The organism is Actinomyces ruminis, assembly GCF_002154335.2.
GTDB classification, from domain to species: Bacteria; Actinomycetota; Actinomycetes; order Actinomycetales; family Actinomycetaceae; genus Actinomyces; species Actinomyces ruminis.
Genome location: NZ_MTPX02000051.1, coordinates 1 through 115,343, shown reverse-complemented (window position 1 = coordinate 115,343; position 115,343 = coordinate 1). Strand labels below are relative to the sequence as shown.

Genomic DNA, 115,343 nt, shown 5'->3' with positions numbered 1-115,343 from the left:
ACGAACTCGTTGGAGTGGCCGTTGTCGTCCAGAGCGGGCCGAGCGTCGATGGAGGCCTGGAACGTGCCGTCCTGCTTCCAGTAGGCCAGGACGTCCTCCTCGATTGCCGGGAAGGAGGGGGACGGCTCGACCTTCTGGCCGGGACGGTGCAGGGGGTAGAAGGCGGCGCCCGCATGCTGGGCGGCGGTGGGCTCTTCGGCCATGTGGTCTTGCCTCGCGTCTCACTCGTAGTCGTTGGACTCGACGCCGGGTCGGGTCCGGGATCCACGAGGACGACGCCGTCCCGCTCGCCGTTTGCGCCGGCTCACGGGGACCGCACCGCGGTACCACCTCGCTTGTCCGCTCCGGCGGGGCCGGGGCGGGCCGCTTGATTCGCAGCTGTGACGGGCTGTCCCGTCCGGTTCTACTGGGGGCCGCGCACACAATGTGAACCGCGGTCCGGTTCTTCCGGAGGCTCGCCGGTGATGGCCGGGTCGGCGCCTGTGGCGGTGAGTGTAGCCGTGGACCGCGCGGCGGGCCATTCTCCATCGGCTCCCGGCGGCGTCATTCTCGCCACATCATTAGGCCGCCGGCCCGTGCGGGAGACCGGGCAGGTGGTAGCGCGCGGCAGCTCGGGACGCGGGTGCGTTTCCGCCGTCGGGTCTCGCCGACGCCGCAGACGCATAGGCTTACGCCACTTAAGTACCCCAGGCCGTCCAGACCACAACCGAGGAGAGCACACCGTGACCGTCTCTCAGCCCCCGTTCCGGCGCGAGCCCACGAGTGTGCCCAAGTATCAGGAGATCTACGAGTTCCTGCGTGGCCGAATAGAGGACGGCGCCTTCCCCTTCCGCTCCTTCCTGCCCAGTGAGAATCGGCTCAGCGCCGACTTCGCCACCACCCGCCCCACGGTGCGCAAGGCGGTGCAGTACCTGGGCTCGCAGGGGTACGTCCAGCCCATTCACGGCAAAGGTGTCCAGGTCATCTACCGGCCGCGTTCAACCTCGCTGTTCTTCCTGTCCGGCATCGAGTCTCTGGCCGAGGCCGGTCGTCGCATCGGCACCACGGTGCGCACCGTGTTGCTGGCCGCAACGGTCGAAACCGTAACCGATACAGTGGCGTGGGCCTCCGGCCTGGAGGCGGGCGCACAGGTGCTGTACCTGCGTCGGCTGCGTCTGCTGAACGACCGGCCCGCCATCATCGACCACAACCGCTTCCTGCGCTCGGTGGTCCCCGACATTCCCCGCGAGGCCGCGGAGACCTCCATCTACGCCTACCTGGAGAATGAGCTGGGGGTACATATCGCCACCGCCTCACGCATGGTCACCATTGAGGCCGCGGACGAGCTCGATCGCCGTCATCTGGATCTGGGCGGTCTGGACTGCGTGGGGGTAATGGAGTCGCTCGGCTTCGACGCCTCCGGGGTGCCGTTCGAGTACACCCGCTCCCACCACGTGCCGGAGACCTTCGGCTTCGTCTCGGCGGCCCAGCGTCTGCCCGCCCACCGGTGATGGCGCAAGCCGGCGGCCCGGCCGGCGCGTACGCCGACCGGGCCGTCAAAACGCCGTGTTGGTCAGTTGGTCAGCGAGCCACCGGCTCGCGGTTGCCCAGCCGCACCTTCTCCACCGTGCGCTCGGTCTCGAAGTCGGACTCCTTGAAGCCGAAGAAGTAGGTGGCCAGGAAGGACACGGCCAGGGTCACGAATGAGGCGATCCAGAACCCGGTGAAGGACCCGTCGATGCCCTCGGGGTTGACGAAGGAGGGGAAGCCGACGAACGCGCCGGTGAATCCCCACATGTTGACGTCGAACAGGCCGGTGAGCAGGCCGCCCACGGCGCCACCGATGGAGGCGGTGATGAACACGCGCCCGTACTTGAGGTTCAGGCCGTACATGGCGGGCTCGGTCACCCCGCACAGGGCGGAGATGGTGGCCGGGCCGGCCAGTTGCTTGATGCGCGGACTCTTGGCCTTTACCCACAGCGCGAGTGCACCGCCGCCCTGGGCAATCATCGATACGGACACAATGGCGTTGAGCGGCGAGTACCCGGGGTCGGCGATCTGCTGGGAGATGATCGGGATTACCGCCCAGTGCAGTCCGAAGATGACCAGGCACTGGTAGAACCCGCCGATGAGGAAACCGGCCACCGGATACGAAAGGCTCAGCACCCAAGTGACGGCCTGGGCGATGGCGCCGGAGATCGTCATGACGATGGGGCCGAACACCACCAGCACCAGGGTGGAGACGATGAAGATCTCCAGCAGCGGGGCGAAGATGGAGCGCACCACCGCCGGGATCCACCGCTTGAGCCAGGGCTCGATCTTGGAAGCTAGCCAGGCGGCCACGATGATCGGGAAGATCGAGTAGGCGTAGGCGTTGCCCTCGGGCAGGGAGACCGGGATGCCGAAGAAGTCGGAATTGAACACCGTCCGCCCGATCCGGGCGATCACGTGGTAGTCCTCGGCGGAGGAGTCGGCCATGGCGACCACGGACGGGAAGGTGAGCACCCCGCCGATGATGGCGACGATGATCGGGTCCGCGCCGAGCCTGCGGGCCGAGGTGAAGCCGATGATGATGGGCAGGAAGTAGAACATCGACGAGGCCATGGCGTCGATGAAGGTGTAGGTCGAGGTGCCGGTGTCCACGACGTCGAACTGGGTCAGCAGCGCCAGGATCCCCTTGAGGATGCCGGAGGCCGCCAGCACGCCGATCACGGGGATCATGGAGCCGGTGATCACACCGATCAGCGAGGAGAATCCATACTTGACCCAGCCGATGGGCGTGGTGGGCCGCGGCGCCGCCGGCGCGGCCTCCGCCTCGTCGGCCCCCTCGGCCAGGCGCGGCACCTGCTTGACGATGGCGTCGTACACGTCACCGACGGTGGCACCGATGACCACCTGATACTGGCCACCCGCGCGGCGACGTCGATCACGCCCTCCGCGCCGGTCACGGCGGCGTCGTCGGCGCGGGACTCGTCCTTCAGGTAGAAGCGCACCCGGGTGATGCAGTGGATGACGGAGCGGATATTGTCGGCCCCGCCCACCCCGGCGATGATGTCGCGGGCGGTGGCGTCAAAGCCGGTCAGGCCGTCGTCCGGTGCGGGAGCGGAGGCGTCGGCGACCGCGGAGTCGCCGGAGGCCGTCTTGAGCACGGCTCCGGCCACGCTCGCGCCGGCCTGCGTCTCCCCCTCGGTGACGCGCAGTTCGGCCAGGGTCTTGGCGGAGTTGGTCACGGCCACGATGGTGGTGGTGTCCTTGCCGGCGGCGGTAATGGCGGCCAGGTCCATGGCGCCCAGGGACTGGCCGGCCTGCACCTCCTGGCCGACGCCGACGGTGAGGCGGAACGGGCGCCCCTCCAGCTCGACGGTATCCACCCCCAGGTGCAGGAGCACTTCCAGCCCCTCGGCGGTGGCGATGCCGACGGCGTGACCGGTCTCGGCCACCATGGTGACGGTACCCGCCGCTGGGGCGACGACATCACCTGCGGAGGGAACCACGCCGAAGCCCTCTCCCAGGGCACCGGAGGAGAAGACCGGATCGGGGACGTCGGCTAGGGCGATGACCTTGCCGGATACGGGTGCTGCCAGCGCCCGCTCCGGCGCGGATGATGAGGACATGTGCGATGCTCCTCTCAGAGCGACTTCGGGTTGCGGATGATGATGGCCAGGGCCTCATAGGGGGACAGAGTCATGACGGGGCCGAGTGGCCGGGCGGGGTAGTTCCCGATCAGCACCTCGCCGACGAGGAACTCACTGGGAACCGCGACCGTGGTCGGATGACCACGGAAGCTGGTCAGGACGAGCAGGCGAGCAGGGCCGGCGTCGTCGCTGGTGGCGGCCGCGGCGTCCGGAGACGCGGGCAGGCTGCGGATATAGGCGAATACGTCGGGACTGTCGAGCTCCCAGGGGGCGTAGTCGCCCTCGGCGATCACCGGCTCCGTCTTGCGCAACTCCACCAGGCGGCGGTAGTAGGGCAGGATGCGCCCACCCGCCTCCTCGGCGGCAACGTTGATCGTCTCGGCGTTGGTGGGGCGCAGCCAAGGGGTGCCGGTGGTGAAGCCGGCGCCGGCGGTGGCGTCCCACTGCATGGGGGTGCGGGCGTTGTCACGCGCCTTGGCGTGAACGACGGCGAAGGCGTCCGCCTCGCTGTGTCCGGCGGCCACCAGCTCGGCGTAGGCATTGCGGGCCTCGACGTCCACATAGTCCTCGATGCGGGTGTAGTCCGGATCGGTCATGCCGATCTCCTCCCCCATATAGATGTAGGGGGTGCCGCGCAGCAGGTGGATGGCGGTGGCGAGCATGGTGGCGGACTCGTAGTGGTAGCGGTCCGGGTCACCGAAGCGATTGATGGCCCGGGGCTGATCGTGGTTGTTCCAGAACAGGGCGTTCCAGCCGCCGCCGGCCTGGAGTCCCAGCGCCCAGTCGTTGAGGATGCGCTTGAGGGCGGGGATATCCGGCTCGGTCAGGTCCATTTCCGGCCGTCGGCGTAGTCGACCTTGAGGTGGTGGAAGTTGAACACCATGGACAGCTCCCCCCGCCCGGGGCTGGTGTAGTCAACGCAGGCGGCGATGGAGGTGGAGGACATCTCCCCCACGGTCACGGCGTCCGGGTCCTGGCCAAAGCTGGCCCGGCACAGTTCTTGCAGGTAGTCGTGCACGAGCGGCCCGTCGGTGTAGACCAGGCGGTCGTCGGTGCCCGCGGAGGCGTCCGCCAGGGGCTCGGTCTTGCCGATCAGGTTGATAACGTCGAAGCGGAAGGCCCGCACGCCGTGGGAGCGCCAGAAGTTGATGACCTGCGCCGCCCGTGCCCGTACCTCGGGGTTGTGCCAGTCCAGGTCGGCCTGGCCGGGGTCGAACAGGTGCAGGTAGTACTCCCCGCCCAGCGGGCGGCCGGACTCGTCAACGGGCCCGAACGGCGCCCAGGCGGGACCGCCGAACTTGGACACCCAGTTGGTGGGCAGAATCGGCTCCCCCGTCGGTTCGTCGCCGCGGGCGGGCCGGAGGTAGAAGTAATCTCGGTAGCGCTGCTCACCGGCCAGCGCCCGCTGGAACCACTCGTGCTCGGTGGACACGTGGTTGAGCACCATGTCCAGCATGGGGCTGATGCCGTGCTCGGCCAGGGCGGCGACGAGCTCGTCGAAATCCTCCATCGTGCCCATCGCGGGGTCGACCGCGCAGTAGTCGGACACGTCGTAGCCGTTGTCCTTGCCCGGCGAGGGATAAAAGGGGTTGAGCCAGACGTAGTCCACGCCCAGCGAGGCGATATAGGGGACCTTTTCAAGGATGCCGCGCAGGTCACCGACGCCGTCGCCGGTGGTGTCGCGGAAGGACTTCGGATAGACCTGGTAGACGACGGCGTCGTGAAAGCTCATGGGGTGCTCCGGGGTCAGTCGCGCTGCCGCAACCACGCGGCAACTTGTATACACAAGTACACACCACCGGTGAGCTCCTGACAACCCCGCCGCGGTTGGGCGTGGCACACATACACGCGTTCGCCTCGCACACACGTGTTTTGGAGGTTTGCGGGCGCTCAACCCGTGCAAACCTCCAAAACACGTGGCCTTGGCGGGAAGGCGTGTGCGAGGCGGCCACTCAGGCCGAGGTGTCCTCGTTCTGTAGCACGCCGGCGCTGTCGCCGCCCTCGGAGGTGCCGCCATCGCCGGATCCGCCGGTGGCGTCGTCGTTGGGCGTGGTGCGCCCGGCGCCGCCCTGACCCGTCTCACCATCGGGCATCTGGCCGCCCGGCATCTGGCCGCCCGGCATCTGGCCGCCGCCCGGCCCGTCCTGGCGCGGGTCGAAGTCGCCGCGCTCAATACCCGCCGGAGTCTGCTCGGGCGAGAGCAGCTCGTTAGCACCCCAGCCGGCGCCGAACGCTGCCGCTATGACAGCGACGCCGGCGACGACGGCGACCCACGTGCGCCGGTACCCGGGACGCTGCCGCTTGGTCCGGGCGGGAGCGACGGCGTCGGACAAGCCCGCATCGGCTCCGGTGCCCGACGTCGGGTGCTGCGTGGAGGCGTCGGGGGCGGGGATGCGGGCGGTGCCGTCGAAGTCGTCGGACCTGGGCTCGGTCATCTGAGTCCTTTCGGTGCGTAGGAGACCTCGCAATGTCGAGGCGCAGCCGAAGTTAGGCACCGCGGCTGGATCACCCACGTACCGGCGCTGTGGCGCAGCTGTGTATTGGCCGCTGCCTCAGCTGCGGGCCACCACCGTGTTGGAGGCCTGCGCCCGGGGACGCACGATGAGCGAGTCGATGTTGACATGCGCGGGCCGCTCCAGCGTCCACACGATGCACTCGGCTATGTCCTCGGCCACCAGCGGTTCGGCAACGCCGCATAGACGGCGGCCGCCCGATCCTTGTCGCCGTGGTAGCGGTTCAGGGAGAACTCGGCAGTCGCCACCATTCCCGGGGCGATCTCGATGACGCGCACGGGCTCCCCCACCAGTTCCAGACGCAGGGTGTTGGCGATGATCCGTTCGGCGTGCTTGGCGGCCACATAACCCCCGCCCCCGGGGTAGGTGTCGTGCGCGGCGGTGGAGGTCAGGAATACCAGGTCGCCGCCCCGCTCGCGCATTTGCGGCAGGAACGCCTGAGTGATGCGCAACGCCGCCAGGACGTTGCGCTCGTACATGGTGGCCCATTCCTCGACGCTGCCCTCGGCCACCGGGTCCGCGCCCAGTGCGCCGCCGGCGTTGTTGACGATGGCGTCGACCGGGCCGTCGGCCTGCACCTGCTCGACCAGACGGGCGACGTCGGCGGGCTGCTGCAGGTCGGCGGCGCCCCAGGCGCAGCCGGTCTCCTCGCTCAGCGCGGCCAGGCGTTGACTGCGACGGGCGGTGGCGAACACCTCCCATCCGTGGGCGCGCAGCAGACGGACGGTGGCCGCGCCGATGCCGGTGGAGGCACCGGTGACCAGGGCACGACGCGGAGCAGGGGACGAAACCGGGGTGGCAGTTGCTTGGCTCATGCGCTCATTGTCCCCTTAAACAGGACGCAGGCGGTGCCGGACCGGCAACCGCGACCGTCTACTAGTCTGGAGCCATGACGGTCTACGGCTTCATCGGGGCGGGCAACATGGCGGGCGCGATCGTGCGCGGCACCATCGCGGCGGGCACGCCCGCCACCGACGTGTTACTGACCAGCGCCCATGACTCGGCCGCCCGCCTGGCACAGGCCACCGGGGCGCGGCACGTCCCCGTGGCCGCGGATCTGGTCGCGGCCAGCGACGTGGTGGTGCTCGCGGTCAAGCCGCACGTGGTGCCGGGAGTGCTGGCCCCGCTCGCCGACGTCCTGGCCGCCCGCCGCCCACTGGTGCTCTCCATCGCGGCCGGGCTGAGTACCGAGCGCCTGGCCGAGATGCTGCCTCCCGGCGCCCGGGTGGTGCGGGCCATGCCGAACATGGCCGCCACCGTGGGCCAGTCCATGACCGCCCTGGCGGCGGGTCCCGCGGCCACGGACACCGATCTGGAGACCGCCGACGCCTCATGAGCACCGTGGGCCGCACCCTGGTACTGGCCGAGCGGGACTTCTCCGCATTCACCGCCCTGGCGGGCTCCTCCCCCGCCTTCGTGTTTCAGTTCATCGAGGCCCTGGCCCGCGGCGGCGTGGCGGCCGGCATCCCCAAGGCGCAGGCGGTGCAGATCGTCACCCAGGCGCTGCTCGGCTCCGCTCTGACCGTGCAGGCGGAGGCCGCGAAGACCGCCCCCGCCGACGGCGAGCGCGGCCGCACTCCCGCCGACCTGATCGACGCCGTCTCCTCCCCGGGCGGCACCACGGTGGCGGGGCTGGTGGCGCTGGAGCGCGCTGGTTTCTCCGCCGCCGTTGTCGACGGCGTACAGGCCACTATCGCCCGAGACCGGGAGCTGGGCGCTTAATCTCTCACGCGGGCGCCGTGCGCGCATCGCCACAAAGCCGCTAAGCTGGGCGCACTTGCCCTGACCGTTATCTTATCCGTACCTGTTCCTGACCACCTTGTTCCCGACCGTTTGTCTCCTGACACCTGACCATTCCTGACCTCTGCCCCGGTGAAGCCACTGAAAGGGGAACTCCTATGGCAAACCAGGCGACCCTGAGCACCTGGAAGCAACCACGCACCTTCTACGCCCGCTACGGCAAGCGCGCCCTGGACGTGGGCGTCGCCCTCGCCGTCATGCCGGTGCTGGGCGTACTGACTGTCGGTGTGGGCGCCGCCATCAAGCTCGACGACGGCGGCCCTGTCTTCTACCGGCAGGAGCGCTGGGGGCGCCACGGCCACCCCTTCAGGATCTTCAAGTTCCGTTCCATGTCCGTGGGCGCCCCCGATATCCGCAACGCGGACTCCTCCTCCGTCGCCTCCCGCACCGATACCCGCGTGACCCGGGTGGGCCGTTTCCTGCGCACCACCTCCGTCGACGAGGTGCCCCAGTTCCTCAACGTTCTGAACGGCACCATGAGTCTGATCGGGCCACGCCCCAACCTGGCGACCAAGCCGCTGGACCGCATGGGCGCGGACGAGCGGCGGCGACTCACGGTCAGGCCCGGCATTACCGGCTACAACCAGGCCTTCTACCGCAACTCCACCACCCTGCCCGAACGCTACGCCGCCGACTGCTACTACGTCGATCACCTGTCCTTCGGCTTGGACGTGCGCATCGTGCTCAAAACCATCCAGACCGTGCTCACCGGCAAGTCCGTCTACTCCGACGCCAAGGAAGCCCAGAGAACCGCCTAGACCGGCGTCAAGGAAACCAAGGAGCCACCTCATGACCGTCCCTGAAACCCCTGCCCTCCAGCCCCACGCCGACGCGGAACCGCCGCAGCGCCCCGCTGCCGCACGCCCACCGGTGCTGATCCTGGGCGGTTCCCCGCTCCAGGTGCCGATGATCCGTAAGGCCCGCGAGCTGGGCATGCGCACGCTCGTGGTGGACGCCAACCCGGATGTGCCCGGGGCCGCCCTGGCGGACGAGTTCGCCGCCGTGTCCACCACCGACGTGGAGGGGCTGCTGGCCGTGACTCGCAGCCGCGAGCTGGCCGGGGTCACCTCGGTGGGCACGGACCGGCCGGTGCGCGCCATGGCCGCCGTCGCCCAGGCGCACGGCCTGCCCGCCGTCTCCCCCGCCACGGCCGCGGCCTGCACCGACAAGGCCCTGATGCTGCAGGCCGTCGCCCGCGCAGGCGTGCCCCACCCGCGTTTCGCCCTGGCCACCAACCTGGACGAGCTGCACGCCGCCGTTGCGCGGGTGGGCCTGCCCTGCATCGTCAAGCCCCTGGACTCCTCCGGCTCACGCGGGGTCGTACAGGTAGACAGTGAGGCGGACCTGGCGCGAGCACTGGACTACGCCCTGGCTCCCTCCCACGAGCCGACCGTGATCGTGGAGGAGCTGCTGGTGGGCCGGGAGATCAGCTGCGAAGTGCTGTGTGTGGACGGCACCTACCACGTGGTCGCCACCACGGACAAGGACACCACCGGCAGCCCCCACTTCATTGAGACCGGCCACACCCAGCCCGCCGATCTGGACGCCGATACCCTGGCCGCCGCCCATGCCCTGGTGGCGCAGTGCCTGGCCGCCGTGGACATGCACTTCGGCCCCGCCCACGTGGAGATGATGCTGACGGACCACGGTCCGGTGCTCATCGAGTTCGGCTGTCGCATGGCCGGTGACTTCGTTTCCTCCCATGTGGTGCCCGGCTCCACCGGCACCGATTTCATCGGCCTGGTGCTGCGGCAGGCCTGCGGGGAGCAGATCGAGGTGCCGCCTTCCTCCGGGCGGGCCGCCGCCATTCGCTTCCTGACCGCCCCCGAGGGCGTGCTGCGCGCCTTCCACGGGGTGGAGCAGGCGCAGGCCGTACCCGGCGTCGACGCCGTCATCACCCTGGCGCAGCCGGGCGAGGCCATCACCCCGCTGCATTCCAGCACGGACCGCCTGGGGGTGGTGGTTGCCTCCGCCCCCGACCGCGCCACCGCCGTCGCCGCCTGCGAGCGGGCCCGCGACCTGATCCGCATTGAGGTGGGGCCGGCGGTCGGCTCCTCCGGTCCCATGGCCTCAACGCCGGGCGCCCTGCCCGCGCGGGGCCGCCGCGTGCTGATCATCGGGGCCGGCCGCGGCCAGCTCGGGCTGATCCGCGCCGTCAAGCGCCTGGGCGCCACCGCGGTGGTCGCCAGCCTGACCGCCGGATCGCCGCCGGGGCTGAAGGAGGCCGATGAGGCCATCGACGTGGACCTGCTCGACCCCGACGCGGTGGCCCGGGAGGCCCGCCTGGCCGGCATCGACGCCGTCGCCACCAGCTGCCTGGACACGGGCCTGGAGGCGCTGGGCACGGTGGTCGATGAGTTGGGGCTGCGCGGAATCGGCCGCGCCGCCGCCCGGCTGTGCATGGACAAGCTGGCCATGAAGCGCCGCCTGGTCGAGCGGGGTGTGCCCACCGCCCCGTTCCGGGAGGTCACCAGCCCCGAGGAACTGGACGCCGCACTGGAAACCGTCGGGCTGCCGGCCATGGTCAAGGCCGCAGACCTGCAGGGCTCTTCCGGCGTGTTCAAGGTGGCCTCACCCGCCCAGGCCCGCACCGCCTTCGATCGCGCCCGCGTCCTCAGCCGCCACGGCGCGGTGATCGTCGAGCGCTTCCTGGACGGCCGCGAGTTCGGCGCGCAGGCGCTGGTGCACAATGGCGAACTGATACACGTGACCGTCCACGGCGACGACCTGGCCGCGGGGATGCCGATTCCCCTAGGCCACCACGTCCCCCTAGACGACGACGCCCTGGCGACCCGGGCCCGCGCGGTCACGGCCGCGGCGGTGGCGGCTCTGGGGCTGGACGACTGCGCGATCAACATCGACCTGATGGGCTGCGACTCCCAGGTGTACGTGATTGAGCTGACCGGCCGGGCCGGAGCCAACGGCCTGCCCGAGTTGATGGGCGCGGTGCACGGACTGGATTACTACGAACTGGTGGCCCGGGAGGCGCTGGACCTGGACGTGCCCGGCACCTGGGCGCGGCGCGCACCCTGGCCCGGCGCGGCTCTGGCCATGATGCTCACGGACCCCGACGCCCACGGAACCATCGCGGACGTGACCGTGCCCGCCGACCTGCCCGAGTGGGCCGTGGACCTGACCGTGTTCCGCGGCCCGGGCGACCCGGTCGATGGTTTCACCTCCTCCAACGATTGCCTGGGACAGGTGGTGGTGCGCGGGCAGGACCTGGCGCAGTGTCGGCAACGGGCCGCCGCCCTGGCCGCCCAGGTGACCTTCCAACTGCGGGAGGCGGCATGAAGCGGCTTGTCATCCTGGCCAATGCCTTCCCCTGGGGCAACTGGGAGCCGTTCCTGGCCACCGAGCTGGAGTACCTCACGGGATTCGACCGGGTGGACATCATGTCGCTGTCGGTGCGCGCGGACCAGCGGGACAAGGTGCGCCCCCTGCCTGCGGGCATGCACGCCCATGCGATTCCGTTCCGCTCTCGCCTGTTCTACCTGCTGGGGTCCTTCCGGGTGCTGGGGGATGCCAACCTGTACCGGGAACTGGCCGACCTGGCCCGCCGCCACCGGCTGAGCCCGGCCCGGGTGGTAACCCTATTCGTGTTCCTCAGCCGCGCCCGCCACGAGTCCGCACAAGTCGCCCGCCTCCTGCGGCAGGCCGGGGCGAACCCGGACGATGAGGTGGTCTTCTACTCCTACCGCTTCGCCTACCAGCCCTATATGGCCGCCCGGCTGCGCCGTCGCTTCCGGCGTTCTGCATCGGTGGCCCGCGCCCACCGGGCCGACCTGTACGAGGAGCACTCCCCCCGCGGCTATCTGCCGCTGCGCGCGCAGACGGTGGCCGACCTGGACCGCATCTACCTGGTGGCCGACCACGGGCTGCGCTACCTGCTGGACCGGCAGCCGGAGGCGGCGGGCAAGGCCGTCGTCGCCCGCCTGGGCACCACCGACCACGGCATCCCGGCCGTGGTGCCGCCGCGCCGGGAGGGGCTGCGGATCGTGTCCTGCTCGACGATCGTTCCCGTCAAGCGCCTGGACCTGCTGGTCGAGGCGCTCGCCGGAACCGATCTGCCGGTCCGCTGGGACCACTTCGGTGAAGGAGAACTGCGCGAGCGGCTCCAGACGCTGGCCGACGCCGAGCTGCCCGACAACGTGAAACTCACCTGGCGGGGCTTCGTACGCAACGCGACCTGGTAGAGGAGTACGTGCACTCCCCCCGCCACCTGCTGGTCAACGTCTCCGCCTCCGAGGGCGTGCCCGTGTCGATCATGGAGGCGTTGTCGGCGGGTATCCCGGTGGTGGCCACGGACGTGGGCGGCACCGGCGAACTAGTGCGCACCGGCAGCAACGGGATCCTGCTGCCCGCCGATCCGACCCCGCAGCAGGTGCGCGACGCCATCGAACAGATTGCGGGCCTGGATGAGGACACCTACGCCGAGCTGCGTGCCGGCGCCCGCCGCACCTGGGAGGAGCACTGTGACGCACGTGCCCTGTACACCCGTTTCGCCGCGGCATTGGCGGGCCCGCTGGAGGAGACGGATTCTCGCGCCGACCTGCCGGAGGCGCAGGCATGAGCGGGCAGGATCGGGGACAGGTCCCACCGCCCGGTGACGCGGTGAGGGGCACGGACGATCGACGTCGCCGCCGGGCCGAGCGCTTTGCCCGCCGCCGCCCCGGACGGGCAGTGGTGGCCGCCCTGTGCAATCTGGCCGTGCTCGCCCTCGCCCTGGGCAGCCAGGCGTCGCTTCCCTGGGCCCTCATCCTGCTGCTATGGCTGAACGCGCTGCTGTTCGCCACCGCCCGCATGGCCGAGCGCACCATCCTGGCGGCCTTCCTGGTGTCCTTCTTCCTGCTGCTGCTGGGGCGCGAGATCACGGTGGACTTCTTCCACTACGAGACCAGCCAGGCGCCGGCGGGGCAGACCGCGCACCTGCAGTGGTGTCTGACACTGAGCCTGATCGGCATTCTGGTCGGGGCACTGGCCGTGAGCGCCTGGCGCGCCGGGAAGCTGCGCCTGCACGCGGCAGACCGCACCGAGGCTACCGAGTTCAGCCGCCGCCGAGGTCTCGGCCCCGCTCCCGACGGCGGCACCGTGCTGGCGGACCCGTCGATCGTGCGCTTTCTGTTCTGGGTCACGCTCGCCCTGTCCCTGATCTCGGTGGCGCTGCGGGCCCGTTATGTGCTGGCCAACGGCTACCTGTCCTATTACACGGACTTCTCCGACCTGGAGGACGCCTCCGGTTCCATGTACGGGTTGCGCCGTATCGAGATCATGCTGCCGCTGGTGCTGACGATCTACCTGGGTCTGTTCCCGCCCCGCCGTCAGGTCACGGCCGCCAGCGTCGGCTGGGCCGTCTACCTGGCGCTGAGCCTGCTGACCGGGCAGCGCGGCACCTTCGTGGGCGGCATGGTCATCATCCTCGCTACTGGATCGTGCGTGCCCACCAGGACCCGCCGGGCACCTGGCGCATCGGAGGGTGGGCCGGCTCATCGGCGTCGTCTCGGTGCCACTGGTCGCCATCGCATTGACCGCGGTGGAGTCGGCGCGGGGCGTCGGCGCGGTCGCCTCGGACACCGCCGGACGCAACCCGATCCTGCAGCTGCTGTACGGCCAGGGCGTGAGCTCGACGGTGGTGCGCAACGCCTACACCTATGCCGACTTCATCCCCAAGGACTGGTACACCGGCGAGTTCCTGCACTCCGGGCTGCCCGCCCGCCTGCTGGGCTCCCAGGTCTACCACGGCAACACCGTGGAGCACGCCCTGCACGGGGGCTCGTTCACCCACGCCTTCGCCTACACGCTGCTGGGGCCGCAGTACCTCAGCGGTCGCGGCACGGGTTCCTCCTTTATCGCCGAGCTGTTCTACGACTACGGCTACGTGGGCGTGCTGGTGGGCGGGGCCGTTTACGGCGCCGTGTGCGTGTGGGCCTGCACCCTGGTCAAGGGACAGCCACTGCGCAACGGCCTGCGCCTGGTGATCGTACCGACGCTGTTGTGGGCGCCGCGCGGTAGCGCCACCGGTTTTCTGAGCACCTGGCTGACTCCCAGCGTGCTGGTGGCACTGCTCGGCGTGACGGTGCTGTCCCTGGCCGCCGCCCTCCTTCGCGAGACCGGCACTGGTAACGTACCCAAACCTGCACTAGTAACGCACCGAGGTCGGTAGATATGGCGGCGGCCGAGTCGCGGTCGGGCAGGATGCCGGCGCTTGTCGTCGGTTTTGGCAGTCTGCGCCGTCGTGCCCGGCCCGGCCTTGTCTCTTGGTGTGCTTTGACGGCTTGTGGGCTTCGGTAACGGTTCGTCACTTCCCTCGACGCTTCGGCGGTTGGCATCGGGGCTTCGGCACTTCCACCGACGGTTCGGCACCCGGCGGCACGAACCGTCGGGTCAAGGCAAGAAGTGTCCACCGGAAGGTACGAAGCGTCATCGTAAGTAACGAATCGTCAGCCCCTGTCAGGCCCGGTCTCCGCCTGGCCAACAGGGGCCGGGAACCACATCAACCGGTTTCGGCACGTGACTTCCACCGGTCTCGGCGCAGAGGAGGCCGTCCGCAAGGACGCCGACCCGATCGCTCATCCCTGTCTCATGGGCCACGCCCCGCCTGTTGGGCCGCACCACCAGAATCGATGACCGTTTACTCGGCGAGGTGCCGCCTCCGACGACGGCGCGGCGCCAACCCCGGCAGGGCATCGCGGTGGACATAGCCATACAGGGCCAGGGTGGCGTACACGGCGAGCAGCCCCAGCGGCGGCGCGCCCGCGGCTACCGCTCCCAGGAACACGGCACACACCAGCAGCTCGGTGAGGGTGTCGGCCAGAATCGGCACGCCAATGAGGCGGTTGATCAACACCTCCGAAGCTATCGAGCGGACCGCCGAGACCATCGCGATCAGGAATACGGCCGCAGTCACCGACCCCCACAGGTAGACGGTCCACCACGTGCCCACCACGGCCAGTCCCAAGCAGGCCACGTTGATCACGGCCATCAACCGCTCCCGCCGCATGACCTTCAGGAACACCACCGACAGCCCCCGACTCTTGGTCTCATACACGCTCAGGGGGAACAACAGCGCCAGGAAGAAGATCGCCTGCCCGTAGTTGGGCAGCCACAAGCCCAGCACCCAGGCCAGCGGGAAGTACAGGCCGAGCATGAGCACCAGCGGCGTGACGAACCGCGAGCGCAGGGCCGCATAAGCGTCGGCGTACTGGGCGCGGTCCAGGTTGCTCAACTGCGGATACACCGAGATCGACACGGAGTTGACCAGCACCATGAACATGGTGGTGAACTGGAACGCCAGGGACACCTGGGCGAACATCTCAATACCCCAGCGGTCCTCCACCGCCCAGCGCACCACGAAGGTGATCAGGCAGCAGCCAGGTTGGACACCAACACAAACATGCCCGCCCCGCAGTCGACGAGGAACTCCCGGGCGCCTGCCAGCTCAGGTCGGGGCGGGCCAGGAACACGCCACGGGCGATGAGCACCGCGATGATCAGGCCCAGGGCCTTGCCCAGCACGTCGAAAACGATGAACACGATCACCGCCCGCACCCCGAACAGCAGCGCCCCGCCGACGCCGACGAAGGTCACCAGCCGCTCCACCACCGTGCCCAGGGCGAAGGCTCGTGCCCGACCGGCGATCTGCAGCACCACGGTGACCAGAGTGCGCGGCACGTAGAACACGGCGCCCAGCCCGGCCAGCACCAGGATCAGACCCCGCTGCTGAGGCGGAGCGGCCGCCCACACCCACACCACCAGGCCGATACAGGCCGCCAGGTCCAGGGCGAACAGCCGGATCAGGCCGGCGGACAGACGCGGGCCGGGCATGTCCGCCCAGCGCCGACCGCCCAGGCTCAGGTAGACGCCGTCGGTGTAACCGAAGGTCACGTAGCCGAAGTACATGACATACAACTGGTACAGCTGCCACAGCCCGTAATCGGCCACGGAGATGATGCGCGGCAGCACCAGCGTGAGCAGGGCCGCCGAGGCCATGTACAAGACGTTGCCGACCAGGACCCAGGGCAGGCCTCGGGTCAGGCTGCGGCTGGTCGGGGAAGCGGTGGACACAGGGATTCTCCTCACCTGTCATCGCTGCCGGGCGCAGACGGGTTCAGGGCACCGACCGGCGATGACGTGCCAATGCTGTCCTGCGCGTACCACGTCCGTCAAACGGTTGATATTTGACCTGAATCGCATATGCGTCTTAAATGTGATTGTCCCTCGTTCCGCTTCCCTGACGTTGCGCCTGCGCCGGATCCTCCTTTCTATGCGCGTTCGACGTTGCCGTGGTCACGAGGGTGCCGCCCTGATCCCTGGGTCGGTCTCCACCGAGAGGTACGTGACCATTCATGCGACCGAGTACTTCCGTCCCTGAACCACGAACGCTGCTCCTGCCACTACTCGACACCCTGTTCTGGCTGCTCGCCGCGTTCGCGGCCTGCCGCCTGCACGGCGATGCCTTCGCCTCCCCCGCCGCGCTGACTGTGCTGGCCTGCGCCGGCGTCGCCGCGGTCGTCAGTCTGTGCCTGGGCTACTTGTGGCTGCTGACTTACCGCCGTCGTTACCCGGCCGGTTCCTTCGATGAGGCCACCGCCGTCGCCACCCAGTTCGGAGTGTCCGCCCTGGTCATGTTGGCCGTGGCGGCGATTTGGGGGGCCGTCAGCTCCACGCCGCTGCGTACGCTCACTCTTGCCGCCGTCTTCGCGCTGGCACTGCTGGCCGCGCTTACAGCCCGTTTCGCGGCCCGGCTGGTAACCACCTACCAGGCCTCCCAGTACTACCAGCGCATCGCCCGAGGCCAGGACCGTATCGTCGTGGTCGGTGCCGGCCGGGTGGGTCAGCAGATCATTCACCTGACCAAGTTCGACGCCGCCTCCCCCTTCATCCCGGTCGGTCTGGTCGACGACGACCCCGCCAAACGCAATCTGCGGATCCTGGGCGTGCCCGTGCGCGGCACCGTGGACGCTCTGATCGACGTGTGCGCGGAGGTTTCCGCCGCCACGGTGGTGATCGCCGTCGCCGACTTCCCCGCCGACCGGCTCAAGCTGGTCACCACCAGCTGCGCCGAGCACGGCATCCGGGTGCTGACGATCGTGCCGGTACGCCAACTGGCCCACCGCGCCCTACAGATCTCCGACATCCGGGAGATCGACCTGGCCGAGGTGCTCGGACGCCGCGAGATTCACACCGACGTCTCCCAAATCGCCGGCTACCTGTCCGGCCGCACCGTGCTGGTCACCGGCGCCGGCGGCTCGATCGGCTCGGAGTTGGCCAGGCAGATCCACCGTTTCGGTCCCAAGGAACTGGTGCTACTGGACCGGGATGAGTCGGCCCTGCACTCCGTGCAGCTGGACATCTACGGCAAGGGCCTGCTGGACACCCGCGACATGGTGCTGTGCGACATCCGCGACCGAGCTGCACTGGAAGCGGTCTTCGCCGAGCACCGCCCACAGGTGGTCTTCCACGCGGCGGCGCTCAAGCACCTGCCGATGCTGGAGATGTACCCGGAAGAGGGCTGGAAGACCAATGCGCTGGGATCACGCAATGTGATTGAGCTGGCCCGGCGCTACGACGTGCAGACGCTGGTCAACATCTCCACCGACAAGGCGGCCGACCCCACCTCGGTGCTGGGGCGTACCAAGTTGGCCGCCGAGCGCATGACGACGGCCACCGCCCTGTCCTGCGACCGCCGCTACGTCTCGGTGCGCTTCGGCAACGTGCTGGGCTCGCGCGGCTCCATGCTGTGGACCTTCAAACGGCAGATCGAGGCCGGCGGACCGGTCACGGTCACCCACCCGGACGTGGAGCGCTTCTTCATGACCATCCCCGAGGCCTGCCAGCTGGTGCTGCAGGCCGGGTCCTTCGGCCGTCCCGGCGACACCATGGTGCTGGACATGGGCGAGCCGGTGAAGATCGTGGACGTCGCCCGCCGGTTGATCGCCCAGTCCGGCAAGGACGTTCCGATCGAATACACCGGGTTGCGGCCCGGCGAGAAGCTCTCGGAGGATCTGGTAGCGCACTCCGAGCACGGTGAGCGCCCCTTCCACCCGCTGGTCAGCCACGTACGCGTGCAGCCGCAGCCGACGCCGCGGGTGGAGGAGCTGCACGCCTGGGCGGTAGGCGAAGACCCCCGGACGGAAGCCGCACCGGCCCGGCCCGACGGTGCCCGCACGCCGGCCGATGCCACCGCGGCGCCCGCCGGCACGACTCCCGGGATCGCCGTCGACCCCACCGCCACTGCCCTGCCGATTCCCGACTCCGCGGAGGCCCTGCGATGATCCCCTTCTCCCCGCCTACCTTGACCGAGGACGACATCGACGCGGTGGTGGAGGTGCTGCGCTCGGGCTGGATCACCTCCGGTCCCGTCGGCCGGCGCTTCGAGGAACAGCTGGCCCAGTGGGCCGGCACCTCCGGCGCGGTCGCACTCAGCTCCGCCACCGCCGCCCTGGAATTGGCGCTGCGCGCCGCGGGCGCCGGCCCGGGCGACGAGGTGGTGGTACCCGCCTACACCTACACGGCGTCGGCTCCGTGATCGACCACGTCGGCGCCCGGATCGTCATGGTCGACTCCGAACCCGGCTCCCCCTTCCCCAGCGTGGAGCGCATCGCCGCCGCGGTCACCGACCGCACGCGCGCGGTAATCACCGTCGACCTGGCCGGTATTCCCTTCGACTCGCGCCCGTTGACCGGGCTCCTGGCCGGACGGGGCCGGATCGACACCGGGCTGGGCGCCGCCCTGGAGCGACCGGTCATCATCTCCGACTCGGCGCACTCGCTGGGCGCGTCGCTGCAGGGCAGGCCCGCCGGCTCGCTGGCGGATCTGACCGCTTTCTCCTTCCACGCCGTCAAGAACCTCACGACGGCGGAGGGCGGGGCCCTGACGTGGCGCGCCGACCTGCCGACCGACCGCGAGGAACTGGCCCGCTGGGTGCGCACCTACTCGCTGCACGGGCAGACCAAGGACGCCCTGGCCAAGTCCCGCGGCGCCTCCTGGGAGTACGACGTGATCGCCCCCGCCTACAAGTGCAACCTGCCGGACACGCTAGCCGCCCTGGGGCTGTCCCAGCTGAATCGCTATGAGCAGAACCTGGACCGACGCCGCGAACTGCTGGCCCACTATGCGCAGGGTCTGGCCGACACCGGCGTGAAGCTGCTCGAGCACGACGCCGACGGCGTGGCCTCCTCCGGTCACCTGGCGATCGCCACGCTGCCGGTGCCCGGGGTCGCCGAGCGCAACCGAGTCATTCAGGAGCTGTATGCGGCGGGGGTGTCGGCGAACGTGCACTACAAGCCGCTGCCCTTGCTGACCGCCTACCGCGACCTCGGCTTCGACATTGCCGACTTCCCGAATGCCTACGCGTTCTACGCCCGGGAGCTGACCCTGCCGCTGCACCTGGCGCTCAGTGACGCAGATGTGGGCCGGGTGTGCACGGCATTGGCCGCCTCGCTACAGCGCTCCCCCCGCGACGCTGCGCGCAGCACCGCCTCCGCCGCCTGACAGCCGCCCGGCCCAAAACCGAAGGATGTGAACACTATGCAGGAACTGATGACGCTCGTGCGCCGCGGCCTGGTCTGGATCATCGCCCTGGGCGTTGTCGGCGGCGCCGCCGGGGCCGTGCTCGCCGCGAACACCGACCCCACCTACACCGCCAGCTCAATGGCTTACGTGCAGGTGAAAGTCGACCCGGAGGAGGGGATGACCGGCTACTCCTACGCCTCCACCGTCGCCAACTCCGCCACCGACGGCTTCCTGCCGGTGCTCGCCTCCCCCGCGGTCGCGCAGGACGTAATCGACGAGCTGGGCCTGAGCCAGTCCCCGACCGAGGTGGCCTCCTGGGTGTCTGCGACCCGGGTGACCGACTCCCCCGCGATTGAGATCCAGGTGTCGGCACCCTCACGCGAGGACGCCATCGCGGTGGCCGACGCCGTCGTCACCCATGCCTCCGACGACCTGGGGGCGCTGGCCGGGGATGACTACCCGGTCAGCCTCACCCTGCTCAGCTCGGCGCAGGTCGGCGCGGTCACGCAGACACCTTCACTGCTGCGTTACGCGGCCGTCGGCGTGGTCGTCGGCGTCATCGCCGGGTTGATCGTGGCCTTCGTTCTCGCCACCCGGCCCGCCCCCCGCCGGGGCCGGTCGGAATAGCCGCCGCGATCGGTCGTAGTCATCGGCGGTCGATGCGGCGTCGGCCATGGCGTCCCGCTCGGTCAGCGGCAGCCATGCGGCGGCCAGCGCCGCCGCATCGGGGCGGTTCAGCACTACAACCTGCGCCGCCGACGCGACAACGACTCCCTCGCGAGGCCCGAACCACGCCCCGTGACGTACACGACGACGTGCGGGGCCACAGCGGCCACGGCGTGAACCTGTGCCCACAGGGCCGCCGGATCGTGCGCGTCGTCGACCAGCAGCACCGTATCGGCCCACCGGTGGCTCGCCTCCGCTTGCGGCATGCCCGGCGCCGGCATGCGCAGACGCACGTCGATGCCCAGGCGGCGCAGCAGCCCCGCCGTCTCCAGCACGGTTGCGCGCACGCCGGCGGCTGTGGCCGCGCCGCCCGGCCACAGCACGTTGAAGGTGGCGCTCGCCCCGCTTCGGGAACCGCCCGCCTGCTCTGTATTCATCGGTTCTTGCTGCCCATCCACTTGGTTCAGGCCTCTCAGACTGGGGCCGGCATGAGCCTGGTTAGATCCGGAAGCACATCCTGCCATTGCGCAGTCCCATGCCCGCATCCGTCGCCCAGCCGAGCCGTGGTTGCATCCGGCTCGCAATGCAACGCGGAACCGGTTGCTCACCTCACATGGGCTCCCCGGGCGCTGGCGCAGGCGGGCCCGCCCGGCCGTGACAGAATCGGCTCCATGTCTGAGTCAGCCGCCGAATCCGCAGCGCCCACACCCGCCGCCCCGCCCCAGGGCCGCTTCCTGCCTTCCGAGCTCCACTCCCCCCAGGTGCCCGACAAGGTCAGCACCGACGGCCTGGAGGAGACCTGGAAGGAACGCTGGGAACGCGAGGATATCTACGCCTTCGATCGCAGCGCGCAGCGCCACGAGGTCTTCTCCATCGACACCCCGCCGCCGACCGTCTCCGGCTCCCTGCACGTGGGCCACGTGTTCTCCTACACGCACACCGACACGCTGGCGCGCTTCCACCGCATGCGCGGCAAGGCCGTCTTCTACCCCATGGGCTGGGACGACAACGGCCTGCCCACCGAGCGGCGCGTGCAGAACTACTTTGGGGTGCGCTGCGACCCCTCTCTGCCCTATGACCCCGACTTCACGCCCCCGCACACCGGTGGCGAGGGCAAGTCCATCAAGGCCCGCGACCAGGTGCCGATCTCGCGCCGCAACTTCGTGGAGCTGTGCGAGCGCCTGACCGCCCTGGACGAGGCCCAGTTCGAGGCCCTATGGCGCCACCTGGGGCTGAGCGTGGACTGGAAGCAGAACTACCAGACCATCGGCACGCGTGCCCGTAAGGTCGCCCAGACGGCGTTCCTGCGCAACCTGGCCCGCGGCGAGGCCTACCAGGCGCAGGCCCCGGGGCTGTGGGACGTCACCTTCGGTACCGCCGTCGCCCAGGCGGAGATCGAGTCGCGCGAGTACCCGGGCTTCTACCACCGCCTGGCCTTCCACGTCGTCGACCCCCAGGCCGCCGCCACCGCCGCCGCGGCCGGCGCCCCCATCGAGACCGGCCCGGGCGGCACCGCCGACGTGTGTATCGAGACCACCCGGCCGGAGCTGCTGGCCGCCTGCGTGGCCCTGGTCGCCCACCCCGACGACGCGCGCTACCAGCCCCTGTTCGGCACCACCGTCGCCTCCCCGGTATTCGGGGTCGAGGTCCCCGTGCTGCCGCACCCGGCGGCGGAGATGGACAAGGGTGCCGGCATCGCCATGTGCTGCACCTTCGGCGACACCACCGACATCGACTGGTGGCGGGACCTGAACCTGCCGCTGCGGGCCATCCTGCGCAAGGACGGGCGCATCGAGACCGAGACCCCGGGCTGGATCACCACCGAGGCCGGCCGCCGGGCCTACGCCGACATGGCCGGCAAGACCACCTACTCCGCCCGCCAGGTGATGGTGGAGGCCCTGACCGCCTCTGGCGAGATGCGTGGCGAGCCCACCAAGACCGTGCGCCAAACGAACTTCTTCGAGAAGGGTGACAAGCCGCTGGAGATCGTCACCTCCCGCCAGTGGTACATCCGCAACGGGGGCAAGGCCTGGACCAACCCGGCCTCGGGGAAGGACCTGGCGGCCGAGCTGCTGCAGCGCGGTCGGGAGCTGAACATCTACCCCGACTTCATGCGGGTGCGCTACGAGAACTGGGTGGGGGGCCTCAACAACGACTGGCTGATCTCCCGTCAGCGCTTCTTCGGCGTGCCCTTCCCGCTGTGGTACCGCGTGGGCGCGGACGGCGAGGTGGACTACGACGCCGTCATCACCCCCGATGAGTCCGCCCTGCCGGTGGACCCCTCCACCGACGTGCCCGCCGGTTACACCGAGGACCAGCGCGGCAAGCCCGGCGGGTTCGTGGGCGAGCTGGACATCATGGACACCTGGGCCACCTCCTCCCTGTCCCCGCAGCTGGCGTCCGGCTGGCTGACCGATGACGACCTGTTCTCCCGCGTCTACCCCATGGACCTGCGTCCGCAGGGGCAGGACATCATCCGCACCTGGCTGTTCACCTCGGTGGTGCGCGCGAACCTGGAGTTCGGCGCCCTGCCGTGGGCCAACGCGGGGCTGTCGGGCTGGATCCTGGACTCCGACCACAAGAAGATGTCCAAGTCCAAGGGCAATGTGGTCACCCCCATGGGGCTGCTGGAGCAGTACGGCTCCGACGCCGTGCGCTACTGGGCGGCCTCGGCCCGCCTGGGTCTGGACGCCGCCTTCGAGGAGACGCAGATCAAGATCGGCCGCCGCCTGGCCATCAAGCTGCTCAACGCCTCCAAGTTCGCCCTGTCCATGGGCATCCCCTGGGACGCCGACGCGGCCACCAAGGCGGCCGCCCCCGCCCCGAGCCTGGACGCGGCCGAGGTCACCGAGCCCATCGACCGGGCCCTCCTGGCGGCCCTGGCGGATGTGGTCGATCAGGCCACCACCGCCTTCGAGAGCTTCGAGCACTCCCGCGCGCTAGAGGCGACCGAGTCGCTGTTCTGGACCTTCTGCGACGACTACATCGAGCTGGTCAAGGACCGCGCCAACGACGCAGGCGCCTCCCACGACCCGGCCGCGGTGCGCAGCGCCCGAACCACCCTGGCCATCGCCGTAGACACCTTCGTGCGCCTGTTCGCGCCCTTCCTGCCCTTCGCCACCGAGGAGGTGTGGAGCTGGTACCGCACCGGCTCCGTGCACCGGGCCAGCTGGCCCGCCGCCGCGCCTCTGCGTGAGGCGGCCGGAGACGCGGACGCCGAGCTGGTCATCCACGCCGGTGCCGCCCTGGCGGCCCTGCGCAAGGTGAAGTCGGAGGCCAAGACCAGCCAGAAGACGCCGATCCTGGCGGTGACCCTGGCCGTGTCCGAGCAGGCCGGCCCCGCCGTCGAGACGGTGCGCGCCGACCTGGTCGAAGCCGCCAAGGTCACCGGTGAGCTCACGCTGACTCCGGCCGCCGAGGCCGCCGTGCCGGTGCAGGTGGTCGCGGTCGAGCTCGGGGAGCCCCCGGCCAAGCCCGCCAAGCGCCGCTGATCCGAACGCCGTCGGGCCCGGAGCCAACCGGGCGCGGCGGCGCTCTGGTACCGGGGCGGGGCGGCTTGAATGCGCGCAGTCAGCACCCGCTGGCGGTATGGTGAGGAGTCCATAACCGGAGCCGGGGCGCACCTGCCCCATCCCGTATCGTGGTGCGGAACCGGCCCGAGGAAGAAGAAGCCATGACCTCCACGCCCGTGGAACCCGCTCCCGAATCAGCGGGGGCGAACTCCGCCGATCCCGCCCTGCCCGGCGGCCGGCCGGGGCACGCCCTCGAATGGCAGGCACCCACGCTGATCCGCATTGACGAGCACACCACCATCCCCTCCATGCTTGAAGGCCGTGTGCGCCGCTCCGCCGGCCGCCCGCTGATCGCCCGCAAGCAGGAGATCGGCGAGGCCTGGCACTACCTCACCGCCCAGCAGTTCTACGACGACGTCGCCTCGGTGGCCGCCGGCCTGATCGGTATGGGACTCGAGCCCGGCGACCGGGTCGCCATCATGTCCCGCACCCGGTACGAGTGGACGCTGCTGGACTTCGCCTGCTGGACAGCGGCGCTCGTCCCCGTCCCCATCTACGAGACCAGTTCCGCCGAGCAGATCGCCTACGTGTTGTCCGACGCCAAGGCTCGCCTGGTGATCGCCGAGACCATCACCACCGCGGAACTGGTGCGTGCGGCCGCGGTCTCCCTGGACCAGGCCGGCCTGGAGGTCCTGTCGCTGGACACCGGCGCCCTGCACACCATCACCGAGGCCGGCCGGGACGTGTCCCGCGAACAGGTGCGCACGCGCACCGACTCCCTGACGACCGCCTCAATCGCCACCATCGTGTACACCTCCGGGACCACCGGCGCCCCCAAGGGGACGGTCCTGTCGCACGGGAACTTCACCGACCTGTGCTCCAATGCGCACCTGTGGATGCCGGAGATCGGCATGGGGCGGGACTCGCGGCTGCTGCTGTTCCTGCCGCTGGCGCACGTGTTCGCCCGTTTCCTGGAGGTCTTCCAGATCTCCGGTGAGGGGGTTATGGGGCACGTGCCCGACACCAAGAACCTGCTGTCGGATCTGGCCTCCTTCCGCCCCTCCTACCTGCTGGTGGTCCCCCGGGTGCTGGAGAAGATCTACAACTCCGCCGACGCCCAGGCGGGCAACGGCGGCGCCCGGCGGATTTTCCGCTGGGCCGCGAAGGTCGCCGTCGAATACTCCCAGGCGCAGGACACGCCGGCCGGTCCGTCACGCGCCCTGCGCGCTCAGCGCGCCGCGGCCGACCGGCTGGTCTACCAGCGCATCCGCACCCTGGTGGGTGGCAACGCCGACTGGATCATCTCCGGCGGCGCCCCGCTATCCCCACGCCTGGCCCACTTCTACCGGGGTCTGGGCATCCCCGTACTGGAGGGGTACGGGCTGACCGAGACGGTGGGGCCGATCGCGGTAAACACGCCGCGGCTGTCCAAGATCGGCACCGTCGGCCCGCCGCTGCCGCCGATGGCGGTGCGCATCTCCGCCGACGGCGAGATCCTGCTCAAGGGCCCGTCCGTGTTCCAGGGCTACCACCACGCCCCGGAGGCGACCGCCGCCGCATTCACCGACGACGGCTGGTTCCGCACCGGCGACCTGGGCTCGCTGGACCGGGACGGCTACGTGACCATCACCGGGCGCGCCAAGGACGTCATCGTCACCGCCGGCGGCAAGAACGTCTCGCCGGCGGCGCTGGAGGATTCCCTGCGCGGCCATCCTCTGATCAGCCAGGTGGTGGTGGTCGGCGAGCAGCGGCCGTTCGTGGCCGCCCTGATCACGCTGGATGCGGAAATGCTGCCGACCTGGCTGCGCACGCACGATCTGGAGCCGATGCCCGTGGCCGAGGCGGCCGTGCATCCGGAGGTGCTGGCGGCGCTGAACCGGGCCGTGGACCGCGCCAACAAGCACGTCTCCCGGGCCGAGTCGATCCGCAAGATCCGGGTGCTCACCAACGACTTCACCGAGGCCAACGGGTTGCTCACCCCGTCGCTGAAGGTACGCCGCAGCGCGGCCCTGAAGCGTTTCGCCGCCGACATCGACGCCATCTACGGCGGGCCGGCGGGCGTGCGGTCCTGACCCCGCACGCCCGGTGTCGGCGTGGCCCCGCCGCCCGTTGCCACGCCGTCGCCGACTGAGCTCGCCGCCTTCCACCCACGATTTGGAGATTGTCTCCAATACCGCCAGCCAGTTTCGTCGCTCCAATCCGCGCATGACCGGCGCTCCACCTGAAAGAATGTTGCAGTGGCTCCACAATCCTCCGCCCCCATGTCCACCGGCGTCCCCTCCGAGGCGGGCAGCCCGGCCGTCGTCGACGGCGTCGCCGTCAGTCCCCTGATCCAGGAGCCGGAATCGGATTGGACCGTCCCGTGGCTGCTGGCGGACCGCATTGCCCGTAAGCCCGACGCCACCCTGATCGAGCGCAAGACACAGCTGGGCAACGCGTGGGTCAAGGTGACCGCCCGTGCCTTCGGTGAGGATGTAGCCCGGGTCGCCTCCGGGCTGATCGGCCTGGGACTAGAGCCCGGCGCCGCGGTGGGTATCATGGCCCACACCTCATACGAGTGGACGCTGCTGGACATGGCGATCGCCCGCGCCGGATTGGTGTCGGTGCCGATCTATGAGACGGACTCCGCCGAGCAGGTGGAGTGGATTCTGGCCGACGCCGACGTCCGGCTGGTGGTAACCGAAAGCGCCGTCCTGGCGGAGCTTGTGCGGGGGGCCGCCGCCGCCTACACGGCCGCCCACCCCGGGGCGGCGGTGCAGGTGCTGTCCCTGGACCACGACGCGATCGCCACGATCGTCGAGGCCGGTCGGGAGGTGCCTCGGGAGGAGCTGGCTTCCCGCTCGGCCGCACTGACCTGCGACGACGTCTACTCGATCATCTACACCTCCGGCACCACCGGCCGCCCCAAGGGCGTGGAGATCACCCACCGACAGGCCGCCGGCCTGGGCTGGAACGGGGTGCGCTGGATCCCGGAGCTGCTCAACTCCCCCGACACGCGTCTGCTGCTGTTCCTGCCCCTGGCGCACGCCTACGCGCGCTTCCTACAGTTGCTGGCCATCGCCGGCAACGGCGTACTCGGCCACACCCCCGACGTCAAGACCCTGCTGCCCGACCTGCAGGCTTCGCCCCCTCCTACGTGCTGGCGGTGCCACGGGTAATGGAGAAGATCTACAACGCCGCCGACGCCAAGGCCGGCTCCGGCGTCAAGCTGCGGACCTTCCGCTGGGCGGCGAAGGTGGCGATCGCCTATTCCCGGGCCCTGGACACCCCCGCGGGCCCCTCCCGGCAGTTGCGGGCCGCACATGCCTGGCAGACCAGCTGGTCTACCGCACCATCCGCTCTCTCCTGGGCCCCAACGCCCACTACGCCATCTCCGGCGGCGGGCCGCTGGGCGAGCGGCTGGGGCACTTCTACCGGGGTATCGGCCTGGTCATCCTGGAGGGCTACGGCCTGACCGAGACGATTGGCCCGTCCTCCGTGAACCTGGACATCCGTAACAAGATCGGCACCGTCGGGCCGCCCGTGTGCGGCAACCGGGTGCGCGTCGGCGAAGACGGCGAGCTCGAGGTCACCGGCCTGGGCGTGTTCTCCCGCTACCACAACAACCCGGAGGCGACCGCTGAGGCCTTCACCGCCGACGGCTGGTTCCGCACCGGCGACATCGGTTCCATCGACGCCGATGGCTGGGTGCGCATCACCGGCCGCAAGAAGGAGTTGATCGTCACCGCGGGCGGCAAGAACGTCTCCCCCAACATCCTGGAGGACCGGCTGCGCGGGCACCCGCTGGTCAGCCAGGTGCTGGTGATCGGCGACGGCGAGCCCTTCATCTCCGCCCTGGTCACCCTGGACAAGGAGATGCTGCCGCAGTGGCTGGCCAACCACAACCTGCCGGAGATGGACGTGACCACCGCCGCCGCTCACCCGCAGGTGCTGGCCGCCCTGGACCGGGCAGTGGCACGCACCAACCGGGCGGTCTCCCGAGCCGAGTCGATCCGCACCTACCGGGTGCTCACCTCCGACTTCACCGAGGCCAACGGGCTGCTGACCCCCTCCCTGAAGGTCAAGCGCAGTCTGGTGATGGAGACCTACGCGGACGCCATCGCCGAGATCTACTCCACCACTAAGAAGGGGCCGCAGGAGTGACTCAGGAAACCGCCGACACCGAAGTCGGCACAGAAGCCGATACACAAGCCAGCACGGTCGGCTCCGCCGTGCCCCCGCACGAGCGGTCGACGCCGCTGCTGGTGCCGCTGCACGCCGCCATGACGGCGCCGTGGGCGCTGGCCGAGCGGGTGCGTACCAACCCCACCGGGGCGCTGATCGCCCGTAAGTCCTCTGTGGGCGGGCGCTGGCGCGATATGTCCGCGCAGGCCTTCCGCGACCAGGTGCGGGAGGTGGCCTCCGGGCTCGTGGCCCTAGGCCTTGAGCCGGGCGACGCGCTCGGCATCATGGCGCATACCTGCTACGAGTGGACGCTGCTGGACTTCGCCGCCTGGGAGGCCGGGCTCGTCGTCGTACCCATCTACGAGACCTCCTCCGCGGAGCAGGCCCGCTGGATCCTCACCGACGCCTCCGTGCGGCTGGTGGTCGTCGAGGACCAGCCCATGGAGACCATGCTGACGGCGCTCGCCGCGCAGGACCCGGCACTGGCGGAGCTGAAGGTGCTGAGCCTGGCGCGTGAGGCCATTACCGAGCTCATCGCCGCCGGCAAGAATGTGCGCGCGGCCGAGCTGGACACCCGCGCCGCCCACCTGACCAGCACCGACCTGGCCACCATCGTCTACACCTCGGGTACCACCGGCCGCCCCAAGGGGGCTGAGCTCACCCACGGCAACCTGGTTCACCTGTGCGTCAACGCCTGCGCCCACGTGCCGGAGGTGCTGGAGGCGCCCGGGACCCGCACGCTGCTGTTCCTCCCGCTGGCGCATGTGCTGGGCCGGTTCGTTGAGATGGCGGTCGTGTGCTCCTCGGCCGGGGTGCTGGGGCATGCCCCCAACGTGAAGAACCTGGTCACCGACCTGGCCTCCTTCCGCCCCACCTTCGTGCCCGCGGTGCCGCGCGTGTTCGAGAAGATCTACAACGCCGCCGACGCCCGGGCCACCGGCGCCAAGCAGAAGGTGTTCCGCCTGGCCGCCAAGACGGCGATCGCCTATTCGCGTGCCCTGGACACCCCCGCGGGGCCGAGCCGCGGCCTGCGCGCCCAGCGGGCCGCCTTCGACCGGCTGGTGTTCTCCACCCTGCGCAGCCTGCTGGGCGGTAACGTCACCCACGTCATCTCCGGCGGCGGCCCCCTGGGTGAACGGCTGGGCCACTTCTACCGCGGCGCCGGCGTGACGGTGCTGGAGGCTACGGGCTCACGGAGACCTCCGCCCCCTGCACCGTCAACCTGCCCGGCGCCGTCCGCATCGGCTCGGTGGGCCTGCCCCTGCCGGGCACCGCCGTCCGCCTGGATGACGACGGCGAGGTGCTGATTAGCGGCATCGGCGTGTTCCGCGGCTACCACAACAACCCCGAGGCCACGGCCGAGCCTTCGTGACGCTGCCCGACGCCGCCGCGGGCCCGGGCGCAGAGGTCGCGGGTGCCCCGGGCGCGGACGGCACCCGGTGGCTGCGCAGCGGGGACATCGGCAGCCTGGACGCCGACGGCTTCCTGCACATCACCGGCCGCAAGAAGGAGTTGATCGTCACCGCGGGCGGCAAGAACGTTGCGCCCGCGGTGCTTGAGGATCGGCTGCGCGGGCACCCGCTGGTCAGCCAGGTGCTGGTGGTCGGGGAGAACCGGCCCTGCATCGGCGCCCTGGTCACGCTGGATGCCGAGATGCTGCCGCTGTGGCTGTCCAGCCACGGCCTGCCGGACATGGACCCGATCGACGCCGCGCGTGACCCGCGCGTGCGCGCCGCGCTGGAGCGGGCCGTGGCCCGCGCCAACGAGGCGGTCTCCCGGGCCGAGTCCATCCGCACCTTCACGGTGCTGCCGGGCGACTTCACCGAGCCAACGGGCTGCTGACCCCTTCGCTCAAGGTGCGCCGCGCCGAGGCCACCAAGCGCTTCGCCAAGGAGATCGACGAGCTGTACACGCGAGTGTGACCATCACAGGACTGCTGTGACGCAATCGCGCCATTCACACCAATCAGTTAGCTCTCACATTTTGTACAGCATTGCTAGCCTGACGTCATGACAGCACCTCCCCCGCTGCCTCCGCCTCCCCCGCCGCCTGCCGACCAGGACCGCGTTGCTGCGGAATGTCCCAACACCCCACTGGCCGAACTCGCCCGCATCGCCGCCAACCGGCCAGACCTCCACCCACTACTAGCAGTCAACCCCTCAACCTACCCAGAGCTACTCACCTGGCTAAGCCATTCAACCGACCCTGCCGTACAGCAAGCCCTACAACAACGAAGCGCCCAAACCAACCCCAACACCACGCGACTCGTACCAGGACAGCGCCCTCCCTCCGCGCCTGCGCTACCTAATTTCGTCGGCAACCGAACCCGGTACGAGTCATCACCAGCAAGCGACGCTCAGGAATCGGCCTCCTTCGCGTCAGATCGTGGGACCATTGCCGCGGCAACGCCGAACGCCGTTCCGCCCCGCCGCAACCGAAAGCCCCGCATCATTGCTGCGGCCATAGCCGTCATCGCCCTCACAGCCGCGGCCATCGGCATCCACACCACCATCTGTTCTGACGGCGACGACACGCCGTCGGTCTCTCGAACAAACGCAAACACTCAAAGCACCTTGTTGTCACCCGCATGGGCGAGCGGTGCGCATGAGGAATGGATGATTGACATCGACCCATATGACAATTTTTGGGTAAGTGCAGATGGTAGTCAGCTGATAATTGCACATGCCACGGTTCCCGACGATCCATACTCATATCCATCGAGCGATAGTATCTCTCAGGTAACCGCATACGACATTTCTACCGGCGCACCAGTGGAACAGTGGCACACCGACCTTGATCAGCCTCCGCATGCACTGTTACTTTCGTTTTTTGCGATACCTAAGGATACTGGGGAGGTTATGTCGTCGTAGGCGACGTTTTGCTGGATGCTAATGACGGAACACCAACGTACGCACCCTGGAAAGAGTTAGGTAGTTCGATCAGAATAGTTGAAGACATCGCTCTCACATGCACTGATGAGGGGCATTGTATTGGTTGGACCTCATCCGACATCACCTCCCAACTATGGTCATCCTCGTCGTCATATCCTGGAGATAATGCCACGATAATGGCGAGCAGCAGCGTTGCCGAATGGGGAAACAGAACAATCGTGAAAACAAACAGTCGAGAGGCCGTCTATGCTGATACCGGAGAAATCATAGACCTTGGCGGCAGCAATTCAGGCCTGCTAGCAGATGGCTGGTTCTATTACGAAGACGGAATCTACACGATCATGTCCACTGACAGAGAAGTAGTCGCGACGTTTGACGGCGACCTCCCGTCGAATCAGGCCGTTCGACCACTCAGCCCTGTATCGCAGTGGAGCGGGGACCAACTGCGCTCAGTAATAGTTGATCACAACGCGTCTTGGGCGGACACTTGGATTGAGACAATCGACGGTGAGACCCACCGGGAGGCAGGCTCATTCACTCTACACAACGGCACCACCGCCTGGACGGGAGCCGAAGGCAGCCGATATATTGGCGCTCTCGGAATAGAAGGGGAATCGGGCGCCCTGTCTACGAACGAAGAGCTTTTCATCTATTACTCTGCAGGAAGCAATAATAAGGCTCCCGACATTTACGATATCTTTCCGATCGACGGCTCAGAAGTTCTCATAAACCAAGCAGTATTACCGGACGCCCGCGGTTATCTGGCGTCACCCGATCTGCTTGTTACATGGTCTGACAATGGCCAATGGGAGCTTGTGGCATATACCCCTCTGAGCAACTGAAAGCTGTCCACGATGCATAATCGTTCGCTCCTCATGTCCAAGCGTGTACATCATTAAGCCTTTCTCATCCGAGGAGGCCGTTGTTCAGGTTGGATGATCAGGGCGATGGCGGCGATGCTGGTAATTGTGGCTCAGGGGCTCGGCAGCGCGTGGCCGACAAGACCAGCGAGATACCGGCCCTGAAACAGCTGCTGGCACCATATGACCTCACCGGCGCCGTAATCACCGCCGACGCGTTGCACACCCAGACCGGCACAGCCGAATGGATGCGTGACCGGGGCGCCCACTATGTGCTGACGGTCAAGAACAGCCAACCAGTCCCAGAGTGAAGTTGAAGGCCCTGCCCTGGGCCAACGACCCCGCCGTCACCGGTGTGGACACCTCCCATGGGCGGCGGGTGCGCCGCACCATTAAAGCCGTCCAGGCTCCGGCGTGGGTCGAGTTTTCTGGCGCCGCCCAGGTCCTCCAAGCACGCCGCACCCGCACACCCACACCGGTCAGAAGAGGAAGTCCAAGCGCACCACCGAGGTGGTCTACCCGGTCTGTTCCATACCGCCCGAGCAGGACCCGCCTGAGACCGTTGCCGCCTGGACCCGCGGGCACTGGGCGATCGAGAATCGTGTTTACCGGGTACGCGACGTCACCTATGACGAGGACCGCCACCAGCTGCGCACCGGCTCCGGCCCGCAGGTGATGGCACCCTGCGTAACCTGGCCATAAGCCTTATCCGCACCATCTACAGCGAGCCCACCACCACCGGCATCGCCTCAGCCAACTGTGCCATGACGCGAAGACCCGCCAAAGCCATCAAACCCGGGACGATTCGGACCCGGAACTGGCTCATGACGGGTGTGTTCCGTCGTCTGCTTCAGGCCGGGTTGCAGGACCTGGTGGATGCCGAGGCGTCTGCGGTGATCGGCGCCGATAGGTATGAGCGCACCCAGGAGCGGCGTACACGCCGTAACGGCACGAGGGCTAAGAAGCTGGCGACCACCGCCGGGGAGGCTGGGCCTGGCGATCCCCAAACTGCGGCAGGGCTCGTTCTTTCCCTCCCTGCTGTCCCCGCGCAAACGGGTGGGGCAAGGCCCAGGTGCGCAGTGATCTGCCAGGCCTGGACCCGTGGGGGTGTCCACCCGGAAGGTCGACGATCTGGTCAAGGCGCTGGGTAATGAGTCGGGGATCTGACAGGGCGACCGTCTCCCGGGTGTGCAAGGACATCGACGAGGGCGTGCACGAGTTCCTGTCCCGACCGTTGGATCACAGCTGGTTCCCCCACTGCCTGTTCGTGGACGCCACCTACGTGGATGTGAGGCTGGGCCACCGGGTCGTCTCCCAAGCCCTAGTAGTAGCCACCGGCGTGTCGGCCCAGGGTAGGAGACAGATCCTGGGCACGGGGCGTGGGCGACGGGCGAGACCACGGACTTTCGGGGTCACCGTTCCTGCGGTCCTTGCGCGAGCGCGGCCTGAAAGCCCCTACCGACCAGGAACCACAGGGGGTGGTGCTGGCAACCAGCGACGCCCACTCGGGAATCAAGAACGCTGTAAAAGCCATCCTGCCGGGCGCCTCGTGGCAGCGGTGCCGGGAGCCTGTTCGCCCGCAACATCGGTCTCCAAGCTCGGCCCGGCCCGCTCTAAGCCCGCGGGCGCCCTGAGCTCCACCGGTCTTCGCCCAGACCACCCGTGAGGCTGTGGTCGCCACCTATAAGCAGGTCGCAGCCTCCCTGCGCTCCTCGTTCCCTGAGATAGCCCAGATGCTGGCCGAGGCCGAGCCGGACCTGACCGCGTTCGCCGCCTTCCCCCGCGGGCACTGGCAGAAGATCTGGACGGGCAACCCCATCGAGCGGCTCAACCGTGAGACCGGGCGCCGCACGGATGTGGTCCAGGACTCTTGCCCGACCGCGACAGCGTGACCCGCCTGGTCGGTGCGGTCTTGCAGGAGCAGCACGAGCAATGGCAGTACGGCCAGCGCCGCTACCTATCCGAAACCTCACTGCGCCACCTCACCCGGATCCTCCACGAACAAGCCGAAACCACCCACCCCATCATCGCCATCACCACCCAGAACATTTACACCACACCAAGAGACTTGACCCGACCTTGGTGACATTCCACGACCTTGGTGTACGTTGCACGACCACCCCGGGGTCGTGCAGTACGCACCAAGGTCGTGGAACGCGGCACCGGGTCGTGCAACACACACATAGGGGCAAGGTGAGCGTCACCACCACCCCGCACGTAACGGGTAATCGGCGCGAACGTGGTGCTTCAGACCGGCGCGTCCCGGTGTTCCAACTGGTTCGTCCGCCCCCAACCCCTGTAGGCCCCGGGCCTGCTTCTGAGGTGAGACAGCGATTCCCGCGGGTCCACGCTCATGGCGGCCTACACGTCGACGACTCGTTAAGCACAACAACAGGTTCGTCAGGTAGCAGCAACGATTCGCTAGGAACAGCGACGATTCGCGCGTCTACCCCACGAACCGTCGCAACAAGTGGCGAAGAACACACGAACCGTCAGACGAACGCACGAAAGTCGCGTCTGATCCACCCACCGTGCAGGCCCGGATCCGCATCATGTGTAACCCGATGACCACCACCTACAGCCCACAACACCCTCAAGCATGAAGAACTCCGGATGCCGCCGTCAGCCTATCGGTTCTGCACCCCACGAAAGGCGCATGGGAGCCGCAAAGGCTCTCACTCACCCGCTTCCTTACCGTCCCGGATGGCCTCGTGGTGCCGGATCACCTCGGCCACGATGAAGGCGAAGAACTTCTCGGCGAACACCGGGTCCAGGCCCGCCTCCTCCGCCAGCGCCCGCAAGCGAGCGATCTGCTGCTCCTCGCGGGCCGGGTCCGAGGGCGGCAGGTGTAGGTCCGCCTTGAGGCGGCCCACCTGCCGGGTGCAGCGGAAGCGCTCGGCCAGCAGGTGGATGAGGGCGGCGTCGAGGTTGTCGATGGTGGCGCGGTAGGCGGCCAACTGCGGCGGCACCGCGGCGGGGGCACCCGCCGACGACTCCGGCTCGGTCTTCGTCCCGGCGAGGCCCGTGAGGTCCGCCCCCGCGGCCGACAGTCGACTGCTCATGCGGTACGGGTCCTGCCCTTGGAGGTGGCCGAGAGGGTGCCACTGCCGCGCTCGTAGCGGGGGCTGCCGGTACCGCGCACGGCGTCGGCGTCGACGACGACGCGCCCGACCTCCGGCATGGAGGGCACCTCGAACATGGCCTGCCCGAGCACTTCCTCCACGATGCTGGTCAACCCGCGGGCGCCGGTCTTGCGCTCCAGCGCGAGGGAGGCGATGGCGCGGATGGCCTCATCGGTCAGCTCCAGTTCCACACCGTCGAGGCTGAACAGGTACTTGTACTGGGTCAGCAGGGCGTTCTTCGGTTCGGTCAGCACCCGCACCAACTCCTCCACGCCCAGGTCGTGCACGGTGGCGATCACCGGCAGCCGGCCGATGAACTCGGGGATGAGCCCGAACTTGTGCAGGTCCTCCGGGCGCACCGGAGTGGCGAACACGTCCTCGCCCTGGTCCTTGGCGAGGGTGGCGCCGAAGCCCACGTTCTGCGCGCCGGCCTCGCGGCGGCGGCGCTGGCGGACGATCTCCTCGATGCCGGAGAAGGCGCCGGCGGCGATGAACAGGATGTTCGTGGTGTCGATCTCCAGGAATTCCTGGTGGGGGTGCTTGCGGCCGCCCCCCGGCGGCACGGAGGCGGTGGTGCCCTCGATGATCTTCAGCAGGGCCTGCTGCACGCCCTCCCCGGAGACGTCGCGGGTGATCGACGGGTTATCGGCCTTACGGCCGATCTTGTCGATCTCGTCGATGTAGATGATCCCCTTCTCGGCGCGCTTGACGTCGCCGTCGGCAGCTGGATGAGTTTGAGGAGGATGTTCTCCACGTCCTCCCCCACGTAGCCGGCCTCCGTCAGGGCGGTGGCGTCGACGATGGCGAAGGGCACGTCCAGCAGCCGGGCCAGGGTGCGGGCCAGGTGCGTCTTGCCGGTACCGGTGGGGCCCAGCAGCAGGATGTTGGACTTGCCCAACTCCAGCCCGTCCCCCTCGGCGACGGCGCGCTCACGCATCTGCACGCGCTTATAGTGGTTGTACACGGCCACGCTCATAGCGCGCTTGGCGTCCTCCTGGCCGATGACGTACTGGTTGAGGAAGTCGAAGATCTCCTGCGGTTTGGGCAGTTCGAGCGGGACACCGGAGCCGGAGGCGCCCAGTTCCTCATCAATGATCTCGTTGCACAGCTCGATACACTCATCGCAGATGTAGACGCCGGGTCCCGCGATGAGCTTCTTGACCTGCTTCTGACTCTTGCCGCAGAAGGAGCACTTGAGAAGGTCGACGCTCTCAGCGCTGCGTGCCACCTGGATTCCCTCCCGTTTTCGGGTGCGCCCGCCAGCTGCGGACACCGTCCCAGCCTACGGGCAGCAGGCCGCAACGGCTACAGTCAAATGACCGGTGTGTTGACACCAAATCCCTGGGCGAAGACATACCGGCACCCATTCGCCTTCGGGGCGGGCGCTGGTCGCGGCGCCTGTGGTTGGGGCCTCCACGCGCTCAAGCAAAGGTGATCCGCCCGATCAGCTCCACCGGACCGGTCAGCACCAGGGGGGTGGTGTCCGTGAGTGGGGCGGCGCCCACGTGCACGCCCACCTGGCCATCGGGCAGGGTCAGCAGGTAGTCCGCAGGGGCACCGTCCCCGGTCCACTCGTGCAGGGCAACCGCAGCCGCACCGCAGCCTCGGCGCTGGCGCGGGTCTCTCCTACGCCCGGTACCAGCACGCGCACGCGGGCCCGACCGATGGTGGCACCGGTCTGCGGGTCGGTGTGCTCTCCCAGGGGCACCACCAGTTCCAGGGTCGGGGGCGTCTGCGGTGCGGGTGTGTAGGCGATCGTCTCACTCGCCGCGGGGTCGTCAAGCTCGGCGGCGTCCAGTTCCGCCTCCTGCCCGACGGCGACGACGGCGTGCCGCCCGGACAGCTCCAGGCTGAGGGCGGCCCACTCCCCGGCCAGTCCGGGGATGCGCACCGCGGTGTCCCAGCCTCATCTGCCGGGTCCGCGGCCGGCTCGTTCACAGCGGCCAGGCGGGCGGGCCCTGCGTCGACCGCCCACAGCTCGTCCAGACGGGTGACGGTGCGGGCGCCGCCGCGAGTGCCGATAGTGACCGAATCGCCGTCGGCCAGCGGCATCAGCCCCTCAGCGTCCAGGACGGCGGATAACAGGCGGCAGGCGTCGCCATAGGCGGCCGCCGTGCCCGCGGCCGGAGTGCCGTCCGCCAGGTAGTAGTCCAAGAACCATTCGGCCTCGGGCACGGCGGTGCGGAAGGACTCGGTGCCGGGCAGGGCGGCGGTGTGCACCACCCGCACCAGGCCGGCGGCTCCCAGGCCCGTGTGCCGGTCGCAGACTGCGGCGACGTCGGCGGCGGTGAAAGCGGCCTCCCGCTCGGGGTCGACCAACAGCAGCAGGTCGGAGCCGGCGGCGTGGCCCTTGATGAGAGTGCGGCCGACCAGGCCGGGGGCAATGGTCATGGGGTCACCCTATTGCCTAACCCGCTCTGTCACCGCTCGGCCCCGCCGGGGCGATCGGCCGCTTGCACGAGTCGGACGGCCTCGGCGACGACCCGCTCGCGCTCGCCGGACGCCCAGGTGTCCTCGGCGGCAACGACGTCGAGCCAGTGCACCCGCGGGTCTCGGCGGAACCACTTCAGCTGCCGGGAGGCGAGTTTGCGGGTGGCGACGGCGGTGGCGGCAACCGCCTCCGGCGGTGACATGCGGCCTTCGAGCACGGCGATGGCCTGGGCATAGCCAATGGCGCGTGGCGCGGTCGGGCCCTCCCGCAGGCCGGCCTCAAGCAGGCCGGCGGTCTCCTCCAGCAAGCCGGAGGCGAACATGGCCTCGGCGCGCATATCGATGCGTCGGTTCAGCACGGCGCGGTCCCATCGCACGGCCAGGTGCACGGTGGGGACGAGGTCGGCGTAGCGGGGCAGCGAGGCGGAGAACGGCCGGCCGGTGAGTTGCACCACCTCCAGGGCGCGCACAATACGCCGCGTGTTGGCCGGCTCGATGCGTGCGGCGGCGTCGGGATCCACCCGTTGCAGCTCCTGCCACATAGCGGCGGTCCCGTCCGCGCGGGCGCGGGCCTCCAGCGCGGCACGCAGCTCGGGATCGGTGCCGGGGAAGTCCAGGCGTCGGTGACGGCGCGCACATACAGACCGGATCCGCCCACGATGACGGCCCGATTGCCGCGCTCGGCAATGCCCTGCAGGTCGGTGCGGGCGTGCGTCTGATAGGCGGCGACGTTGGCCTCCTGGCGCACGTCCAGCACATCGAGCTGGTGGTGGGGGTAGCCGCGGCGTTCGGCGAGGGAGAGCTTGGCGGTGCCGACATCCATGCCCCGGTAGAGCTGGAAGGCGTCGGCGTTGACCATCTCGGCCGCCCCTCCCAGGGCATCGGCCAGGTCCAGGGCGAGCTCGGATTTGCCGCTGGCGGTGGGGCCGACCACCGCCACCTGCACGGGTGGGGTCTGGGCGTTCACAGTTCGGGCAGCAGGGGTTGGACCCGGCTGAGAGCTGGGTGCAGGCGGATAGGGCGGTGTCCAGGTGCAGGCGCAACTGCGCGTCGGTGACGCCCGGCTCCATCCCCACCAGGTAGGTGGCGCGCACGAGCGGACCGGCGGGGGTGTCCACCAGGGCGACCGTCGGGAAGTACTTGTCGCGGTTCCAGTCGTTGACAGAGGCCGCCAGCTCGTCGCGCTCGCTCTCGGAGGCTGGCTTCTCCCAGTCCCCGGACACCAGCAGCCAGTCGTCGTGTCCCTCGGGTATCTCAATGACGAAGGGGAAGCTGTCCCAGGTGCCCAGCAGGCACACGTGGTCGTCCTCGCGATGGCGGCGCACCCCGTAGCCCATGGGCCCGGTGAGCATGGCTCGATGCGATCCAGCGTCAGCGGGGTGGGCAACTCGCCGTTGTGGTGTCCGAGCGAGGCGGTGCGGGGGGCTTGAGCCGAGCCGGGCGGTGACTCGGAGTGGGCACCGGTATGCTCGGGGTAGTCGATGTCGAAGTCGGACAGGTCCACCGTCCCGGGGTGACTCAGCCGACGGCCGCCCCCACGGTGGGCTGGCCGCACGTCGGTCGGGTTGTCCCGCTCGTGGGGGACGCGTTGGTCCCAAGACTTGCCGAACAGGCGCGCGATAAAGCCGGTCCAATGCCGGCCCGGTCGGCGGCTCATGGCTCCAGCCTTCCGCGGATGGGATCGGGGAAGACATCCTCCGCCTCCCGCATGAGGGCAACGATGAGCCGACAGCCGGTGAAGATGAAGTCCTCCAGCTGCGCGTCCGTCATGCCGGCGGCCAGCGGGTAGGTGACCTCCCCGTGCAGCCGCACCACGCCGCCGTCGGCGATGGTCAGGTAGCCTTGGGGCCAATACGGGTGGCGTTCCAGTCCTCCACCAGGCGCCGCAGTTCGGCCAGGTGCTCGGTGTCGGCGATGCGGTGCCACACGCCGCGCAGCTGCAGGGCACGGTCGCCCTGGAAGATGGCGTGAACGGTGACGTAGCGCCAGGGGATGCCGACGTCGCCCTCATCATCGAGGAAGAAGCGCAGACCCAGGCGGCGCACGCAGTCCATGACCCGGTCGACGTCCACCGGAGCCGGAGCGGCGGGGGCGTCGGCAGCGCTGGCTGGTTCGAACTGCGGCATACCACCAGCGTAACGGGCGACCTGGATGTTTCCCATGTGGCTTCGCGGACGGCTGCGCGGTGCCGACGTATGGCTTTCCGTCACACGTACACGTGTTGGAGGTTTGCGGGTGCCGAGCGCGGGGAAACCGGCTCCTCGCGTTTTCGGGTGTGGTGGGCTGACGAGTGGCGCGCCCATGGTGAAGGCCGCCCGATGACGGCCGGTCGGCGGGCGCGGTGCGCGCGAGTTATCGGCGTGAGCGGGTTGCTTTAGGTCGGGGTTTTGGTTGGTGTGGTGTGGGAGGGGCGGGGTGATTATGGTCTGGCGGGATAATCCGGGTCGGTGCTTGACTCTCGCGGATAGATGTGCGGGCCGTAAGAACACGTTCCCTGTGGGCGGGGCTCCGCTCGATCTGCCAGACCCCGATGAAAGGGGGAAGCCCGGCCACACCACCACTACACGCCCAGCGGCGGATACACACCACCTGACCTGACGAACATCGGCTCGCCGAACCTCGGCCGCCGCGTGGTCTGATGCCGGGCCGCCTGCTCCTGCCTCCCCTCCCGGCCAGACCTGTATCCAGGCCTGCTTCGACTGCGCATCGACGCCGCACCGTCCCGAGTTTGGACCCCTTACGTCGGTTTGGACCGCCCACGTCGGTTTGGACCCCTTACGTCGGTTTGGACCGCCCACGCGGCACACAACGACGGTCCAAACAGGGGACAGCGGTCCAAATAGACTTACGCGGTCCAAACAGGGGCAAGCGGTCCAAACCGGGGAGGCCGGCAGCAGGCATCCCCACGACACGCCGTTCTAAAGCACCACGCTCGCACCGACAACCCGCGCGCGGCATCGTCCTCATCGACCCGAGAACGTCCCCACCGGTCCGACGTCGTCCTCATTGGCCCGACGTCGTCCTGTGTTCGGCGAGAACGCCCTGTTTCGCCCCAAACCCTCGCGAATGTGGAGGGTTTGGGGATGATGAGGACGATCTCGGTAAGCCGGCGCCTGCCGAATACGACCCTATGAACCCGAATACGACCTCCCACACCCGAACACGACCACCACATCACAGCACCGGCCCAGAACCGACACACCCACGCGCACACGAAGAGCCGGGAAACCTCTAAAACGCGTACGTCAGCGACGAATGCGTACCTGAGAGACCAGCGCGTGCCGGCGGCTGGCAAGCTGAGCCCCTGCTTCTCCCACCGCCCTCCTAGTTAGTTGGCGGCGTCAGCGGCCTGCGCGGCGATCGCGTCGACGGCGTCGTTAAACGCCGTGGAGGTCTTGGATGCCCCGGCCAGGGCGGTAACGTGCGCGTCCTCGATGCTGCGGCCGACGACGGCGCCCGCGATCTCCTCCACAAAGCCGGAGATGTAGTCCTTGGAGGTGCCGGTCAGCGCATGGCCGGTGACGGACACGTCGGTGATGTAGCCGCCCTCCAGGGCGAGGGTGACGTCGATGGAGTCCTCCTCCACCACGCCGTCCACGACCCCGTAGGACTCGCTGACGGTGTACTCCCCATCGGCATAGGGGCCGCCGGTCGGGGTGGCGGAGGCGGTGGGAGTGTCATCGGAGCCGACGGTGGCGAGCGCCGTCGGGTTCTGGGTCTGGGCGCGGCCGGCGTACTCGTCCTGCGCGGGGGTCACCTCCCCTCCGCCGCAGCCGGCCAGGCCGGCGGTCGCCAGGACGGCGCCGACGGCGGCCAGGGCACGTCGGGCGGCGTAAGCGGCAGGGGGCGTCGCGGCCGGGATATGCGAACGCCGCCTCATGCCTGTGCCTCCTCACCGCCGGGTGCGAACGCATCGCCTGCCGGGGCGGCCGGCTCGTCCTGTCCGAAGTCGAGCATGTCCTTTTCTCGGCGTCCGGCGCCCGCGGCGTTGAGCTTCTCCCCCACCAGCCGCCCGTGGTTGAGCAGGATCTGGCGTTGCGCACAGGAGGCCACGTGGGCGTCGTGGGTTACCACGATCAGGGTCGTGCCGGCTGCGTGCAGGCGGGCGAAGATGTCCAGGACCAGCTGTTCGTTCGCCTCATCGAGGTTGCCGGTGGGCTCGTCGGCGAGCACGAGCTCGGGGTGGTTGATCAGCGCGCGGGCGATGCACACGCGCTGCTGCTCGCCGCCGGACAGCTGCGAGGGCAGGTGGTGGGCGCGCTCGGCCAGACCCACGTTCTCCAGGGCCGCCAGCGCCTCCTTCTGGTCGGTCATGGAGTGGTAGTACTGGGCGACCATCACGTTCTCGATGGCGGTCAGGTGTGGGATGAGGTGGAACTGCTGGAAGACCAGGCCGATGACGTGCTTGCGGATGTCGGTCAGCTGGGAGGCGTTCATCCGCCCGAGTTCGCGCCCGTCCAGGAGCACGGAGCCGCGGGTGGGGGTGTCCATGCAGCCGATGATGTTCATCAGGGTGGTCTTGCCGGAGCCGGAGGAGCCGACGACGGACAGCCACTGCCCGCGCGGCACCTGAAGGCTGAGGTCGTCGACGGCGTGCAGGTCGCCGTAGATCTTGGACACGTGCCGCAGTTCGAGCAGCAAGTCGGCGGCCCCCGCGTCCGGCTGTGGGTCCTGCGAACCGGTTTCCGTCTCGGCGAGCATGTCGGTCATGTCATTCCTCTCTGAGGACGAGCGCGGGGTCGATGCGCGAGGCGCGGCGCACCGGTGAGTAGGAGGCGACGACGGCGACCAGCGTCGTCAGTGCGACGGAGGCGGCCGCCAGCCACCAGTTGAATCCGATGGGGCGGTCGAATACGCCCAAGCCGACGGCGACGGCCAGCCCGTAGCCGATGGCGGTGCCGACCAGCCCGCCAATCAGCCCCAGTAGGGCCGCCTCGGCGAAGAACTCGGTGGCGATGGAGCGCCCGGAGGCGCCCAGGGCCTTGCGCAGGCCGATTTCGTTGCGGCGTTCGGCGACGACGACGGTCATGGTGGTGGACACCCCCACGAGGGTCAGCCCCAGCACCACGACGGCCACCACCCAGAACAGGGTGTTGAGCATGGTGATGATGCGGGTATCGCCGCTGGAGATCTTAGAGACGGGCTGGGCGGCTAGGCGCCCGGCGGCGTCGGAGTCGGCCACGGCGGCGGCCACCTCGTCCACGCCGACGGCGGAGGTGTCGATCGAGAACTCCACCACGTCGTAGCCGGCGTCGGCGGTGGCGGTCAGGGACTCCAGGGCGGCGGTGGGGACGTAGACGATGTCGTCCTCCTCCCCGCCGGTGTCGACGATGCCGGACACCCGCCACTGGGCCTGTCCCGCGGCGGTCTCGTCGGATTTGGCCGGGTCACCGGTGGCTGCCGCGGTCGCAGTGTCCGGTTCGTCCCCGACCAAGGCGAGGTTGTCACTGGACAGGTATTCGGCGTTGACGGTGGAGCCAGGCTGAGCCCGGCGTTCTCGGCCACGTTGAGCCCGACCAGCACCTGGCCCGTGTCGGGCCAGTCGCCGTCGATCTCCCAGTGTCCGTTGAGGGCGCGCACCGCGTCGACGTCGATGCCGGCAAGCAGGTAGGGGGAACGTTGATGCGAATGGTTTCGTAGCGGTAGGCGGCGGTGGCCAACTGCTCGGCGCTGGTGCCGGTGGCCGCGGCGACGGCGGTATCCACGAGTGCCAGGTCGGTGTCGCTGATGCGCGCCGTCTGCGTCCCGCTGGCATCCGCCGTGGCGGCCACCGCATCGGTGTCTACGGGCACCACGATGAGGTTGGCGCCGAACTGGCGCATCTCGCGCTCATCTGCGCGGGCACGGCCAGGCAGATGGCGGCCAGGCAGAACAAGGTCGCAGCGCCCACTACGGAGGATCCGATCGCGGCCAGCGCACGGGAGCGGCGTCGCAGCATGGCGCCGATGAGCATAGTGACGAACATGCGCCGGTTGGTCATGGGCCGGCCGACGCCGGAGCGAGTAGGCATGTTCCTCCTCACCGCTTGTGCAGGGCGGTCGCGGGCTGGATCCGAAGAATGGTGCGCAGCGAGGAGGCGGTGGCGACCAGTAGCACCAGTGCCACCAGTACCACCACCAGCACGTACACCATGGGCCGCATGGTGATGGTCGAGCCGAAGACCACCTGACCGATCAGCTGGGCGATGCCGGAGCCGGCCAGCGCCCCCACCGCCGTGCCGACCACGCCAATGACGGCGGTCTCGGCCAAGATCAGCCGGTTGATGGAGGCGGAGGAGGCACCCACCGCCTTGAGCAGGGCGAACTCGGCGGTGCGCTCCACCAGGGAGGCGCTGGTCAGGGAGGCGACGGCCAGCACCGCAGCAACCAGGCTGAGGACGGTCATCAGGATCATCAGCGCCTGGGTCTTCTCCAGCACCTTGCCCTCGACGGCGGCCACCTGGCGCACCTGCTTGGCGACCGCGCCGGGCATGACCTCCTCGATCTGGTAGGTGATGGAGGACGCGTAGGCGGTGCAGTACCAGGTCTCCCACTCGGCGGCGGACAGGACGTTGGGGTTGCGGGCCGCCTTGCGCGACAAGTCGTTTTCCGGAGTGGTCAGGGCCTTGACCTCGACCTTGTCGACCTGGCCGACGTGTCCGGTGAGCTCCTGGACCACCGCCAGCGGGGCGTACAGGGATTCGTCGTCGTCATCGCCGGAGGTGTACACCCCGGTGATGGTCAGGACCCGCTCGCCGGTCGTGCCGGACAGGGTGAGCGTGTCGCCCACGCCCACGCCGAGGCGCCGGGCGAGGCTGGAGCCGACGACGGCCTCCTCGGCGTCGTCGGCGGGCCAGGCGCCCTCCAGGGTCCACCAGGAGCGCAGGGTGGTGACCCCGGCGGTGGTGGTCTGGCCTGTGGACAGGTTCAGCTCCTTGTCGAACCAGGTGCCGGTAACGGCCAGGTCCATGGCCCGGCCGGAGGCGGAGGCCACGTCGACGCGACCGGTGAGCTCGGCGGCGAAGTCGACGATGTTGTAGGCCCAGAAAATCGTCTTGATGCCCGGTACCTCGGCCTCGTCGATGAAGGCGGTGGCCTCAGTGGTCTCCTCGGTCTCGTAAAGGCTGGAGACGACCGCGTCGGCCTTGGGCTGGACCACGATGTTGGAGCCGTAGGCGGTCAGCTCGGCGTTCAGCTTGTCACCGACGTCGAGCACGACGCCGAGCATGGCCACGGAGATGGAGGCGCACAGTGCCACGGTCAGGCCGATCAGGGAACGGCGCCACAGTTGGCGGGTGAAGGAGCGGTGCAGCAGGCGGGCGAAGAACACGTCAGGCGAACACCTCCGCGCTGTCCTCCAGGGCGCTTAGGGGCACGCTGACGGCGCCGTCGGCCACCGCGAATTCAATGGGGATGGGGTTGCAGCCGCCCTTGAAGCCGATGGTGGCCGGGTTGATGGCCACGTCGCAGCGCTTGCAGATGATCTTGCCGTCGCTCTCGTAATAGCCGGCCGGTCCGCAGGATTCGCAGGCGTCCAGCCCCACCCCGTAGGCACCGCCGTTCTTCAGGATCATGATGAAGCGCACCTCGGTGCCGTCGGTGGTCTCGTAGGCGAAGCGGTGCAGGTGGCCGTCGGCCAGGAGGGCTGCGGACACGACGGCGGCGTCATGGGAGCGCTCGTAGGGCTCGGGTTCGGACAGGGTGGGTACCTCGTTGACCTTGGCGACGGCGATGGTCCGGGTGACCACCAGCGCGGCGAAGCCGAGCCCCGAGGCCAGCACCCAGCGGCGCGAACGGCGCCGCTCGGCGCGCAGGGCACGGGTGCGTGCCGGGTTGGCCTGCACCGGGGTACGGCCGACCGCGCGGACCAGCGCGAAGCCCATGGGCACCAGCCAGACGGCGGCGGCCGTCAGCAGAATGATCCCATTCGCGTTGTTGGTGGCCCAGGTCATGACCCGAAAGGCGGACCCGCTCAGGCGGATCCGGTGGGCGGACTGCAGCACCCGCGCCAGCTCCACCAGGTGCATCGCCCCGAACACGACCGCGAATGCCAGCAGGGTCACGCGGGTGGGGCGCACCGGGGCCCGGCGGGCCGTGCGGTAGTAGACGAAGGCGAGCAGGGCCACGGCCCCCCAACCGCCGAAAAAGCCGAGCACGCGCAGCAGCATTTCGGAGGACAGCACCTCCTCCCCCGGCTCAATGAAGGCGGTCAGCCCCAGCACCACGTTGGGGACGGCGCGGAAGAACGCCAGGGCTATCGCCAGGCAGGCGGTCACTTGGGCGACCGCGCCCAACCGCCCATCCGCACGCCAGGTGGGGCGGCGCACCAGCAGGGCAAGTACCACGATCAGGGCCGCATCGACCGCCACGCAGGCGATGAGGGTCGGGATGTTGACGATGGTGCGCCGGTCGATCACGGAGGTGGCCCGCAGGACGGCGAAGACGAGGGCACCGGCGGTACCGGTCAGGGCGGAGGCGAGGCGCCAGCGGCTGGCGCGCGGCCACCCCTCCACAGATGCGGGTGTCAGCACTACCGCCAGGGCGGCGTACAGCAGGAAGGGCAGGGTGGCTCCTCCAACAACGGAAACAAAGCGCTCCAACACTCCGCAGATGCTCCTCTCGATACCGGTTGGCTGTGTCTATTCGCCCGCGCCTGCGGGCCGCGCGACGGCGGCGCCGTCACCGCTGGCTCACCACTCCATGGGGGTGTAGTCCCAGTCCCAGGTGAGCTCGATGGGCTCGGTCCAGAAGCGGCCCTTGACGCCGGTGTCGGGGTCGGTGTGCAGCACCCAGCCGTTTTCCTCCGGGCTGTGGATGGTGATGGTGACGGTGTACTGGCCGGCGTCCGGCAAGGCGATGTTGCCGCCGTAGTGGGGGCCGTCGGAGGCGTTCATCTGCATGAAGGTGCCCTCCACGGCCTCGCCGGAGCCGTCGGCGGGGGCGATGGAGTAGTCCACGGTCAGGCCAGGCACGAAGTCGCCGGCACCGTAGCCCAGGGTGTTGTCTCCCAGGGCGCTGATGTCGGCCTCCAGGTGCAGGTCCGCCTGCGAGGCAGGCAGTCCGGCGGCGCCGGCGGGTTCCATATCCACCGGCTGAAAGTAGACCAGGTTGACGTTGATCTGCCCCTCGGCCTCCTGGTCCTTCTGGGACTCGTTGACGTCGAATTCCTCGAACCCGGCCTCGTTTCCGGCGTCCGAGGCCGCTTCGGTGGCTGTGTCTGTGGAGGTGTCGGCGGCATCGTTGGAGGAGGAGCAGGCGGCCAGGCCGAGGGTCCCGGCCAGGACGAGTGCACCCGTGGCACTAACGAGCTTGAGGGATCGCATGGGGTTGTCTTCCTTTGCGGTTGGTGGGTTTCTTATTCGGTTGCCCCGGACTTCGCGGCCGCGGCGTCGGTGTCCGTCTGCGCGGCCCGGGCGGCGTCGACCCGGCGGTGGCGCAGCACGGACACGGCGGATAGGACGACGACGAGCGCGGCCATGAAGGCCTGGAACAGGAGGGTCTCCCGGTAGGGGTACAGGCCCAGGTAGTCGTACGTGGGCCACCCCTCGACGTAGGTCGCCGGGATGATGTCGCCCTCGATGAGGGCGTGGGCGCCGCCGCCGGCGAAGATCACGACGAGGACGGCCATGAGGAAACTCGTAATGGCGAAGAAGGGCCGCAGCGGAATCCTCACACTGGTGAAGCGGATGAGTAGGAAGATGAGTACGAGTACCACCGCCCCGGCGGCGAAGCCCTGCCAGATGCTGGCCGAGCCGGAGGGATCCATGGTGAACAGCGCCTCATAGAACATGACGGTTTCGGCGCCCTCGCGGAAGACCGCCAGGAATGACAGGGAGGCCAGCGCCCAGAAGCCGCCGTCGGAGATGGAGGCCTCGGTCTTGTCCTTGATGTAGCGGTTCCAGGAGGCCACCGAGGACTTCGACAGCATCCAGTTGCTGGTGAACAGCAGCATGACCATAGCGATCAGCGCCACCGCGCCCTCGAGGATCTCCTGGTGGGCGGAGGCGGAGTCGTACAGCCAGGCGAACAGCAATGCCACCACGCCGGAGCCGGCCAGTCCCAGGGCGAGGCCCGCATAGATGTACTTCACGCGGTCCCGCATCCCGGCCTTGAGCAGGTAGGCGATGACGGCGGCAACCACCAGGATCGCCTCCAGGCCCTCGCGCAACAGGATCAGGAAGGCCTGTCCGAAGGAGCCCGTGAGGAAGGCCTTTAAGGGGCTGATGTTCTCGGCGGCCCCGCCGTCGAGCGTGGCGGCGTCCTCGGTCAGGTAGGTCTTGAGGGTCTCGGCGTCGGCGGTGATGTCCGCGATGTCGTCACCGCCCACCATGGCCTTGCGCACGACCTTGAACTGGTTCTCCACCTCGGAGACGCGGTCGCCGGAGATGGCGGACATGACGGTCTTCTCAAAGCCGAGCTTCTCGTAGTAGCCGTAGTACGCGCTGTTGACGTCGGCGGCGCCGCCCTCCCGGTCGCCGGCGGCGGCCTTGTCCACGCCGGAGTCGATCAGCGCGTTCATCTCGGCGGCGACCTCGGACCAGGTGCGCTCACCACGGCCCTCGTTGATCCGGGTCTTGTTGGCCTGGAGTTCGGCCCGCTGGGTGGCGATGGTGGCGCCTGGTCGGCGGCATAGGTGCGGGGGTCGGCCAGACTGTCCAACTCATCAAGTTGGGCCGCAGTATCAGCCAGGGAGTCGGACAGCTCCGTGACGCCGGCGCTGATAGTTTCCGCGTTGCCGGCGGCGTAGGCGGCCTGGCGCAGGTCGGTGAAGGCCTGCCGCTGCTCGGAGGCGGTTTCCGCACCGAGGTTGTCGGTGGTGACGACTTGCAGATTGGAGGCGACGTAGCCGGAGTTATAGGCGCGCTGGAAGGCGGCAGCGGCCCCGGCGGTGTCGCCAGAGCCGTAAGACTCGGCGGCGGCGTCTAGCTCGGTGGTGATGGCCTCGACGACGGCGCCCCAGGAGTCGTAGTCCGTATCGGACTCGGCCGCGCGCGCCGTCGACCACAGCCCGGAAACCAACCCGGTCAGCAGCAGCAGTACCGCGCCCAGTACGACGGCGCCCCGGGCGGATGGGGGCGCAAGGCGGTCCTGGAGCGGAGCGTGGGCCATGGGGCGGCTTCCTTCATATGCCGAGTAAGGTAGCCAGGCCTTCCATAGTGTAGGTGAGCCTGACCTGCATAGGAAAGAGTAGGCTTACGTAATTAGATCCGTCAAAGCCGGCGGCAGTCCTGATTCATCGACCGCATCGATCCCGGGAGGGTGATGAGAGCTTCGCAGGCCCCGGGCGGGCTCAGGCACGCCTGGCAGTTAGAGGCCACCGGCTGCCCGTGGGCGGTCCACACCCGCTCCCCCGTGCCCAGCGCGCTGCGCCGGCAGCTCCTGGCGCGCATCGACGCCTTCGAGGACACCTGGTCCCGCTTCCGCCCCGAGTCGCTGGTGCGACGGGCCGCCGCAGGGCGGCTCGCGCGGGAGCCCGACGGCACAATCGCGCTCCCACTGCCGCCCGGCTCGGCAACGCTGTTGGACTTGTACGACCGTCTGCATGCCGCCACGGACGGGCGCATAGACCCGCTGGCCGGTGCGGATCTGGTGGCGCTCGGCTACGACGCCGCCTACAGCTTCGTGGTGCGCGACGGCGCCGCCCAGCGCCTGGGCGCGGTGCATGGGCGCCCCACCTGGGCTGCCTGCGCCCGTCACGACGACGACCAGCTGGTGCTGCGCGAGCCGGCACTGGTCGACGTCGGCGCCGCCGGCAAGGGGTTCCTCGCCGACCTGCTAGCCGCCTGGCTGCGCGAAGCCGAGTACGAGGAGTACCTGATCGACGCCGCCGGCGACCTGCTAGTGCGCTGCGATCAGCCGGTGCGCATCGGCCTGGAGCGGCCCGGGGGCCGCGGCGGTGACGGCGCGGTGGTCGGCATCGTCGAGCTGGCCGCGGGGGCGGTGTGCGCCTCGGGCGTCTCCCACCGCGCCTGGGGACCGGGCCTGCACCACATTCTTGATGCACACACGGGTCTGCCCGTGGCGGGGGCGAACGCCGTCGTCGCGGCTTGGGCGGTTGCCGACACCTGCGCCCAAGCCGACGGGCTGGCCACGGCGCTGTTCGTGGCCGACCCCGCGTCTCTGGCCGCAGCTCGCTTCGCCTACGACTTCGCCCTGCTGCGCGCCGACGGCTCCGCGGCCGTCTCCCGCACCTGGCGCGACCTGCCCGCCGAGCTCTTCACCGCCCCTCGCCGAGATCGGTAGACGTTACGCGCTGCAAGTCAGGAGCCGACGCGAATGGTCGGCATGCCGATGGCCACCGGTGCCGCATCCGGCTCGGGCGCAGCATGCGCCTCGCGGCGGCGGCGCTCCCAGGCGTCCCCGGCACGAGTGCGCCGCACCGCGAACAGGGCGGGGCCGTCGTCCAGCCACATGCGGTCCCCGACGCTTAGCCCCGCACTATCCACGCGCGCCCCGCCGGCCCCGGCGCCGCAGCGGGCGGAGTCGGCGATCAGGTTGTGGGGGGCGCCGTGCGTGACGCGGACGGTGAGCATGTCCCCGGGCCGCGGCGCACCACCGGCGTAGTCGTCTGCCGCCAGACCGGTCGGCAGAGCGGCGTGCACCAGCCGGTTGTCGGCGGCGCGCCCGGAGATGCGCGCCGTGGCCTGGTCGCGCCGCCCCTCCCCCTCGGCCACAAGGATCTCGACGACGCGTCCTTCCTGACCTTCGTTCTCCTCCTGGGTGATGCGCCGCACGAGCTCATCCAGGCGGGCGTAGCGCTCCTTGACCACTTCGGTGGGCACCTGGTCGGGCATGCCCGCGGCCGGGGTGCCTGGGCGCGGGGAGAACTCGAAGGTGAAGGCGGAGGCGAAGCGGGCCTGCTCCACGACGTCGAGGGTGGCCTGGAAGTCCGCCTCGGTCTCCCCGGGGAAGCCGACGATCAGGTCGGTGGTGATGGCCGCGTCGGGTATCCGCTCGCGCACGCGCTCCAGGATGTCGAGGAACCGCTTGGTGCGGTAGGAGCGGCGCATGGCCCGCAGGATCCGGTCCGAGCCGGACTGCAGCGGCATGTGCAGGCTGGGCATGACGGCCGGGGTTTCGGCCATGGCGTCGATGACGTCGTCGGTGAAGGCCGCCGGGTGCGGGCTGGTGAAGCGTACCCGCTCGATGCCCTCCACATTCCCGGCCGCGCGCAGCAGGCCGGCGAAGGCGCCGCGCTCGCCGAAGCCGACGCCGTAGGAGTTGACGTTCTGTCCCAGCAGGGTGACCTCGATGGCCCCCTGGGCGGCCACGGCCTGGATCTCGGCCAGGATGTCCCCGGGGCGCCGGTCGCGCTGCTTGCCGCGCAGGGAGGGCACGATGCAGAAGGTGCAGGTGTTGTTACAGCCCACCGCGATGGACACCCAGGCGGCGTAGGGGGATTCGCGCCGGGTGGGCAGGGTGGAGGGGAAGACCTTCAGGGACTCCTCGATCTCGACGGCGGCCTCGCGGTTGTGACGGGCGCGCTCCAGGAGGGCGGGCAGCACGTCGATGTTGTGGGTGCCGAAGACGACGTCGACCCACGGGGCCCGCTCCACGATCCCCTCCCCCATCTGCTGGGCCAGGCAGCCGGCCACGGCGATCTGCATGCCGGGGCGCTCCCGCTTGACGGCGGCGAGCTGGCCGAGGTTGCCGAACAGGCGGGTGGCGGCGTTCTCCCGCACGGAGCAGGTGTTGATGATCACCACGTCGGCGCCACCGTCGCCGGCGGCGGTGGCGCGCGCGGCCGCCTCGGGCACATCTTCGGCGCGGCGGTATCCGGCTTGTTCCAACAGGCCGGCCATGTGCTCGGAGTCGTGGACGTTCATCTGGCAGCCGAGCGTGCGCACGTGGTAGGTGCGCAGGGTGGTGCCGTCGGCGTGGGCGGCGGCTACGGGAGCATCAAGCATGGTCATCGAGCGCAGTCTAGGAGCCGCCGCGCCGCCGACAGAACCCGGTCGGCCAGAGTCTCACACCGCGCCTCGGCCGTGAGATTTGTAACACCAGCGCCCAGCGTCTGTTACAGGCCCGAAACACGGCCGGACCATTCCCGACACGGTCACGGTATGTCATGAGGCCATGAGTACCACTCCGTCGCCCGCGCCCGACCGCTCTGCAGACGCCGCCAGCCCCGCCGACGCGCTCATCATGGATGCCGCGCGGAGGGCCGACGGCAGCGACGACGTGCTCGTGGAACTGGTCGGCGTCAACAAGCACTTCGGCGACCTGCACGTGCTCAAGGACATCAACCTGGCCGTCAAGCGGCAGGAGGTCGTGGTGGTGCTCGGCCCCTCCGGCTCGGGCAAGTCGACCCTGTGCCGCACCATCAACCGGCTGGAGTCGATCGACACCGGCACGATTCGCATCGACGGGCAAGAGCTGCCGCAGGAGGGCAAGGAGCTCGCCCGGCTGCGCGCCGAGGTGGGCATGGTCTTCCAGTCCTTCAACCTGTTCGCCAACAAGACGATCCTGGACAACATCACGCTCGGCCCGATCAAGGTGCGCGGCGTATCCAAGCAGGACGCCGAGGCGGAGGCGCACCGGCTGCTCCAGCGCGTGGGCGTGGACTCCCAGGCCGCCAAGTTCCCGGCCCAGCTATCGGGCGGGCAACAGCAGCGCGTCGCCATTGCCCGCGCCCTGGCGATGCGGCCCAAGGTGATGCTCTTCGACGAGCCCACCTCCGCCCTGGACCCGGAGATGGTCAAGGAGGTGCTCGACGTCATGGCGGAGCTGGCCGCGGAGGGCATGACCATGATCATCGTCACCCACGAAATGGGCTTCGCCCGCCAGGCCGCCGACCGAGTGGTCTTCATGGCCGACGGCGCCATCGTCGAAGAGGCCACGCCGGACGAGTTTTTCACCAGCCCGCGCACGGACCGCGCCCAGGACTTCCTGTCCAAACTGATCACACACTGACGTCGAATGCCCGCTTCAACCACTTGCACCACCCACCGCTAGGAGGTCGGCATGCTCTACCGCAATCACCTACGCCGCCGCCTGCGCGGCGTGCCTGCCCACCCCCGGCTGGCGCGCCGCGCCCGGGCCCTGCTCGCCGTCCTCCTGGGTCTGGCCCTGAGCACCGCGGGCCTGGCCGCCTGCTCCGGCGGGGGTTCCGGCGCCTCCGGGCACACCATCCGCATCGGCATCAAGTTCGATCAGCCCGGCATGGGGCTGAAGGACGGCTCGCGCTACACCGGCTTCGACGTCGACATGGGGCGCGCCATCGCGGCCAAACTGGGCTACCAGGAGGACGAGATCGTGTGGGTGGAGGCCGTTTCCGCTCAGCGGGAGACCATGCTGCAAAACGGGCAGGTGGACATGGTCATCGGCACCTACTCGATCACCGACGCGCGCCGGGAGAAGATCACCTTCGCCGGCCCCTACTTCATCGCCGGTCAGGACCTGCTGGTGCGCACCGACTCGGACATCTCCGGCCCCGACGACATGGACGGCCACATCCTGTGCTCGGTGGAGGCTCCACCTCCGCCCAGACGATCCGCGACGACTACTCCGCGGGCACCCTGCAGCTGTTCCCCGTACGCTCCTACTCCCAGTGCGTGGAGTTTTTGGCCGCCGGCACCGTCGACGCCGTGACCACCGACAACATCATCCTGGCCGGCTTCGCCGCCCAAGACAATTACGCGGGCAAGGTACAGGTGGTCGGCAATGCCTTCTCCGAGGAGCACTACGGCGTCGGGCTGCCCCAGGGGGACTCCGACCGCTGCCTGGCCGTGAACCGGGCCATCACCGAGATCATCGACGAGGGCACCTGGAGCCGGCTGCTGCAGGACAACGTGGGCACCGCCTTCGACCCCGACGCCGCCCTCAACCCGCCGACGGTCGACGACTCGCTGTGTCAGTAGGCGACCCGGAATCGGAAGGAAGGAAAGGAAGAGCCATTGGGTGAACTTCTGTCCCAGTACGACGTCCTCGGCGCGTTCCTCGTCAATATCGAACTGACCATCTTCTCGGCGATCGGCGCCGCCCTGCTCGGCACCATCCTGATGATCATGCGCGTGTGCCCCATGGGTTCGCTGCGCGGATTCGCGGCGGCCTTCACCAACATCGTCATGAACATCCCGCTGACGCTGATCATCCTGGCCTGCTCGCTCGGGGTGTACGGCCAGCTGGGCATCGTCGTCTCGGGCCGCTGGGGCGACCAATGGTTGGCGCGCAACTCCTTCTGGCTGACGGTTATCGGCCTGAGCGTGTACACCGCTACCTTCGTGTGCGAGGCGCTGCGCTCGGGCCTGAACACCGTCCCGCCCGGGCAGGCCGAGGCCGCCCGCGCGATCGGGCTGGGCTTCGGGCAGACCATGGGCGCGATCGTCCTGCCCCAGACCCTGCGCGGGGCGGTGGCGCCGCTGGGCAACACCCTGATCGCCCTGGCGAAGAACACCACGGTCGCCTCGGCCGCCGGCGTCTCCCAGGCCGCCTCGGTCATGTCCGACATGTTCGAGTTCTCCCCGCAGCATCTGCTGGCGATCTTCGCCGTCTTCGCGATCGGCTGGACCATCATCGTCCTCCCGATCGGGCTGCTCACAACCTCTCTGTCCCGGAAACTGGCGGTGGCACGATGAATGACCAGTCCCTCCTGTTCGACCTGCCCGGCCCCCGGGCGCGGCGCCGCGAGCGCATCGGCAACGTCATCGGCGTCGTCGTCCTGGTGGCTCTGGGCGTGTGGGTGATCGCCGCCCTGGCCGCCAAGGACCAGTTCACGGCCGCCCGCTGGGCACCCTTCCTGACCGCCTCCGCCTGGACCGACTACCTGCTGCCCGGATTGTGGGCGACGCTGCGCGCCGCCGCCGTCGCGCTGGTGGCCGCCTTCATCTTCGGTGTGGTCTTCGGGCTGGGGCGGCTGGCCGACGCCCGCCCGGTGCGCTGGATCAGCACGCTGGTGGTGGAGTTCTTCCGGGCGGTGCCGGTGCTGGTGCTGATGCTGTTCTTCTACTTCATGTTCTCCCAGCTCTCCTTCGTGCCGTCCACCTCGGCCGCGTTCTGGGGCGTGGTGACGGCGCTGACCCTGTACAACGGCTCGGTCGTCGCCGAACTGGTCCGCTCCGGCATCCACTCCCTGCCCTCCGGCCAACGCGAGGCGGCCCTGGCGATCGGGCTGACCCCGTCCCGCTCACGCCGACTCATCGAACTGCCGCAGGCACTGTTGGCGATGATGCCGGCCATGATCAGTCAGCTGATCGTGGCCCTGAAGGACACGGCGCTGGGGTACATCATCACCTACTCCGAGCTGTTGGCCGCGGGCAGCCTGTTGGGCAGCGCCAAGGCGAACCTGATCCCGTCGCTGATCGTGACGGCCATCATCTTCGTGGCGCTCAACTTCGGCATGTCCTGGGCGGCGCAGCGCCTGGCGGACCGGCTCTCCCGCCGCACCAGCGAGCAGATGAGCACGGTCACCGGCATTGCCACCGCGGCGGATGTGGCCGATCTCCCCGCCCCGGCGTAGGCCCCGGCGGAATGTCCGAATTCGGCACGAACCGTGTGGGCCGCGTCAGCAGCTGCGAACAAAACGTTGAAATCATGCGGCTGCCGTATCGGCTCACGTGGGCATCGGCGGTGTTTCTGCCGGATTTGGACATTCCTGACCGCGGACTCAAACGGATTGTCGGGCTGAGCCAGATCCGTTAGCGCGCTGCTGGGCCAGCCGGGCGTCGTGCTCCGCGGCGGCCGCGAAGGCGGCGCCGGGCGCGGCCACCGAGCCGAAGCTGGCCAGGTCGCGAAGAAAGACGGCGGCGGCCAGCCAGTCCATCATGATGCGCACCTTCCGGTTCAGGGTGGGCATGGCGTACACGTGGTAGCCGCGGTGCGCGGTCCAGGCCGGCAGACCGCGCAGGTTGTGCCCCAGGATGTGCGCCACCCCCTTGCCGATGCCCAGGGAGGCGACGGTCCCGAGGTTCTCGTGTCGGTAGCTGGTCAGCTCCACCGGCGCGTCGGGACCGGCCGCGAGGGTGGCGGCCAGGTTGTCGGCCAGCACCTTCGCCTGGCGGACGGCGTGCTGAGCGGTGGGGGCGCAGGTGGCGGTCGGGTCCTGGCTGGTCAGGTCTGGCACCGCCGCGCAGTCCCCGGCGGCCCAGGCACCGTCCACGACGGCTCCGTCACGGGCCACCTGCAGGGTGGGCAGGGCGGTGACGCGCCCGCGGCCCTCGATGGGCAGGTCGGAGTCGGCCAGCACCGGGGCGGCCTTGACGCCGGCGGTCCACACGATGGTGTCGGCGTCGAACTCGGTGCCGTCGGACAGGACCACGTGCCCGTCCACGCAGGAGGTCAAGAAGGTGGACAGGCGCACGTCGATGTCGCGCTCGCGCAACTGCTGCAGGCCGTAGCCGGACAGCTCCTCGGTCAGCTCCGGCAGGATGCGGCGGGTGCCCTCAACCAGGACGAAGTGCACGTCGCTCTGCTCGACGCTGGGAATCTTGGCGACGGCGGCCCGGGCCATGTCCTCCAGCTCGGCGATCGCCTCCACGCCGGCGAAGCCGCCGCCCACGAATACGAAGGTCAGTAGCCGCCGACGGCGGTCATGGTCCCAGGTGGAGGCAGCCTCCTCGATGTTGGACAGCACGCGGTTGCGCAGGGCCAGGGCCTCCTCCACCTGCTTGAAGCCGAGTGCCTGCTCGGCCAAGCCGGGAATCGGCAGGGTGCGGGCCTCGGCGCCCAGGGCCAGCACCAGGTGGTCGTAGGTGAGCTGGTAGGGCTCGGGGACACGCGCGTGGATTCGGGGGTCGGGGGCGTGATGGTGATGGTGCGGTGGGCGTGGTCGATGCCGGTGACCGCACCGGTCAGGATGGTGATGCCGTCCAGCCCCCGCCGGTGGGAGGCGACGACGTGCCGCGGCTGGATGGAGCCGGCCGCGACCTCCGGCAGGAAGGGCTGGTAGGTCATGTACGGGCGCGGGTCGATGACCGCGATCTCGACCTCGTTGGTGTTCAGCCGCCGGCGCAGTGCCCGCGCAGCGGTGAAGCCGACATAACCGCCGCCGGCGATGACGACGCGCGGCGGCCGACGACGCCCCTGATCGACGGCGACGGCAGGGACGTGTCGGCGCTGCGGAGTGATGGCCAGGGCGGCCGCGGTGATTGCCGCGGTGAGGCCGGCGGCGCCGAGGGTGATGGCAACGGTACGTCTCATACCGCAAATGTAAGGGTTGCCTCACTTAATTGAAAAACCGCATGTCCACTTGCGGGCCCCAACGTCGAGGCGCTGGGGCTGGCGGTGACTGCCCTCAGCGTCAAGGCCTACTCCTCGGCCAGCGCCTGCTCGACGGCGCGCGCGGCCACGCCGGCGGAGTAGCCCTTGCGCCCCAACGCGGCCAGGGCGCGACGTCGACGCACGGCAGGCTCGAGCCCACGGCTGACGGCCAGTCGTTTGCGCGCCAACACCAGGGCGGCGCAGGCCTCGTCCTCGCCATCGATCTGCTCCAGGGCGGCGCGAATGTGCGCCTCCCCCACCCCCTTGCGACGCAGCTCGTCCGCAATGGCGCGCCGGGCCGCTCCCTTCTCCGCGAAGCGGGTGCGCGCCAGGCGGGCGGCATAGGCGGCGTCGTCGATCACGCCGACCGCCTCCAGCGGTCCAGCACCTCCTGGGCGACGGCGGGGTCGACCTCCTTGCGCTCCAGCAGCCGGGCGAGGGCGGCGCGCGGGGCGGCGGAGCGGTCGAGGCGGCGCAGGACGATGTCCCTGGCCGCCTCGACCTGCTCGGTGTGAGCGTCCGGGGTGAGCCAGGGCATCAGAAACCGCCGGCGTCCTCACCGAACATGGGGTCGGCCTCTTCGGCCGCGGCCGCCTTCGACTTGCGGGCGCCGGACTTCGCAGCGGTGCCCTTCGCGGTGGTCTTCGCCCCGGCCGGAGCGGTTGCGGCGGCCTTCTCCGCGGCCTCCTGCGCGGCGGCCTCGCGGGCCTGCCGGCCGGGCTCCCCGATGCCGAGAGTGGCCAGGATCTTGTGCTCGATCTCATCGGCCAACTCGGGATTGTCCTTCAGGAAGGAGCGGGCGTTCTCCTTGCCCTGGCCCAGCTGGTCGGTGCCGTAGGTGAACCAGGCGCCGGACTTGCGCACGATGCCGTTCTCCACGCCCAGGTCGATAATGCCTCCCTCGCGGGAGATGCCCTGGCCGTAGAGGATGTCGAACTCGGCCTGCTTGAAGGGCGGGGCCATCTTGTTCTTGACGATCTTGGCACGGGTGCGGTTGCCAACCGGCTGGTCGCCGTCCTTGAGGGTCTGGATGCGGCGCACGTCGATGCGCACGGAGGCGTAGAACTTCAGGGCCTTACCGCCGGTGGTGGTCTCGGGGTTGCCGAAGAAGACGCCGATCTTCTCGCGCAGCTGGTTGATGAAGATGGCGGTGGTGCCGGTGGAGGACAGAGCTCCGGTGATCTTGCGCAGCGCCTGGCTCATCAGCCGCGCCTGCAGGCCGACGTGGGAGTCGCCCATCTCCCCCTCAATCTCGGCCTTGGGCACGAGCGCGGCGACGGAGTCGATGACGATGATGTCCAGCCCGCCGGAGCGGATCAGCATGTCCGCGATCTCCAGGGCCTGTTCGCCGGTATCGGGCTGGGAGACCAGCAGGTTGTCGGTGTCCACGCCCAGCGCCTTGGCGTACACCGGGTCCAGGGCGTGTTCGGCATCGATGAAGGCGGCGTTGCCGCCGGCCTTCTGGGCGCTGGCGACGGCATGCAGCGCCACCGTGGTCTTACCGGAGGATTCGGGACCGTAGATCTCCACGATGCGGCCGCGGGGCAGGCCGCCAATGCCCAGGCGACGTCGAGCGCGACGGAGCCGGTGGGGATCACGGAGACGGGCGGGCGGACGTCGTCGCCGAGCCGCATGACCGAGCCCTTGCCGAAGGACTTGTCGATCTGGGCCAGGGCGGTGGCCAGCGCCTTGGAGCGGTCCTGTGTCTGAGTTGCGGTGGGCATTGCTATTCCTCTGTTCTGGTGCGGCTCGCCGCCGCGGCGGATACGGCTGGTCCTGGTTGCGGGTGCCCCTCGCCGGGGCTCGCGAACGACGTTATGCCGGACCACCGACATGTATCAGCGCCCCTCCGCGACCGCTGTGGCCGCGGGGTGCGCGAACGTCGCCTGTGGACCACAGTAGGCGAACAGTTGTTCGAATGCGAGTGGCACTCACCGCGTGTCGTGGCGGCGCTGACGCGCATCGTCGCGGAATACCCAGCGGTCCGCTTCGCTGCGGTCGGTGTCGTCGCACAGGGCGTGCCAGACATCACGCGGCGGCACACCCGCGTCGAGCGCCTGCACGCTGGTGCGGCCAATGTCGGAGAGCACCAGGTCCTGCGCCAGCGAGCGCCCGTAGGCGGAGCCGAACACGGTGTCGACGGCGCGCCAGAACTCTGAGTGTTTCATGCGGCTCCTTGAAGCGGTTGAGGCGGCCTGACGCCGCCGGGATGGCCGTGGGTCGGCAGCAAGGTGCGCCGGCGGGCGCAGGCGGCTTGGGCAGTATGGCGCACGGCCGTGCGCCGGACGCAATCGTGCCCGGGAGCGGTCGCAGCAGCGACCCACAACCGGGCACGATGTGAAGACGTGGGCGTCCGCCGCCGGGGCGGGTTCAGCGCAGCGTCAGACCCTGCTGGCGGACCAGCTCGTCGGGGACGGTGTCGGGCACGGCCACGCCCTCGGCGACGGCAATGCGGTCGGAGACCTCACGCAGCACCGCGGAGAGAGGGGCGTCGAGGGCCTGGCAGATCGAGGCCAGCAGTTCGGAGGAGGCTTCCTTCTGACCGCGTTCGACCTCGGAGAGATAGCCGAGTGAGACGCGGGCCTGGCTGGAGACCTCGCGCAGGGTGCGGCCCTGGTGCTGGCGCACCGAGCGCAGTACCTCGCCGATCTCGCGGCGCAGAAGGATGTTCTCGTGCTTGTTCGTCGCGTTTTCCGCAACGGTGCCGTGCCCCGCCGCGGAGGCTTGCCGCATCGGTGCGCGGCCCGCCGGGCGCGCGGGACGGGTGGTGCGGGGGTGAGTCACGTTGTTCATCGTGTGGCACAACCATTCGTGTGGCAGTTTCATTCCCGCCTCCGGTGGGTACTCCCCCGGCGGCGTTGAGATGATCCTTCCGGAGAAGTCTGGAAGAAGCCTGGGGACCGCATTGGTGTCACCCAAGTTGTCCGGCCACCGGGTTGCTCAATCTACCCGACGGCGTCCCCGCCGGGCTGCGGAGCGGTCTCGAGCAGCGCGCCGGCCAGGGCCAGCACCGCGGTGGTGGCGCCGTCGCGCACCGCCTCCCGGCCGCCGGACAGGTGCAGTTCGCGCGTGAGCGTCCCCCAGGGCGAGGCGACGGCCACATGCACGGTGCCGGCCGGGTGGCCGTCGGCCGCACCCGGCCCGGCCACCCCGGTGGTGGCCAGGCCCAGGTCGGTGCCCATGAGCCGGGCAACGCCCGTGGCCATCTGCTTGGCCACCTCGCCGTCGACCGGCCCGGTTGCGGCCAGGCGCGCGGCATCCACGCCCAAGACCTGCTCCTTGATGCGGGTGGCGTAGGCGACGACGGCACCGACGACAACGGCGGACGCCCCGGGCACGCTCACCAGCGTGGAGGCGACCTCGCCGCCGGTCAGCGACTCGGCGACCGCCAGCGTCAGCCCCCGCTCCTCCGCCTTGGCCAGCAGGAAGCGCGCCGCCTCCACCAGAGTGCCGTGGCCGCCGTCGGGAGCGGGCATACCGGACGGGTTCTGCTCCGCGGGAGTGGCGCTCATACGGTCTCCTCCCCACGGGCGATGCGGCGGGCCTGAAGCACGTAGTCCACGCCGGTGACCACGGTGACCACCAGGGCGGCACCGATGGCGGCGTAGGCAATGGCCGTCAACACCTCGGCGAACAGCTCCGGCAGGAACATCGTCCAGGGCACGAGCAGACCGATGATGCCGATCATCTGCAGCGTGGTTTTGAGCTTGCCGCCGCGCGAGGCGGCCATGACGGCGCGGCGCAGCATCACGAAACGCATGACGGTGATGCCCAGCTCGCGCACGACGATGACGATCGTCACCCACCACCACAGGCGTCCAGCCACGGACAGCAGAATGAAGGCCGACAGAGTCAACGCCTTATCGGCGATGGGGTCGGCGATCTTCCCGAAGCTGGTGATCAGTCCCCGGGAACGGGCCAGCTGACCGTCCAGCTTGTCCGTTATCGCCGCCACGACGAACACGATGGTGGCCGCCAGCCGCATGCCGTGGCCGGGCTGGAGCATGAGCCAAATGAAGACGGGTACCAGGATCAGCCGCAGCACCGTCAACACGTTGGCGATGTTCAGCAGTGGGGGTGCGCTCGCGCCCCGGGTGGCGCCCGGCTCGGTGGCTGTGGTGTTCATCGCTCCCAGCCTAGATGATCACACCCGCGCACTTCACCAGGAGGCACCGCGGCCGGTCAGGCTCCAGGCGTCCTCGGAGTCCTCCTCCGCCGCCAGGTCGTCCCAGGACTCCGACTCGCTCAGGCCCCGGTCGGCCTCCAGGGGGTCGGAGCCGTAGCGGTCGGTGGGCAGCGTCGTCGTCGCGGCGTCGGCGTTGCCGTCGGCGCCCGGAACAGCCGCATCCTCATCCGGCTCGCTGCCGGGAGCGGCCCCCTCGCCCTTGATCCAGGCGAGCGTCTCCTCCAACTGCTCGGGCTGGACCAGCACCTCGCGGGCCTTGGAGCCCTCGGAGGGGCCCACAACCTCGCGGGTCTCCAGCAGGTCCATGAGTCGGCCGCCTTGGCGAAGCCGACCCGCAGCTTGCGCTGCAGCATGGAGGTGGAGCCGAACTGGCTGGTGATGATCAGCTCTGCGGCCTGCAGCAGCAGGTCCATGTCGTCGCCGATCTCCTCGTCGATCTGCTTCTTGACCTCCGGGACGATCACGTCCTCGCGGTAGTCGGGCTGCAGCTGTCCCTTGACGTGGTCGACCACCGCGCGGATCTCCGACTCGGTGACCCAGGATCCCTGCACGCGTACCGGGGTGGAGGCGCCCGGACCGAGGTAGAGGGCGTCACCCTGGCCGGTAAGGGTCTCGGCGCCGTTCTGGTCCAGGATGACGCGCGAGTCCAGCTGGGAGGCGGTGGCAAAGGCCAGGCGGGAGGGCACGTTGGACTTGATCAGTCCGGTGACCACCTGGGCCACCGGCCGCTGCGTGGCCAGCACCAGGTGGATGCCGGCGGCGCGGGCCAGCTGGGTGATGCGCTGGATGGAGGCCTCGACGTCCTTGGGGGCGGTCATCATCAGGTCCGCCAACTCGTCGACCACCACCAGCAGGTAGGGGTAGGGGGCGATCACCCGCTGGGAGCCGGGCAGGGGCTGAACCTCGCCGGCGCGTACCGCCTTGTTGAAGTCGTCGATGTGTTTGAAGCCGAAGGAGGCCAGGTCGTCGTAGCGGGCGTCCATCTCTCGCACCACCCACTCCAGGGCCTCGGCCGCCTTCTTCGGGGAGGTAATGATGGGGGTGATCAGGTGCGGGATGCCCTCGTAGATGGTCAGCTCCACGCGCTTGGGGTCCACCAGCACCATGCGGACCTCCTCGGGCGTGGCCCGCATCATGATGGAGGTGATCATGGAGTTGACAAAGGAGGACTTACCGGATCCGGTCTGGCCGGCCACCAGCAGGTGCGGGGTCTTGGCCAGGTTGGTGACCACGTAGTCGCCCTCGACGTCCTTGCCCAGGCCCACCACCAGCGGGTGGGTCTGCTTCTTGGCGGCCTGGGAGCGCAGCACGTCGCCGAGCTTGACCATCTCCCGGTCGGAGTTGGGGATCTCCACACCGATCGCGCTCTTGCCCGGGATCGGGGTGAGCAGGCGGATCTCGTCCGAGCCGACCGCGTAGGCGATGTTCTTGGCCTGGCTGGTTACCCGGGAGACGTTCACGCCGCGGCCCAGGTGGACCTCGTAGCGGGTGACCTGGGGGCCGCGCGTGTAACCAGTCACGGTGGCGTCCACACCGAACTCGGTGAACACGTCCTGCAGCTTGTTGACGATGGCGTCGTTGGCCTCGGTGCGGGTGGCGTGGCCACGGCCGGGCTCGAGCAGGGACTCGTCGGGCAGACGGTAGGTGGAGCCGTCAGGCAGCTGCATCTGCCCCAGGGCGATGGCGTCGGCGAAGTCCTGCTCGGCGACGGCTGGGGTCTCCTGGGTGACGGCGTCGGGCTCGCTCCGGGGCGTCGGGGCGGCATCCGCCTTGGAGCCGGCGGGCTTGCCGGACTTGCGGCTGCTCTTAACCGCTTTGGTGCGGCGCGCAGGGGCGGCGGGGACGTCGTCGTCCAGGGGCACGTCGACCGGGGGGTCGGGCAGCACGCTGGTGGCGGAGTCGTCGCCGGCCAACGTCGGCGCGGCGGCGGGCGACTCGGCGGGGCCGCTGGTGCGCTTGCGCCGCCCGTTGCCGCGCGGCCGTTTGTCGGTCTCGATGGCGCTGCGGAAGGCCTCGTCGCCGTCGTATGCGTCCAAGCGGGTGGTGGGGGCGTCCTCATCCCCACCGGCGACGGCCTGACGTACCCGCCCCAGGGTGCGGGTGGCCAGGTTGGGGGCGAACGCGCCGGCGTCGTCGCGGCCGCGGCGCTCGGCCAGGCGCTCACGAATCTCGGCGACCGTCTTGCCGGAGATGACCAGAGCGGAGAAGACGATCAACAGGATGAATAGGATCACGGCGCCGACCGCGCTGAATAGGGTGGCCAGCGGGTAGCCAACCACCCAGCCGAGCAGTCCGCCGGCCGCCTCCAGGGGGGCGATTCCATGGTCCAGTGCGGGGTTGCCGGAACTCACGTGGATGATGCCGGCCACGCCGGTAAGCACACCCAAGCAGCCGACCGCCACGCGCACCGGGGTGCCAGCGAAGCTGCGGGCGCGCAGCATGGCCACGCCCAGCGCCGCGAGCAGCACGGGCACAGCGATTCCGAGTACCCCCAGCGGCCCGGCGGCGAGGTGGTGCAGCACGCCGCCGGCGGCGCCGGAGATGCCGAACCACTCGCGCAGTCCAATCACGACGGCGAGCGCGAGCACGACGAACGCCCAGCCGGTGCTGCGGTAGCGTCCGCCCGCGGACTGAGTGGGGGGCGGCGAAGTCTTGGTGCGAGAATTGGCATGGTGCCTTCAACGCTACCCGTGCGCTCGGCCGGCGGCGGGCCTGCCACGCCGGGCTAGGCCCGCAGGAACGCGTCTATCTCGTCTCGCCGAGGGGCACGGGCCGGCCCAATCCGGCTGACGGCCTCCGCGGCGGCGGCGTTGGCCCGGCGGGCGGCGGCGACGACGTCGAGCCCGTCCATGAGGCCGACCACCAGCACGCCCGTGTGGGTGTCGCCGGCGCCAGTGGTGTCCACCACGTCCCGGGCGAAGCCGGGCACCTCGATCCGGTCCCCACCCACCGGCCACATGACGCAGCCGTGCACGCCGGTGCGGCGCACCAGCAGGCCGTCGGGGCAGGCGCGGCGCAGTGCCTCGGGGCTGCCCAGGCGGGCGGTCAGCTGGGTGATTTCGAAGTGGTTGCCGGTCAGCAGGGTGGTGCGGCGCAGGATGGGCAGCAGCACGTGGTCGGGGATCTCCGGCTGCACGGGGCCGAGATCGACAACCAGACCGACGCCTTCGGGCAGGCGCAGCAGCCAGGAGGTGAGCACGTCCCGACTGGAGCGGTGCACCAGGTCGTAGCCGGTGGCGTAAACCCAGTCGCCCTCCCGCAGCTCGATGCGTTGCAGGTCCTCCAGCTGGGGTTCGGCCTCCACGCCCTCGGTGGTGATGAAGGTGCGCCTCCCGCTGGGCTCGATCAGGGTGGTACAGGTGCCGATGTCGCCCACCAGCTCGTCCACGAGCAGCTCCACGCCGTCGTGCATCATGGTCTCGCGCACCTGGGCGGAGTTGGGGCCGGTGCCCAGGGTGGCGGCCAGGGCGGCGGGCAGCCCCTGGCGGGCAACGGCCGAGACAACCGTGTAGCCGCCGCCGACCGTGGGCCCGGACGAGGTGGCGGTGACGGCGCCGCCCGGTGCGGGGACGCGCTCGACGTGCAGGGGCAGGTCGATCAACACGGAGCCGGTGGAGATGAAGCAGGCGGGGCGGCGCATGGCCCGTTGGCCGTCGTCCTGGTTGATCAGGGTGCTGCGGAGCGCGCTCATGCTTCGATGACCACCGGGACGATCATGGGCCGACGCCGCAGCCGACGGCCGATCCATCGGCCCAGGGTGCGGCGCATGGCCTGTTGGAGGGAGTGGGCGTCGGCGTTGCCCTTGTCCAGGGCCTCGGCGAGCGCGTTGGTGACGTCGGGCAGGACCTCATCGAAAACGGAGTCGTCCTCGGCCACGCCCCGAGCCTGAATGTCCGGGCCGGCCAGGATGGTGCCGGTGGAGGTCTCGACGACGGCGTACACGGACACGAAGCCCTCCTCGGCGAGGATGCGCCGGTCCTTGAGCTCGGTCTCGTCAATCTCGCCGACCGAGGAGCCGTCCACATACACGTAGCCGCAGGGCACGGAGCCGGCGATGCGGGCCTTGCCGTCGGCCAGGTCGACCACCACCCCGTCCTCACACAGCATCACCCGCTTGGGATCGACGCCGGTCTTGACCGCCAGGGCCCCGTTGGCCACCAGGTGGCGAATCTCACCGTGGATCGGCATGACGTTGCGGGGGCCGACGATGTTGTACACGTGCAGCAATTCCTCGGAGGAGGCGTGACCGGACACGTGCACCTTGGCGTTGCCCTGGTGGACCACGCGGGCCCCCAGGCGCATGAGCTGGTTGATGACTCGGTAGACGGAGTTCTCGTTGCCGGGGATCAGCGAGGACGCGAAGATCACCGTGTCGCCAGGCTCCACGGTGACGGAGCGGTGCTCGCCGTGGACCATGCGGGACAGAGCCGCCATGGGCTCGCCCTGCGAGCCGGTGACCATCAGGACGCGTTCCTCGGGCGGCAGGGAGCCGAGGTCGCGGGCGTTGACCAGCACCCCCTCGGGCACCTTCAGATAGCCGCGCTCGGCGGCGATGCCCATGTTGCGCACCATGGAGCGGCCGATCAGGGCGACCCGGCGGCCGTGCAGGGCGGCGGCGTCGAGCACCTGCTGGACGCGATGCACATGGCTGGCGAAGGAGGCCACAATGATCTGCTGCTCGGACTCGGCGAAGACACCGTCCAGGACCGGGCCGATCTGGTTCTCATGCCCGATCATCCCGGGAACCTCGGCGTTGGTGGAGTCCACACAGAACAGGTCCACGCCCTCGTCGCCGAAGCGGGCGAAGGAGCGCAGGTCGGTGATGCGCCCATCGATGGTAGGGAGTCGACCTTGAAGTCTCCGGTGATCAGTACCGAGCCGGCGTCGGTACGGATCATGGCGGCCATGGCGTCCGGAATGGAGTGGTTAACGGCCACGAACTCCAGGTCGAAGGGGCCGTAGGATACCTCCTCGTGTTCGGAGACCACTCGCAGCACCGGATGGAGGTGGTGCTCAGCGAGCTTGGCCGCCACGAAGGCGAGGGTGAGGTCGGAACCGATCAGGGGAATGTCCTCGCGCAGGCGCAGCAGGTAGGGCACGCCGCCGATGTGGTCCTCATGCCCGTGGGTGAGCACCATGGCAACCACGTCGTCGAGGCGGTCCTCGATGTAGGTGAAGTCGGGCAGGATCAGGTCAACGCCGGGCTGGTCCTCCTCGGGGAACAGCACGCCGCAGTCGACGATGAGCAGCTTGCCATCGACCTCAAAGACGGTCATGTTGCGCCCGACCTCGCCGAGGCCGCCCAGGGGGGTGATGCGCATCGCTCCGTCCTGGAGCGGGCCGGGGGCACTGAGCTTGGGGAAGTTGGTCACGGCGGCAGTGTAGATGAGTATGTCCAAGGGGCGGGCGCCTGCGTAAGCGCCGCGGGGATGAGCGGAACCTCGCAGGAGCGGTGGCGGTACCGCCCCAACGGTCGCTGCCCCGGAAGCGTCGGTTGTACTCTCAACCCCATGACTAACCCCGCGGCCCCGCGGCTCTCCGGCCCCCTGGACCTCGGCGACTACGCAGGTCACGACCTCCAGGAGGAGATCTCGTCCACGGCGGATCGCGACGATGCCTCCGAGAACTCAACGCGCCGTACTGCCCTGAGGGCGGCAGGCGTGCTCGCGGCGGGGACGATCGGCGCCGTCGCGGGGGCCGGGGCCACGCACTGGTACGACGGGCGCCGCTCCCCCACCTTCCGGGTGGCCCCGCTCCCGGTGGAGCCGACGGGGCCGAGGATGGTGTCCACGATCTTCCGCACGGCGCCGAGCACGGGAGCCGTGGCCCTCACCTTCGACGACGGCCCGGATCCCCGCTGGACCCCGGTGGTGCTCGACATGCTCTCCCGGTTGGGTGCGAAGGCGACCTTCTTCGTGCTCGGCGAGGCCGCCAGCGCCCATCCCGACCTCATCGCGCGTGAGGTTGCCGAGGGACACGAGGTGGCGATTCACAACTGGGTCCACACGGATGTCTACGGCGCCTCGTCGGAGGAGCTCGACCGGGATCTCGACCGGACGATCGACGCGATCGTCTCTGCGGGCGCACCCGAACCGGCCCTCTGGCGCCCGCCGTACGGGCGCGTGGACGCGGTCGCACTGGCCGCCGCGGCGGACAGGGGCCTGAGCCTGGTGCTCTGGAGCCTGCACACCCCGGGGGTCGCCGCCGCCAGAGAGACGGGCGACAGCGCACAGGACGGCGCGATCATCCTGTGCCACGACGGCAGGAGCCAGCCGTCCGCCGGGCTCATGGACGAGGTGGCCCGTTCGGTGGAACGTATTCAGTCGCGAGGGCTGCGCGTGGTCAGCGCCGGCGAACTGATCGCGGCTCAACAATGACGAAGGCCAACTCACCTGAGGTGAGCTGGCCTTGCAAGCGCGCCGCTTGAGTGGTACCCCGTACCGGATTTGAACCGGTGCTGCCGCCGTGAGAGGGCGGTGTCCTGGGCCGCTAGACGAACGGGGCCTGCCGACTGGCTCCTTGAGGAACCGTGGCTCGTACCCCGTACCGGATTTGAACCGGTGCTGCCGCCGTGAGAGGGCGGTGTCCTGGGCCGCTAGACGAACGGGGCTCGAATATGGACTTGTTCGAGGCGCCGAGGCCGTACTCCGCCCACCAATGACGATGGACCGGTTTGCGGCTATCAGCACTCGGCTGGGGTACCAGGACTCGAACCTAGAATGGATGAACCAGAATCACCTGTGTTGCCAATTACACCATACCCCAAGAGATTGGTGCACCCGCGCGGCTAACGCCCGGGCAGCGATCGGTAATTTACACGGCCTCCCCGCCAACGCCAAGTCAGATCGCCGTGAGTGCAGCCACACCCAGCGCACATGCATGCCCCGATCCCGACCTGTTCACCGGCGCCGCGGGCAGCCACAGCCAGCACATACACGAGTTTGGCTCAGGAGCACGAGTTTTAGAGGTTTGCAGGCGCTGTGCACGTGGAAACCTCTAAAACTCGTGTCACTGCCGAGAACTCGTGTATGTCGGCCGTAGGACGGAGCATCGGTCGGCCGCCGCCCTCTTCACCGGGGTCCACAGGTGCGGTTCGTGCACCCCCAATCCACAGGACTCAACGTGCCCGATGGCGCTGAATGAGGCCGAAGCACAGGATCGCCCCATGGATGCCTATCCGACCCCGCCGTCGCTTCCGCCGGTCATCCTGTCGGCGGTAAGCAACCTGCCACATCTGTCACACCGCCCCGAACTCGTCCGCCCCATGCGTGGCGTGTACTACCACCCCTCAGAAGCCGCTGAAGTGTGGCGGCAAAAGCGCGAGGTCAGCCTGGTGCGTTGTCGAGGCGCATGGGAGACGCGGCGATCCGCCACTGCTCTGACCCATGAGTCCGCCGCACTGTTGCACGGTCTATGGGTTCGCGATGCCGAACCAGATGTTTGGACCGCCGTTCCCAAACGCCCGTCGGCGCCCACCATTGTCCTGCCTGCGGTTGAGTTCCGCCGCGGAAGAACTCCTCGTCTAGCGACGGAGAGCACGGGCGGGCGAGCGGTGTGCCTGCACAAACGACGACTATCGATCCCGAACGAGCAACTGGTGATGATCCAGGGCATCGTGGTGACCGACCTCATGCGCACCGCGGTCGACTGTGCCTTCGATCTGCCGGCCTGCCAGTCCATCACCATCGTCGACTCGGCCATGCGCGCTCTGGTCCGTCCGGATCGTCGTGACTTCACTGGATCGCAGCAGCGCTGGCAGGAGGTTCGCGTCAGGTTTCTGCAGGCGGTGGAGGAACAGGCCGGGCGGAAGGGCGCCGTCCGCGCGCGGGCGGTGGCCCGGATCGCCAGTCCCTTCTCGGAGTCCCCAGGTGAAAGCGTGGTGCGCTGGCAGGTCGAGGCCCTCGGGCTGCCCTCCGCGGTGCTACAGCAGCGGGTCGACATTCCCAGCCAGGGTCGCCACTTCTTCCTCGACCTGGCCTGGCCCGCACTGCGAATCGCCGCGGAGTACGACGGCCGCGACAAGTACGCGGTTACAGGCACGACCTGGGATGAGAAGGTTCGGCAGGATCTCATCCAGGAGTCATCCGGTTGGACCTTCAAGCGCTTCACCGCCGAGCATCTGCGTGACGCGGCCCGGCTCTGTCAGGACGTCCTAAGTATGTTCCCGCCCGCCATCACCGCCAATGCCCGACGGCGCCGGGGACTGTGGGATTGAGCAACCTACAAGTACACGCGTTCACGTCGTGTACACGAGTTTTGGAGGTTTGCGTGTGCGCAGCGGCCGCATACCTCCAAAACTCGTGTCAATGCCGAGAACTCGTGTAAGTGTCGGCTCCGCCCCGTCTCAGCCCAGGCGGGCGCGCAGCGCGCGCAGACGCGCCAGGAGGAGTCGGCCCCCAGAATCTCCATGGACTCAAACAGCGGCGGGGAGACCTGCCGGCCGGTGACGGCCACGCGCAGCGGCCCGAAGGCCAGACGCGGCTTGATCCCCATGCCGTCGACAATCGCCGCGCGCAGTGTCTCCTCCAGCACCTGAGTACACCACGGACCGGGCAGCGCCTCGAGCGCGGCAATAGCCGTGTCCAGCACCTGCGGGGCGGAATCCTTCAGGCGCGACACGGCCCGCTCCTCGAGCTCCAGATCGGCATCGTCAACCAGTAGGAAGCCGAGCATGTCGCGGGACTCTCGCAGCAGCTGGATGCGGGTCTGGATCAGCGGGGCCGCGGCAGTGAGGATCTCCTGCTCGCGCTGCGTCAACTCGGCGAAGGCGGTGGCGCTCACCAAGGGCCGGGCCGTCCAGTCCGGGTCGGCAGGGTCGGGGTACACGTCCGCCAGGTAGGGCACCAGCCGGTCGCGGAAGTCGTCGATCTCCAGCCGGCGCAGATGCTCGGCGTTGATGGCCTCGCACTTCTTGGGGTCGAAACGGGCCGGGTTGGGATTGACGTCGCGGATGTCAAAAGCGGCCACCAACTGGTCGGGGGTGAACACGTCCTCGTCCTTGGACAGGGACCAACCCAGCAGAGCCAAGTAGTTCAGCAGTCCCTCCGGCGCCATGCCCCGGAAGCGGTGGATGAGCAGATTCGACTCGGGGTCACGCTTGGACAGCTTCTTGTTCCCCTCCCCATCACGTAGGGCAGGTGGGCGAACTCGGGCACCCGCTGCGCGCGCCCGATCGCCATCAGGCGCGGTACAGGACCACCTGCCGGGGCGTGGAGGACAGCAGGTCCTCCCCGCGCAGTACGTGGGTGATGCCCATGGCGGCGTCATCGACGGGGTTGACAAGCGTGTAGAGCGGGTCACCGCCGGCGCGCACCACCACGTAGTCGGGCACGGAGCCGGCCTTGAAGGTGACCGGGCCGCGCACCAGGTCGTTGAAGCTGATGTCCTCGTCCGGCATGCGCATGCGCAGCACCGGCTGGCGGCCCTCGGCGCGGAAGGCGGCCTTCTGCTCCTCGGTCAGGTCGCGGTCGTAGCCGTCGTAGCCGAGCTTGGGATCCTCACCCTTGGCACGATGGCGCGCCTCAATCTCGGTGGGGGTGGAGTAGGACTCGTACAGGTAGCCGGCCTGGAGCAGCTCGTCGGCGACCTGCCGGTACAGCTCGGTGCGCTGGGACTGACGGTAGGGGGCGTGGGGGCCGCCCTTGGCCACACCCTCGTCCCAGTCCAGGCCGAGCCAGCGCAGCGAGTCGAGGATCGCCTCGAAGGACTCCTCGGAGTCGCGGGCGGCGTCGGTGTCCTCGATGCGCAGCACGAAGGTGCCGCCGGTGTGCCGCGCATACGCCCAGTTGAACAGGCAGGTGCGCACCATGCTACGTGCGGCGTACCCGTGGGCGAGGGGCAGAAACGGACGCGGATCGGCGAGGATCCGGGGGCGGGCGGGGTGAAGGCGGAAGCCTTGGCAGTGTCGTCACTCATGATGGGCCAACCCTAGCCGCCTCCGCGTCCGGCTCCCGCACGCGCCCGCCGACGCACCGCGGCGGGCAGCCTCAATAGACTGCCCGCATGAGTGCCACCAGCCCTGCTCCCGCCGCCGTCACATCCGCTTTCAGTGCTGACGCCGCCACGGCCGCTTTCGACGCCCTGACCTGTGAGGTGATGCGGCAACGCGGCTCACTGAAGTGGACCCTGTACCCCGGAGACGTGATCGGCGCCTGGGTGGCGGAGATGGACCTGGGCACGGCGCCTTCGGTTACCGCCATCCTCCAGCGCGCGGTGACGGACGCTCCTACGGTTATCTGCCCCCGCAGGTCGCCAAATCCGTATGCGAGCAGACCGCCCGCTTCCAGGGGGAGGCCTTCGGCTGGCGGGTAGAGGCCAGGGACGTGAGCCTGCTGCCGGACGTGCTGTCCGCCCTGGGCGCGGTGATCGCCCACCACACCCGCCCGGGCAGTGCCGTGATCGTGCCGACCCCGGCCTACATGCCGTTCCTTTCCTACCCCGGCCTGTACGGGCGCGCATGCGTGCAGGTGCCGGCCCTGCACGCCGCGGCCGCCGACGTCGCTGCGGGCGCCACCTGGACGCTGGACCTGGATCGCATTGAGGCGGCGATGGCCGCCGGCGCCGGCCTATTGGTGCTGTGCAACCCCTGGAACCCGGTGGGCCGGGTGCTTTCACCCGCGGAACTGGACGCGGTCGCCGAGCTGTCCGCCCGCTACCGGGTGCCGGTATTCGCCGATGAGATCCACAGCTCGCTGATCCTGGACCCGCAGGCCGTGCACACTCCCTACGCCTCACGCCTGGGCGCCGACCCCGACCTGACCTTCACCGCCACCGCCGCCTCCAAGGGCTGGAACACACCCGGCCTCAAGTGCGCGCAGTTGATCGCCTCCGCCGGAGCGCGACGGGCCTGGGATGACCACCCCTTGTCCAAGCACCTGGCCAATGAGGCGTCGCTGCTCGGCGCCCAGGCAACCGTGGCCGCGCTGCGCGACGGGCGGGAGTGGAACGCCTGCGTGCGCGCGTACATTCGTGAGAACGGGCGGCTGGTGGCCGAGGCGCTCTCCGGGGTCGACGGCGTCGAGCTCACGGTCCCGTCCGGCACCTACCTGGCCTGGCTGGACTGCTCCGCCCTGCCCCTGCCCGACGGCGTCACCCCGGCGGACTACTTCCGCCGCGAGCCCGGAGTGGCCATGAACGACGGGGCCGCCTTCGGCGCCGGCTACGAGGCTTCTGCCGGCTCAACCTGGCCACCGGGCGCGGAATCATGCAGCAGGCGGCCCAGCGTCTGGTCGACGCCGTCGTGCGCCTGCGCCTCTGAGCCGGGCCCGCCGCCTCGGGGGGCGTCGGGCCGGTCGGATCCCATCAAGGCCGGCCCGACGGCGCCGCAGCCGAACACCCGCGGGGAGCTGACCGCGATCAGGCGGTTTGAGCGGGAGGGGTTGCTGCAGCCGAGCCGCGTGGGCTCAGCGGCGCACCACCGGGTTGCCGAAGGAGCCAATGCCCTCCACTTCCACCTCGACCCGCTGTCCGGCGCGGATCTCACCGACGCCCGCCGGCGTGCCCGTGAGCACGACGTCGCCGGGCAGCAACGTGAAGATGCGCGAGACGTAGGCGATCAGCTCGGGAACCGAGTGGATCATGTCGGCGGTCCGGCCCTCCTGCACGACCTGCCCGTCCACGCGGGCGCGCACCACGGCGTCGGCGGGGTCGAAGGCGGGCCGCTCCCCCGCGGGCTCCGGAATCTCGATCCAGGGCCCCAGCGGGCAGGAGGTGTCAAAGGCCTTGGCGCGCGTCCAGGTGCTGTCTTGGCGCTGGCAGTCGCGGGCGGAGACGTCGTTGGCGACCGTGTAGCCGAGGATCGCGGAGGCGGCCTCGCGCGGCGAGATGTCCTTGACGACCGTTTTGACGACCGCGGCGAGCTCGGCCTCATAGTGGACCTCGCTCGACCATTCGGGCAGCACGATGGGCATGTCCGGACCGATGACGGCCGTGTTGGGCTTGAGGAAGATGATGGGCTCGGTCGGAGCCTCCCCGCCCATTTCGGCGGCGTGGGCCGCATAGTTCTTGCCGACGCCCACCACCTTGGAGCGCGGGATTACCGGGGAGACCAGGCGCGCCTCGTTCAGGGGCACCACCTCGCCGGTCGCCTCGGGCACGGTGTACAGCGGGTCGCCCTTGAGGACGAGTAGGCGGCCAGCGGACTCGCCGGAGGGGGCGGCCTCATCGGTGGGCAGGCCGTCAACAATGCCGTAACGGAGTTCGTCTCCCGTGGAAAAGCGTGCGATCTTCATGGCACGACCCTAGATGATTGCCGCCGCGCGGGTGGACGCCTGCCGCGGCGTCGCGCGGGCCGGCCGGCTTATTCGGCGGAGACTTCAACCGCGTCCAGATCCCGCTGGACCGCGGACTCCTCGGTCCAGATGTCGCCCGGCAGCTGCCCGGGCAGGAAGGGGTTGTCGGTGGCCACGAAGTAGATCTTGTCCCGCAGCCCGGCCTGCAGCTCCGCCTGCTGCTGCTCCCAGTCGCGCAGCGCCCCGAAGGCCCACTTGCCCAGGCTGAGGACCGCAATGATGTTGATGATCGCCATCAGTCCCATGACGACGTCGGACAGGTTCCACACGAAGGTCAGCGAGGCGACCGCGCCCAGCGCAGCGGCGACCACAATCATGGCGCGCACCCCGTAGTGGCGCCGGCCCATGCCACGCAGGAAGTCCATGTTGACCTCCGCGTAGGCGTAGTTGCCCAGCAGCGAGGAGTAGGCGAAGACGAACACCACCACGGCCATGAGGTACTGGGCCCAGGGGCCGAGCACATTGCTGACGGAGTTGACGGTCAGCGTGCCGGCGCGTCAACGTCGGCGGTGGCCGGGTCGTAGACGCCCGACAGCAGGATGATCAGCGCGGTGGCGGTGCAAACCACGATGGTGTCCACGAACACGCCCATGGACTGGATGAAGCCCTGCTGCACCGGGTGGTGCACCGTGGCGGTGGCGGCCGCGTTCGGCACGGAGCCCTCGCCGGCCTCGTTGGAGAACAGGCCGCGCTTAATGCCGTTCAGGGCCGCCGCCATGAAGCCGCCGCTGAGCCCCCAGAATGCCTGGTTCGCCCCGAAGGCGCCCTCGAACACGGACAGCAGGCGCCCGGAATGGCGCCGGCGTTCAGCACCAGGATCACTATGGCGATGATCACGTAGATCAGGGCCATGAGCGGGGCCAGCCACTCGGTGATGGCGGCAACCCGCTTGATGCCCTTGAAGACTACTGGCGTCGTGATCAGCACCAGCACGATGGCCGTGACCCAGGGCTCGATGTCGAAAGTGCCCTTGAGCACGTTGGAGATCGCGTTGGCCTGGGTGGCCTCGTAGGCGAAGCCGAACACGAAGGTGATCACCACGGCGAAGATGCTCGCCCAGGTCTTGGAGCCCAGGCCCTTGTGGATGTAGTAGGCGGGGCCGCCGCGGAAGGTGCCGTCGGGGTGAGCGACCTTGAACAGCTGGGCGAGGGTAGACTCCACGAATCCGGTAGCCATGCCCACCAGGGCCACCAACCACATCCAGAACACGGCGCCCGGCCCGCCCATGGTGATGGCGATGGCCACGCCGACGATGTTGCCGGTGCCCACGCGGGAGGCCAGCCCCACGGTGAAGGCCTGGAAGGAGGACATGCCCTCACCGACGGCGCCCCGGGAGGAGGTGATGGTCCGCAGCATCTGCCCGAACAGTCGCAGCTGCAGCGCGCGCGTGCGCCAGGTGAAGTACAGGCCGGCGGCGATCAGCAGCCAGGCCAGCAAATCGCCGTAGAGATGATCGGAGATGTTCTCCAGTACCTTGGCGGGGCCGTCGAAGAAGCCGGCGGTCGGCAGAACGGTGGGATTCATGGGTCTCCGGACGTAGTCGGGATGCGCCGGCGGGAGGGCGCGGGGGCTGGTCGCGTGGACCGCCCCTTGACGGTTTGAGCCGTCCCAGAACCGCAGGCGCCAAAGCCTGCGGATGAGGCGGAACTGCCCTCACTGTATTTAGTTCACGGCGTCATCCGCCCGTAATGTTGGCGATCTCACGGCGTCGTCGTCCCATACGTCACCGGGCAGCGGCCCGGGCAGGTAGGGGTTGTCGAGGGCGACGAAGCGGATCTCCCCGGCGGCCTGGGCCCCGGCGGCGACCCGGGCGCGCTGGTCCTCCCAGTCCCGCAGCACGCCGACCGCCCAGGGGGTCAGCGCCACCAGGGCAAGCAGGTTCAGAACGGCGCCGATGCCCAGCAGCACATCCGCCAGCGTCCACACGGTGGTCAGGGCGGCCCCGCCGCCGATGAAGGCGCAGGCGACGGCGGCCACGCGCAGCGCCGTCGTCACCCAGGGCGTGCGGGTCAGATAATCAAGGCACACCTCCGCGTAGGAGAAGGCACCCAGGATGGTGGAGTAGGCGAGCACGAACACCAGCAGCGTCATCGGCCAGCTGGTCCAATCCCCCAGTGTGGCCCCGATCGCGGTCTGGGTCAGGGTGCCGGAGACGTCCGAGTCGCCGGCGCCGGTGACGCCGGGGGTGTATACGGCGCCGTCGGAACGGCCCGCGATCAGGATGGCCAGGGCGGTGGCGGTGCACACGAACAGGGTGTCCACCAGCACGCCGAAGACCTGCACGAAGCCCTGCTGAGCCGGGTGGGCGACCGTCGCCGAGCCGGCGGCGCAGGCGGCCCCGCCCAGGCCCGCCTCGTTGGAGAACAGGCCGCGGCGCACGCCGTTGAGCAGTGCCGCGGTGATGCCGCCGGCGGTGCCGGCCAGGCCGGCGCGCAGGTTGAAGGCGGCGGCGAAGATGTCGCCTATCGCCTCGGCGGCCTGCAGCGGGTGGGTGATGATGATGACCAGCACCAGCAGCAGGTACAGGGTCGCCATGATCGGGGCCAGCCACTCGGTCACCCGTACCACCGAGCGCAGCCCGCCCAGCAGCACGGGGGCGACCAGCACGGTGACGATGGCCGCGCCCCACCAGGGGTTGAGGCCGGTGGAGGCGCCCAGCGCCGCGGTCATGGCGTTGGCCTGCACCATGGGCATGGCCAGGCCGTTGGCCACCATGAAGACGACGGCGAACACGCCGCCGAGCACCGGCAGGCGCATGCCGCGGGCCATGTAGTAGGCGGGGCCGCCCCGGTAGGTGCCGTCGCCGCGGCGCACCTTGAACAGCTGCCCCAGGGAGGCCTCCACGAAGGCGGTGGCGGTGCCGAGCAGGGCCACCACCCACATCCAGAACACGGCCCCGGGACCGCCGAGGACCAGGGCGAGTGCGACGCCGACGATGTTGCCGGTGCCCACGCGGCAGGCGAGCCCCACGGCGAAGGCCTGGAAGGAGGAGATGCCGCCGCGAGCGCCGGACCGGGAGCCGGCCACCGAGCGCATCATGGAGCCGAGGTGCCGCAGTTGCAGGCCGCGGGTGCAGATGGTGAACCAGGCGCCCGCCCCCAGCAGCAGCCAGATCAGGATGGTGCCGAACAGCAGGTTGGAGGCACCGGTGAGTAGTTCGTTCAGGGCGTCCATGGTTCAGTTCCCCATCAGTCGGGCATCGTCGACGGCGTCGAGCCGGCCGTCGGCGGTGGCGGCGGGCTCCTCCCACACGCCGGGCAGGGTGTCCCCCGGCATCAGCGGGTTGCCATGACCGACGAACACGGGGATGGCGCCGACGGCGCGCTGGGCCTCGTAGTCGCGCAGGGCACCGCGCACCCACGGGAACAGGCGCACGATCACCACCAGGTTGATCACGCCCAGCAGGCCCAGGGCGATGTCGGTCAGGGCCCACACGATCGGCAGGGTCAGGACGGTGCCGGCAAAGGCGGCGGCGGTGAGCAGAATGCCGAAGGCCTGCTCGGCGCGCCGCTCGCCGCCAGGTAGTTGACGTTGACCTGGGAGTAGGAGTAGCAGCCGAGCACGGTGGAGAAGACCAGCACGAAGATCAGCACCACGATCGGCCAGGTGGTCCACTGCCCCAGGTGCTCGGCGACGGCCTGCTGGGTGAGGACGGCGCCGACGAGTCCCTCGTTGCCGGGCTGGTAGGTGTCGGTGGCCAGCAGGATCAGCAGGCCGGTGGCGGTGCACACCAGGCCGGTGTCCACGAACACGCCGAAGGACTGGATCAGGCCCTGGCGGACGGGGTGGCTGGTGGTGGCGGTGCCGGCGGCGTTGGGGACGGTACCCAGGCCGGCCTCATTGGAGAACAGGCCGCGGCGCACGCCGTTGAGGACGGCCGCGAGCATGCCGCCGGCGGTTCCGAACAGGGCCTGGTCCCGGCCGAAGGCGCCGCGGAAGATCTCACCGAAGACGGTGGGAATCTCACCGAGGTTCATCAGGATCACCACGATGGTGACCAGCACGTAGGCCAGGGCCATCAGGGGCGCGACGACCTCGGTTACCCGGGCCACGGACTTCAGCCCGCCGAGCACCACCGGCCCGGTCAGCAGCACCAGGGCCACGCCGACCATCCAGGGCTCAACCGTGGGCACGGTGGCGTAGACGACGCCGGCCAGGGAGTTGGTCTGCACCATCACCACCGTGACGCCGACGCTGACGATGCACATGGCGGCGAAGATGGCGCCCCAGGTCTTGGAGCCGAGCCCGTTCTTGATGTAGTAGCGGCCGCCGCGGAAGGTGAAGTCGCGGCCGCGCTCCTTGAAGATCTGGGCGAGGGTTGACTCGGTGAAGCTGGTGGCCATGCCGATCAGGGCCACCACCCACATCCAGAACAGGGCGCCGGGGCCACCGGCGACGACGGCGAGCGCCACCCCGGCGATGTTGCCGATCCCAACGCGGGCGGCCAGGCCGACGGCGAAAGCCTGGAAGGAGGAGATGCCGCCCTGGGCGCCGGACCGGGAGGAGGCCACGGCCCGCAGCATGGAGCCGAAATGGCGCAGTTGCACGGCGCGGGTGCGGATGGTGACGTAGATGCCGACGGCAATCAGCAGGGCGGCCAGGAAGTAGGTGTAGAAGATGTCGTCGACCTGGTTGAGGGTGTTCTCCAGGTTCGCGAGGCTCATGGCGGGTTGAGGCATCGGGGCTCCTTGCGGGTGGGGCTCTAGGGGCGGTGGCTGGGTGGCGGTAGGCGGTCAGTTCCAGACGTCGCCGGGCACGTCGGCGGGCAGGTGGGGGTTGTCGTGTCCAACGAAGACGAGCTCTTCGACCCCGGCGCGGCGCTGGGCCTCCCAGTCGCGCAGGGCGCCCACCCCCCACTTGGACAGCAGGATCAGGGCGACGAGGTTGGTCACGGTCATCACGGCCATGGCGATGTCGACGGCGTTCCAGACGACGTCGAGCGACAGCACGGCGCCGGCGGTGGCGGAGACGACGGAGACCACGCGCACCGTCCAGGTGGCCCATGCCTTGCCGCCGGTCAGGAAGGACATGTTGGTGTCGGAGTAGACGTAGGCGGCGATGATCGAGGAGTAGGCGAGCACGAAGATGAGCACGGCGATGGGCAGGATGGTCCAGCCGCCGAGCTCGTGGGAGACGGCCATGATGGTCAGGGTGGAGGGGTTGGCGCCGTCGGCCCCCCACACCTCGGGGCCGGCGATGAGGATGACGAAGGCGGTGGCGGTGCATACCACGATCGTGTCGATGAACACGCCCAGGGACTGGATCAGGCCCTGCTGCACCGGGTGGGCGACGGTGGCGGTGGCGGCCGCGTTGGGGGCGGTGCCCTGGCCGGCCTCGTTGGAGAACAGCCCGCGCTTGGTGCCGTTGACCACGGCCGCGAGGATGCCGCCGCCCAGGCCGCCCACCAGGGGCTGGGGGGCGAAGGCGGAGGAGATGATCAGCCCGAGCACCTCCACGAACCGGCCTAGGTGCATCAGGCAGATGATGAACACCATGATGATGTAGATGCCGGCCATGATCGGGGCCATCCACTCGGTCACGCGGGCGACGGTCCGGATGCCGCCGAAGATCACCATGGCGGTGAACACGAACACGAGCGCGGCGATGACCAACTGGGCGGCCGAGAACCCCCCGAAGCCCTCGATGGCGGAGCCGTCGTCGCCGATGGCGCCCAGGAGGGTGCCGGCCACGGCGTTGGACTGCACCGAGGTGATGATGAAGCCGCAGGTGACCAGGGTGATGACCGCGTAGACGCCGGCCAGCACCGGGCTGCCCACGCCGGCGCGCATGTAGTAGGCGGGGCCCCGCGGAAGGAGCCGTCGGCGGCGCGGACCTTGAAGAGCTGGGCGAGGGTGGCCTCGAAGAAGGCGGTGGCCATGCCCACCAGGGCCACCACCCACATCCAGAACACGGCGCCCGGCCCGCCCATGAGCAGGGCGGCGGCCACCCCGAAGACGTTGCCGACGCCCACACGGGCCGCCAGGGAGATGGCGAAGGCCTGGAAGGAGGAGATGCCGCCGCGAGCGCCGGCGCGGGAGGAGGCCACGGCACGGAACATGTCGGGCAGGTGGCGCACCTGGACGCCGCGGGTGCGGATGGTCAGGAACAGGCCGGTGCCGACCAGCACCCACATGGTGATGTGGGCGGTGATCCAGTCGGCGATCGAAAGCAGGTTGGCGGCGAGAGCTTCCATGAACGAGCGGGCCTTCCACGTGGGGAGACGGGAACGCGCGGCATCATCGCACAAACCCCGCCGCGACCCGACATCCGTCCGCATATTCATACGCCGTCGGCATTGCCAGGGTGGTCGAGCCGTCGACTTGGGACTCAGGGCTGCGACTGTGCGAGCGGCGGCGCCACCGCCTCCCGGACGACTCCGTAGTCGATCATGAGCTGCACCGGACGATCATCGCGGTCGAACCCCCAGTAGACGGCGTAGGTGCCGTCCCCCCATCCGGAGCTCGTCATGACCCCGATGGGCCCGGCGCCATAGTCGAACATCGTCATATCCTCCCAACGGCGCTCCGGGAACGGATTCCAGGCATTCCACCACTGCCGCCGCGTCAGACGTATGTATGCGGCGGCGTCGACGATCGCGGCGGTGCCCGAGTCCACGCCCACAGCGGTCCCGCACCCTGGGAGGAGCGCGGCCGCACGCCAGTGCACGGCCTCGGCGTCGGCGAGCAGCACCCGGACGGCGCCGACTCGCTCGTAGGAGCCGGTGTCGGTCTCAATCGTCGCCAGCAGCGCCTGGGCGGTGGCATCCCCCGGCGGCACGCGCAACGCACACGCGTACATCATGTTCGCGCCCGAGCCGGCGTCGCCCACCGCGAACACGCCCGCGTGTGGAAAGCCCCCGATGGTCTGCACCCTGACCGCCAGTACCTGTGCCCGGCGCTGGGCCTCGGCGATCGCTGCTGCCACAGGGGGCCTTCGATTTCATCCACCTGTTCCGCCAGCTCGAACGTGTCCACGGGCACGCGGGACCAGCCGTCGTGGAACAGTGCGCCGGGGTTGGGGCCGTCCGCGTCCGGGCTGAGACTAATGTCCTCATAGGGTGCCGTCCCGTCCGGCGCGTGCAGCCAGCTGTCGCGAAGCTCCTGCGGCACCAGGGGCTGGCCGGGATCCTCGTGGTACTCGTCGATCCTGTCTATCAGCCAGTCCCGCGAGTCGTTGCGCAGGACGACTTCAACAATGGGCCAGCCCCGGCCGCCGGTGCGCGCCACCCGCACCCGGGCCCAGTTCCCGTACTCCTCGGCCCGCTCCACCTTGCAGGTCTGTGGACTGTAGTCGCTTTCCGAGGAGAAACCGCGCACGCGCTTAACCCAGGACCGCTCGGTCCGGTGGGCCGCTTCGACGGCGTGCAAAGCCTGGCTCCAGGCGTCAAAGGGATCGGGTTCAGAGCGCTTCTCGCCGCCTTCCCTGCTCCGCTTGCGGGCTCCCCCGGGACCGGCGGAGTGCCGGCCGGCGGTCGTCTCCTCGTCATCCGGCGGATAGAACAGCGGCTTCACCCGCGCGTGGGCGGCGGCATAGTCCGCCAGAAATGCTTCTACTCGGCTGCGGGGGTCCATATCCGGTCCAATCGTGTGGGTGATGGTGTCCTGCAAGCCTGCCACATCCGTATCCGTCAGCCGGGAGACCGTCAAGGAGCGTCAACCGGGGCGGCCGTCCCGGAACCGGCGGGGCACCGTGAGACGATGGCCGCATGCCAGCCACCTCCGCGCCCGCGCTCAACGTCATGCTCGACGCCCTCATCCCCGCCGACGACCCGGAGCGCGTCCCGGAGCCGGAGGAGGTCTACCTGGCCTTCGCCGAGTGGGCCGAGTCCACCGGGCGGCCGCTGTATCCGCATCAGGACGAGGCCCTGAGCCAGATCCTGTCCGGTCGGCACGTCATCGCTGCCACTCCCACCGGCTCGGGCAAGTCGATGATCGCCCTGGCCGCGCACACCGCCTCCCTGGCGCGTGGCGGCCGCTCCTACTACACGGCCCCGCTAAAGGCGCTGGTCAGTGAGAAGTTCTTCGAGCTGGTGGGCCTGTTCGGGGCGGACAACGTCGGCATGGTCACCGGCGATACCTCAATCAATGCGGCCGCCCCCATCATCTGCTGCACCGCGGAGATCCTGGCCAACCAGTCCCTGCGCGAGGGCGAGGCGCTGGACGTGGACACGGTGGTGATGGACGAGTTCCATTATTACGCCGACCCGCAGCGCGGCTGGGCCTGGCAGGTGCCGCTGCTGGAGCTGCCGCAGGCGCAAATGGTGCTGATGTCGGCCACGCTCGGGGACGTGTCCTTCTTCGTACGGGACCTGCGCGAGCGCACGGGCCGGGAGGTCGCCGTCGTCGACGACGCCGTGCGGCCGGTGCCCTTGGAGTGGGAGTATGCGATTGAGCCGATCGGCGACCTGCTGCAGCGGCTGGTGGGGCAGGACAAGGCGCCCGTGTACTTGGTGCACTTCTCGCAGAAGGAGGCGGTGGAGCGGGCCTCCGCGCTGCTGAGTGTGGACCTGGGGGTGAAGAAGCGTAAGGAGGAGTTGGCGGCGGCCATCGGCGACTTCCGCTTCGGGCCCGGTTTCGGGCGCACCCTGTCGCGGCTGCTGCGCTCCGGCATCGGCGTGCACCACGCCGGCATGCTGCCCCGCTACCGGCGGCTGGTGGAGCGCCTGGCCCGTACCGGCCTGTTGTCGGTGATCTGCGGCACGGACACCCTGGGCGTGGGCATCAACGTGCCCATCCGCTCGGTGGTTTTGACCAGCCTGGTAAAGTTCGACGGCGCCAAGGAGCGGCACCTGACTGCCCGAGAGTTCCACCAGATCGCCGGGCGGGCCGGGCGGGCCGGCTTCGACACCCACGGGTATGTGATCGTGCAGGCGCCCGAGCACGTGATCGAGAACGCCCGCGCCCTGGCCAAGGCCGGCGATGACCCGCGCAAGCGCCGCCGGATCGTGCGCAAGCAGGCGCCCGAGGGTCGGGTCAACTGGACGGACAAGACCTTCGAGCGGCTGCGCGACGCCGCCCCGGAGACGCTGACCAGCCAGTTCCAGGTCACCACCACCATGGTGCTGAACCTGATGGAGCGCGACGGCGATCCGGTGCGGGCCATGGCGCAGCTGCTGGAGCGCGTGCACGAGCCGGAGGCGGCCCGACGCAGGCACGTGCGCCGGGCGATTGAGATCTACCTGTCCCTGCGCACCGCCGGGGTGCTGGAGCACGTCTCCTCCGCCCAGGCCGCCGCCGACGGCCGCCCCCGGCTGCGCCTGGCCGTGGACCTGCCCGACGAGTTCGCCCTGAACCAGCCGCTGGCCCCGTTCGCGCTGGCGGCCATGGATCTGCTGAATCTGGACTCGCCCGAGCACACGCTCGACGTGGTCTCGGTGGTGGAGTCGACCCTGGACGATCCACGGCCGCTGCTGTACGCCCAGCAGCGGCAGGCCCGCGGCGAGGTGGTGGCCGCCATGAAGGCCGAGGGGATGGACTACGAGGAGCGCATGGCGGCCCTGGAGGACATCACCTGGCCGCAGCCGCTGGCGGACCTGCTGGCTCCGGCGCTGGAGATGTATAAGCAGTCCAACCCGTGGGCGGCCGAGTACGAGCTGAGCCCGAAGTCGGTGGTGCGGGACATGGTGGAGAGCGCCATGACCTTCTCCGACCTGATCTCCCGCTACGACCTGGGCCGCAGCGAGGGGGTGGTGCTGCGCTATCTGACCGACGCCTACCGGGCGCTGCGGCAGGTGGTGCCCGAGGAGCACCGCACCGAGGAGGTGGAGCAACTGACCGACTGGCTGGGCGACCTGGTGCGCGCCGTGGACTCCTCCCTGTTGGACGAATGGGAGGCGCTGGGTGCCGCCCAGGCCGGTCACGCCCAGGAGGGCGCGGCGCTGTTGGAGCGGGAGGCCGCCGACGGGGCGGCCGGGGCCGAGCGGGCCTTCGGGGCCGACGCCGACGGCAGCTGCCGTTCACCCGCAACCTGCACGCCTTCCGAGTGGCGGTGCGCCGGGAGATGTTCCGCCGCGTGGAGCTCATGGCGCGCGACGACGTCGAGGGGCTGGGACGGCTGGATGCCGCCTCCGGCTGGGGCGAGGAACGCTGGATGAGGCGCTGGGCCGCTACTGGGACGAGTACGACTGGATCAGCACGGATACGCCTGCCCGGGCGGTGGCGCTGGCGCCCCTGGATGAGGCACCGGATGATGCGGCCCTGGCGGCGGCCGGGGTGTCGGAGCGGCTGCGCGAGGCGCTGGTCGGCTCGGGGCGGCGCGTGTGGTTGGCCACCCAGATCCTGGAGGACTCGGCGGGCGACCACGACTGGCGGCTGACAGCCCTGGTGGACCTGGCCGAATGCGACCAGGCCGATGCCGCCGTTGTGCACCTGCTGCGTGTCGGCCCGCAGAGCTGAGCGCCGCCGGCTGCCAGGCGGCACCGGACGCTCAGGAGGCCCTCCGCCGGCCGGCTCGGGTGAGCGGCTTGGTGAAGTGGACGAGTTGGTAGGAACCTGCGGTCGTTCTCCCAGCCTCGCGGTAGCCGAGCCGCTCGTAGAGTCGGATGTTGGCGGCGCTGTGCTCGCCGGTGAACAGCCGTATCTCACGCGCATCCGGGAAGACCGCCTCGGCATGGCGCAGCAGGAGGGTGCCCAGGCCCTGTCCCTGGCGGTCGGGAGCGACGATGAGGCGCCCGAGTTCAACCGCGTCGCCTTTGTGGCGCAGGCGCATGGCCGCGATGAGACGGCCGCGATCTCGGATACCGCGCGCCGTTACGGCGGGGTCGGAGAGCTCCTCCTGCAGCTCGGCCAGGGTCTGTGTCAGGGGCGGGAGACCGAAGTCGCTGTGTGCTGTGGCCTCGGTGATGTAGGCGGCCCGTTGCAATGTCAGGATTTCGCCCGCGTCCTGCAAGCCGAGTTCTATGACGGTCGGCGCATGCTCGTACTCGGGGGCGGAGGTGCGGGTGCTGTTCATGTCCCCAGCCTTCCACGTCCCGAGCAGTACACGCCCCCAGCCACCGCCGCACCCGGCCACCCTCGCCCTTGAACTCAAGAATCCGGGCCTGCGGGAGATAGTCTTTTTCAATGGCAGAGGCAGGTGGGATTCTGTACGCGGTGCCCCGTTTGGACGTGTGGGTCGTGTGCCCTCGCTGCGCCGGACCAGCGCACGTGGTGAAGCGCGGGGTCTTCTGCACCGCCTGTACCTGGCAGGCCTCGGGCGCCGCATCCGGTTGGATGTGCGGCTGCTGCGGACAGTGGGAGGGCGATAGGCCGTTGCCTGTCGAGCCGACCCCCGCGGACCTGTTTTGGCGCTGCCCCTCCTGCGGTCGGCGCGAGAAGACAAGGATTCGGCTGTCCGCCCATTCCCGCCCATCACGCACTTGCGCCTGCGGCGCCCGTCAGGAGCTGACCGGCGTCTCCGTCTCCACTCGGGTCTCCGACGGGTACGACGCCCTTTACGGTCTGCCCTTCTTCCTTACAGACTCGTGCGCCGGCCATTCCCTGTGGGTCGCCAATCGGGCTCATGCCGAGTACCTCATGGACTATCTGGCGGCGGACTTGCGCCGTAAACGTGACACAGACGTGGGCAGGGGCATGGAGCAGCGGCTCCCGGGGTGGATAGTCAGCCGCAAGCATCGCACAGCCGTGTTGCGCGGATTGCGCAGGCTCCGTGATCGCGCAGAAGCCCTCGAAGAGATCGAAGGCAGTCCCACCCGGTGCGAACCGCGCCGCCAGCCGGCGTGATCCCCACCTGAGAACTCCGGCCCGAGCGCCGAAGAGTCGGCTACTACTGGGTGTCCTCGGCGGACAAGGCTGCGGCGGGCAGGACCGCGCACCCAAGGCGACTACAACAGGCGGGGCGGCTCAGATGATGCCGCGGCCGGGCACGATCTGCTTGCCGAAGGGGAAGCAGGTCACCGGGATCATCTTCAGGTTGGCGACGGCCAGCGGGATGCCGACGATGGTGACGGCCTGCGCGGCCGCCGTGGTGATGTGCCCGATGGCGAGCCAGATCCCGGCGACAAGGAACCAAATGACGTTGGACAACCCGCTCATCACCCCGGCATGCGGCATCTCCACAACCTCCCGGCCGAATGGCCACAGGGCGTAAGAGGCGATGCGGAAGGAGGCGATGCCGGCGGGGATCGTCACGATCAACAGGCACGCGATGATGCCGAAGAACATGTACTCCAGCCACAGCCAGAAACCGCCGAAAACCACCCAGATGATGTTGAGCAGTGTGCGCATGAGCCATGTCTACCCGACGCAAACCGCCGGCGCCTCATCCTCACGCAGGAGACGACCCTGAGTCATCCCTGACCCGTGCCCGCCGGAACCCGTCCGGTGCTACCCCAGCAGCGCCGCGCCGATGATCCCGCATATGCCGGCCCATGTCAGGGAGGCGAGCGTGCCGATGATGAATCGTTCCGTCGACCCGGGGTTGTCCTTCAGATCCGCCCAGCGCCCAAGCCCCTTTACCGCAACGACCACGGCAATCAGCGTCGCATGCCCGGACAGGAGGGCACCCGTCGTCGCCAGGCGCTCAAGCACTCCGATCCAGGTGCCACCGCGAAGAACCGGGGACTCGGAGTCGTCTCTCGGAGACAAGACCGGCGCAGTCGAACCTGCGGGCGTAGGTTCCCGTGACGGCGGCAGCTCGGGCACGCGCGCCCAGCGCAAGACCAGTGCGACGATCCCCCAACCACCGAAAATGGAGAGAAGAAAACAGGAAAGGACTACAACCACACTCGCCAAGGCCCTGAGTCATACGTCACCCGCCATATCTGCCGATGTCTCCAGCCCCATTGACAGCCGGTGCGCCCGGTCGAGGAGCCGCTCGATGGCCGGCACGGCAGCGACTTCCTCGTCGTAGTGCGATGAGACCCGATGCTTGGAGACGGCCTGGCCGCTTACCCCCAGCCGCTTCGCCGCGTCCTTGCCGCTGAGCCCGGCGTCAAGAAGGGCCAGGGCCGAGCGCTGAGCCCTGGTGCGGGAACCGATCAGCACGCCGAGAAGCCGCAGCACCGCCTCGGCATCGGCCGTCGCCGTACGTGCCTCCCGATCGGCGGCACCGGTACGGACTGCGAGCGACACACGAGACGACTTGGATTCCTCCACGGCTTGCCGTGCGGCGATGAATGCTGCTCCGCCTCCCGAGCGCGACCCGTGCTCACCTAGCGCACCGGTACCGATCCCCAGACCGATGTGCCATCCGCCGGCCGCCAGGAGACGACGTGCACATGCAACGGCCGCGGCCGCGTCTTCGAGCACCCCCTGTGCCTCGTCTCCGACTGTCCGCTCGAAGGGAGCCAGTGCAGGAACGTCAGCGAGCAAGCGGATGAGGTCCGGGATTTCATCCGCGCCCGCTCGGCTCGCAACCTGGTCCACTGTGAGCACGTACATGCCTGCATGCTCCCATCAGCATCCCCAAAACACAACCATTTTCGGTTGATTCAACCTCAATCAACCCCACACAGTTGATTGCCGTCGGGCCATGGGCCGTGAGCCACCTGCGCGGCAGCCCCAGCCCTACCAGAAGACGCGCTGGGCGATGGCGTCGGCGAAGTTGTCCAGGGCGGCGGGCGCAGAACCGAGGTAGAGGCCGGCGTCGATGAGGGAGACCTCCATCAGGTAGAAGCCGCCCTGTCCGTCGCCGACGACGTCGACCCGGTTGAACAGCAGCTGAATGTCCCGACCCGAACGCTCCTTAATGATCGTGTGGATGGCCTTGCGGACCCGCTCGCCCCACAGCCATTCCTGCTCGCTGGGCTCGCGGGCGGTGACGATCTCCTCGTGCACTTCGTCCACGGAGCGGAAGGACGGGTGCAGCATGGGCGCCTTCTCCACCGCGTGTGACAGCACGCCGTTGAAGTACACCAGGGACACCTCGCCCTTGCGGTCGACCTCCTCCAGGTAGCGCTGCACCATGACGCTGCGGCCGCGACCGAGGTGGTGCATGGTGTCGTTGATGGCGTCGGCGCGGGACTTGGCGTCGGTGGCGGTGTAGCGGCCGGTGCCGCGACCGCCGGAGGAGATGGCGGGCTTGACCACGAAGTCGCCGTGCGCCGGGAAGCGGGTGTGGACCTGGTGCTTGGAGTAGCCGGCGTCCGGCTCCAGCCAGGTGGTGGGGATCATGGGGACACCCAGCTCGGCCATGCGCTTGAGGTAGTGCTTGTCCGAGTTCCAGTCGACGACGTCGGCGTGGTTGATCAGCCGCCTGATTGAGTGGGCCCAGGCGAGGAAGTCCGTGTAGTTGCGGTTCTTGGCGTAGTCACGCACGGAGCGCAGCACCACCACGCCGGCGTCGGCCCAGTTCACGCCGGGGTCGTTCCACACCGCGATCCGGGGCTCGATGCCGCGCTCGCGCAGCGCGTCGGGCAGCCCGCGGTCGTCTTCATCGAGGTCCGCGTAGTCGGCTGAGGTCGCAAGAGTCACGATCGGGGCGTTCACGTGTCTACGGTACCGCCCGCCGAGGGTCCGCGTGGAACAGTCACGACGGCGATCAAGCACAATGAGCCCATGCACGACACCGCCGCACCGGCCCTCTCTACGGCAGACCGGCAACGCACCTTCTATCCGCCCATTGAGCCCTACGACTCGGGTCTGCTCGACGTCGGCGACGGGCAGCGCATCTACTGGGAGGCCTGCGGCAACCCGGACGGCATTCCCGCGGTATTCGTCCACGGCGGGCCCGGCGGCGGCTGCTCCCCCGAGCACCGCCGCTGCTTCGACCCCGCGCGCTACCGCATCATCCTGTTCGACCAGCGCGGCTGCGGCCGCTCCCTGCCGCACGCCTGGGAGCCGAATGCCGACCTGAGCACGAACACCACCTGGCACCTGGTGGCGGACATGGAACGGCTGCGCACCCACCTGGGCGTCGAGGCCTGGCTGGTATTCGGCGGTTCCTGGGGCTCCACACTGGCGCTGGCCTATGCCGAACGACACCCGCGACACGTGCTGGCGCTGGTGCTGCGCGGCATCTTCACACTGCGCAAGCGCGAGCTCGACTGGTTCTACGAGGGCGCCGGCGCGGACATGATCTGGCCCGACGAGTGGGAGGCCTATACGGCCGGCGCCGGCGAGGGTGTCGGGCCGAGCGGCTTCATCGACCGCTACCACGAGCTCTTGAGCAATCCGGACCCGGCGGTGCACGGCCCGGCCGCCCGCGCCTGGACCACCTGGGAGGCGGCCACCTCCACACTGCTGCGCGACCAGGCCTACATCGACGAGGTGCAGGATCCGGCCTTCGCCATCACCTTCGCGCGGATCGAGAACCACTACTTCCGCCATGCCGGCTGGATGGACGACGGGCAGCTGATTGCCGGTGCCCACACGCTGGCGGAGCACAACATCCCGGGCGTGATCGTCCAGGGCCGCTACGACGTCGTCTGCCCGATGGCCACCGCCTGGGCTCTGCACCGGGCATGGCCGCAGGCCCAGCTGCACGTTTCGGCCGCCGCCGGCCACTCCTTCGCCGAACCGGAGACTCTGTCCACGCTGATCACCGCCACCGACCAGTTCGCAACCCTACTCGCCCCGCCGTCCGGGGACGACGTGTAGCCGAGACGCAACCGACACCCCTGAGACTTCACGCACACAACGGCGTTTTCAGCCTTTCCAGTTGGACTCGGCAGCCCCGGACGCGTAGAGTCTTCCTCGTCGCCAGGCGGAAGCGCCTGACCGACTAGGCCTCCTTAGCTCAGTTGGTTAGAGCACCTGACTCTTAATCAGGGTGTCCAGGGTTCGAGTCCCTGAGGGGGTACCACGCAGAGCAGCACACAGCTGCGGCGCCGCACCGGATCCGGTGAGCATCGTTCCCGCCACCGAGACGATCCCCGCGGTTCTTACCACTCCGCCCTCCGGGCGCGGGAATACCCATCGCCGCTTTCGGTGTTGCTTATGCGTCGGCCGACAGACAAGCCTCCTCAGGCGGCACACACCGCCGGCGAGAGCGCAAGTCCGTCGACCACGGACCAAGCGGAAGTCGTAGCGCTGACGCGCAATTTCCGCGAGTCGCACAGACCACTACACCACGCCGGGTCGCAGGAGCCACCTGCAATCCGCCCGGCACAGAGGGGCCCGCAGGGGCTATGAAGGGAAGGAAGAGATGCACCTGATCAACTCCAACAACACCCGCGCCGCGGCCGAGCGCGAGCTCGCCGCCGCCCGTGCCGAACTGGCGTCGCTGGGCGAGACCGCCTCGCCGTCGCGCCTGGAGCGCGCACTGGAGCGGTTGCAGGCCGCGCAGGACGCACTGGCACTCGCCGCCTGAGCCGTCCCACGGACAGGCCGGGCCGCCAGTCCCGCGAAACCGGAACTACTAACGCACCCAAACCGGCACTAATCACGTGCCGAGACCGGCACTTGTGACAACACCGGGCCGGCCCAAAGGACCGGCGGCGTTCGACTCGGCGTGAGGCCTCGGACGCCGTCGGGTATGCGTTGAATACGCCTGGGCCGCCACCGCGACACTGCGGTGGCGGCCCTCGTCATGCCCGCCGCGCCGGCACCGGACTACATTTGCGGGGTCAGCCCCAACTCCGCAGGCAACAGGAGAACGCCGTGCCTCAGCTATCCGTCGGCGACACCGCCCCAGACTTCACGCTCCCCGACCAATCCGGCACCCCGGTCTCCTTGACCGCCCTGCGCGCCGGCGCAGAGCACGGGGTGGTCGTCTACTTCTACCCGCGCGCCGGCACCCCCGGCTGCACCAAGGAGGCCTGCGACTTCCGCGACTCGCTGGAGGGCTGGAAGCGCGCCGGCTACGCCGTCGTCGGCATCTCCCCCGACCCGCCCGCCGCACAGGCCCGCTTCGCCGACAAGCAGTCTCTGCCCTTCCCACTGCTTTCCGACCCCGACCACGCCGTGATGGAGGCCTGGGGCGCATGGGGGCAGAAGAAGAACTATGGGCGCACCACCACCGGCGTAATCCGCTCGACCGTGGTGGTGGACTCCGACGGCGACGTCGCCCTGGCCCGCTACAACGTGCGCGCCACCGGCCACGTCGACCGCCTGCGTCGCGCACTCGGCCTGGACGACTGAGTGCCCAACTGCCGCCGGTTACTCCCCGGGGTAGGTCACGCCGAGCCGACGGCGCACCTCATCCATGGTCTCCAGCACCGCCAGTGTCTCGCTCCACGGCATGGTCTGCGACTCGGTTCTGCCCGCGGCGATACAGCGGGCGACCTCGGCGGCCTCGAACTGGAAACCCCCGGGCACGGTGGCGTCCCACTCGTAGCGCTGCGCTCCGCCGGGGCGCTCCCCCAGGATGACTTCCAGGCGCGTCGGCCGGTAGAACTGCGTCGGCAACACCACCCCGCCGCGGGTGCCGACCACCTCACCGGCGGTCTCCGAGGCGGCGGACATGCTCGAGACGGCCACCGCCAGCGCGTGCGGGTAGGCCATGGAAACCGATTCATCCAGGTCCACGCCCGTCTCGGACAGGCGCCCGACCGCCGTCAGCGCCGTCGGTGCTCCCAGCAGCGAGTGCACGAAGCTGACCGAATACACCCCCAGGTCGAGCAGCGCGCCACCGGCCAGCTCGAGACGATTCAACCGGGCGACGTGCTCCAGCGACTGGAGGTGCTCGGCACGCACGTAGCGCAGCTCCCCCAGCGCGCCGCTGCCCGCCAGCGCCCGCAGCAGCACCTGTCCGGGCAGGAAGCGCGTCCACATGGCCTCCATGGCGAACAGGTTCGCCGCCCGGGCGGCGTCGAAGACCCGACGCGCCTCGGCGGCGTTGCGGGTGAAGGACTTCTCCACCAGGACGGGTTTGCCGGCCTCCAGCGCCAACAGCGCCTGCTCGCAGTGGAAGTTGTGCGGGGTGGCGATGTAGACGGCGTCCACGTCCGGGTCACTGACGAGTGCTTCGTAGGAGCCGTGCGCGTGTACCGCTTGTCCCCCGCCGGCGTCGGGATGGGCGTCGATGAAGGCCTGTGCGCGAGCCCGGTCGCGGCTGCCGACGGCGACGATCCGCCCCGAGGAGAAGGCGGGCACATCGGTGGCGAAGGTGGAGGCGATGCCGCCCGCGCCGAGAATGCCCCAGCGCAGGGCGGGCGCGTCCTGCGGCTCGGGGACGGCAGCGGCCAGGTCGAAGGAGGCACCGGCGTCGGCCAGGGCCTCGAGGATGGGAACGGGGACGGCGGGCAGTTGGTCGGTCGTGCGGGAGGAATTGTTCGACGCCATGTCAAAACTCTAGGCCGCGGCATGTTTCAGCGCCACACTCACACCCGCCGCGGATGGGCGTCACCGGCTGCGGGCGCGGGCCGATGGCGGCGACGGTGCGCCAGCCCTCTCGGCGGGCGGGTGTCCCCGGCAGCTCCCGGCCACTGCTAGGCTGTGCCCGGCCGGCGGCCGAACATGCCGGCTGTCACCGCGCGGTGCCAGCACGTTCGGCCACATACGGCCGCAAGCGCGAGTGGCGGAATTGGTAGACGCCCCAGATTTAGGTTCTGGTGCCTTCGGGCGTGAGGGTTCGAGTCCCTTCTCGCGCACTGACTGCCCAGCGGCCCTCCCTGCGGCCCCGGGTACCCTGGGCCGCGTGACTGATACCAAGACCCGTAAGGACGGCCGCTCCCCCGGCGAGCTGCGCCCCATCTCCATCACCCGCAACTGGCAGGTCAACGGCGAAGGCTCGGTCCTCGTCGAATTCGGCCGCACGCGCGTGCTGTGCGTCGCCTCCTTCGTCGAGGGCGTGCCGCGCTGGCGCAAGGGCGGCGGCGAGGGCTGGGTCACGGCCGAATACGCGATGCTGCCGCGCGCCGGCTCCGAGCGCTCGGGACGCGAATCCGTGCGCGGCAAGATCGGCGGCCGCACCCACGAAATCTCGCGGTTGATCGGCCGCTCCCTGCGCGGTGTGGTGGACGTGGCCGCGCTGGGCGAGAACACGATCACCCTGGACTGCGACGTGCTCCAGGCCGACGGCGGCACCCGCACCGCCGCCGTCACCGGCGCCTACGTGGCGCTGGCCGACGCCGTCGCTTGGGGCACGCGCCGCGGTTACGTCAAGCCCCGCGTCGGCCAGCCGGTGATCGCCGACTCCGTCTCCGCGGTGTCCGTGGGGATCATCGATGGCGTCCCCTGCTCGATCTGCCCTATGAGGAGGACGTGCGCGCCCAGACCGACATGAATGTGGTCCAGACCGGCGCCGGCGCTTCATCGAGGTGCAGGGAACCGCGGAGCACCGCCCCCTTCGACCGCGCCGAGCTCGCGCCCTGCTCGATCTGGCCACCAAGGGCAACGCCGAGCTGGCCGCGTTGCAGGCCCGGGTATTGGCCGGTCCCGACGACGTCCCCTTCACCGTGTCGCGCGCGACCTGGGCGCGGGGTCCCCCGCCGAAGCCGCCGGCGTCGAGGAGGTCTGACGGTGGCGCCTGAGCCCGAGCAGCACGGCACCGCGGCGCCGTCGGCAGACGGCTCGGTTGCCGTGCCCGCAGGTGCCCGGCTGGTACTGGCCAGCCACAATCCCGGCAAGCTGGCCGAGCTGCGCGCGATCCTGGCGCCGCTGGTGGATGGGCTGGCGGCCGAGCAGATCATCTCCTCGGCCGGCCTCGGCGCCCCCGAGCCGGTGGAGGACGGGCTGACCTTTGCGGACAATGCCACCCTCAAGGCGCGCGCGCTGGCTCGGGCGACCGGGCTGCCGGCGGTTGCCGACGACTCCGGGCTGTGCGTGGACGTGCTCGGCGGCGCACCGGGCATCTTCTCGGCCCGCTGGTCGGGCCGACACGGCGACGACGAGGCCAACCTGCAGTTGCTGCTGGGGCAGCTCGCCGACGTAACCGACCCGCACCGCACGGCGCGCTTCACCTGTGCCGCGGTGCTGGTGGTACCGGGGAGGGAAGCCGAGTCGGAGACGGTGACGGTGGTGGAGCGCTCCATGGTTGGCCGGCTGCTGCACGCGCCGGTTGGCGCGGGCGGCTTCGGGTACGACCCGATCTTCGTGCCAATTCAGGAGGATGCCCCCGGTGCCGCCGGGCGGACTACGGCGCAGATGAGCGCGGCGGAGAAGAACGCCATCTCCCACCGGGGCCAGGCGCTGCGCGCCTTGGCTCCTGCCCTGCGCGACCTGCTCGCCTAACCCACCGATCCATCATCGCAGCACCTCTTGATTTCCAACGCGGAAAACATGATACTTTCCACGTCAGAAAGTGAGGTGTAGCGGTGTCACCCTCCCCATCATCAGCCATGTCCCCTGACGAGGCACGCACTCATCTGCGCGACGTCGACGCCGTCGAGCAAACGGCCGCGCGATGGCGCCCGGCAACGTGGGCCGTCGCGGTTTTCGCCGTCGCCTTCGGGACCTCGGTCGGCGCACTGCTCGCCGAGCACTACTGGGTGCTGCTCGGCGCTCTCGCCGCACTCGCGCTCATACATGTACTGCTGCGGAACCGGCTCTTCCGTCCCGGGGTCCGTACCCGGAACGACCTCATCGGCACCGACCGGCAGTGGTGGAAGCGCAACAGCCTAACCGTGTGGGCGTTCGTTGCAGGCGCCGTCTTCCAGGGGGCCTCCATACATCCGGTGCTGGTCGGCGTGCTCACGCTGCTCGCCACCGCGCACGCCTGGTACTGCGCGGCAGTGGTCTGGCCGGAGGGCAGTCGTGCTTGACCCCGTCATCCACCCGCTGAACCGCCTGCGGATCTGTGCGACGCTCAAGTCCGTCGGGGCCGTGAACGACGGCGCCCTGGTGTGGACGGGCACCGAGATGAAGTTCTCCGCGCTGCGTGACGCCGTTGGCCTATCCGATGCCAGTCTGTCAAAACAGCTCAAGGCGCTGGAGGAGGCGGACTATATCCGCCGCCATCGCGACTACGGCGTGGTTCGAGCCATGGATGTCGTCTGGGTGTCGCTCACCCCGCGCGGCCTGAAGGCATTTGACGATCATATCGCCGCGCTGCGAGAGATCGCCGGCGACTGAAGCCGACCACTTCTACCGGTTTCGGTGCGTTACTGGTGCCGGTCTCGGTGGGATTGGGCGTCCAGACGCCGCTGCACGCCCTTGGGGACCAACGAGTCATGTGCCTTGACGTAGCCGTACAGGCTGCGCCAGCCGCCGCAGAAGACCACCAGGAACGCAGCCAGCATCACGGCGAAAGACGCCACCCCGCCGGCTCCGGGGATTGCGCCGGCGGCAGCACCGCAGGCATACAGGCCCGTCCACGCCGCCCAGGTCAGCGCGATCACCCAGCCGCCGTCGGGCCAGCCCACCTCCAGGTGGTCGTTGGGGCGGCGCACCATCCATGTGATCACCCAGGCGACGACGACGGCTATCGCGCCGCAGGCAAGCAGGCCGGGCGCCTGAGCCAGATCGTGCGCCGCTGCGGCGCCGAAGCAGGCAACCAGCGCCACCGAAATCGTGTCGGCCAGCAGCACCAGCCACCAGCGGGTGCGACGCCCACGTGTCCAGGGACGATCCGGCCCGTCGGGCACCGGCGGCGTGTAGCTGATGCGGGCGGTCTCGTCTCGCTGCGGTTCAGACACGGTTCAGAGCTCCCAGGAGGCACCGGAGGCGGCGACCGCCAGCGGGCCATCGTAAACGGCGGCGGCCTCGGCCACCGGATCGGCCGGGTCGGTCCAGGGCTGAATGTGGGTGAGCACGAGCCGACCGGCGGGCCGACGCCCACCCCGCCCGGAGGTGCCTGCGGCCAGCTCCCCGGCACGCAGACCGGTCAGGTGAATGCCGCGCACCGCATCGCGTCCCTCCAGGAAGGCGGCCTCGGACAACAGCAGGTCGACGCCGTCCGCCATCGCCTCGATGCCCTCGCACAGGTCCGTGTCACCGGTGAAGGCGAGGCTGACGGGCTGGCCGTCGCTCCCCGGCCCCTCCACCCGATAGCCGAAGGCGTCTACCGGGTGCAGCGCCGGGAAGGGAGTGATGGTGAGCGGGCCGACCTGCACGCCCTGCCCCGCCGCGACGGTGCGGAAGGAGAATTCGGTGGCGTAGGTCTCCTGCGCGGGTGTGCCGTCGACGCCGTTCAGGCGCGGCAGCAGCTCTCCCGGACCGAGCGTGAGCACCGGGTCCAGGCGGCCGGCCGGGTTCCAGCGACGGAACACGTGCATGCCCACCAGGTCGACCATGTGGTCGGCGTGGCAGTGGGAGATGGCAATGGCGTCCAGCTCGGCGGGGTCCAGATAGCGCAGCAACTGGCCCATGGCGCCCGGGCCAAGGTCGAACACGACCGACCAGGTGCGCCCGGCGGCGTCGTCGGCCTGCACCAGGTAGGAGGAGGCGACGGCGTTGGGACCGGACATGGAACCGGTGCAGCCGATAATGGTTAGCTTCATACGGGATCCTCGCTCGAATTGGGGACAAGGGCGGGGTCTGACGGGATGACGGGGATCGAGGCCGGCGCGGCGGTATCGGGGCGCGCGGCTTCGAATCCCGGGGCGACGGCGGCCGGGGCCGGTTCAACGCGGCGGACCCGGCCGACCTCGGGGCCGAGGAAGCGGCGCGCCAGCACCGCGAAGGACTCCGGGTCGCCGGTGGCGCGGAACTCGTGGCGGGGGGCGGGAGCATCGGGGGCACGCAGCAGGTCGCCGCGGGCGAGCTCGCGGTAGACGTCCTTGGCGGTCTCCTGGCTGGAGGTCACCAGGGTGACGTCCTCACCCATGACGTAGGAGATGGGGCCGGCCAGCAGCGGGTAGTGGGTGCACCGAGAATGAGGGTGTCGACGTCCGCGCCCTTGACGGGGGCGAGATACTCCTCCGCCGTGGCCATGACCTCCGGACCGGTGGTGATGCCCCGCTCGGCCAGTTCCACGAACCGCGGGCATGCCTGGGAGAACAGGTGCACGCCGGGCACGGCGGTCAGCGCATCGGCGTAGGCGTTGGAGTCGACGGTGCCCTGGGTGGCGATCAGGCCAATGCGCCCGTTGCGGGTTACGCGGGCGGCGGCACGCGCGGCCGGGTGGATGACCTCCACCACGGGCACGCCCTTGCCACGGGTGTAGCGGCTGCGGGCGTCGTGCAGCACGGCGGCGGAAGCGGTGTTGCAGGCGATCACCAGCATCTTGACCCCGGAGTCGACCAACTCGTCCATGATGCTCAGGGCGAGACGGCGCACCTCCTGCACCGGGCGCGGGCCGTAGGGGGTGTTGGCGGTGTCACCGATGTACAGCACCTGTTCGCCGGGCAACTGGTCGATGACCGCACGGGCCACAGTCAGGCCGCCGACGCCGGAGTCGAACATCCCGATGGCCGCATCATTCACAGCGCCGAGACTATGCGGGTCCATCCCCGTTCAATAGCACGGCCACCAGTGATTCCTGCCACCAGGACAGCATGTCGTAAGACAGCGCCATGGCCCGGTTCCAGCGCTGCCGCTCCCCCTCCTCGACGGGCGCATCATCCCAGGCCAGGGCATGCACCTGTTCGGCCACCTCGGCGGAGTCGATGCTCAGCCGCTCGGCCAGCACCAGGCGGGCGTCGTTGAGGGCGCCCAACCAGCGTCCCTCCTGCCCGGCGCGCACCAGCACCGCCCCGCCGGGACCCGTGGGAGCGAGCAGTTCGTGCACCACGTCCTCCATGCGGGAGCGCTTGTCGTCCCGCAGCTGGGAACGGGTCAGCGCGGCCACCTCGACGGCGACTTCCGGGTCCTCGGAGGCGTCCGGCAGGAGCACGTCCAACAGCGGAGCCAGGGAGGCGGGGAGCGAGCTCGAGGCTCCGGCGTCGGGCGCAGCGGGCTCGAAGTCGAGGGCGGCCAGCACATTGCCGTCCCGTGGGCTCTCCCCCGGACGCGGGCCGGGGCGTTGCGAAGCGGCAGGAGCGTCGGCGCCGAGCAGATCGGCAATCTGCTTGAACAGCCCGGCCAAGTACTCGCGCTCCCACGGCTCCAGGGCACTGGACCAGCCCTCGGCCTCGGGGTGGAAGGCGCGCATCAGACGCCGCCTCCGGCCGGGCCGCCACCGTCCGGGTCGGCGGCGTCGTCGGCCAGGGGCTCGATGGTGGCGTGCAGGCCGTAGGAGTGCATCGCGGTGACGTCCACCTCCATGCGTTCGCGGGCGCCGCGGGAGACGACGGCCCGGCCGGTGGTGTGCACCTGCAGCATGCGGCGGCGGGCGAGCGGGATCGGGAAGCCGAAGTAGGTGTGGAAGACCCAGGTGACGTAGTCCATCGTGTTGACGGGGTCGTCATGCACCACCGTGCACCACAGGCGCTGGGCGGCGCTGCGGGCGTCCGACAGTGTCTGCATCTCGGGAGCGGAGGCGGTGTCGACGGGCACTGCGGGCTGCATGCGCACCAGCCTAGCCGCGGATCCCATGTGACGGCGGGCTCGTTCCGTCGCGCGTCCGCCTGCGGTAGGTTTCTGTCATGACAGCCAACCAGCGATGGATCCCCGCCTCGGCAGCCTCCAGCACCGCACTGCTCACAGATATGTATGAGCTGACCATGCTGCAGGCCGCACTGCATGCGGGCGTGGCCGAGCGCGCTTGCGTCTTCGAGCTGTTCGGCCGCACCCTGCCCGCCTCGCGCCGCTTCGGCGTGGTCGCCGGCGTCGGCCGGCTCCTGGACGCGATCGAGCGTTTCACCTTCACCGATGCCCAGATCGATTACCTCCACGCCACCGGCATCGTCGACGACGACACCATCGACTACCTGCGCTCATACCGGTTCTCTGGAACGATCCGCGGCTATGCCGAGGGCGAGTGCTACTTCTCCGGCTCCCCCCTGCTGACGGTGGAGGGGCCCTTCGCCGAGGCCTGCATTCTGGAGACGCTGGCCCTGTCCATCTACAACTATGACTGCGCGGTGGCCGCGGCGGCCTCGCGCATGACCATCGCCGCCCACGGCCGTCCCTGCGTGGAGTTCGGGGCGCGCCGGGCGCACGAGCGCGCCGCCGTGTCCGCCGCCCGGGCGGCGGTAGTCGGCGGCTTCGTGGGCACCAGCGACCTGGAGGCCGGCATGCGCTACGGCATCCCCGCGGTCGGCACCTCCGCCCACTCCTTCACCCTGCTGCACGACACCGAGGAGGAGGCCTTCGCCTCCCAGGTGGCCAGCCTTGGGCCGGGCACCACCATCCTGGTGGACACCTACGACATTGAGCGCGGCGTGGCCCGCGCGGTAGCGGCGGCCCGGGCCGGCGGGGGCGAACTCGGCGCGGTGCGCCTGGACTCCGGCGACCTGGTGGCCGAGGCCTTCAAGGTGCGCGCCCAGTTGGACGCGCTGGGGGCGACGACGACGAAGATCACCGTCACCAGCGACCTGGACGAGTACGCGATCGCGGCCCTGGGCGCCGCGCCGGTGGACTCCTACGGTGTGGGTACCAAGCTGGTCACCGGCTCGGGCCGGCCGACGGCGGCTCTGGTGTACAAGCTCGTCGAGCGCGCCGATTCCACCGGCGAGATGCAGGAGGTCGCCAAGTTCTCCACGGGCGGCAAGTCGACCGTGGGCGGCCGTAAGTGGGCCGGCCGGGTGCTCGACGCCGCCGGCTCGGCCACCGAGGAACTGGTCATCTCGGCCCGCTCCGAGGCCGCCGGATTGGCCGCGCTGGAGCGCGCCGGGGCCCGGCCGCTCCAGGTGGATCTGGTGCGCGACGGCGTCATCGTGGAGGAGCACCGCGGCCCGGAGGCGCTGAAGGCGGCCGCCGAACGCCACCAGGTGGCGCGCGCCGAGCTGCCCTACGACGGCTGGCGGCTGAGCGAGGGCGACCCGGCGATCCCGACCCGCCACGTGGACATCGACGACCGTCAGCCGCTGCGGGGTTGAGCCGGTTGCCCGCCCGCCGGTGCCCCGAGCGAGTCGACGTGCCCCGGAGTCAACGCGCCCCGGCTGAGACCACGCCGCAACCGGCGGCCAGCGGGTCTTAGCGCCGCCCGACGAACCAGCGGCGCAGCGTCTCGATGCGCCCCTCGATCTGCTCGGTGGTCGCCTGGGCCACCTCCGGGCCGCCGCACACGCGGCGCAGCTCGGTGTGGATCACCCCGTGGGGCTGCCCGGAGCGCCGTGCCCAGGCACCGACCAGCTTGGACAGTTCCTTGCGGGCGGCGGCGCGCCGCCGGGCGTCGTCGACCCCGGAGTTGGCCCGCCGCTGCTGCGCAGCGGCGTTCTGGCGCTTTTGCTGCTTGATCTGCTGATTCTGCCGCTGGCGCAGCAGGGCGGTGACCTGCTCGGGCTCCAGCAGCCCGGGCAGCCCCAGGTACTCCTGCTCCTCGGGGCTGCCCACCATGCGCCGGTGCCGAACTCACCGCCGTCGAACAGGACCCGGTCGAACTCGGCGGTGGAGTCCATGGCCTCGAAGCCACCCAGCAGGTCGTCCGAGGCATTCTCCTCGCGGTTGGCCTGGGCGATCAGCCGGTCCTCCGGGGAGCCGAACCGGGAGTCCTCCTCCGCGCCCCGCTTGCCGAGCACGTGATCGCGGGCGGCCTCCATCTCCCCGGCCAGCGACAGCAGCGGGGTGACCGAGGGCAGGAAGACGCTGGCGGTCTCCCCCCGGGCGCGTGAGCGCACAAAGCGGCCCACGGCCTGGGCGAAGAACAGCGGGGTGGAGGCGGAGGTGGCGTACACGCCCACGGCCAGCCGCGGCACGTCCACGCCCTCGGAGACCATGCGCACCGCCACCAGCCAGCGGTCGGTGGAGGCGGCGAAGGTCTCGATACGGCTGGAGGCACCCGAGTCGTCCGACAGTGCGACGGTGGGCGCCTGCCCGGTGATGGCGCGCAGCTGCTTGGCGTAGGCGCGGGCGGAGTTCTGGTCCGAGGCGATCACCAGGCCGCCGGCGTCGGGCACCTGCCGGCGCACCTCGGTAAGCCGTTGGTCGGCCGCGGCCAGCACGGCGGGGATCCACTCCCCGCCCGGGTCCAGGGCGGTGCGCCACGCCTGGGCTTCCATGTCCTTGGTCAGCGGCTCGCCCAGCCGGGCGGCGACCTCGTCGCCGGCTTGGTGCGCCAGTGCATCTGTCCCGAGTAGCTCATGAACATCACCGGCCGTACCACGCCGTCGGCCAGGGCCTCGGCATAGCCGTAGGAGTAGTCGGCCCGGGAGCGCCTGATGCCGCCGGCCTCCTCGGTGTAGGTGACGAAGGGGATCGGTGATTCGTCGGAGCGGAAGGGCGTGCCGGTGAGGGACAGGCGCCGGCGGGCGGGGGTGAAGGCCTCCCGGATGGCGTCGCCCCAGCTGCGGGCGTCGCCGCCGTGGTGGATCTCATCGAGGATCACCAGCGTGCGGGTGCGGTCGGTGCGCGCTCGGTGCAGGTTGGGGTTGGCGGCCACCTGTGCGTAGGTGACGGCGACGCCGTCGAACTGGGAGCCGAGCGCGCCCTGAGAGTTGGCGTAGGAGGGTCGATGCGAATACCCACCCGGGCGGCGGCCTCCGCCCACTGGTACTTCAGGTGCTCGGTGGGGCACACGACGGTCACCTTGTGCACGTCGCCGGCGGTGAGCAGCTCGGTGGCGATGCGCAGCGCGAAGGTGGTCTTGCCGGCGCCGGGGGTGGCGACGGCGAGGAAGTCCCGCGGCATCGCCTCCAGGTACTGCTTCAGGGCGGCGGCCTGCCAGGCGCGCAGCGGCCGCGTGGTGCCCCAGGCGGCGCGCTGTGGGTAGGCCGGGGAGAGGTTCTCCGCGGCGAAGATGGAAGGCTGGGTGGGATGGTGCTGGGACTTGGAGCGGGGTGCGGAACTCACCGACCGCCTCGTCCGAACGGGAAACGCGGGCGCTTGGGGCCGGAGCCGCCCTGGTCGCCATTGCCGCCGGGGCGCATCTGCTCGTAAATCTCCTTGCAGGTGGGGCACACCGGGTACTTCGACGGGTCGCGACCGGGGGTCCACACCTTGCCGCACAGGGCGACGACGGGTCGACCGGTGGCGGCCGCGGCGGCGATCTTGTCCTTGCGCACGTAATGGGCGAAGCGGTCTGCATCGCCGTCGTCGGTGGACTTGAGCTCCTCGCGTTCGAGGACGGCGGTGCCGGCGGACTGTGCGGGCTCGCCGGCCGGGGTACCGGGAGAACCGGGGCCGGCGGGGTCGGTGCTGGCCTGAGGCCAGGCGGTGAGCTGACGCATGTGCCCCAGTCTATGCCGCCGGGCGGGTGCGAACGCGACCCGGATCTGTGGCAGCTCTCTCTCCTTCCGGTCCGGTGCGGATCCCAGCGGGTCTGCACCGGACCGGGCGTCAGGAGTCACCGGCGCGGCCTGCGCCCGGTACCAGTCCAGGCTGCCGCCGATGCTGCTGCGGAGACAGGCCTTCGTTCAGTGCTGCTGCTTGAGCAGGCTGGCGGCGGCGTGATCGACGAGCACCAGCGCGTCGGGGTGGTTCTGCATGACGGTGGCCGGCCAGTCGGGGGTGATCTCGCCCTCCACCAGGTGGGCGATGGCCTCGGCCTTGTTGGCGCCGGTGGCGATCAGCACCAGTTTGCGGGCCTTCATGATGGTGCCGAGCCCCTGGGTGAGGCAGTGGGTGGGGACGGCGTCGATGTCGCCGTCGAAGAAGCGGGCGTTGTCCGAGCGGGTCTGCTCGGTGAGCACGTCGACGTGGGTGGCGGAGTCGAGAGGGCCGCCGGGCTCGTTGAAGCCGATGTGTCCGTCGACGCCGATGCCCAGGATCTGCAGGTCGCAGTAGCCGGCGGCCGCCATCTGCGCCTCGTAGTCGGCGCAGGCCTGCTCCAGGTCGTCGGCGAGTGCGTCGGGGCCGTGCAGGGCACCGGGGGCCATGTCCACCCGTGAACGCAGGTTGCGCTCCATGAAGGTGGCGTAGCGCTCGGGGTGGCCTTCTGGCAGACCCACGTACTCGTCAAGCATGAAGCCGGTGACGTCCTTGAAGGAGAGGCGGCCGTCCGCGCAGCGGCGGGTAAGCTCGTCGTACAGGGGCAGGGGGCTGGAGCCGGTGGCGGTGCCTAGTACGGCGTTCGGCTTCTCGTTCAGCAGGGATTCGATGACGTCGGCGGCGCGGGAGGCGATCTCTTCGGCCGTGTCGAGGATGACGAGCTCCATGGTTGGTTCCTTAAGGTTTTGCTTCCGGCGGCGGACCTAGCGACCTCGTCCGTGAGGTCGGCGGGCAGCGCGCCCGCGTCGCAGGGCCATGCTACGGCCTGGCGGGGCGGGGCTCCGGGAGGCGGGCCCTTGATGTTGGAGCACAACGCACGATGCCGGCGCGAGGCTCGTCCGAGTCTCCGCCACACGTACGGCTTCCCGCCACACGTACGCGTTTTGGAGCTTTCCCCGCGCCAGGCACCCGCAAATCTCCAAAACTCGTACGTGAGAGACCAACGCGTGCGTTAGACGCAAACGCGTACGTGAGATACGACCCGGGCTCAGACCCACGGCGGCTCTCAGGCGGCGTCGTGGCCGGGCCAGGAGCGAATGGTGGCCAGCACTTGCACATAGCGCTGGTCGAGCTGGCGTCCACCCAGTAAGACGCCGCCCCAAGCGACTCCCCCGCCCCACAGTGCGCCCCCGGCGAGCAGTAGCCAGCCCCAGGGCCAGGCCTCGTTTATCACCACCACGACCAGTGACACCAGCACCGGCGCACTGACCGTGGCGACGACGAAGAATCCCAACGTTTGCAGGAGCGCAGCGACGAATGCGGTGCCGGAGGTGCGCGACTTCATGGGGCTCTCCCCCGGCGGATTCGTCTCATAGGGCAGCAGCACGCTGGTCAGGCTCGACCAGGCCAGGCTACGCCGTACACGCCCAGACTCGCGCCGAGGTAGGCGGGCACCTGCGCCCAGTTTCCGGTCAGCCAACCAGCAACCAGGGTGAGCGCGGCGAGCAGCGGCAGCTGCCAGGTGGCCGCCGCCAGCACACGCCCCAGGCGGTCACTGCGCCCGGGCAGTCCGGCGGCCAGGTGGGTCCACAGGGCCGTGGAGTCGAAGGCCAGGTCGTCGTGCACCATCCAGCCGCATAGGAGCGCGACAATCAGCCCCACCATGAACAACGCTCCCGGCGCCTGTCCCGGGGTGAAGTCGACGCCGGTGAGCGTCACAGTCGTCGCATCACCGCTGGTACTCGTCATGGTGTTGTAGTTGGTGGCGATCATCCCGGTGAAGAGCAGCGACATCATGATGATCACCGCCACCTGTATCAGGTAGCGCGGGTCGGTGCGCCAGTAGCGCAAGCAGCGTGCGGCAACGGCCGCCGTCGGCCCGGAGCTGACCAGTGCCAGGCGCCGCTGCCAGGGCAACACGTTAAGCGCGCCTTTAGCGCCGCCCGCGATCCCGGGCTCACGGGCATTGTCATGGGCGCGCGAGTGCCCCCGCGCGTGGGCGGGCCCGGTCATGACACGAACCACCACGCGGTGCCAGAGCGGCAGCAGCACCAGTGGCAGCGCCAGGGCACCCACGGCCAGCAGCGCCGCCGTTGCCGTCTGCCCCTGGGCCAGGTAGCCGGGAGCCGCCAGCGCCCAGCCGAAGGGCGTCAGGCCCAGAATTCGAGCCAACCCGAGCAGGCCACCGAAGTCCAGGCGCTCCATGTCCAGCAGGTTGTTCAGTAAGGAGGGCAGCAGGGAGATCGCCATGACGGTGAAGAAGCCGACGACGGCGAGCCGATCGCGGCCGCGCCGGGAGGATGCGGCCCCGATGCCAATGACCACGCTGCGTCCCAGCAGCACGCAGGTGGCCAGGGCCGCGGGGGCCAGGACCAGCGCGAGCACGGCAGCGCCCGTCTGGCCGGCGGCGCCCACGTCAGGGCGGGGACGAGCAGCACCAGGCCGGTGATGACACCGGGAACCCCGCAGGCACCGGCGACCGCCAGTCCCGTACTCAAGGCCCGGGAGGGCGCCGTCCAGACGGCCACGGCACGCGGGTCCAAGGTGGCGTCCGCACCAGTAAACAGCAGCGGCACCACCATCCAGCCGACGCTCAGAACGGCACCGGCCGCTCCCAGCACCATGGTGATGGTGACGGCGTCGGCGCGCCCCAGGGCAACGGCTCCTGCCAGCAGCGGCGCCAGCATCCCCGCAGCCATCGCCGCCCCCAGGATCAGGCCGATGGTGGCCCAGATGTTGTTGCGCAGCGCATTGAGGGTGATCCGCCATCTCAGGCGGACGAGGGTCGCAACCATGTCAGCTCCTCCCGCGAGGTCTGCGCTCCCACGAGTTGGGCGAAGCGGTCCTCCAGGTCGGCGCCGGCGGCACCTCGGCGGTGGTGCCGGCGGCGACCACGCGCCCCTGGTCGATGATGGCGACGTGAGTGCACAGGCGCTGCACGGTGACCATGACGTGGCTGGAGATGATGACGGTTCCGCCTGCGGCGGCGAAGTCGGTGAGGATGGACTGGATGGTCTTGGCGGAGATGGGGTCGACCGCCTCGAAGGGCTCGTCCAGCACCAGCACGCTGGGCGAGTGGACCAGGGCGCAGGCCAGGTGGATCTTCTTGCGCATGCCCGCGGAGTAGTCAGCCACCAGAGTGGTGCCGGCGTCCCACAGGTCCAGCACGTGCAGCAGCTGGGTGGCACGGGGGATGACGACGTCGCGGGGCATGTTGCGCAGCAGCCCGGAGTAGGTGACCAGCTCCAGGCCACTGAGGCGGTCGAAGGTGCGCAGCCCGTCGGGCAGGACGCCGAGCAGGGCCTTGGCGCGGGCGGGTTCGGCCCACACGTCCACGCCGTGTACCAGGGCGCGGCCGGCGTCGGGCAGCAGCAGGCCGGTGGCCATGGACAGGGTGGTGGTCTTACCAGCGCCGTTGGGGCCGACGATGCCGTAGACGGCGCCGGTGGGGATGGACAGGGACAGCAGGTTGACGGCGATCTTCTGGCCGAAGGCCTTCGCCAAAGAGTCAAGGAGCAGGGCGGGGCGCGGGCCGGGGGCGCTCGGCCCTTCAGCACGGGCGAATGGCGACGGGGCGGTCATGGCCCGAAGGTATCGGGCCGGCACAGACCTCGGCTCATCCGGCAGGAGGAACCCGGTCCCGGACGGCCAACCGACCGCGGCACGTGACGTCGACCGGTCTCGGCACGTAACAAGTGCCGGCCTCGGTGAGGGGCGGGGACGAGGGATGGTGGAGCGGGCACAACGAAGGCGCGCCGCCCGTTCGGTGGGCGACGCGCCTTGTGAGTCGGGATCCGTGGGCCGTACCGTCGGTGGACCCGAGCGGTCCCGGTGGACCTATATGGTCACTTGCCGGAGGCGGCCTTCTTCAGGGCGGAGCCGGCGGTCAGCTTCACGCCGTGGCCAGCGGGAATCTGAATCTCCTCGCCGGTGCGGGGGTTGCGGCCGGTACGAGCGGCGCGCTCGACACGCTCGACACCCATCAGACCCGTGATCTTGACGGCCTCGCCCTTGGCAACGTTCTCGACGAGGACGTCCTGGAAGGCGCCGAGGAAGGCGTCGGCGTCGGTCTTGGTCAGGCCGGCCTTCTCAGCGATGGCGGCGATGAGCTCGGTGCGGTTGATGGACATGTATCTGCCTCTCGGTTGGTGGTTTTGAACGTCTGGGTGACGGTTGGGCACCTCGGAGCGGTGCCGCTGCCCGTAACGCTATGCATAAAAGGGGCGATTTGTCAGATATGGCGGCGTTTTCCTCGGCGTGGCGTACCGATTTGTGGCCCACACCAAACACTTTTACCGCTCTGGTCACATGCGCAACACTGTTCCCGTCACCGGCGGGCGACCGCATCGACGAACCAGGAGGTGATGGTGGTCGGGTGCGTGATGGCGGTGCCGACGACGACGGCGAAGGCACCGTGATCCATGGCCCGTGCGGCCTGTGCGGGGGTGTGCACCCTGCCCTCGGCGACGAGCGGCACCTCGGCGATCGCCGCCACCTGGTCGATGAGCTCGAGGTCCGGCCCGTCGGTTGGGGGACGCTCGCCGGTGTAGCCGGCCAGGGTGGTGCCGAGGACATCGGCGCCGGCATCCTGGGCCGCCCGGGCATCGTCCAGGCCGCCGCAGTCGGCCATGACCAGCACGCCCGGGCGGGCGGCCTTGAGCTCGGCGATCGTCTCCGCCAGAGTGCGCCCGTCGGGCCGGGGGCGGCGGGTGCCGTCCAGGGCGACGAGCTGCACACCGGTGGCGGCCACGGCGACGGCGTGAGTGAGGGTGGGGGTGATGAATACGCCGTCGTGCCCGTCCTTCCACAGGCCGATGACGGGGACGTCCAGGTGCTGGGTGATCAGGGCGAGGTCGGCCAGGCCCTGGGCGCGGATGCCGACGGCGCCGCCTGCCACACAGGCCTGCGCGACCTGGTCCATGGTGCGCGGGTCGCGCATGGGCTCGCCCGGGTAGGCCTGTGCGGAGACGATGAGTCCTCCGCGCAGGCGCTCGAGCACGGGGTTGAGGGCGGGCATGGGTCCTCCTTGATGCGGATGTGTGGTGCCGACGGGCGGTATGCGGCGCCCCGGTTCATTCGGGGCGGTTCAGGCGCAGCGCGGCCTCGTGAGCGGCGCCGATGATGGGCGCAGTCGTCCCCAGGGCGGCCGGGACGAGCTGCAAGTCCGTGGCGACCAGGTCGACCAGCTCGCGGCGCAGGGTTTCGCGCAGCGGCCCCCACCACAGCCTCCCGGAGCGGGCCAGGCCGCCGGAGATGATGACCCGGTCGGGATCGAGCACGGTGACGATGCCGGCGATGGCCTGCCCGAGCGCGGTGGCGGCCTCCCGGTACAGGCGGCGCGCATCGGGGTCGCCGCAGCGGGCCAGCTGCTCCACCGCCAGCGCGCCGGTTATGTCCTGGGCGCCGGTGGCCTCGCAGAAGCGGCGGGCGATCTGCGGTCCGGCGGCGACCGCCTCCAGGTGGCCGATCCGCCCGCAGGTGCACCGCTCCCCCGCGGCCAGGGCCGCGGGCATGTGCCCCATCTCCCCCGCCAGGAAGTGCGCCCCGTGGTGGACGCGTCCGTCCAGGATCACCGCCCCGCCCACGCCGGTGCCGACGGCGACCACCAGCGCGCAGGCGGCATCCGTCCCGGCCCCGCGCCAGGCCTCACCGGCGGCGTAGGCGTTGACGTCGTTGTCGACGTGCACCGGGGGGACGGAGCCGTCCGGGCGATGCATGCCCGCGGCTCCCAGCCGCTTCGCCACTCCGGTGGCGATGTCCGTGCCGGCCCAGCCGGTGATGGCGTCGGTGGCGGAGATGACCGTGCCGCGCCGGGAGTCGATGACGCCGGCCGCGCCAATGCCCACCGCCGTGGGGACGGCCGGTCCCTCCCCCACGCCGTCGGCGCCGTCGGCGGCCTCCCCAACGGAGATCGAGAGGATGAGGCCGGCGATGGCGTCGAGCATGGCGTCGGGACCCGCGTGCGCGGGCGTGGGCACCTCGTGCACGCGTCCGCGCAGCGTCCCTTCGGCGGTGACGCGGGCGGCGGCGATCTTGGTGCCGCCCACGTCCACGCCGATCAGGTCCCCCGCGGTCGCGGGCGGGCGGTCGAGCGCTCCGGGTGCGCCGGTCATCTCAGATCAGGCCCTGACTGCGGGCGATGGCGAGTACCCCCTCCCGGGAGCGCCCTCCAGGGCGCGTACCGGGAAGGCCATCTCGTTGGCGTCGATGGTGCCCTGGGCGGCCATGACGGTCTTGAAGGCGCCGATGCCGGAGGCGTCCCCGGAGCGGCCGCGCGGCACGAACACGATCTCGAATCCGGCGCACAGCCGGTCCTGGATGCGACGCGCCTCGTCCCACCGCCCGGCCCGGGCGGCCTCCCACAGCTCGACGTAGGCGCCGGGCTCCACATTGCCGTAGCCGGGGACGCAGCCGTCCCCGCCGAGCAGCAGCATGCCGTCGACGACGCACTCGTGTCCGGTGAGCAGGGCCAGCGGGTGGCCGGCGGCGGCGTTGGCGGCCACGAGACGGCGGAAGCCGACGTCGTCGCCGGAGGAGTCCTTCACCCCGGCCAGGGCGCCCTCCACCCCCAGGGTCACCAGCATGTCGCGGTCCAGCTTCTTGCCGTTCAGCCGCACGGGGACGTCGTAGGCGAGCAGCGGGACGGAGATGGCGGCCGCGATGGCGCGGAAGTGGTCGGCGATCTCGGCGGCGTCGTTGAGTGCGTAGAACGGGCAGGCGGCGACGACGGCGTCGGCGCCGAGGGCCTCGGCCCGCCGTGCCTGCTCGATGACGCGGTGGGCGGTGGTGTCGATGGCGCCGGCCAGCACGGGCACGCGGCCGGAGGCGTATTCGACCACTGCGGAGATGACGGCGTCGCGCTGGGAGTCGGTCAGGTAGGCGACCTCCCCGGAGGAGCCGCCGACGAACAGGCCGTGCACGCCGGATCCGATGAGGAATTCGACGACGCGGCGGAGGGAGTCCAGATCCACCTCGCCGTGCTTGAACGGGGTGATGACCGGGGGGATGACGCCGGTGAAACGGGTGTCCATGTGATGGTTTTCCTTGCGAGTGTGCGGGGTTGAACTGGCTGCCGTGGTCTCAGGCCTCGAGCAGGGAGGGCACGGCGGCGAGCAGGGTGCGCGTGTACTCCTGCTGGGGGTGGGCGAAGATCTCCGCGGTCGTGTTCGTCTCCAGGATCCTCCCGAAGTACATGACGGCGATGCGGTCGGAGACGTAGCGGACCGTGTTGATGTCGTGGCTGATGAACACCAGGCCCAGGCCGAGGGCGGCCTTGAGGTCCTGCAGCAGGTTGAGGACCTGGGCGCGCACGGACACGTCCAGGGCGCTGGTGGGCTCGTCGGCGACGATGATGTCCGGGTCCAGGGCCAGGGCCCGGGCGATGGCGACGCGCTGGCGCTGCCCGCCGGAGATCTGCCGGGGCAGCACGTCCAGGGCGCTGGGCGGCAGGCCGACCAGGTGCAGCAGGTCGCGCACCTTCGCCTCCCGCTCGGCGGGTGAGCCGATGCCGTGGACGTTGAGCGGGTCGATGAGCGTGTCGTGCACGATCATGCGCGGGTTCAGGGCGGTGGCCGGGTCCTGGAAGACCACGGACACGCTCCGCCCCAGGGCGCGGCGGTCGGCGGCGGAGTGACCGAGCGGGCGGCCCTTGAAGTAGACCTCGCCGCGGGTCAGCGGCTGCAGGCCGGTCATGACGCGGGCGGTGGTGGACTTCCCGCAGCCGGACTCGCCCACCAGCCCCAGCGTCTCGCCACGGCGCACCGTCAGGGAGACGTCGTTGACGGCGTGGACCGTGTCGGGGCGGAAGAGCCTGCCGGTGCGGGACTTGTGGATGACGTGGGCGTGGCGCAGCTCGATGACCGGGTCGGTCTCGGGGTTCCAGCCGGGGTGCTTGTCGGCGCTCATCAGTGGGCCTCCTTGGCCAGGATCGCCTCGAGCTCGGGCGTGGTGGCGTAGTAGTGCTCGGCGGCGCCGGCCACGGGCTTCAGCACCGGGCGGGTGTTCAGGCCGACGTCGGGGTGGCTGGAGCGCGGGGCGAAGCGGTCTCCGGCCACGAACTCCTGCGGACTGGGGACGGTGCCGCGCACCTGGTGCAGGCGCTTGGAGCCGGCCTCGATGGACAGCACCGCCCCGAGCAGGCCACGGGTGTACTCATGCACGGGGTTGGCCAGCAGCTCCGCAGTGGCGGCCTGCTCAACCACCTGCCCGGCGTACATGACGGTGATGCGGTGGGCGACCTTGGCCACCAGGGCCAGGTCGTGGCTGACGAACACCATGCGAAGCCGAGTTTCTCGCGCAGCTGGTTCAGCAGGTCGATGACCTGCTTCTGCACGGTGACGTCCAGGGCGGTGGTGGGCTCGTCGGCGATGACCAGGCTGGGGTCGCGGGTGAGCGCCATGGCGATCAGCACGCGCTGGCGCTGCCCGCCGGACAGCTCGTGCGGGTAGCTCTTCAGGGTGCGCACCGGGTCGAGCCCGACCAGTTCGAGCAGTTCCTCGGCGCTGCGGGTGCCGCCGCGGGAGGTGAGCTGCTTCATCTGGGCGCGGATGAGCATGGAGGGGTTCAGTGAGGACAGGGCGTCCTGGTAGATCATGCTCATCTCGTGGCCGCGCAGGGCGTTGTGCTCCTTGGGGGTCAGCTCCAGCAGGTCGCGGCCCTGGAAGCGGATCCGTCCGGCGATGCGGGCGGTGGGCGGCAGCAGCCCCATGACTGCCATGGAGGTGATCGACTTGCCGCAGCCGGACTCGCCCACCAGCCCCATGGTCTCGCCGGGGCGGACGGAGAAGGACACGCCGTCGACGATGTTGACGTCCCCGTGCTGGGCGGGGAAGGCGATGGACAGGTCCTCCACCTCCAGGACGGGGGCGGCCTCGGGCGTGGGATAGACGAGCCGGTCGTGGCGGGCCCGTTCGGCGGTGCGCAGGGCGGCCAGTCGCTCGGCGAGCGGAACCTCTTCGGCGGCGGGGGCGACGACGCCGGTCAGGGCGCTCAGCTGCCCGCCGGGAGCGGAGTCCGCGGCCGCCTCGGCGTGGGCGCGCACGGCGGTGTCGGCCTCGTCCCAGGCCTGCTGGGTCTGCATGGCCTCCTCGTCCGCCTCCACGTCCACCTGGGTGCGGATGCGCGGGGCGGCCATGGCGTCGGTCAGGCCCTCGGAGAGGATGTTCAGGCACAGGGTGGTGATCAGGATCATCAGCCCCGGGAAGAACGTCGGCCACCAGTGCCCCGAGAGCAGCAGGGCCTTGCCCTCGGAGAGCATGTTGCCCCAGGTGGGGGTGTTGACCGCTTGATGCCGGCACCGATGAATGACAGCGAGGCCTCGAAGACGATGGCGTCGGCAACCAGCACGGTGGCGTAGACCATGATCGGGGCCACGCAGTTGCGCACCACGTGCTTGGCCAGGATCCAGGGCACGCGGGCGCCCATCACCTTGGAGGCCGCCACGTAGTCCTCACCGAACTGGGCCAGGATGTTGGCGCGCACCACGCGGGTGAGCTGGGGGGTGTAGACGATCGCGGTGGCGATGACGATCACGGCCACCATCGGCAGCCCGGAGGCGGACATGGCCAGCACCAGCACGGCCGCGAGCGCGATCCCGGGGAAGGACATGAGCACATCGAGCACGCGCATGACCACCTCCCCGATCCACTTACGACTGGTGGCGGCCACGGCGCCGAGCACGGCGGCCAGCGCCAGGGCGGCCCCGGTGGCGCTCAGGCCCACCACCAGGGAGACCCGGGCCCCGTACACGGCGCGGGAGAGGATGTCCCGGCCGGTGGCGTCGGTGCCGAACAGGTGGGCGGTGGAGGGGGCGACGGCGGGGTCGGAGGAGACGACGTCGCCCACGCCCTCCACATGGGTGACGGTCTCGGCGGAGGCCAGACCCGTGGCGCCCGGGGCGTAGGGGGCCACGAGGGGGGCGAAGATCGCCATGAGGGCGATGGCGGCCAGGACCACGACGGCGATCTTGGAGCCGAGCGGCAGGCGCCGCCAGCCCTGGAAGCGCAAGCCGGGGGCGGAGACCTTGTCCAGTGTGCGGCGGTGGGGCATCACACGCTCCTGATCCTCGGGTTGACCAGCACATAGAGCATGTCAACGACGATGTTGATGATGATGAAGGCCAGTGCGACCGTGATGGACACGCCCTGGACGATGTTGATGTCATTGCGGGTGATCCCCTGGAAGATGAGCTGCCCCATCCCCTGGATGTTGAAGATCATCTCAATGACGACGGCGCCGCCCATGGCGTAGCCCAGTCTCAGGCCGAGCACCGTCAGCGGGGTGATCAGGGCGTTGCGCAGCACGTTGCGTGCCACCACCACGTGCTTGGGGATGCCGGCGCCGATGGCGGTGCGCACGTAGTCGCGGTCGAGCTCCTCGACCATGGCGGTGCGCACCACCCGGGTGAGGGTGCCGGTGTTGGGCACGGCCACGGCCAGTGCGGGCAGCAGATCTGCCGCGCGTAGGCACCGGGGTCGTCACCGAAGGACGTCCACTGGGTGACCACCGAGGGGAAGGTGCCGGTGGCGCCGGGGATGTCGCCGAACCACTGGATCAGCAGCAGGGCGAGCCAGAAGGAGGGGGTGGCCAGGCACAGGATGGAGATCACCCGGATGACCTGGTCGGGCCAGGCGTCGCGGTACAGGGCGGCGATGACACCGAGGATGGTGGCCAGGACGACGGCCACGAAAATGCCGATGAAGGTCAGTTGCAGCGTGATGGGGAAGGCGGCGGCGACCATGTCGGTGATCTTCACGCCGGTGAAGGTCGTGCCGAGGTCGCCGTGCGCCAGCCCCACCAGGTAGTCCCAGTAGCGCTGCAACAGCGGATCGTTGAGGTGGTGGGCCTGGCGGTACTGCTCAAGCGCGTCTGCCGAGGCGGCCTCCCCCAGCGCCAGGCGCGCCGGATCGGCCGAGGAGAACGACATGACGACGAACACGAGCAGCGTCACGCCCAGCACCATGATCGGCAGCGCCAGCAGGCGGCGGCCGATCAGGCGGAGGAGGTTGGACACCGGGTTGCTCCTTTACCGGGATCTGCGTCGGGAGTCTTCGGGGCGGCCGGTCAGGCGGCAGTGGTGCCGACGTCGACGAAGGACAGTCCGGTCAGTGCGATCGGCTGGAAGCCGACCAGGGCCTCGGTGTCGTAGGCGGTGGGCGACTTGCGGTGGAAGATCGGGTAGAGCGGAACCTCGGCGGCGATGAGGTCGAAGATCTCCTGCCACTTGGCCACCTGGGCGTCGCCGTCGAGCTGGACGGCCTCGTCCAGGGCGGCCTGCACCTGGTTGTAGCGTCGGTGCCCTTCCAGTGCATGCGGGTGTCGGTCCAGATGTCGCCCGCGTACCACCAGCGCAGGAGCAGGTCCGCATCATTGCCAAAGACGGAGGGATCGCCGGGGGCGATGACGACGTCCCAGTCGCCCTGGTCGGAGTCCAGGAAGGCGTAGACGTCCGCGGACTTCTTCTCTTCGTAGTTGACGGTGATGCCCAGGGTCTCGAGGTTCTCACGGATGATCGGGCGGACGGAGGCGAACCAGCCGTGGTCGGAGCACAGCAGGTTGACGCTGGTCACGCCGGCCTCCGCGAGGAGGGTCTTGGCCTTGTCGGCGTCGTAGGTGTAGACGGTGCCGGCCTGCTTGTAGGCGGGGTGGTCCTCCTGGACGAAGCAGGTGGCGGGGGTGGCGAGCGTGCCCATGCCGGTCTCGCAGATCTTGTTGTAGTCCAGGGCGTACAGGATCGCCTGGCGGGCCTTGACGTCGGAGAGCGTGGCGTTGTTGAACATGGCGAACAGCAGGGAGAAGCCCTGCTGGGCGGCCACGGTGATGGGCGCCTGCATGGTGGCGAGGTTGGCCACGGGGACGGCGTCGATGGCCTGGACGGCGGATGAGGTGATCGCGTTGGTGCGGGTGGTGTCGTCGGGCAGGATCTGCCAGGTCATGGACTTGGCCAGCGCCGGGTGGGGGCCGTTGTAGTGGTCGTTGCGCTCGAAGACGATGGTCTGGGAGGCGGCGCCGTTGTCGGTCATGATGTAGGGGCCGGTGCCGATGGGGTTCATGTCGAAGGCGGCGGCGTCGGCCTCGACGGCGGCGCGGGGCACGATCTTGACGACGCTGATGCGCTCAGCCACCAGAGAGTATGGGTACTTGGTGGTGATGGTTACGGTGGCGTCGTCCTTCTTCGTCACTGCGTCGACGAAGGTGATGAACTGGGAGTACAGCGAGTTGTTGTCCGGATCCAGGACGCGCTCGAAGGAGAATACGACGTCGTCGGCGGTCACGGGCGTACCGTCGGAGAAGACGGCGCCGTCGCGCAGGGTGACCTCGTAGGTGGTGTCGTCCACCCGGGTGGGCAGGTCGGCGCCGAGGGCGGCGTAGCACTCGCGGGTGGCGGGGTGGAGCTCGGTGAGCCCCTCCATGGTGTGCCAGTTGGCGGCCACGGTGAGTGCGGCGGTGGTGGTCATGGGGTCGTAGCCGTTGGTGCCCAGCTCGTAGGAGATGCCGGCGGTGATGGTACCGTCAGCGTTCGAGGCGGCCGCATTGGCTGCGGAGTCGCCCGCAGCCGCCGTCGAGCCGGCGTCGGCGGAGTCGGAGCCGCCGCAGGCGGCGAGGGTGGCGGCCATGCCGGCAGCCAGACCCATGGTGGAGGTCAGGCGGATGAAGTCGCGGCGGGAGGCGCGGGGAGTCGAGATCGTCATTGAGGTCTCCTGAGATCGGACGTCTGTTGTCTGACGTCGGTAGAATGACTGTAGCAGGTATCAGACATCTGATCAATCCCCGGATGGAGTGTGGATTATGTGTAACGATGACCTGGGAACCGGCCCGGCCGCCCCTGGCCGGCCCGCACGCACGCGCAGAACACCGAGACCGAAGCTGAAGAGGAACGAACCGTGGTGGATATGAAGCGAGGCGCCTACGCCTCAACGAGTGGAACGACGACGCAGGCCACCAGTGCGATGAACTCCATCAAGGACTACATCCTCCAGTCCCACCTCCAGCCCGGCGATCCGCTGCCGACCGAGTCGCAGCTGTGCGAGACCCTGGGCATGTCCCGCTCCTCCGTGCGGGAGGCCGTACGCACCCTGGCGGCGCTGGATATCGTCGAGGTGCGCCACGGACACGGCATGTTCGTGGGGCAGGTTTCCATGCGGCCCATGGTCGAGTCCCTCGTCTTCCGGGGTCTGCTCAAGCCCGGGGACGACTACCGCAGCCTGCGCGAGGTGGTTCAGGTTCGCCGCACCCTGGACACCGCCCTGGCGCAGGCGGTGGTGGAGGCGTGGCAGGGGCGTGAGGACCCTGCGATCGACGACGTCGTGGATCAGATGGAGGCGTTGGCCGAGCGGGGAGAGACCTTCACCGACCAGGACCGCAGCTTTCACCGGATGCTGCTGGCGCCGGTCCCCAACCAGCTCTTCGCCCACCTGATGGAGGCCTTCTGGGCGGTCCACACGCTGACCGTCCCCATGCTCGACGCCCCCCGCCCGGAGGACATCGTCAATACCGCCAAGGCCCACCGAGCGATGCTCCAGGCGGCCCGTTCCGGCGACGTGGAGGCCTACCGCGAGGCGGTGGTGGCCCACTACGAGCCACTGGCAAACGCCCTTACCCGCGACCAGCCGCGCCCAGCGTGATCGTCGGGAAGGTCCCCTCCTCCACCACCCGCGCCAGGTTGATGCACGGTTCCTCGGGTCGAAGCAGCCGGGTGAGCCAGCTCAGCCGCGACGTCTCCAGGCCGTCGCGCAGCCAGGTGGCACTGACGTACTCCATGGCGTGGGTGGCGCCCGGCCACACGTGCAGTTCGCAGTCTCCGCCGTCGCGCCACAGCGCCGAGGCGAAGGCGACCACCTCGTCGCGGAAGGTCTCGGCCCCCGCCACGGACAGGAAGACCGGAGGCAACCCCACCAGGCCGCCCGGCTGGTCGACGGCGCGGCCGGCCGCATCGTGGGCGCTCACCGCAGGATCACCGCGCCTCCCGGGCAGGATCTGTTCCCAGGCCCAGTCGTTCCAGTGCGCCGGCCACAGCCCGTCGTCGGGGTACTGCCGGGCCGACGGCGGCTGCACCGCGCCGTCGGGGCCGACCAGCCCGGTGCGGTCATCAAGCATCGGGTAGTCGAGCAGGTAGCCCAGTGCGCGGGGCCCGCCGCGGTCCCGGGCGGCCAGGGCCAGGCAGGCGGCCAGTCCCCCGCCGCCGCTGGGGCCGACGACGACGATGCGCCCCGGATCGGCCCCGTAGTCCGCGGCGTGCTCGGCGGCCCAGGTCAGCGCGGCCAGGCAGTCCTCCCCCGCGGCCGGGGCGGGGTGCTCCGGCGCCAGGCGGTACTCCGGGGCGACGACGACGCCGCCGAAGCGCCCTCGGCGGCCCAGGTCAGCGCGGCCAGGCAGTCCTCCCCCGCGGCCGGGGCGGGGTGCTCCGGCGCCAGGCGGTACTCCGGGGCGACGACGACGCCGCC

83 protein-coding genes, 5 tRNA genes and 32 pseudogenes (1 of these 120 running past the window's edge) are annotated in these 115,343 nt (G+C 69.7%); 45 read left to right on the top strand and 75 right to left on the bottom strand.

Annotated features, from left to right (window positions below):
- A protein-coding gene (gene ileS, locus BW737_RS10475; protein ID WP_086614329.1) for an isoleucine--tRNA ligase crosses the window boundary here: on the bottom strand, positions 1–203 show its beginning. 3,178 nt of this gene lie to the left of the window's left edge; only the first 203 of its 3,381 coding nucleotides appear in the window; it begins with the start codon at positions 201–203; the stop codon falls past the left edge of the window.
- A 519-nt stretch (positions 204–722) separates the two neighbouring features.
- On the opposite strand from ileS, the gene BW737_RS10470 reads away from it, so the two are divergent.
- On the top strand, positions 723–1,490 hold the full coding sequence (locus BW737_RS10470; protein ID WP_257210717.1) for a UTRA domain-containing protein: 768 nt from the start codon (positions 723–725) through the stop codon (positions 1,488–1,490).
- Positions 1,491–1,560: 70 nt separating this feature from the next.
- On the opposite strand, the gene BW737_RS19510 is transcribed toward BW737_RS10470, so the two are convergent.
- From BW737_RS19510 to BW737_RS10450, 5 genes and pseudogenes are all read right to left on the bottom strand, one after another.
- On the bottom strand, positions 1,561–2,700 hold the full coding sequence (locus BW737_RS19510) for a PTS sugar transporter subunit IIC (protein WP_338063908.1): 1,140 nt from the start codon (positions 2,698–2,700) through the stop codon (positions 1,561–1,563).
- A 20-nt stretch (positions 2,701–2,720) separates the two neighbouring features.
- A complete protein-coding gene (locus BW737_RS19505) occupies positions 2,721–3,593 on the bottom strand; it encodes a glucose PTS transporter subunit IIA (RefSeq protein ID WP_338063907.1) in 873 nt (290 codons plus the stop codon).
- Between the two features lie 14 nt (positions 3,594–3,607).
- Positions 3,608–5,346: pseudogene (locus tag BW737_RS19500) on the bottom strand (alpha,alpha-phosphotrehalase).
- Positions 5,347–5,566: 220 nt separating this feature from the next.
- The gene (locus tag BW737_RS10455) at positions 5,567–6,049 is read right to left on the bottom strand and encodes a hypothetical protein (RefSeq protein WP_086614330.1); all 483 of its coding nucleotides are present in this window, start codon (positions 6,047–6,049) and stop codon (positions 5,567–5,569) included.
- Between the two features lie 117 nt (positions 6,050–6,166).
- Positions 6,167–6,942: pseudogene (locus BW737_RS10450) on the bottom strand (SDR family NAD(P)-dependent oxidoreductase).
- Positions 6,943–7,016: 74 nt separating this feature from the next.
- On the opposite strand from BW737_RS10450, the pseudogene proC reads away from it, so the two are divergent.
- The 7 genes and pseudogenes from proC to wzy (BW737_RS16290) all read left to right on the top strand — a co-directional run bounded on the left by proC (position 7,017) and on the right by wzy (BW737_RS16290) (position 14,090).
- Positions 7,017–7,849 (top strand): annotated as a pseudogene (gene proC / locus BW737_RS10445) (pyrroline-5-carboxylate reductase).
- Positions 7,850–8,025: 176 nt separating this feature from the next.
- On the top strand, positions 8,026–8,685 hold the full coding sequence (locus tag BW737_RS10440; protein WP_086614331.1) for a sugar transferase: 660 nt from the start codon (positions 8,026–8,028) through the stop codon (positions 8,683–8,685).
- Positions 8,686–8,716: 31 nt separating this feature from the next.
- Positions 8,717–11,221: an ATP-grasp domain-containing protein gene (locus BW737_RS10435; protein ID WP_086614332.1), complete on the top strand. Its 2,505-nt coding sequence runs from the start codon at positions 8,717–8,719 to the stop codon at positions 11,219–11,221.
- Positions 11,218–12,123: a glycosyltransferase family protein gene (locus tag BW737_RS10430; protein ID WP_086614333.1), complete on the top strand. Its 906-nt coding sequence runs from the start codon at positions 11,218–11,220 to the stop codon at positions 12,121–12,123. The genes BW737_RS10435 and BW737_RS10430 overlap by 4 nt, the downstream gene beginning before the upstream one ends.
- A gap of 8 nt (positions 12,124–12,131) precedes the next feature.
- Positions 12,132–12,500, top strand: a complete 369-nt coding sequence (locus tag BW737_RS10425; RefSeq protein ID WP_180272189.1) for a glycosyltransferase — start codon at positions 12,132–12,134, stop codon at positions 12,498–12,500.
- Positions 12,497–13,339 (top strand): annotated as a pseudogene (wzy, locus tag BW737_RS20005) (O-antigen polysaccharide polymerase Wzy); the annotation flags it as partial. The gene BW737_RS10425 and the pseudogene wzy (BW737_RS20005), both read left to right, overlap by 4 nt.
- A 64-nt stretch (positions 13,340–13,403) precedes the next feature.
- Positions 13,404–14,090: an O-antigen polysaccharide polymerase Wzy gene (gene wzy, locus BW737_RS16290; protein ID WP_180272188.1), complete on the top strand. Its 687-nt coding sequence runs from the start codon at positions 13,404–13,406 to the stop codon at positions 14,088–14,090.
- Between the two features lie 468 nt (positions 14,091–14,558).
- Here the strand turns inward: wzy (BW737_RS16290) and BW737_RS10410 are convergent, their stop codons facing one another.
- Entirely contained in the window at positions 14,559–15,278 is a 720-nt protein-coding gene (locus BW737_RS10410; protein WP_086614336.1) for a hypothetical protein, read from the bottom strand.
- Positions 15,241–15,990 carry a lipopolysaccharide biosynthesis protein gene (locus BW737_RS10405; protein WP_086614337.1) on the bottom strand — a complete coding sequence of 250 codons (750 nt, stop codon included), beginning with the start codon at positions 15,988–15,990 and terminating at the stop codon, positions 15,241–15,243. Before BW737_RS10405 ends, BW737_RS10410 begins: the two co-directional genes overlap by 38 nt.
- A 281-nt stretch (positions 15,991–16,271) precedes the next feature.
- On the opposite strand from BW737_RS10405, the gene BW737_RS10400 reads away from it, so the two are divergent.
- From BW737_RS10400 to BW737_RS10390, 3 genes and pseudogenes are all read left to right on the top strand, one after another.
- Complete coding sequence (locus BW737_RS10400) at positions 16,272–18,200, top strand: polysaccharide biosynthesis protein (protein WP_086614338.1); 1,929 nt, start codon at positions 16,272–16,274, stop codon at positions 18,198–18,200.
- Positions 18,197–19,419 (top strand): annotated as a pseudogene (locus BW737_RS10395) (DegT/DnrJ/EryC1/StrS family aminotransferase). Before BW737_RS10400 ends, BW737_RS10395 begins: the two are co-directional and overlap by 4 nt.
- A 36-nt stretch (positions 19,420–19,455) precedes the next feature.
- Entirely contained in the window at positions 19,456–20,067 is a 612-nt protein-coding gene (locus BW737_RS10390; protein ID WP_086614339.1) for a Wzz/FepE/Etk N-terminal domain-containing protein, read from the top strand.
- Between the two features lie 113 nt (positions 20,068–20,180).
- Here BW737_RS10390 and BW737_RS10385 read toward each other — a convergent pair whose 3' ends face one another.
- Positions 20,181–20,543 (bottom strand): hypothetical protein, encoded by a 363-nt coding sequence (locus BW737_RS10385; protein ID WP_086614340.1) that lies wholly within the window; start codon positions 20,541–20,543, stop codon positions 20,181–20,183.
- A gap of 234 nt (positions 20,544–20,777) precedes the next feature.
- On the opposite strand from BW737_RS10385, the gene valS reads away from it, so the two are divergent.
- From valS to BW737_RS19985, 12 genes and pseudogenes are all read left to right on the top strand, one after another.
- Complete coding sequence (gene valS / locus BW737_RS10380) at positions 20,778–23,597, top strand: valine--tRNA ligase (RefSeq protein WP_086614341.1); 2,820 nt, start codon at positions 20,778–20,780, stop codon at positions 23,595–23,597.
- Positions 23,598–23,779: 182 nt separating this feature from the next.
- On the top strand, positions 23,780–25,690 hold the full coding sequence (locus BW737_RS10375; RefSeq protein ID WP_086614342.1) for an AMP-dependent synthetase/ligase: 1,911 nt from the start codon (positions 23,780–23,782) through the stop codon (positions 25,688–25,690).
- A 189-nt stretch (positions 25,691–25,879) separates the two neighbouring features.
- Positions 25,880–27,761 (top strand): annotated as a pseudogene (locus BW737_RS10370) (AMP-dependent synthetase/ligase).
- A gap of 119 nt (positions 27,762–27,880) precedes the next feature.
- Positions 27,881–29,704, top strand: a pseudogene (locus BW737_RS10365) (AMP-dependent synthetase/ligase).
- A gap of 87 nt (positions 29,705–29,791) precedes the next feature.
- Complete coding sequence (locus BW737_RS20230) at positions 29,792–30,652, top strand: variant leucine-rich repeat-containing protein (RefSeq protein WP_476723623.1); 861 nt, start codon at positions 29,792–29,794, stop codon at positions 30,650–30,652.
- Positions 30,653–30,849: 197 nt separating this feature from the next.
- Complete coding sequence (locus BW737_RS15750; RefSeq protein ID WP_143233372.1) at positions 30,850–31,515, top strand: hypothetical protein; 666 nt, start codon at positions 30,850–30,852, stop codon at positions 31,513–31,515.
- A 149-nt stretch (positions 31,516–31,664) separates the two neighbouring features.
- On the top strand, positions 31,665–31,844 hold the full coding sequence (locus BW737_RS10355) for a transposase (protein ID WP_086614344.1): 180 nt from the start codon (positions 31,665–31,667) through the stop codon (positions 31,842–31,844).
- Positions 31,845–31,947: 103 nt separating this feature from the next.
- On the top strand, positions 31,948–32,235 hold the full coding sequence (locus BW737_RS10350) for a transposase (protein WP_143233370.1): 288 nt from the start codon (positions 31,948–31,950) through the stop codon (positions 32,233–32,235).
- Positions 32,236–32,297: 62 nt separating this feature from the next.
- Positions 32,298–32,684 carry a transposase gene (locus BW737_RS20000; RefSeq protein WP_420835738.1) on the top strand — a complete coding sequence of 129 codons (387 nt, stop codon included), beginning with the start codon at positions 32,298–32,300 and terminating at the stop codon, positions 32,682–32,684.
- A pseudogene (locus BW737_RS19995) lies at positions 32,684–32,896 on the top strand (transposase); the annotation flags it as partial. The gene BW737_RS20000 and the pseudogene BW737_RS19995, both read left to right, overlap by 1 nt.
- A gap of 16 nt (positions 32,897–32,912) precedes the next feature.
- Positions 32,913–33,425 (top strand): annotated as a pseudogene (locus BW737_RS19990) (transposase).
- A complete protein-coding gene (locus BW737_RS19985) occupies positions 33,422–33,619 on the top strand; it encodes a hypothetical protein (protein ID WP_218961888.1) in 198 nt (65 codons plus the stop codon). The pseudogene BW737_RS19990 and the gene BW737_RS19985 overlap by 4 nt, the downstream one beginning before the upstream one ends.
- A gap of 589 nt (positions 33,620–34,208) precedes the next feature.
- Here the strand turns inward: BW737_RS19985 and BW737_RS10340 are convergent.
- The 16 genes and pseudogenes from BW737_RS10340 to BW737_RS18410 form a co-directional block, all read right to left on the bottom strand.
- On the bottom strand, positions 34,209–34,595 hold the full coding sequence (locus BW737_RS10340; RefSeq protein WP_086614346.1) for a chorismate mutase: 387 nt from the start codon (positions 34,593–34,595) through the stop codon (positions 34,209–34,211).
- Positions 34,592–35,883 (bottom strand): annotated as a pseudogene (gene clpX, locus BW737_RS10335) (ATP-dependent Clp protease ATP-binding subunit ClpX). Before clpX ends, BW737_RS10340 begins: the two are co-directional and overlap by 4 nt.
- A gap of 398 nt (positions 35,884–36,281) precedes the next feature.
- Positions 36,282–37,046 (bottom strand): diaminopimelate epimerase, encoded by a 765-nt coding sequence (locus BW737_RS10330; RefSeq protein WP_338063906.1) that lies wholly within the window; start codon positions 37,044–37,046, stop codon positions 36,282–36,284.
- A 29-nt stretch (positions 37,047–37,075) separates the two neighbouring features.
- Positions 37,076–38,052: pseudogene (gene miaA, locus BW737_RS10325) on the bottom strand (tRNA (adenosine(37)-N6)-dimethylallyltransferase MiaA).
- Positions 38,053–38,143: 91 nt separating this feature from the next.
- A pseudogene (locus BW737_RS19495) lies at positions 38,144–38,422 on the bottom strand (YbjN domain-containing protein); the annotation flags it as partial.
- 316 nt (positions 38,423–38,738) lie between these two features.
- Positions 38,739–39,211 (bottom strand): annotated as a pseudogene (locus BW737_RS19490) (YbjN domain-containing protein).
- A gap of 1,202 nt (positions 39,212–40,413) precedes the next feature.
- A complete protein-coding gene (locus BW737_RS10310; protein ID WP_086614347.1) occupies positions 40,414–40,965 on the bottom strand; it encodes an FMN-binding protein in 552 nt (183 codons plus the stop codon).
- Positions 40,962–41,786: an ABC transporter ATP-binding protein gene (locus BW737_RS10305; protein ID WP_218961897.1), complete on the bottom strand. Its 825-nt coding sequence runs from the start codon at positions 41,784–41,786 to the stop codon at positions 40,962–40,964. The genes BW737_RS10310 and BW737_RS10305 overlap by 4 nt, the downstream gene beginning before the upstream one ends.
- A gap of 10 nt (positions 41,787–41,796) precedes the next feature.
- Positions 41,797–42,519, bottom strand: coding sequence for an ABC transporter permease (locus BW737_RS18425; protein WP_257210712.1), 723 nt, complete (start codon positions 42,517–42,519; stop codon positions 41,797–41,799).
- A 10-nt stretch (positions 42,520–42,529) separates the two neighbouring features.
- Positions 42,530–42,907 carry a hypothetical protein gene (locus BW737_RS18420; RefSeq protein ID WP_257210711.1) on the bottom strand — a complete coding sequence of 126 codons (378 nt, stop codon included), beginning with the start codon at positions 42,905–42,907 and terminating at the stop codon, positions 42,530–42,532.
- Positions 42,868–43,095, bottom strand: coding sequence for a hypothetical protein (locus tag BW737_RS18415; protein ID WP_257210710.1), 228 nt, complete (start codon positions 43,093–43,095; stop codon positions 42,868–42,870). Before BW737_RS18415 ends, BW737_RS18420 begins: the two co-directional genes overlap by 40 nt.
- 8 nt (positions 43,096–43,103) lie before the next feature.
- Positions 43,104–44,393 carry an ABC transporter permease gene (locus BW737_RS10295; RefSeq protein WP_086614348.1) on the bottom strand — a complete coding sequence of 430 codons (1,290 nt, stop codon included), beginning with the start codon at positions 44,391–44,393 and terminating at the stop codon, positions 43,104–43,106.
- A gap of 1 nt (position 44,394) precedes the next feature.
- Complete coding sequence (locus BW737_RS10290) at positions 44,395–45,666, bottom strand: DUF2318 domain-containing protein (RefSeq protein WP_086614349.1); 1,272 nt, start codon at positions 45,664–45,666, stop codon at positions 44,395–44,397.
- Positions 45,667–45,753: 87 nt separating this feature from the next.
- The gene (locus tag BW737_RS10285) at positions 45,754–46,386 is read right to left on the bottom strand and encodes an iron transporter (protein WP_086614350.1); all 633 of its coding nucleotides are present in this window, start codon (positions 46,384–46,386) and stop codon (positions 45,754–45,756) included.
- Positions 46,387–46,418: 32 nt separating this feature from the next.
- Complete coding sequence (locus tag BW737_RS10280; protein WP_257210709.1) at positions 46,419–47,582, bottom strand: FTR1 family iron permease; 1,164 nt, start codon at positions 47,580–47,582, stop codon at positions 46,419–46,421.
- Complete coding sequence (locus tag BW737_RS18410) at positions 47,579–48,172, bottom strand: hypothetical protein (protein WP_257210708.1); 594 nt, start codon at positions 48,170–48,172, stop codon at positions 47,579–47,581. The genes BW737_RS10280 and BW737_RS18410 overlap by 4 nt, the downstream gene beginning before the upstream one ends.
- Before the next feature lie 153 nt (positions 48,173–48,325).
- Here BW737_RS18410 and BW737_RS10275 point away from each other — a divergent pair, with 153 nt between their 5' ends.
- On the top strand, positions 48,326–49,306 hold the full coding sequence (locus BW737_RS10275; RefSeq protein ID WP_086614351.1) for an FAD:protein FMN transferase: 981 nt from the start codon (positions 48,326–48,328) through the stop codon (positions 49,304–49,306).
- Positions 49,307–49,323: 17 nt separating this feature from the next.
- Here BW737_RS10275 and miaB read toward each other — a convergent pair whose 3' ends face one another.
- Positions 49,324–50,976: a tRNA (N6-isopentenyl adenosine(37)-C2)-methylthiotransferase MiaB gene (gene miaB / locus BW737_RS10270; RefSeq protein WP_180272187.1), complete on the bottom strand. Its 1,653-nt coding sequence runs from the start codon at positions 50,974–50,976 to the stop codon at positions 49,324–49,326.
- A gap of 232 nt (positions 50,977–51,208) precedes the next feature.
- Between miaB and BW737_RS10265 the strand changes: the two genes are divergently transcribed.
- Genes BW737_RS10265 through BW737_RS10250 form a run of 5 tightly spaced genes read left to right on the top strand, consistent with a single transcriptional unit; the run spans position 51,209 to position 54,521 of the window.
- The gene (locus BW737_RS10265; protein WP_218961896.1) at positions 51,209–51,976 is read left to right on the top strand and encodes an amino acid ABC transporter ATP-binding protein; all 768 of its coding nucleotides are present in this window, start codon (positions 51,209–51,211) and stop codon (positions 51,974–51,976) included.
- A gap of 51 nt (positions 51,977–52,027) precedes the next feature.
- On the top strand, positions 52,028–52,654 hold the full coding sequence (locus BW737_RS10260; protein ID WP_218961887.1) for a transporter substrate-binding domain-containing protein: 627 nt from the start codon (positions 52,028–52,030) through the stop codon (positions 52,652–52,654).
- Positions 52,651–52,923 (top strand): type 2 periplasmic-binding domain-containing protein, encoded by a 273-nt coding sequence (locus BW737_RS16965; RefSeq protein ID WP_218961898.1) that lies wholly within the window; start codon positions 52,651–52,653, stop codon positions 52,921–52,923. Before BW737_RS10260 ends, BW737_RS16965 begins: the two co-directional genes overlap by 4 nt.
- Before the next feature lie 36 nt (positions 52,924–52,959).
- Positions 52,960–53,640: an amino acid ABC transporter permease gene (locus BW737_RS10255; RefSeq protein WP_086614353.1), complete on the top strand. Its 681-nt coding sequence runs from the start codon at positions 52,960–52,962 to the stop codon at positions 53,638–53,640.
- Positions 53,637–54,521 carry an amino acid ABC transporter permease gene (locus tag BW737_RS10250; RefSeq protein ID WP_086614354.1) on the top strand — a complete coding sequence of 295 codons (885 nt, stop codon included), beginning with the start codon at positions 53,637–53,639 and terminating at the stop codon, positions 54,519–54,521. Before BW737_RS10255 ends, BW737_RS10250 begins: the two co-directional genes overlap by 4 nt.
- A gap of 147 nt (positions 54,522–54,668) precedes the next feature.
- Here the strand turns inward: BW737_RS10250 and BW737_RS10245 are convergent, their stop codons facing one another.
- The 11 genes and pseudogenes from BW737_RS10245 to BW737_RS10200 all read right to left on the bottom strand — a co-directional run bounded on the left by BW737_RS10245 (position 54,669) and on the right by BW737_RS10200 (position 65,767).
- Positions 54,669–55,739, bottom strand: a complete 1,071-nt coding sequence (locus tag BW737_RS10245; protein WP_257210707.1) for an NAD(P)/FAD-dependent oxidoreductase — start codon at positions 55,737–55,739, stop codon at positions 54,669–54,671.
- Positions 55,740–55,861: 122 nt separating this feature from the next.
- A pseudogene (locus tag BW737_RS18405) lies at positions 55,862–56,200 on the bottom strand (tryptophan 7-halogenase); the annotation flags it as partial.
- 107 nt (positions 56,201–56,307) lie between these two features.
- Positions 56,308–56,798 (bottom strand): annotated as a pseudogene (locus BW737_RS10240) (regulatory protein RecX).
- Positions 56,798–57,984, bottom strand: a pseudogene (recA, locus tag BW737_RS10235) (recombinase RecA). The pseudogenes BW737_RS10240 and recA overlap by 1 nt, the downstream one beginning before the upstream one ends.
- Positions 57,985–58,191: 207 nt before the next feature.
- A complete protein-coding gene (locus BW737_RS10230; protein ID WP_086614355.1) occupies positions 58,192–58,428 on the bottom strand; it encodes a DUF3046 domain-containing protein in 237 nt (78 codons plus the stop codon).
- A gap of 202 nt (positions 58,429–58,630) precedes the next feature.
- Positions 58,631–59,053: a helix-turn-helix domain-containing protein gene (locus BW737_RS10225; RefSeq protein WP_180272186.1), complete on the bottom strand. Its 423-nt coding sequence runs from the start codon at positions 59,051–59,053 to the stop codon at positions 58,631–58,633.
- Positions 59,054–59,205: 152 nt separating this feature from the next.
- Positions 59,206–59,736, bottom strand: coding sequence for a CinA family protein (locus BW737_RS10220; protein WP_086614390.1), 531 nt, complete (start codon positions 59,734–59,736; stop codon positions 59,206–59,208).
- 32 nt (positions 59,737–59,768) lie between these two features.
- Positions 59,769–60,386: a CDP-diacylglycerol--glycerol-3-phosphate 3-phosphatidyltransferase gene (gene pgsA, locus BW737_RS10215; protein WP_086614356.1), complete on the bottom strand. Its 618-nt coding sequence runs from the start codon at positions 60,384–60,386 to the stop codon at positions 59,769–59,771.
- Positions 60,387–60,419: 33 nt separating this feature from the next.
- Positions 60,420–63,034: pseudogene (locus BW737_RS10210) on the bottom strand (DNA translocase FtsK 4TM domain-containing protein).
- Positions 63,035–63,171: 137 nt separating this feature from the next.
- The gene (locus BW737_RS10205) at positions 63,172–64,086 is read right to left on the bottom strand and encodes a PfkB family carbohydrate kinase (protein ID WP_086614391.1); all 915 of its coding nucleotides are present in this window, start codon (positions 64,084–64,086) and stop codon (positions 63,172–63,174) included.
- A gap of 47 nt (positions 64,087–64,133) precedes the next feature.
- Positions 64,134–65,767: pseudogene (locus BW737_RS10200) on the bottom strand (ribonuclease J).
- Between the two features lie 189 nt (positions 65,768–65,956).
- Between BW737_RS10200 and BW737_RS10195 the strand changes: the two are divergent.
- Entirely contained in the window at positions 65,957–66,823 is an 867-nt protein-coding gene (locus tag BW737_RS10195) for a polysaccharide deacetylase family protein (protein WP_086614357.1), read from the top strand.
- Between the two features lie 51 nt (positions 66,824–66,874).
- On the opposite strand, the gene BW737_RS10190 is transcribed toward BW737_RS10195, so the two are convergent.
- The 3 genes from BW737_RS10190 to BW737_RS10180 all read right to left on the bottom strand — a co-directional run bounded on the left by BW737_RS10190 (position 66,875) and on the right by BW737_RS10180 (position 67,211).
- Positions 66,875–66,950 (bottom strand) — tRNA-Glu (locus BW737_RS10190).
- 33 nt (positions 66,951–66,983) lie between these two features.
- Positions 66,984–67,056 (bottom strand) — tRNA-Glu (locus tag BW737_RS10185).
- A gap of 83 nt (positions 67,057–67,139) precedes the next feature.
- Positions 67,140–67,211, bottom strand: a tRNA-Gln gene (locus BW737_RS10180).
- 832 nt (positions 67,212–68,043) lie between these two features.
- Between BW737_RS10180 and BW737_RS10175 the strand changes: the two genes are divergently transcribed.
- Positions 68,044–68,661 (top strand): hypothetical protein, encoded by a 618-nt coding sequence (locus BW737_RS10175; protein ID WP_086614358.1) that lies wholly within the window; start codon positions 68,044–68,046, stop codon positions 68,659–68,661.
- 129 nt (positions 68,662–68,790) lie between these two features.
- Here the strand turns inward: BW737_RS10175 and gltX are convergent.
- Positions 68,791–70,361, bottom strand: a pseudogene (gene gltX, locus BW737_RS19485) (glutamate--tRNA ligase).
- Positions 70,362–70,448: 87 nt separating this feature from the next.
- Between gltX and BW737_RS19480 the strand changes: the two are divergent.
- Both BW737_RS19480 and BW737_RS10165 read left to right on the top strand, forming a co-directional pair.
- Complete coding sequence (locus BW737_RS19480) at positions 70,449–70,757, top strand: hypothetical protein (RefSeq protein WP_338063904.1); 309 nt, start codon at positions 70,449–70,451, stop codon at positions 70,755–70,757.
- Positions 70,682–71,539, top strand: a pseudogene (locus BW737_RS10165) (aminotransferase class I/II-fold pyridoxal phosphate-dependent enzyme); the annotation flags it as partial. The gene BW737_RS19480 and the pseudogene BW737_RS10165, both read left to right, overlap by 76 nt.
- Positions 71,540–71,848: 309 nt before the next feature.
- On the opposite strand, the gene BW737_RS10160 reads toward BW737_RS10165, so the two are convergent.
- The 7 genes and pseudogenes from BW737_RS10160 to BW737_RS10130 all read right to left on the bottom strand — a co-directional run bounded on the left by BW737_RS10160 (position 71,849) and on the right by BW737_RS10130 (position 80,352).
- On the bottom strand, positions 71,849–72,676 hold the full coding sequence (locus BW737_RS10160; protein ID WP_086614359.1) for a fumarylacetoacetate hydrolase family protein: 828 nt from the start codon (positions 72,674–72,676) through the stop codon (positions 71,849–71,851).
- Positions 72,677–72,744: 68 nt separating this feature from the next.
- A pseudogene (locus BW737_RS10155) lies at positions 72,745–74,260 on the bottom strand (alanine/glycine:cation symporter family protein).
- A gap of 138 nt (positions 74,261–74,398) precedes the next feature.
- Positions 74,399–75,910 (bottom strand): alanine/glycine:cation symporter family protein, encoded by a 1,512-nt coding sequence (locus BW737_RS10150; RefSeq protein ID WP_086614360.1) that lies wholly within the window; start codon positions 75,908–75,910, stop codon positions 74,399–74,401.
- A 3-nt stretch (positions 75,911–75,913) separates the two neighbouring features.
- Positions 75,914–77,400 (bottom strand): annotated as a pseudogene (locus BW737_RS10145) (alanine/glycine:cation symporter family protein).
- 69 nt (positions 77,401–77,469) lie between these two features.
- Positions 77,470–78,929: pseudogene (locus BW737_RS10140) on the bottom strand (alanine/glycine:cation symporter family protein).
- 134 nt (positions 78,930–79,063) lie between these two features.
- Positions 79,064–79,573 (bottom strand): DUF4241 domain-containing protein, encoded by a 510-nt coding sequence (locus BW737_RS10135; protein WP_086614361.1) that lies wholly within the window; start codon positions 79,571–79,573, stop codon positions 79,064–79,066.
- A complete protein-coding gene (locus tag BW737_RS10130) occupies positions 79,534–80,352 on the bottom strand; it encodes a hypothetical protein (protein ID WP_086614362.1) in 819 nt (272 codons plus the stop codon). The genes BW737_RS10135 and BW737_RS10130 overlap by 40 nt, the downstream gene beginning before the upstream one ends.
- An 89-nt stretch (positions 80,353–80,441) precedes the next feature.
- Here BW737_RS10130 and BW737_RS10125 point away from each other — a divergent pair.
- Positions 80,442–83,130: pseudogene (locus tag BW737_RS10125) on the top strand (DEAD/DEAH box helicase).
- 31 nt (positions 83,131–83,161) lie between these two features.
- Here BW737_RS10125 and BW737_RS10120 read toward each other — a convergent pair.
- The 5 genes from BW737_RS10120 to BW737_RS10095 form a co-directional block, all read right to left on the bottom strand.
- Positions 83,162–83,686 carry a GNAT family N-acetyltransferase gene (locus tag BW737_RS10120; RefSeq protein ID WP_086614363.1) on the bottom strand — a complete coding sequence of 175 codons (525 nt, stop codon included), beginning with the start codon at positions 83,684–83,686 and terminating at the stop codon, positions 83,162–83,164.
- Positions 83,687–84,576: 890 nt separating this feature from the next.
- The gene (locus BW737_RS10110; RefSeq protein ID WP_073330672.1) at positions 84,577–84,960 is read right to left on the bottom strand and encodes a YccF domain-containing protein; all 384 of its coding nucleotides are present in this window, start codon (positions 84,958–84,960) and stop codon (positions 84,577–84,579) included.
- A 99-nt stretch (positions 84,961–85,059) separates the two neighbouring features.
- The gene (locus BW737_RS16960) at positions 85,060–85,320 is read right to left on the bottom strand and encodes a hypothetical protein (protein ID WP_199912493.1); all 261 of its coding nucleotides are present in this window, start codon (positions 85,318–85,320) and stop codon (positions 85,060–85,062) included.
- A 156-nt stretch (positions 85,321–85,476) separates the two neighbouring features.
- Positions 85,477–86,115: a hypothetical protein gene (locus BW737_RS10100; RefSeq protein WP_086614366.1), complete on the bottom strand. Its 639-nt coding sequence runs from the start codon at positions 86,113–86,115 to the stop codon at positions 85,477–85,479.
- 126 nt (positions 86,116–86,241) lie between these two features.
- A complete protein-coding gene (locus BW737_RS10095) occupies positions 86,242–87,162 on the bottom strand; it encodes an ATP-grasp domain-containing protein (RefSeq protein ID WP_073330681.1) in 921 nt (306 codons plus the stop codon).
- Positions 87,163–87,231: 69 nt separating this feature from the next.
- On the opposite strand from BW737_RS10095, the gene pip reads away from it, so the two are divergent.
- The 4 genes from pip to BW737_RS10080 all read left to right on the top strand — a co-directional run bounded on the left by pip (position 87,232) and on the right by BW737_RS10080 (position 89,754).
- Complete coding sequence (gene pip / locus BW737_RS10090; RefSeq protein ID WP_086614367.1) at positions 87,232–88,272, top strand: prolyl aminopeptidase; 1,041 nt, start codon at positions 87,232–87,234, stop codon at positions 88,270–88,272.
- Positions 88,273–88,400: 128 nt separating this feature from the next.
- Positions 88,401–88,477: transfer RNA gene (locus BW737_RS10085), tRNA-Lys, on the top strand.
- A gap of 342 nt (positions 88,478–88,819) precedes the next feature.
- Entirely contained in the window at positions 88,820–88,984 is a 165-nt protein-coding gene (locus tag BW737_RS16285; RefSeq protein WP_180272185.1) for a hypothetical protein, read from the top strand.
- A gap of 290 nt (positions 88,985–89,274) precedes the next feature.
- Positions 89,275–89,754 (top strand): peroxiredoxin, encoded by a 480-nt coding sequence (locus BW737_RS10080; protein ID WP_086614368.1) that lies wholly within the window; start codon positions 89,275–89,277, stop codon positions 89,752–89,754.
- An 18-nt stretch (positions 89,755–89,772) separates the two neighbouring features.
- On the opposite strand, the gene BW737_RS10075 is transcribed toward BW737_RS10080, so the two are convergent.
- Positions 89,773–90,897, bottom strand: a complete 1,125-nt coding sequence (locus BW737_RS10075) for a Gfo/Idh/MocA family protein (protein WP_086614369.1) — start codon at positions 90,895–90,897, stop codon at positions 89,773–89,775.
- Between the two features lie 226 nt (positions 90,898–91,123).
- On the opposite strand from BW737_RS10075, the gene BW737_RS10070 reads away from it, so the two are divergent.
- From BW737_RS10070 to BW737_RS10050, 5 genes and pseudogenes are all read left to right on the top strand, one after another.
- Positions 91,124–91,205: transfer RNA gene (locus BW737_RS10070), tRNA-Leu, on the top strand.
- Positions 91,206–91,252: 47 nt separating this feature from the next.
- A pseudogene (gene rph / locus BW737_RS10065) lies at positions 91,253–92,087 on the top strand (ribonuclease PH).
- Positions 92,077–92,787: an RdgB/HAM1 family non-canonical purine NTP pyrophosphatase gene (gene rdgB / locus BW737_RS10060; protein ID WP_086614370.1), complete on the top strand. Its 711-nt coding sequence runs from the start codon at positions 92,077–92,079 to the stop codon at positions 92,785–92,787. Before rph ends, rdgB begins: the two are co-directional and overlap by 11 nt.
- 107 nt (positions 92,788–92,894) lie before the next feature.
- A complete protein-coding gene (locus BW737_RS10055) occupies positions 92,895–93,317 on the top strand; it encodes a hypothetical protein (protein ID WP_086614371.1) in 423 nt (140 codons plus the stop codon).
- On the top strand, positions 93,310–93,627 hold the full coding sequence (locus BW737_RS10050) for a transcriptional regulator (protein WP_086614372.1): 318 nt from the start codon (positions 93,310–93,312) through the stop codon (positions 93,625–93,627). The genes BW737_RS10055 and BW737_RS10050 overlap by 8 nt, the downstream gene beginning before the upstream one ends.
- Positions 93,628–93,656: 29 nt before the next feature.
- Here BW737_RS10050 and BW737_RS10045 read toward each other — a convergent pair whose 3' ends face one another.
- The 5 genes and pseudogenes from BW737_RS10045 to clpS all read right to left on the bottom strand — a co-directional run bounded on the left by BW737_RS10045 (position 93,657) and on the right by clpS (position 96,900).
- A complete protein-coding gene (locus BW737_RS10045) occupies positions 93,657–94,190 on the bottom strand; it encodes a DUF3054 domain-containing protein (RefSeq protein ID WP_257210705.1) in 534 nt (177 codons plus the stop codon).
- Positions 94,191–94,193: 3 nt separating this feature from the next.
- Positions 94,194–94,994, bottom strand: coding sequence for an MBL fold metallo-hydrolase (locus BW737_RS10040; protein ID WP_086614373.1), 801 nt, complete (start codon positions 94,992–94,994; stop codon positions 94,194–94,196).
- Positions 94,991–95,898 (bottom strand): annotated as a pseudogene (gene murI, locus BW737_RS10035) (glutamate racemase). The gene BW737_RS10040 and the pseudogene murI overlap by 4 nt, the downstream one beginning before the upstream one ends.
- A gap of 31 nt (positions 95,899–95,929) precedes the next feature.
- Entirely contained in the window at positions 95,930–96,586 is a 657-nt protein-coding gene (locus BW737_RS10030; protein ID WP_086614374.1) for a DUF2017 family protein, read from the bottom strand.
- Complete coding sequence (gene clpS / locus BW737_RS10025) at positions 96,586–96,900, bottom strand: ATP-dependent Clp protease adapter ClpS (protein ID WP_257210726.1); 315 nt, start codon at positions 96,898–96,900, stop codon at positions 96,586–96,588. Before clpS ends, BW737_RS10030 begins: the two co-directional genes overlap by 1 nt.
- Before the next feature lie 119 nt (positions 96,901–97,019).
- Between clpS and BW737_RS10020 the strand changes: the two genes are divergently transcribed.
- Positions 97,020–98,414 (top strand): nicotinate phosphoribosyltransferase, encoded by a 1,395-nt coding sequence (locus BW737_RS10020; RefSeq protein WP_086614375.1) that lies wholly within the window; start codon positions 97,020–97,022, stop codon positions 98,412–98,414.
- Between the two features lie 97 nt (positions 98,415–98,511).
- Here BW737_RS10020 and BW737_RS10015 read toward each other — a convergent pair.
- From BW737_RS10015 to BW737_RS09955, 14 genes and pseudogenes are all read right to left on the bottom strand, one after another.
- Positions 98,512–100,326, bottom strand: a pseudogene (locus tag BW737_RS10015) (DEAD/DEAH box helicase).
- Positions 100,323–100,703 (bottom strand): DUF3039 domain-containing protein, encoded by a 381-nt coding sequence (locus tag BW737_RS10010; protein ID WP_086614376.1) that lies wholly within the window; start codon positions 100,701–100,703, stop codon positions 100,323–100,325. The pseudogene BW737_RS10015 and the gene BW737_RS10010 overlap by 4 nt, the downstream one beginning before the upstream one ends.
- Before the next feature lie 186 nt (positions 100,704–100,889).
- On the bottom strand, positions 100,890–101,630 hold the full coding sequence (gene nagB / locus BW737_RS10005) for a glucosamine-6-phosphate deaminase (RefSeq protein ID WP_086614377.1): 741 nt from the start codon (positions 101,628–101,630) through the stop codon (positions 100,890–100,892).
- A gap of 338 nt (positions 101,631–101,968) precedes the next feature.
- Positions 101,969–102,289, bottom strand: coding sequence for a hypothetical protein (locus tag BW737_RS19475; protein WP_338063899.1), 321 nt, complete (start codon positions 102,287–102,289; stop codon positions 101,969–101,971).
- A gap of 5 nt (positions 102,290–102,294) precedes the next feature.
- Positions 102,295–103,287, bottom strand: coding sequence for a hypothetical protein (locus tag BW737_RS19470; RefSeq protein WP_338063898.1), 993 nt, complete (start codon positions 103,285–103,287; stop codon positions 102,295–102,297).
- Between the two features lie 385 nt (positions 103,288–103,672).
- Positions 103,673–104,484 (bottom strand): annotated as a pseudogene (locus BW737_RS09995) (ABC transporter ATP-binding protein).
- A gap of 263 nt (positions 104,485–104,747) precedes the next feature.
- Positions 104,748–105,032, bottom strand: coding sequence for an HU family DNA-binding protein (locus tag BW737_RS09990; protein WP_086614378.1), 285 nt, complete (start codon positions 105,030–105,032; stop codon positions 104,748–104,750).
- A gap of 197 nt (positions 105,033–105,229) precedes the next feature.
- Entirely contained in the window at positions 105,230–105,919 is a 690-nt protein-coding gene (locus BW737_RS09985; RefSeq protein WP_086614379.1) for an N-acetylmannosamine-6-phosphate 2-epimerase, read from the bottom strand.
- A 55-nt stretch (positions 105,920–105,974) separates the two neighbouring features.
- Positions 105,975–107,015: an ROK family protein gene (locus BW737_RS09980; protein ID WP_086614380.1), complete on the bottom strand. Its 1,041-nt coding sequence runs from the start codon at positions 107,013–107,015 to the stop codon at positions 105,975–105,977.
- Position 107,016: 1 nt separating this feature from the next.
- A pseudogene (locus BW737_RS09975) lies at positions 107,017–107,933 on the bottom strand (dihydrodipicolinate synthase family protein).
- 49 nt (positions 107,934–107,982) lie between these two features.
- Entirely contained in the window at positions 107,983–108,807 is an 825-nt protein-coding gene (locus BW737_RS09970; protein ID WP_086614381.1) for an ATP-binding cassette domain-containing protein, read from the bottom strand.
- A pseudogene (locus BW737_RS09965) lies at positions 108,807–110,949 on the bottom strand (dipeptide/oligopeptide/nickel ABC transporter permease/ATP-binding protein). The gene BW737_RS09970 and the pseudogene BW737_RS09965 overlap by 1 nt, the downstream one beginning before the upstream one ends.
- Positions 110,949–111,913 (bottom strand): annotated as a pseudogene (locus BW737_RS09960) (ABC transporter permease). Before BW737_RS09960 ends, BW737_RS09965 begins: the two co-directional pseudogenes overlap by 1 nt.
- 50 nt (positions 111,914–111,963) lie before the next feature.
- Positions 111,964–113,591: pseudogene (locus tag BW737_RS09955) on the bottom strand (ABC transporter substrate-binding protein).
- A gap of 201 nt (positions 113,592–113,792) precedes the next feature.
- On the opposite strand from BW737_RS09955, the gene BW737_RS09950 reads away from it, so the two are divergent.
- Positions 113,793–114,524, top strand: coding sequence for a FadR/GntR family transcriptional regulator (locus BW737_RS09950; RefSeq protein WP_257210725.1), 732 nt, complete (start codon positions 113,793–113,795; stop codon positions 114,522–114,524).
- Here BW737_RS09950 and BW737_RS09945 read toward each other — a convergent pair.
- The gene (locus tag BW737_RS09945) at positions 114,496–115,206 is read right to left on the bottom strand and encodes an alpha/beta hydrolase fold domain-containing protein (RefSeq protein WP_420835741.1); all 711 of its coding nucleotides are present in this window, start codon (positions 115,204–115,206) and stop codon (positions 114,496–114,498) included. The two genes, BW737_RS09950 and BW737_RS09945, sit on opposite strands and share 29 nt — an antisense overlap.
- Positions 115,152–115,313 carry an alpha/beta hydrolase fold domain-containing protein gene (locus BW737_RS19980; RefSeq protein ID WP_420835740.1) on the bottom strand — a complete coding sequence of 54 codons (162 nt, stop codon included), beginning with the start codon at positions 115,311–115,313 and terminating at the stop codon, positions 115,152–115,154. The genes BW737_RS09945 and BW737_RS19980 overlap by 55 nt, the downstream gene beginning before the upstream one ends.
- Between the last annotated feature and the right edge of the window lie 30 nt (positions 115,314–115,343).

What these genes read in the sequence shown, in the direction of transcription:
- BW737_RS10075 (WP_086614369.1), bottom strand. Translation starts at nt 90,897, where the DNA reads ATGGCGTCGAACAATTCCTCCCGCACGACCGACCAACTGCCCGCCGTC.
- BW737_RS10205 (WP_086614391.1), bottom strand. Translation starts at nt 64,086, where the DNA reads ATGCGCCGCCCCGCCTGCTTCATCTCCACCGGCTCCGTGTTGATCGAC.
- BW737_RS10400 (WP_086614338.1), top strand. Translation starts at nt 16,272, where the DNA reads ATGCGACCGAGTACTTCCGTCCCTGAACCACGAACGCTGCTCCTGCCA.
- BW737_RS10435 (WP_086614332.1), top strand. Translation starts at nt 8,717, where the DNA reads ATGACCGTCCCTGAAACCCCTGCCCTCCAGCCCCACGCCGACGCGGAA.
- BW737_RS10010 (WP_086614376.1), bottom strand. Translation starts at nt 100,703, where the DNA reads ATGCGTCAGCTCACCGCCTGGCCTCAGGCCAGCACCGACCCCGCCGGC.
- miaB (WP_180272187.1), bottom strand. Translation starts at nt 50,976, where the DNA reads ATGACCATGCTTGATGCTCCCGTAGCCGCCGCCCACGCCGACGGCACC.
- BW737_RS10195 (WP_086614357.1), top strand. Translation starts at nt 65,957, where the DNA reads ATGACTAACCCCGCGGCCCCGCGGCTCTCCGGCCCCCTGGACCTCGGC.
- BW737_RS10385 (WP_086614340.1), bottom strand. Translation starts at nt 20,543, where the DNA reads ATGAATACAGAGCAGGCGGGCGGTTCCCGAAGCGGGGCGAGCGCCACC.
- BW737_RS10020 (WP_086614375.1), top strand. Translation starts at nt 97,020, where the DNA reads ATGACAGCCAACCAGCGATGGATCCCCGCCTCGGCAGCCTCCAGCACC.
- BW737_RS10220 (WP_086614390.1), bottom strand. Translation starts at nt 59,736, where the DNA reads ATGCCCGCTCCCGACGGCGGCCACGGCACTCTGGTGGAGGCGGCGCGC.
- BW737_RS10330 (WP_338063906.1), bottom strand. Translation starts at nt 37,046, where the DNA reads ATGACCATTGCCCCCGGCCTGGTCGGCCGCACTCTCATCAAGGGCCAC.
- BW737_RS10250 (WP_086614354.1), top strand. Translation starts at nt 53,637, where the DNA reads ATGAATGACCAGTCCCTCCTGTTCGACCTGCCCGGCCCCCGGGCGCGG.
- BW737_RS10310 (WP_086614347.1), bottom strand. Translation starts at nt 40,965, where the DNA reads ATGAGGCGGCGTTCGCATATCCCGGCCGCGACGCCCCCTGCCGCTTAC.
- BW737_RS19480 (WP_338063904.1), top strand. Translation starts at nt 70,449, where the DNA reads ATGAGTGCCACCAGCCCTGCTCCCGCCGCCGTCACATCCGCTTTCAGT.
- pip (WP_086614367.1), top strand. Translation starts at nt 87,232, where the DNA reads ATGCACGACACCGCCGCACCGGCCCTCTCTACGGCAGACCGGCAACGC.
- BW737_RS10455 (WP_086614330.1), bottom strand. Translation starts at nt 6,049, where the DNA reads ATGACCGAGCCCAGGTCCGACGACTTCGACGGCACCGCCCGCATCCCC.
- BW737_RS20000 (WP_420835738.1), top strand. Translation starts at nt 32,298, where the DNA reads ATGACGCGAAGACCCGCCAAAGCCATCAAACCCGGGACGATTCGGACC.
- BW737_RS10265 (WP_218961896.1), top strand. Translation starts at nt 51,209, where the DNA reads ATGGATGCCGCGCGGAGGGCCGACGGCAGCGACGACGTGCTCGTGGAA.
- BW737_RS09970 (WP_086614381.1), bottom strand. Translation starts at nt 108,807, where the DNA reads ATGAGCGCCGACAAGCACCCCGGCTGGAACCCCGAGACCGACCCGGTC.
- BW737_RS18410 (WP_257210708.1), bottom strand. Translation starts at nt 48,172, where the DNA reads ATGGCCCACGCTCCGCTCCAGGACCGCCTTGCGCCCCCATCCGCCCGG.
- BW737_RS09980 (WP_086614380.1), bottom strand. Translation starts at nt 107,015, where the DNA reads ATGACCGGCGCACCCGGAGCGCTCGACCGCCCGCCCGCGACCGCGGGG.
- BW737_RS19510 (WP_338063908.1), bottom strand. Translation starts at nt 2,700, where the DNA reads ATGATCCCCGTGATCGGCGTGCTGGCGGCCTCCGGCATCCTCAAGGGG.
- BW737_RS10055 (WP_086614371.1), top strand. Translation starts at nt 92,895, where the DNA reads ATGTCCCCTGACGAGGCACGCACTCATCTGCGCGACGTCGACGCCGTC.
- BW737_RS18420 (WP_257210711.1), bottom strand. Translation starts at nt 42,907, where the DNA reads ATGCGCCAGTTCGGCGCCAACCTCATCGTGGTGCCCGTAGACACCGAT.
- BW737_RS18415 (WP_257210710.1), bottom strand. Translation starts at nt 43,095, where the DNA reads ATGCCTACTCGCTCCGGCGTCGGCCGGCCCATGACCAACCGGCGCATG.
- BW737_RS10440 (WP_086614331.1), top strand. Translation starts at nt 8,026, where the DNA reads ATGGCAAACCAGGCGACCCTGAGCACCTGGAAGCAACCACGCACCTTC.
- BW737_RS15750 (WP_143233372.1), top strand. Translation starts at nt 30,850, where the DNA reads ATGGCGAGCAGCAGCGTTGCCGAATGGGGAAACAGAACAATCGTGAAA.
- BW737_RS10375 (WP_086614342.1), top strand. Translation starts at nt 23,780, where the DNA reads ATGACCTCCACGCCCGTGGAACCCGCTCCCGAATCAGCGGGGGCGAAC.
- nagB (WP_086614377.1), bottom strand. Translation starts at nt 101,630, where the DNA reads ATGGAGCTCGTCATCCTCGACACGGCCGAAGAGATCGCCTCCCGCGCC.
- BW737_RS10305 (WP_218961897.1), bottom strand. Translation starts at nt 41,786, where the DNA reads ATGCTCGCCGAGACGGAAACCGGTTCGCAGGACCCACAGCCGGACGCG.
- BW737_RS16285 (WP_180272185.1), top strand. Translation starts at nt 88,820, where the DNA reads ATGCACCTGATCAACTCCAACAACACCCGCGCCGCGGCCGAGCGCGAG.
- BW737_RS20230 (WP_476723623.1), top strand. Translation starts at nt 29,792, where the DNA reads ATGACAGCACCTCCCCCGCTGCCTCCGCCTCCCCCGCCGCCTGCCGAC.
- BW737_RS10340 (WP_086614346.1), bottom strand. Translation starts at nt 34,595, where the DNA reads ATGAGCAGTCGACTGTCGGCCGCGGGGGCGGACCTCACGGGCCTCGCC.
- BW737_RS10230 (WP_086614355.1), bottom strand. Translation starts at nt 58,428, where the DNA reads ATGAAACACTCAGAGTTCTGGCGCGCCGTCGACACCGTGTTCGGCTCC.
- BW737_RS10260 (WP_218961887.1), top strand. Translation starts at nt 52,028, where the DNA reads ATGCTCTACCGCAATCACCTACGCCGCCGCCTGCGCGGCGTGCCTGCC.
- valS (WP_086614341.1), top strand. Translation starts at nt 20,778, where the DNA reads ATGTCTGAGTCAGCCGCCGAATCCGCAGCGCCCACACCCGCCGCCCCG.
- BW737_RS10280 (WP_257210709.1), bottom strand. Translation starts at nt 47,582, where the DNA reads ATGAACGCGCTGATCGACTCCGGCGTGGACAAGGCCGCCGCCGGCGAC.
- BW737_RS09950 (WP_257210725.1), top strand. Translation starts at nt 113,793, where the DNA reads ATGAAGCGAGGCGCCTACGCCTCAACGAGTGGAACGACGACGCAGGCC.
- BW737_RS10430 (WP_086614333.1), top strand. Translation starts at nt 11,218, where the DNA reads ATGAAGCGGCTTGTCATCCTGGCCAATGCCTTCCCCTGGGGCAACTGG.
- BW737_RS10100 (WP_086614366.1), bottom strand. Translation starts at nt 86,115, where the DNA reads ATGTACGTGCTCACAGTGGACCAGGTTGCGAGCCGAGCGGGCGCGGAT.
- BW737_RS10030 (WP_086614374.1), bottom strand. Translation starts at nt 96,586, where the DNA reads ATGCGCGCCTTCCACCCCGAGGCCGAGGGCTGGTCCAGTGCCCTGGAG.
- BW737_RS10160 (WP_086614359.1), bottom strand. Translation starts at nt 72,676, where the DNA reads ATGAAGATCGCACGCTTTTCCACGGGAGACGAACTCCGTTACGGCATT.
- BW737_RS10390 (WP_086614339.1), top strand. Translation starts at nt 19,456, where the DNA reads ATGCAGGAACTGATGACGCTCGTGCGCCGCGGCCTGGTCTGGATCATC.
- BW737_RS10040 (WP_086614373.1), bottom strand. Translation starts at nt 94,994, where the DNA reads ATGAAGCTAACCATTATCGGCTGCACCGGTTCCATGTCCGGTCCCAAC.
- BW737_RS10110 (WP_073330672.1), bottom strand. Translation starts at nt 84,960, where the DNA reads ATGCGCACACTGCTCAACATCATCTGGGTGGTTTTCGGCGGTTTCTGG.
- BW737_RS09985 (WP_086614379.1), bottom strand. Translation starts at nt 105,919, where the DNA reads ATGCCCGCCCTCAACCCCGTGCTCGAGCGCCTGCGCGGAGGACTCATC.
- pgsA (WP_086614356.1), bottom strand. Translation starts at nt 60,386, where the DNA reads ATGAACACCACAGCCACCGAGCCGGGCGCCACCCGGGGCGCGAGCGCA.
- BW737_RS10150 (WP_086614360.1), bottom strand. Translation starts at nt 75,910, where the DNA reads ATGGACGCCCTGAACGAACTACTCACCGGTGCCTCCAACCTGCTGTTC.
- BW737_RS19505 (WP_338063907.1), bottom strand. Translation starts at nt 3,593, where the DNA reads ATGTCCTCATCATCCGCGCCGGAGCGGGCGCTGGCAGCACCCGTATCC.
- BW737_RS10225 (WP_180272186.1), bottom strand. Translation starts at nt 59,053, where the DNA reads ATGAACAACGTGACTCACCCCCGCACCACCCGTCCCGCGCGCCCGGCG.
- BW737_RS10285 (WP_086614350.1), bottom strand. Translation starts at nt 46,386, where the DNA reads ATGCGATCCCTCAAGCTCGTTAGTGCCACGGGTGCACTCGTCCTGGCC.
- BW737_RS10275 (WP_086614351.1), top strand. Translation starts at nt 48,326, where the DNA reads ATGAGAGCTTCGCAGGCCCCGGGCGGGCTCAGGCACGCCTGGCAGTTA.
- BW737_RS09990 (WP_086614378.1), bottom strand. Translation starts at nt 105,032, where the DNA reads ATGTCCATCAACCGCACCGAGCTCATCGCCGCCATCGCTGAGAAGGCC.
- BW737_RS10120 (WP_086614363.1), bottom strand. Translation starts at nt 83,686, where the DNA reads ATGAACAGCACCCGCACCTCCGCCCCCGAGTACGAGCATGCGCCGACC.
- clpS (WP_257210726.1), bottom strand. Translation starts at nt 96,900, where the DNA reads ATGCAGACACTGTCGGACGCCCGCAGCGCCGCCCAGCGCCTGTGGTGC.